General features: G+C 43.1%; 92 protein-coding genes, 4 tRNA genes, 7 rRNA genes and 2 other annotated features (2 of these 105 running past the window's edge). Of the genes, 40 read left to right on the top strand and 63 right to left on the bottom strand.

All coding sequences use genetic code 11. The features are described 5' to 3' along the window. Positions 1-167: a binding site (T-box leader), on the bottom strand; it reaches 86 nt to the left of the window's first position. A gap of 120 nt (positions 168-287) precedes the next feature. The 4 genes from AC4PGZ_RS12305 to AC4PGZ_RS12290 form a co-directional block, all read right to left on the bottom strand. Beyond that, complete coding sequence (locus tag AC4PGZ_RS12305; protein WP_492158901.1) at positions 288-1,010, bottom strand: LytR/AlgR family response regulator transcription factor; 723 nt, start codon at positions 1,008-1,010, stop codon at positions 288-290. Between the two features lie 15 nt (positions 1,011-1,025). Then, a complete protein-coding gene (locus AC4PGZ_RS12300; protein WP_492158900.1) occupies positions 1,026-2,381 on the bottom strand; it encodes an MATE family efflux transporter in 1,356 nt (451 codons plus the stop codon). Between the two features lie 88 nt (positions 2,382-2,469). Continuing rightward, a complete protein-coding gene (rsiV, locus tag AC4PGZ_RS12295) occupies positions 2,470-3,405 on the bottom strand; it encodes an anti-sigma-V factor RsiV (RefSeq protein ID WP_492158899.1) in 936 nt (311 codons plus the stop codon). 39 nt (positions 3,406-3,444) lie between these two features. Continuing rightward, on the bottom strand, positions 3,445-3,939 hold the full coding sequence (locus tag AC4PGZ_RS12290) for an RNA polymerase sigma factor (protein ID WP_492158898.1): 495 nt from the start codon (positions 3,937-3,939) through the stop codon (positions 3,445-3,447). Positions 3,940-4,115: 176 nt separating this feature from the next. Here AC4PGZ_RS12290 and AC4PGZ_RS12285 point away from each other — a divergent pair, with 176 nt between their 5' ends. Further along, positions 4,116-4,391: a hypothetical protein gene (locus tag AC4PGZ_RS12285; protein WP_492158897.1), complete on the top strand. Its 276-nt coding sequence runs from the start codon at positions 4,116-4,118 to the stop codon at positions 4,389-4,391. A gap of 118 nt (positions 4,392-4,509) precedes the next feature. Here AC4PGZ_RS12285 and AC4PGZ_RS12280 read toward each other — a convergent pair whose 3' ends face one another. The 26 genes from AC4PGZ_RS12280 to AC4PGZ_RS12155 all read right to left on the bottom strand — a co-directional run bounded on the left by AC4PGZ_RS12280 (position 4,510) and on the right by AC4PGZ_RS12155 (position 30,617). After that, positions 4,510-5,724: an iron-containing alcohol dehydrogenase gene (locus AC4PGZ_RS12280; RefSeq protein ID WP_492158896.1), complete on the bottom strand. Its 1,215-nt coding sequence runs from the start codon at positions 5,722-5,724 to the stop codon at positions 4,510-4,512. Further along, positions 5,690-6,442, bottom strand: a complete 753-nt coding sequence (locus AC4PGZ_RS12275; protein ID WP_492158895.1) for a CoA-transferase subunit beta — start codon at positions 6,440-6,442, stop codon at positions 5,690-5,692. The genes AC4PGZ_RS12280 and AC4PGZ_RS12275 overlap by 35 nt, the downstream gene beginning before the upstream one ends. A gap of 11 nt (positions 6,443-6,453) precedes the next feature. After that, positions 6,454-7,281, bottom strand: coding sequence for a CoA transferase subunit A (locus tag AC4PGZ_RS12270; RefSeq protein ID WP_492158894.1), 828 nt, complete (start codon positions 7,279-7,281; stop codon positions 6,454-6,456). Positions 7,282-7,302: 21 nt separating this feature from the next. Continuing rightward, complete coding sequence (locus tag AC4PGZ_RS12265; RefSeq protein WP_492158893.1) at positions 7,303-8,634, bottom strand: CoA-disulfide reductase; 1,332 nt, start codon at positions 8,632-8,634, stop codon at positions 7,303-7,305. After that, positions 8,631-9,770 carry an extracellular solute-binding protein gene (locus AC4PGZ_RS12260; protein ID WP_492158892.1) on the bottom strand — a complete coding sequence of 380 codons (1,140 nt, stop codon included), beginning with the start codon at positions 9,768-9,770 and terminating at the stop codon, positions 8,631-8,633. The genes AC4PGZ_RS12265 and AC4PGZ_RS12260 overlap by 4 nt, the downstream gene beginning before the upstream one ends. A gap of 20 nt (positions 9,771-9,790) precedes the next feature. Next, positions 9,791-10,051 carry a EutN/CcmL family microcompartment protein gene (locus tag AC4PGZ_RS12255; protein ID WP_492158891.1) on the bottom strand — a complete coding sequence of 87 codons (261 nt, stop codon included), beginning with the start codon at positions 10,049-10,051 and terminating at the stop codon, positions 9,791-9,793. 25 nt (positions 10,052-10,076) lie between these two features. Continuing rightward, the gene (gene pduL / locus AC4PGZ_RS12250) at positions 10,077-10,727 is read right to left on the bottom strand and encodes a phosphate propanoyltransferase (RefSeq protein WP_492158890.1); all 651 of its coding nucleotides are present in this window, start codon (positions 10,725-10,727) and stop codon (positions 10,077-10,079) included. A gap of 85 nt (positions 10,728-10,812) precedes the next feature. Then, complete coding sequence (locus AC4PGZ_RS12245) at positions 10,813-11,085, bottom strand: BMC domain-containing protein (protein WP_492158889.1); 273 nt, start codon at positions 11,083-11,085, stop codon at positions 10,813-10,815. Continuing rightward, positions 11,082-11,567 carry a BMC domain-containing protein gene (locus AC4PGZ_RS12240; protein WP_492158888.1) on the bottom strand — a complete coding sequence of 162 codons (486 nt, stop codon included), beginning with the start codon at positions 11,565-11,567 and terminating at the stop codon, positions 11,082-11,084. The genes AC4PGZ_RS12245 and AC4PGZ_RS12240 overlap by 4 nt, the downstream gene beginning before the upstream one ends. 6 nt (positions 11,568-11,573) lie before the next feature. Continuing rightward, complete coding sequence (locus AC4PGZ_RS12235) at positions 11,574-11,846, bottom strand: BMC domain-containing protein (RefSeq protein ID WP_492158887.1); 273 nt, start codon at positions 11,844-11,846, stop codon at positions 11,574-11,576. Positions 11,847-11,867: 21 nt separating this feature from the next. After that, complete coding sequence (locus tag AC4PGZ_RS12230) at positions 11,868-12,182, bottom strand: BMC domain-containing protein (RefSeq protein WP_492158886.1); 315 nt, start codon at positions 12,180-12,182, stop codon at positions 11,868-11,870. A 16-nt stretch (positions 12,183-12,198) separates the two neighbouring features. Continuing rightward, entirely contained in the window at positions 12,199-13,740 is a 1,542-nt protein-coding gene (locus AC4PGZ_RS12225; protein ID WP_492158885.1) for an aldehyde dehydrogenase family protein, read from the bottom strand. 4 nt (positions 13,741-13,744) lie between these two features. Then, positions 13,745-14,602 (bottom strand): class II aldolase/adducin family protein, encoded by an 858-nt coding sequence (locus AC4PGZ_RS12220; protein WP_492158884.1) that lies wholly within the window; start codon positions 14,600-14,602, stop codon positions 13,745-13,747. 49 nt (positions 14,603-14,651) lie between these two features. Next, positions 14,652-15,740, bottom strand: coding sequence for an S-methyl-5-thioribose-1-phosphate isomerase (mtnA, locus tag AC4PGZ_RS12215; RefSeq protein WP_492158883.1), 1,089 nt, complete (start codon positions 15,738-15,740; stop codon positions 14,652-14,654). A gap of 24 nt (positions 15,741-15,764) precedes the next feature. Continuing rightward, entirely contained in the window at positions 15,765-16,994 is a 1,230-nt protein-coding gene (gene mtnK / locus AC4PGZ_RS12210) for an S-methyl-5-thioribose kinase (protein ID WP_492158882.1), read from the bottom strand. 45 nt (positions 16,995-17,039) lie between these two features. Continuing rightward, positions 17,040-18,047, bottom strand: coding sequence for an ABC transporter permease (locus AC4PGZ_RS12205; protein ID WP_492158881.1), 1,008 nt, complete (start codon positions 18,045-18,047; stop codon positions 17,040-17,042). 2 nt (positions 18,048-18,049) lie between these two features. Next, entirely contained in the window at positions 18,050-19,573 is a 1,524-nt protein-coding gene (locus tag AC4PGZ_RS12200; protein ID WP_492158880.1) for a sugar ABC transporter ATP-binding protein, read from the bottom strand. Between the two features lie 112 nt (positions 19,574-19,685). Further along, complete coding sequence (locus tag AC4PGZ_RS12195) at positions 19,686-20,777, bottom strand: sugar ABC transporter substrate-binding protein (protein ID WP_492158879.1); 1,092 nt, start codon at positions 20,775-20,777, stop codon at positions 19,686-19,688. Positions 20,778-20,868: 91 nt separating this feature from the next. Further along, complete coding sequence (locus tag AC4PGZ_RS12190; protein ID WP_492158878.1) at positions 20,869-21,885, bottom strand: LacI family DNA-binding transcriptional regulator; 1,017 nt, start codon at positions 21,883-21,885, stop codon at positions 20,869-20,871. 396 nt (positions 21,886-22,281) lie between these two features. Continuing rightward, positions 22,282-23,277, bottom strand: a complete 996-nt coding sequence (locus tag AC4PGZ_RS12185; RefSeq protein ID WP_492158877.1) for a LacI family DNA-binding transcriptional regulator — start codon at positions 23,275-23,277, stop codon at positions 22,282-22,284. Positions 23,278-23,327: 50 nt separating this feature from the next. Further along, on the bottom strand, positions 23,328-24,563 hold the full coding sequence (locus AC4PGZ_RS12180) for a hypothetical protein (protein ID WP_492158876.1): 1,236 nt from the start codon (positions 24,561-24,563) through the stop codon (positions 23,328-23,330). Positions 24,564-24,577: 14 nt separating this feature from the next. Beyond that, positions 24,578-27,541: an acyl-CoA dehydratase activase gene (locus tag AC4PGZ_RS12175; RefSeq protein WP_492158875.1), complete on the bottom strand. Its 2,964-nt coding sequence runs from the start codon at positions 27,539-27,541 to the stop codon at positions 24,578-24,580. Between the two features lie 149 nt (positions 27,542-27,690). Further along, positions 27,691-28,479 (bottom strand): DUF1295 domain-containing protein, encoded by a 789-nt coding sequence (locus tag AC4PGZ_RS12170; RefSeq protein WP_492158874.1) that lies wholly within the window; start codon positions 28,477-28,479, stop codon positions 27,691-27,693. A 15-nt stretch (positions 28,480-28,494) separates the two neighbouring features. Beyond that, the gene (locus AC4PGZ_RS12165; protein ID WP_492158873.1) at positions 28,495-29,376 is read right to left on the bottom strand and encodes a DegV family protein; all 882 of its coding nucleotides are present in this window, start codon (positions 29,374-29,376) and stop codon (positions 28,495-28,497) included. Continuing rightward, positions 29,364-30,188, bottom strand: a complete 825-nt coding sequence (locus tag AC4PGZ_RS12160) for a DAK2 domain-containing protein (protein WP_492158872.1) — start codon at positions 30,186-30,188, stop codon at positions 29,364-29,366. Before AC4PGZ_RS12160 ends, AC4PGZ_RS12165 begins: the two co-directional genes overlap by 13 nt. Before the next feature lie 27 nt (positions 30,189-30,215). Next, positions 30,216-30,617, bottom strand: a complete 402-nt coding sequence (locus tag AC4PGZ_RS12155; protein ID WP_492158871.1) for a DUF2177 family protein — start codon at positions 30,615-30,617, stop codon at positions 30,216-30,218. A 145-nt stretch (positions 30,618-30,762) separates the two neighbouring features. Between AC4PGZ_RS12155 and AC4PGZ_RS12150 the strand changes: the two genes are divergently transcribed. After that, on the top strand, positions 30,763-32,067 hold the full coding sequence (locus AC4PGZ_RS12150) for a DUF2157 domain-containing protein (protein ID WP_492158870.1): 1,305 nt from the start codon (positions 30,763-30,765) through the stop codon (positions 32,065-32,067). Next, positions 32,057-32,602, top strand: a complete 546-nt coding sequence (locus tag AC4PGZ_RS12145) for a GDYXXLXY domain-containing protein (RefSeq protein ID WP_492158869.1) — start codon at positions 32,057-32,059, stop codon at positions 32,600-32,602. Before AC4PGZ_RS12150 ends, AC4PGZ_RS12145 begins: the two co-directional genes overlap by 11 nt. Before the next feature lie 66 nt (positions 32,603-32,668). On the opposite strand, the gene rrf (AC4PGZ_RS12140) is transcribed toward AC4PGZ_RS12145, so the two are convergent. Next, positions 32,669-32,785: ribosomal RNA gene (gene rrf / locus AC4PGZ_RS12140) — 5S ribosomal RNA — on the bottom strand. A 68-nt stretch (positions 32,786-32,853) separates the two neighbouring features. On the opposite strand from rrf (AC4PGZ_RS12140), the gene ade reads away from it, so the two are divergent. Then, complete coding sequence (gene ade, locus AC4PGZ_RS12135; protein ID WP_492158868.1) at positions 32,854-34,554, top strand: adenine deaminase; 1,701 nt, start codon at positions 32,854-32,856, stop codon at positions 34,552-34,554. Positions 34,555-34,618: 64 nt separating this feature from the next. Here the strand turns inward: ade and rrf (AC4PGZ_RS12130) are convergent. The 11 genes from rrf (AC4PGZ_RS12130) to AC4PGZ_RS12080 form a co-directional block, all read right to left on the bottom strand. Continuing rightward, a 5S ribosomal RNA gene (gene rrf / locus AC4PGZ_RS12130) occupies positions 34,619-34,735 on the bottom strand. Between the two features lie 74 nt (positions 34,736-34,809). Continuing rightward, positions 34,810-37,713, bottom strand: a 23S ribosomal RNA gene (locus tag AC4PGZ_RS12125). A gap of 404 nt (positions 37,714-38,117) precedes the next feature. Continuing rightward, a 16S ribosomal RNA gene (locus tag AC4PGZ_RS12120) occupies positions 38,118-39,643 on the bottom strand. A 226-nt stretch (positions 39,644-39,869) separates the two neighbouring features. Continuing rightward, positions 39,870-39,945, bottom strand: a tRNA-Lys gene (locus AC4PGZ_RS12115). A gap of 3 nt (positions 39,946-39,948) precedes the next feature. Beyond that, positions 39,949-40,022: transfer RNA gene (locus AC4PGZ_RS12110), tRNA-Gly, on the bottom strand. A gap of 15 nt (positions 40,023-40,037) precedes the next feature. Next, a tRNA-Val gene (locus AC4PGZ_RS12105) sits at positions 40,038-40,113 on the bottom strand. Between the two features lie 7 nt (positions 40,114-40,120). Next, positions 40,121-40,195: transfer RNA gene (locus tag AC4PGZ_RS12100), tRNA-Glu, on the bottom strand. A gap of 47 nt (positions 40,196-40,242) precedes the next feature. Further along, a 5S ribosomal RNA gene (rrf, locus tag AC4PGZ_RS12095) occupies positions 40,243-40,359 on the bottom strand. A gap of 71 nt (positions 40,360-40,430) precedes the next feature. Continuing rightward, positions 40,431-43,334: ribosomal RNA gene (locus AC4PGZ_RS12090) — 23S ribosomal RNA — on the bottom strand. Between the two features lie 404 nt (positions 43,335-43,738). Continuing rightward, positions 43,739-45,264, bottom strand: a 16S ribosomal RNA gene (locus AC4PGZ_RS12085). The 16S, 23S and 5S rRNA genes sit together here with 4 tRNA genes alongside, the layout of an rRNA operon. A gap of 427 nt (positions 45,265-45,691) precedes the next feature. Continuing rightward, positions 45,692-47,290, bottom strand: coding sequence for an NAD(P)H-hydrate dehydratase (locus AC4PGZ_RS12080; protein ID WP_492158867.1), 1,599 nt, complete (start codon positions 47,288-47,290; stop codon positions 45,692-45,694). A 63-nt stretch (positions 47,291-47,353) separates the two neighbouring features. Next, positions 47,354-47,688: a binding site (T-box leader), on the top strand. A 111-nt stretch (positions 47,689-47,799) separates the two neighbouring features. Between AC4PGZ_RS12080 and AC4PGZ_RS12075 the strand changes: the two genes are divergently transcribed. The 5 genes from AC4PGZ_RS12075 to tig all read left to right on the top strand — a co-directional run bounded on the left by AC4PGZ_RS12075 (position 47,800) and on the right by tig (position 55,112). Further along, positions 47,800-48,327 carry a tryptophan transporter gene (locus AC4PGZ_RS12075; protein WP_492158866.1) on the top strand — a complete coding sequence of 176 codons (528 nt, stop codon included), beginning with the start codon at positions 47,800-47,802 and terminating at the stop codon, positions 48,325-48,327. Between the two features lie 186 nt (positions 48,328-48,513). Next, on the top strand, positions 48,514-48,858 hold the full coding sequence (locus AC4PGZ_RS12070; protein ID WP_492158865.1) for a hypothetical protein: 345 nt from the start codon (positions 48,514-48,516) through the stop codon (positions 48,856-48,858). A 147-nt stretch (positions 48,859-49,005) separates the two neighbouring features. Next, entirely contained in the window at positions 49,006-51,615 is a 2,610-nt protein-coding gene (locus AC4PGZ_RS12065) for a cation-translocating P-type ATPase (protein ID WP_492158864.1), read from the top strand. Positions 51,616-51,658: 43 nt separating this feature from the next. Then, complete coding sequence (locus AC4PGZ_RS12060; protein WP_492158863.1) at positions 51,659-53,965, top strand: HD domain-containing phosphohydrolase; 2,307 nt, start codon at positions 51,659-51,661, stop codon at positions 53,963-53,965. A gap of 103 nt (positions 53,966-54,068) precedes the next feature. After that, a complete protein-coding gene (gene tig, locus AC4PGZ_RS12055; RefSeq protein WP_492158862.1) occupies positions 54,069-55,112 on the top strand; it encodes a trigger factor in 1,044 nt (347 codons plus the stop codon). 94 nt (positions 55,113-55,206) lie between these two features. On the opposite strand, the gene AC4PGZ_RS12050 is transcribed toward tig, so the two are convergent. Then, positions 55,207-57,075 (bottom strand): FAD-dependent oxidoreductase, encoded by a 1,869-nt coding sequence (locus AC4PGZ_RS12050; protein WP_492158861.1) that lies wholly within the window; start codon positions 57,073-57,075, stop codon positions 55,207-55,209. 221 nt (positions 57,076-57,296) lie between these two features. On the opposite strand from AC4PGZ_RS12050, the gene ptsP reads away from it, so the two are divergent. Beyond that, positions 57,297-59,012: a phosphoenolpyruvate--protein phosphotransferase gene (gene ptsP / locus AC4PGZ_RS12045; protein WP_492158860.1), complete on the top strand. Its 1,716-nt coding sequence runs from the start codon at positions 57,297-57,299 to the stop codon at positions 59,010-59,012. Positions 59,013-59,056: 44 nt separating this feature from the next. On the opposite strand, the gene AC4PGZ_RS12040 is transcribed toward ptsP, so the two are convergent. The 6 genes from AC4PGZ_RS12040 to AC4PGZ_RS12015 form a co-directional block, all read right to left on the bottom strand. Further along, complete coding sequence (locus AC4PGZ_RS12040; protein WP_492158859.1) at positions 59,057-61,189, bottom strand: sensor domain-containing diguanylate cyclase; 2,133 nt, start codon at positions 61,187-61,189, stop codon at positions 59,057-59,059. 178 nt (positions 61,190-61,367) lie between these two features. After that, complete coding sequence (locus tag AC4PGZ_RS12035) at positions 61,368-62,753, bottom strand: alanine/glycine:cation symporter family protein (RefSeq protein ID WP_492158858.1); 1,386 nt, start codon at positions 62,751-62,753, stop codon at positions 61,368-61,370. Between the two features lie 163 nt (positions 62,754-62,916). Beyond that, positions 62,917-64,065, bottom strand: a complete 1,149-nt coding sequence (locus tag AC4PGZ_RS12030; RefSeq protein WP_492158857.1) for an AfsR/SARP family transcriptional regulator — start codon at positions 64,063-64,065, stop codon at positions 62,917-62,919. 13 nt (positions 64,066-64,078) lie between these two features. Further along, positions 64,079-65,608 carry an amidohydrolase gene (locus AC4PGZ_RS12025; RefSeq protein ID WP_492158856.1) on the bottom strand — a complete coding sequence of 510 codons (1,530 nt, stop codon included), beginning with the start codon at positions 65,606-65,608 and terminating at the stop codon, positions 64,079-64,081. Between the two features lie 121 nt (positions 65,609-65,729). Next, on the bottom strand, positions 65,730-67,376 hold the full coding sequence (locus AC4PGZ_RS12020; RefSeq protein ID WP_492158855.1) for a M20/M25/M40 family metallo-hydrolase: 1,647 nt from the start codon (positions 67,374-67,376) through the stop codon (positions 65,730-65,732). A gap of 59 nt (positions 67,377-67,435) precedes the next feature. Then, positions 67,436-68,635, bottom strand: a complete 1,200-nt coding sequence (locus AC4PGZ_RS12015; protein WP_492158854.1) for a M20 family metallopeptidase — start codon at positions 68,633-68,635, stop codon at positions 67,436-67,438. Between the two features lie 272 nt (positions 68,636-68,907). Here AC4PGZ_RS12015 and AC4PGZ_RS12010 point away from each other — a divergent pair, with 272 nt between their 5' ends. Both AC4PGZ_RS12010 and AC4PGZ_RS12005 read left to right on the top strand, forming a co-directional pair. Beyond that, positions 68,908-69,441 carry a rhodanese-like domain-containing protein gene (locus AC4PGZ_RS12010; protein WP_492158853.1) on the top strand — a complete coding sequence of 178 codons (534 nt, stop codon included), beginning with the start codon at positions 68,908-68,910 and terminating at the stop codon, positions 69,439-69,441. Beyond that, entirely contained in the window at positions 69,425-69,916 is a 492-nt protein-coding gene (locus tag AC4PGZ_RS12005) for a hypothetical protein (protein ID WP_492158852.1), read from the top strand. Before AC4PGZ_RS12010 ends, AC4PGZ_RS12005 begins: the two co-directional genes overlap by 17 nt. Before the next feature lie 67 nt (positions 69,917-69,983). Here the strand turns inward: AC4PGZ_RS12005 and AC4PGZ_RS12000 are convergent, their stop codons facing one another. The 6 genes from AC4PGZ_RS12000 to rpmH all read right to left on the bottom strand — a co-directional run bounded on the left by AC4PGZ_RS12000 (position 69,984) and on the right by rpmH (position 73,669). Then, on the bottom strand, positions 69,984-71,393 hold the full coding sequence (locus AC4PGZ_RS12000; RefSeq protein ID WP_492158851.1) for an MATE family efflux transporter: 1,410 nt from the start codon (positions 71,391-71,393) through the stop codon (positions 69,984-69,986). A 67-nt stretch (positions 71,394-71,460) separates the two neighbouring features. Beyond that, positions 71,461-72,198 (bottom strand): RNA-binding cell elongation regulator Jag/EloR, encoded by a 738-nt coding sequence (gene jag, locus AC4PGZ_RS11995; protein WP_492158850.1) that lies wholly within the window; start codon positions 72,196-72,198, stop codon positions 71,461-71,463. Further along, the gene (locus AC4PGZ_RS11990) at positions 72,198-72,896 is read right to left on the bottom strand and encodes a YidC/Oxa1 family membrane protein insertase (RefSeq protein ID WP_492158849.1); all 699 of its coding nucleotides are present in this window, start codon (positions 72,894-72,896) and stop codon (positions 72,198-72,200) included. Before AC4PGZ_RS11990 ends, jag begins: the two co-directional genes overlap by 1 nt. A 27-nt stretch (positions 72,897-72,923) precedes the next feature. Beyond that, positions 72,924-73,148, bottom strand: coding sequence for a membrane protein insertion efficiency factor YidD (gene yidD / locus AC4PGZ_RS11985; protein WP_492158848.1), 225 nt, complete (start codon positions 73,146-73,148; stop codon positions 72,924-72,926). Further along, entirely contained in the window at positions 73,114-73,476 is a 363-nt protein-coding gene (gene rnpA, locus AC4PGZ_RS11980) for a ribonuclease P protein component (RefSeq protein WP_492158847.1), read from the bottom strand. Before rnpA ends, yidD begins: the two co-directional genes overlap by 35 nt. Before the next feature lie 58 nt (positions 73,477-73,534). Further along, positions 73,535-73,669 (bottom strand): 50S ribosomal protein L34, encoded by a 135-nt coding sequence (gene rpmH, locus AC4PGZ_RS11975; RefSeq protein WP_492158846.1) that lies wholly within the window; start codon positions 73,667-73,669, stop codon positions 73,535-73,537. Positions 73,670-74,259: 590 nt separating this feature from the next. Here rpmH and dnaA point away from each other — a divergent pair. From dnaA to AC4PGZ_RS11915, 12 genes are all read left to right on the top strand, one after another. Further along, positions 74,260-75,579 (top strand): chromosomal replication initiator protein DnaA, encoded by a 1,320-nt coding sequence (dnaA, locus tag AC4PGZ_RS11970; protein WP_492158845.1) that lies wholly within the window; start codon positions 74,260-74,262, stop codon positions 75,577-75,579. 191 nt (positions 75,580-75,770) lie between these two features. Next, the gene (gene dnaN / locus AC4PGZ_RS11965; RefSeq protein WP_492158844.1) at positions 75,771-76,862 is read left to right on the top strand and encodes a DNA polymerase III subunit beta; all 1,092 of its coding nucleotides are present in this window, start codon (positions 75,771-75,773) and stop codon (positions 76,860-76,862) included. A gap of 194 nt (positions 76,863-77,056) precedes the next feature. Continuing rightward, on the top strand, positions 77,057-77,263 hold the full coding sequence (gene yaaA / locus AC4PGZ_RS11960; protein ID WP_492158843.1) for a S4 domain-containing protein YaaA: 207 nt from the start codon (positions 77,057-77,059) through the stop codon (positions 77,261-77,263). A 26-nt stretch (positions 77,264-77,289) separates the two neighbouring features. Continuing rightward, positions 77,290-78,360, top strand: coding sequence for a DNA replication/repair protein RecF (gene recF / locus AC4PGZ_RS11955; protein WP_492158842.1), 1,071 nt, complete (start codon positions 77,290-77,292; stop codon positions 78,358-78,360). Between the two features lie 38 nt (positions 78,361-78,398). Beyond that, positions 78,399-80,360: a DNA topoisomerase (ATP-hydrolyzing) subunit B gene (gyrB, locus tag AC4PGZ_RS11950; RefSeq protein WP_492158841.1), complete on the top strand. Its 1,962-nt coding sequence runs from the start codon at positions 78,399-78,401 to the stop codon at positions 80,358-80,360. Between the two features lie 33 nt (positions 80,361-80,393). Continuing rightward, positions 80,394-82,826, top strand: coding sequence for a DNA gyrase subunit A (gyrA, locus tag AC4PGZ_RS11945; protein WP_492158840.1), 2,433 nt, complete (start codon positions 80,394-80,396; stop codon positions 82,824-82,826). A 161-nt stretch (positions 82,827-82,987) separates the two neighbouring features. Beyond that, positions 82,988-83,290: a YtxH domain-containing protein gene (locus tag AC4PGZ_RS11940; RefSeq protein WP_492158839.1), complete on the top strand. Its 303-nt coding sequence runs from the start codon at positions 82,988-82,990 to the stop codon at positions 83,288-83,290. Positions 83,291-83,322: 32 nt separating this feature from the next. After that, complete coding sequence (locus AC4PGZ_RS11935) at positions 83,323-83,625, top strand: hypothetical protein (RefSeq protein WP_492158838.1); 303 nt, start codon at positions 83,323-83,325, stop codon at positions 83,623-83,625. 2 nt (positions 83,626-83,627) lie between these two features. Beyond that, positions 83,628-83,951, top strand: coding sequence for an STAS domain-containing protein (locus AC4PGZ_RS11930; protein WP_492158837.1), 324 nt, complete (start codon positions 83,628-83,630; stop codon positions 83,949-83,951). Next, entirely contained in the window at positions 83,948-84,370 is a 423-nt protein-coding gene (locus AC4PGZ_RS11925; RefSeq protein WP_492158836.1) for an ATP-binding protein, read from the top strand. The genes AC4PGZ_RS11930 and AC4PGZ_RS11925 overlap by 4 nt, the downstream gene beginning before the upstream one ends. A 27-nt stretch (positions 84,371-84,397) precedes the next feature. Then, on the top strand, positions 84,398-85,174 hold the full coding sequence (locus AC4PGZ_RS11920) for a SigB/SigF/SigG family RNA polymerase sigma factor (protein WP_492160276.1): 777 nt from the start codon (positions 84,398-84,400) through the stop codon (positions 85,172-85,174). Between the two features lie 438 nt (positions 85,175-85,612). Next, a complete protein-coding gene (locus AC4PGZ_RS11915; protein ID WP_492158835.1) occupies positions 85,613-86,236 on the top strand; it encodes a PHP domain-containing protein in 624 nt (207 codons plus the stop codon). Between the two features lie 10 nt (positions 86,237-86,246). Here the strand turns inward: AC4PGZ_RS11915 and AC4PGZ_RS11910 are convergent, their stop codons facing one another. The 4 genes from AC4PGZ_RS11910 to AC4PGZ_RS11895 form a co-directional block, all read right to left on the bottom strand. After that, on the bottom strand, positions 86,247-87,488 hold the full coding sequence (locus tag AC4PGZ_RS11910) for a glycosyltransferase family 4 protein (protein WP_492158834.1): 1,242 nt from the start codon (positions 87,486-87,488) through the stop codon (positions 86,247-86,249). Positions 87,489-87,510: 22 nt separating this feature from the next. Then, positions 87,511-88,527 (bottom strand): UDP-glucose 4-epimerase GalE, encoded by a 1,017-nt coding sequence (gene galE / locus AC4PGZ_RS11905; RefSeq protein WP_492158833.1) that lies wholly within the window; start codon positions 88,525-88,527, stop codon positions 87,511-87,513. 53 nt (positions 88,528-88,580) lie between these two features. Next, the gene (locus AC4PGZ_RS11900; protein ID WP_492158832.1) at positions 88,581-88,772 is read right to left on the bottom strand and encodes a hypothetical protein; all 192 of its coding nucleotides are present in this window, start codon (positions 88,770-88,772) and stop codon (positions 88,581-88,583) included. Between the two features lie 125 nt (positions 88,773-88,897). Continuing rightward, the gene (locus AC4PGZ_RS11895; RefSeq protein ID WP_492158831.1) at positions 88,898-89,653 is read right to left on the bottom strand and encodes an ATP-binding protein; all 756 of its coding nucleotides are present in this window, start codon (positions 89,651-89,653) and stop codon (positions 88,898-88,900) included. A 244-nt stretch (positions 89,654-89,897) separates the two neighbouring features. Between AC4PGZ_RS11895 and AC4PGZ_RS11890 the strand changes: the two genes are divergently transcribed. After that, a complete protein-coding gene (locus AC4PGZ_RS11890; RefSeq protein ID WP_492158830.1) occupies positions 89,898-90,809 on the top strand; it encodes a D-ribose ABC transporter substrate-binding protein in 912 nt (303 codons plus the stop codon). Between the two features lie 88 nt (positions 90,810-90,897). On the opposite strand, the gene AC4PGZ_RS11885 is transcribed toward AC4PGZ_RS11890, so the two are convergent. Then, positions 90,898-92,007 (bottom strand): IS4 family transposase, encoded by a 1,110-nt coding sequence (locus AC4PGZ_RS11885; RefSeq protein ID WP_492158829.1) that lies wholly within the window; start codon positions 92,005-92,007, stop codon positions 90,898-90,900. Between the two features lie 327 nt (positions 92,008-92,334). Between AC4PGZ_RS11885 and AC4PGZ_RS11880 the strand changes: the two genes are divergently transcribed. The 4 genes from AC4PGZ_RS11880 (at position 92,335) to cuyB (ending at position 97,892) form a co-directional block, all read left to right on the top strand. Further along, positions 92,335-94,320, top strand: coding sequence for a sigma-54 interaction domain-containing protein (locus AC4PGZ_RS11880; protein WP_492158828.1), 1,986 nt, complete (start codon positions 92,335-92,337; stop codon positions 94,318-94,320). 231 nt (positions 94,321-94,551) lie between these two features. Further along, a complete protein-coding gene (nhaC, locus tag AC4PGZ_RS11875; protein ID WP_492158827.1) occupies positions 94,552-95,994 on the top strand; it encodes a Na+/H+ antiporter NhaC in 1,443 nt (480 codons plus the stop codon). A 46-nt stretch (positions 95,995-96,040) separates the two neighbouring features. Next, positions 96,041-97,183 carry a beta-aspartyl-peptidase gene (gene iadA, locus AC4PGZ_RS11870; protein ID WP_492158826.1) on the top strand — a complete coding sequence of 381 codons (1,143 nt, stop codon included), beginning with the start codon at positions 96,041-96,043 and terminating at the stop codon, positions 97,181-97,183. 16 nt (positions 97,184-97,199) lie between these two features. Then, positions 97,200-97,892, top strand: a complete 693-nt coding sequence (cuyB, locus tag AC4PGZ_RS11865; RefSeq protein WP_492158825.1) for a cysteate racemase — start codon at positions 97,200-97,202, stop codon at positions 97,890-97,892. 194 nt (positions 97,893-98,086) lie between these two features. On the opposite strand, the gene AC4PGZ_RS11860 is transcribed toward cuyB, so the two are convergent. Further along, entirely contained in the window at positions 98,087-99,541 is a 1,455-nt protein-coding gene (locus AC4PGZ_RS11860) for an IS6 family transposase (RefSeq protein ID WP_492158824.1), read from the bottom strand. A 180-nt stretch (positions 99,542-99,721) separates the two neighbouring features. On the opposite strand from AC4PGZ_RS11860, the gene AC4PGZ_RS11855 reads away from it, so the two are divergent. Beyond that, positions 99,722-100,405, top strand: coding sequence for a Crp/Fnr family transcriptional regulator (locus tag AC4PGZ_RS11855; RefSeq protein ID WP_492158823.1), 684 nt, complete (start codon positions 99,722-99,724; stop codon positions 100,403-100,405). A 79-nt stretch (positions 100,406-100,484) separates the two neighbouring features. Here the strand turns inward: AC4PGZ_RS11855 and AC4PGZ_RS11850 are convergent, their stop codons facing one another. Beyond that, positions 100,485-101,879, bottom strand: coding sequence for a YjiH family protein (locus AC4PGZ_RS11850; RefSeq protein ID WP_492158822.1), 1,395 nt, complete (start codon positions 101,877-101,879; stop codon positions 100,485-100,487). Between the two features lie 317 nt (positions 101,880-102,196). On the opposite strand from AC4PGZ_RS11850, the gene secA reads away from it, so the two are divergent. The 7 genes from secA (at position 102,197) to ytvI (ending at position 110,232) form a co-directional block, all read left to right on the top strand. After that, positions 102,197-104,893, top strand: coding sequence for a preprotein translocase subunit SecA (gene secA, locus AC4PGZ_RS11845; RefSeq protein WP_492158821.1), 2,697 nt, complete (start codon positions 102,197-102,199; stop codon positions 104,891-104,893). Between the two features lie 3 nt (positions 104,894-104,896). Further along, a protein-coding gene (gene prfB, locus AC4PGZ_RS11840) for a peptide chain release factor 2 (protein WP_492158820.1) occupies positions 104,897-105,995 on the top strand; the annotation gives its coding sequence in 2 pieces (ribosomal slippage) (positions 104,897-104,971 and positions 104,973-105,995; 1,098 coding nt in all). Positions 105,996-106,083: 88 nt separating this feature from the next. Beyond that, on the top strand, positions 106,084-106,542 hold the full coding sequence (locus AC4PGZ_RS11835; protein WP_492158819.1) for a nucleoside deaminase: 459 nt from the start codon (positions 106,084-106,086) through the stop codon (positions 106,540-106,542). Next, positions 106,539-107,360: a PHP domain-containing protein gene (locus tag AC4PGZ_RS11830; RefSeq protein WP_492158818.1), complete on the top strand. Its 822-nt coding sequence runs from the start codon at positions 106,539-106,541 to the stop codon at positions 107,358-107,360. The genes AC4PGZ_RS11835 and AC4PGZ_RS11830 overlap by 4 nt, the downstream gene beginning before the upstream one ends. A gap of 13 nt (positions 107,361-107,373) precedes the next feature. Beyond that, complete coding sequence (locus AC4PGZ_RS11825) at positions 107,374-107,964, top strand: hypothetical protein (protein ID WP_492158817.1); 591 nt, start codon at positions 107,374-107,376, stop codon at positions 107,962-107,964. 43 nt (positions 107,965-108,007) lie between these two features. Continuing rightward, a complete protein-coding gene (locus tag AC4PGZ_RS11820) occupies positions 108,008-109,102 on the top strand; it encodes a DUF362 domain-containing protein (RefSeq protein ID WP_492158816.1) in 1,095 nt (364 codons plus the stop codon). A 26-nt stretch (positions 109,103-109,128) separates the two neighbouring features. Continuing rightward, entirely contained in the window at positions 109,129-110,232 is a 1,104-nt protein-coding gene (gene ytvI, locus AC4PGZ_RS11815) for a sporulation integral membrane protein YtvI (protein ID WP_492158815.1), read from the top strand. A gap of 56 nt (positions 110,233-110,288) precedes the next feature. Here the strand turns inward: ytvI and AC4PGZ_RS11810 are convergent, their stop codons facing one another. After that, positions 110,289-110,987 carry a response regulator transcription factor gene (locus tag AC4PGZ_RS11810; protein ID WP_492158814.1) on the bottom strand — a complete coding sequence of 233 codons (699 nt, stop codon included), beginning with the start codon at positions 110,985-110,987 and terminating at the stop codon, positions 110,289-110,291. A gap of 309 nt (positions 110,988-111,296) precedes the next feature. Here AC4PGZ_RS11810 and AC4PGZ_RS11805 point away from each other — a divergent pair, with 309 nt between their 5' ends. The 3 genes in view from AC4PGZ_RS11805 to AC4PGZ_RS11795 are tightly spaced (at most 42 nt apart) and all read left to right on the top strand, a layout consistent with a single transcriptional unit that may run on beyond the window. After that, positions 111,297-111,998, top strand: coding sequence for an ABC transporter ATP-binding protein (locus tag AC4PGZ_RS11805; RefSeq protein ID WP_492158813.1), 702 nt, complete (start codon positions 111,297-111,299; stop codon positions 111,996-111,998). A 42-nt stretch (positions 111,999-112,040) separates the two neighbouring features. Further along, on the top strand, positions 112,041-114,029 hold the full coding sequence (locus AC4PGZ_RS11800) for a COG1361 S-layer family protein (RefSeq protein ID WP_492158812.1): 1,989 nt from the start codon (positions 112,041-112,043) through the stop codon (positions 114,027-114,029). A gap of 12 nt (positions 114,030-114,041) precedes the next feature. Further along, on the top strand, positions 114,042-115,343 hold the 5' portion of the coding sequence (locus AC4PGZ_RS11795) for an ABC transporter permease (RefSeq protein ID WP_492158811.1). Its footprint extends 24 nt past the window's final position; the window shows 1,302 of its 1,326 coding nt (coding positions 1-1,302); the start codon lies at positions 114,042-114,044; its stop codon lies off the right edge, out of view.

Raw genomic sequence — 115,343 nt, 5'->3', positions numbered from 1 at the left:
TGTCTTATCCATGTAACGGTAGAATCCCGTCCGGGCTTACTGCAATTTCGGCCTGGAAACTCAGGAGCGAACTTCAAGAGCGTTTACTATGGAACTGCTTTCAGTCAGTGGCAGTTCTTCCCTGGATAATAAATCAGCTGTTTACTTTTCTCCATCAAAGTTTTTATTTATTCACTTTTTAGAATAATACCAAAATTCAAGCGCCGTGTCAACACATTTTTAAATAAAAATAAAAAAAGCAGGAATTATTTCTGTATTCGAACAGATATTCCTGCATTTTTGTATGTTTACCATTCCATCTTGTCGAGAATGTACTTGTAGTATTTTTCCCGGATCTCTCTGAGGCTCCTCTTTCTTATGAGGACTCTGTCGTCGGTCTTTGTCCTGAATTCAGTATCTACTGAGCTTACGTGGTCCATGTTCACGATATAGCTCTGATGGCATCTCAGGAATCTCCTGTTTTCGAGCCTCAGCTCTATGTTGTCGAGCTTGTCGTATATCTTGTACCTTTCTTTGTCCAGCGTGTGTATTATTACCGCCGTGTTCTTGCTCTCGAGATACACTATGTCTGCATAGCTTATGTTGTGTATCCTTCCCTTGATGTTTATGGTCAGGCTCTTTTCGTTTGCCTCTACTTCTTTTATATATTTGTCCAGAAGCGTCCTGAGATTTTCATGATCCAATGGCTTGAGAAGATACCCGAAAGCAAATACATCATAGCTTTCGAGCGCAAATTCCGGTGATGTGCTCATGAATATTATCTTTACTTTTTCGGAGTACTGCCTGATCTTTTTTGAGATCTGAATGCCGTTTTCTCCGCTCATGAATATGTCCATGAATATGATATCAAAGCCTCTCAGCTCATCCATGTATTCCGCGAGAAGATCTTCGCCCTTTTCAAATTCTGAGGCATTATAATTGTGCGGATTGCTTTCAAAGTATCCGGATACATATCTTCTTATGTTTTCTCTGTCCTTCGCGCTGTCATCACATATTGCTATGTTTATCATATAGAACCTCTAAGCTTATGATTTTTTGATTACTGTGCTGATTTTCCATTTTCCGCTAAGATAATATGCCGTAGCGAGCGCTGTGGAACCCAGGCTTGCCACTGGTGCTGCAAGTCCTATGCCCATGAGACCCCAGTCAAACGTAAGCCCGAATATATAGGCTGCCGGCACTCTGAGAAGAAGCGCTGACATTATCCCTGTTATAGATGCGAACGTGGTGTGTCCTGCTCCTGTTATCAGTCCGTTTATACAGAAAATCAACGGCACTATTATATAATCAAGCGATAATGTGTTAAGGTATGTGACTCCTGCCTTTATCATTTCAGGATCGTTGTCAAATACCGCTATTATCTGCTCCGGAAACATCTGGGTTATTGTGAATATTGGAAGAGATATTCCAAGCGCCACAGCTATTCCAATGTACATAGTATGCTGTGCTCTTTTTATCTCTCCTGCTCCTATATTCTGAGCTACCATTGCTGACACGGATGATCCCACTGCTATTGCGGGAAGTATCGCGAAGGAGTTGTATTTGGATATTACTCCGAGAGCTGCTGATGCCTTTACTCCAAAGCTGTTAACAAGCCCTGTCATAACAAGGAAGGATATGTTTACCGCTACGTTCTGTATAGATGTAGGTATGCCGACCTTCATAAGCATCCTGAACTTGTCTGCGTGGAATTTGAAGGATTTGAGCCTGAAATCGAACATGAAGTCCGTATTCTGAAGATACAGTATGCACAGCACCATGCTTGCCGCCTGTGATACTATCGTCGCTATGGCTGCACCTCTTGCGCCCATTCCAAAGTATCCTACCAGTATCAGATCAAGTACTATATTTACTACGCATGCTATGGTAACAAAGTAAAGTGGCCTCCTGCTGTCTCCCAGGCCTCTCATTATAGCGCTCAGTGCGTTGTACCCGAAGATGAATACGGATCCAAGCACGGTTATCTGAAGATATTCTCTCGCCTGTGCAAATGCCTCTGGTGGTGTCTGTATGAGATTGAGGATAGGGGTCGCGAGGATCATCATCGCCACGGTTATGACTACTGCGGCTGCGAGCAGCGAAATCATCATGGTGCTTATCGATTCTACTGCTGATTTTCTGTCCCTCGAGCCCATGTACTGGCCTATTACGACCGTACCTCCTACGCTGAGGCCTATCACTATATTGGTTATTATGAATGTTACCTGACCGCCTATGTTTACCGCCGAAATACCTACCGCCCCGCCAAAACGGCCTACTATAAGCATGTCTGCGACATTATAAAGCGACTGTACGATATTTGAAATCATAAATGGAAGAGCAAATGTTATAAGCTGCCTTACAACGTTACCCTGTGTTAAATCATTTCCTGTCTTGCTCATTTGTTCTCCAATCTAAATATGTTTAATTTCTCATTTATGATTATATCATACAATGCCCTATTTTAGAACGGTATTGTATCATAATTGTCTATCTTATATAAAGATTTCCTGCGAGTATTTCCTGGATTTTCTCAGTCGGGATGACAAATTCGATAACACCCATGTATCCCGGAGCTACTTCATACTTGTCGAATGAGATCACGAGCTTTGAATCTTCGTTTATATAGAACTGCTGATCTGCAGCTATCTTTTCAAATCCCTCATCTCCCATTATCTCGGTCTCTCCCTTGAGCCAGTATGTCCTGTTTTCATCCTCTTTCATCTGCTGCTTCATCTGCTCCTTTATATTACTGCTTATGACATCGATATAGCTTTCATCCCTGAAGAGGCTCGGGAGGGTTATCATAACCTCGTTCTTCTTGTCTATAGTGTCATATCTGAACTGAGTCGAGGACGAACCCACTGTGTTTACTACATATCTTCCTATGGAAAGTATCTGGTCATTGTCTGTCTTTATAACGAATCCGGAGTCTACTCCCAGATGTCCACCGTCTGCAAATTCCTCCATCTGAGCCACTTCCTTTTCGAACTGCTCAAAGAGCTCCTTATTCTCATCTATATATCTGCTGTTGAGCGATTTCTGAAGCTCTTCATTCTCCATGCCTTCTATTATCGGAGTCTGGATTTCCGCATTGTATGTGCCTTCGTCATAGCTTTGCTGACTGAAATTTATTACTCTTACGAGGCTTCCTATCAGCGGTATCTCCGCCACTGAGTCTGCAAATGCGGGGCTGATGTTTACTGCGCCTGTGAACAGCAGCGCTGCTGCCGCTGCAATACCTGCGATGTTTTTTATTCCTCTTATTTTCCTGTTTTTATTCATGATTATACTCTCCTTATGACTTTCGGCTCTGGAGCCTTCGATGGCGCTTATTACCGTCATTTCCAGCTCCTGAGGGATCTCTATGTTCTCATATTCTATTATCATATCTTCGATATTGTCTCTAAGCTTGCTGCTTTTCATTTTTATCTCCTTATCCTATATAAAAGCCTGGCCACGGCTCTACTCTATTATCGCTTTAAGCTTTCTCAGGGATCTGTACAGAGTGCTTTTTACCGTGCTGAGCTTCCTGCTGGTTATCTCTGCCACCTCGCTCAGCTCCATGTTTTCAAAATACCTGAGGATTATTATCTCTCGTTCCTGCTCTGAGAGCTTTTCGAGGGCGCTGCTGAGGATTTCTCTGTCCTCAAAACTGCTCTGAGATGGAGTCTCGACTGTCTTTTCGATTTCCCTGGTCAGTTCCTGTTCTTCCATCACTGTAATCCTTGAGTTTTTTCTGAGATGGTCTCTCGCGGTGTTTATGAGCACTGTGCAGAACCAGGTCTCCATATGCTGCGGATTTAGGTCGCCTCTGTAGCTGAGCGCCCTGTATATGCTTTCCTGGATTATGTCGAGGGCATCTTCTCTGTTTCTGACATGGCTCCAGGCGATCCTGTAGTGTTTTTCTCTTGCTGATAGAATATATTCTTCCAGATTTTTTCTTACATCTGAGTTCATTTTGTTTTCCTGCCTTTTTGTTTTAATTGGATATCCGTTTTGTCTTTTCATATATTAGACGCATGAGAATGCAAAAAAGTTTCATATCTCATATAAGTTTAATTTTACTCTTACTTTGGTATAATATCTATGGTAGTGTTGTTTTTTATCATTTATGTAAAGGCAGGTGCTCTGTTATGGCAAAACTTAATATGGAAGAAAAATTTGAAGAATTCAAGGCTGCTTTTAAGAAAAAATGGAAAGAGCTTGGCAGCGATGAGCTTGACTCCATGCTCGAAATAAGGGAAAATCAGGAAGAGATGATCGACAAACTTGCGGTTAAATACAACAAGACCAGGGAAGAGATGAAGAAGGATTTTGAAGAGTGGCTGGAAAAAGTTGAAGAGGAGAAGGAAGATGACGTCGAGGAGATTCTCGAGGAAATCGAAGATATTGACAAATTTAAGAAATAACATAAAAAGAATGAGCCGGCAGGGGTATGCCGACTCATTCTTTTTATATATTCACAGACGAAAGGCTTGGGGAATATTCATTTCCTTTACGGCTTTTCATCATCGGGGGGCTGTTTCTTCAGCGTTTTTTCCACGCTTTTCTATATACATCGATTATCTGATCTATGGTTGGCTTTACAGGATTTGACGGCATGCAGGTGTCCTGCAGCGCAAGCTCTGCAAGCGCTCTGAAGTCTTCTTCTCTTACTCCGAGATCGCTGAGGCTTGCTGGTATGCCGACTTCGTGTGAAAGCTTTTTTATTTCATTTATGGTCTGCGCTACTGCTGCACGGGAACTGTATGAGGCTCCCTTAAGCTCAAGCGCGCCGTATATCTTTTTGAAGTCATAGTGAGTCTTTTCATCTCCGGCATTGAACTCCATGACATGTGGAAGGAGCACGGCATTGCATACTCCATGTGGAAGATTATAGAAGCCTCCGAGGGAATGCGCCATGGCATGGACCATTCCAAGCCCTGCATTTGAGAATGCGAGCCCTGCGCTGTACTGAGCATAGGCCATCATCTCTCTTGAGTTCATGTCGTCTCCGTTTTTCACGGCGCGCGGGAGATGCTCTTTTATGGCGGTTATCGCCCAGAGTGCATCCTTGTCTGTGAAAGGAGTCGCCTCGTTTGAAAGTACTGCCTCTATTGCATGGGTCATTGCATCCATCCCTGTAGCTGCCGTAAGGCTCTGCGGCATGGATTTCATCAGGTTCGTGTCATTTATGGCTATCCAGACACTGCAGTTGGTGTCTACCATAACCATCTTGGAATGTCTTTTTTCATCTGTTATTACATAGAAGGTCGTCACCTCTGAGCCTGTTCCTGCCGTAGTATTTACCGCGACTACCGGAAGCGATTTCTCGGATGACTTGTTCACGCCTTCGTAATCCTCGACTCTTCCTCCGTTTGCCAGTACTATGCCGACCGCCTTACAGGTATCTATCGCTGATCCTCCTCCAAGCGCCACTATAAAGTCCGGCTTTATGTCTGCTGCGACGCTGAGGGCCTCGTTTACTATCTCAACCGTGGGGTTTGGCTTTACTCCGTAGTATATGAAGCTGTGTACTCCTGCGCCCGCAAGCTCTGTGCATATCTGGTCTGCAACTTTGCTTTCAAAGAGAAAGCTGTCTGTTATAACAAGCGCTTTTCTGAAGCCTTTTTTCATTATTTCTCCCTGGAGAAGCTCTATGGCTCCTGCCCCGAAGAAATTGGTAGATATCATGTTGACTCTGCAGGGATTATGCATGTTTTTCACCTCATTTTTGTCCGAATTCCATGTTTCTGTAATCATGCGGGTCTATCTTTGCGAGCATGTCCATCTCCTGCTTTGTTGGGAGCGGAGTATAGCTTATGTCTATATATCTTATGTCAAAGCCTGTATTGCTTGCTACTTCTTCTATGCTTGATGTAGGATGTATGCTGTCTAGTATGAGCTCTCCGTCATACATTCTGAATATGCATAAAGGGGTAACTATCCTGTCTATGTTTCCCTGGGTGGTCACGAAGTCCACCTTTTTTACGAATGTCCTTACGTCATGCTTAGTTCTCCATATTATGGCTCTTTTTGCTGTCGGTATGAGCACTGCGCTTCCTGCTCCGCCTGGCATCCTTACTTTTGGCTTGTTATAGTCTCCTATTACGGATGCGTTTACGTTTCCGGCGTTATCGAACTGGATTCCGCTGAGGAATGCGACATCGAGCCCACCTCTCATTGAAAGGTCGAATACGTCTGAAAGCGGAAAATCCGCTACGCTCGTATCTGTAAGCGCGGTTCCTGCGCTGGTATATTTCTGGAGCTCTGCCGGATATGGGTCTACTCCTCCCGGGATGTTAAGATGCACTGCGTCCGGTGCATGGAGCGCTTTTGCAAGCAGCACCGCTATCATAGGCATGTGCGAGGAAACTCCGTGAAACACAGTATCTCCATCTTTTATGAGTCTTGCCATCGCGCATACCATTATGTCGCAGCTTCTTGCTGACTGCACGCTGTTTTCGGATGTGTTGTTCACTGATTCCCTCCTTATCTGTAATCCTTTATCTTCTGAGCATCCAGGTAGCTGCTAAGCTCCTGAGCGTCCTTCATGGCCTTGAATGCCTTTATGTGGTCTCTGTCTATATCATAATAGCCCTGGCATGAGCATGGCGCCGCTCCTCCTGGAGCGTGCACTACTGCGGAAACCATGAATCCCGGTATGTCTACCTTCTGGGATGAGGTATGCAGTTTTGTATCTGCCTGAAACTTTGAGGTATCAACTATCTTCTCTGCTGAAACTATTATCTTTTTTGATGCCTTTGCCAGGAGCACGTCATCGAATTTTGGTCCGTATATGAGTGAATTTCCTCTGATATCTGCTTCCTGTACATGTATTATGGTGACGTCAGGCGCTATGGCCTTTACTACGGTTATCATCTCTCCCGAAAACGGATCTGCCATGCGCGTGAAATAGTCATTCGCATCTATCAGATCACTCACCATCAGTCCTTTTACAGGCATGAACGGTATCCCGTATACAGCTGCTCTGAGCGCGCTCATAACGGTATAGCATGCGTGTTCATTCGCCTTCACGGTTCCGCCCTGTACGGCTCTTCTGTAGTGGTCTGCAAGTGAGAACTCGGTCTCATAGCTTATAAAGCCTGCATCTACGCTTTTTACGCATCCACCAAAACACAGCATGTCTACGTCCATGGCTCCGGCTGTCTTCACTACCTTAAGGTCTCTTCTGCCCTGTCTGACTGTTTCTCTTATGAGGGCCATCGGCGCTCTGTGGAGCACGTTTCCTCCCACGCCAAGCGTGTCCCCGTCTCTGATCAGCTTTACTGCGTCAGAGATGTTCATCAGCTTGTTCAATAAAATCCCTCCTCTTAAGTTCTATTTTGCTGCGTTTGCTGCTATGTGGACTGCATCCCACACTCCCGCGAAAGGAGGTGCGTATACGAGGTCTGTCATTCCAAGCTCGTCTGTGGTCATGTTGTTGTGTATTGCAACTGCGAATACGTCTACTCTCATAACCGCGCCTTTTATTCCGGCTGTCTGCGCTCCAAGGAGCCTTCTTGTGCCTGCTTCGTATATGAGCTTTATGGTTATCGGCGTCGGGTCCGGATAATACGCCGGATGGTCCATGGCCTCTACTATGACTGTTCTGTAGTCTATTGCCTGTCTCTGGGCTTCTGCCTCGCCAAGTCCCGTACGTCCCATCTCGAGGTCGCATACCTTTATCGCTGCAGATCCGAGCGCTCCTGTGAATTTTATATGCTTGCCCATGATGTTCTCACCGGCTATTCTTCCGCATTTGTTGGCTACTGTTCCAAGGGCGAGGAATGCATTTTCCTTCAGGCCTTTGTGATACACGAGGCTGCAGTCGCCTGCTGCCCATATGTCGGCTATCGAGGTCCTCATCTCGCGGTCTACTATGAGTGCTCCGTTTGGGGCCATCTGTATGCCTGTGTCTCTGAGGAATTCTGTTGCCGGACGTACTCCTATCGAGAGCACTACGAGATCCGCCGGATACTGCCCCTTGTCTGTGACTACGCTGCTTACGCTCTGACCTCCCTGTATCGAAACTACTTTTTCTGATGTCCTGAGGCTTACTCCCTTTGAAATGAGCTCTTTTTCTGCAAGCGCGGATATCTCTCTGTCAAACGGCATGAGTATCCTGTCTGCGAATTCTACGCAGGTTACGTTCTTTCCAAGGTGAAGGAATGCGTCTACTGACTCGATTCCTATATATCCTCCGCCTACTACGACTACATTTCTGATCTGAGGGTCTGCTGCTATTTCCTTCAGGCGAAGGCCGTCCTCAAGCGTCTTGAGCTGATATACGCCTTTTCTGTCTATTCCTTCTATAGGCGGCTTTACTGCTGAGGCTCCCGTAGATATCATAAGCTTGTCATAGCTGTCTATGAATATGTCTCCTGTCTCGTGGTTTCTCACGAGGAGCTGTTTTTCTGATGGTATTACCTTTAGGACTTCATGATGCAGATGAGTCTTTATTCCTGTCTTTTCAAACTGCTCTCTGGTCCTTGCTATCATTTTGGTGTAGTCGTCGTTGAATCCGCCTACATAATATGGAAGCCCGCACGCTCCATACGAAAGGTATCCGCCCTTTTCGTATACTGTTACCTCTGCCTGTGGGTCCATCCTCTTTATCTTTGAGGCAGCTGACATTCCTGCCGCTACTCCTCCTATAACTGCTACCTTCAAATCTGGCTCCTTTCCTGAATGGAATCTGCCTTTGCCTGTGCTTCGTCAATGGCCTGCCTTACGCTCTTTTCACCTGTGAATGCGCTGTATATCGCGTCATAAAGCACACCGTTCATATCTCCTGCCTCAGCAAGCGGCGGGAAGGGCTCTGCGTATTCTTCTATCATTCTGAGCTGGACTCTGTACCATGGGTATATGTCCGCACCCTTTTCATAATTGGATTTTCTTACAGGCGCTCCCGAGCATTCTCCTGCCATGGCGTCGATTTCCGGGGATCTCAGGTATTCAAGGAGTTCCTGTGCTTCTTCCTTGTTTTTGCTTACTCCCGTTATCGCGAATGACCAGGTTACGTTCCACGCTGTGTCAAATGTCGAAAATCCTATATCTTCCTTTTCCTTACAGTCTTTCATTACTACGCCAAGCTGGCCGCTCCATGTGGTCGCCATCATGGCTTTTTTATCTGAAAGTATCTCTCTTATGTCATCATTTCCATAGGTATGAGTGTCCTCTGGCGCAAATTTTCTGAGAGATACATATTTTTCAAGTTCATTTTCAAGCTCTGCGATATTGCAGCTTATTCCTGATTCGGTCTGAGTGTATACGTCTTTTCCGCCGCTTCTCAGGTATGGCAGCGCATCAAGCAGTATCTCTGACTTTGCGGCCTTGAGGGCGATCGGATTCTGATATCCTGCCTTATGTAATTTTTCGGCGATATCGACAAATTCATCCGCAGTCATTATCTCTCCAGGAAGCTTTCCTGCCGCCTTTTCTACCGCGCTTTTTCTGTATGCTATCATGTGTCCGTCACAGAATGATGGTGACAGATATGTCTTTCCCTTATACTGCATTTCTCTGGCTATGACTGGAAGTATGTCCTCGAAATCATAGCTTATTTCCTGCAGGTATCCTTTTTCTACGAAATCTCTCAGCCAGAGATGCCCTGCTACCATTACGATATCGTAGTCTGCATTTCCCTGAAATGATTTCATCATGGTCTCGAAATAATCGTCCCATGACACTATGTCGAATTCTGCTTCAACGTCTTTTTTGGGGAACTTTCTGAGCAGGTCCAGCCTGCTGTCTACGTATACGCTTACTGCGGGGTCCTGTACCGCCAGTATCTTTATCTTCTTCATTTGTTCATCCCCCTTAAAGATTATTCTTCTATCTGTGGTATCGAATCGACGATTCCGACAACAAGGGCATCAACAGGAGCTGCACTGTCAAGGGCGTGTTGTGTGGTATTATCAGTCGTGATCAGCACGCATTCGCCGATTCCGGCTCCAAGCTTGTCTGCTGCAACAAATATTTCGTCTCGGTTTCCATAAAGTGGTCTTATCGTCAATAGCTTATATCCCACGAGATTCTGACATTTCCTTGTAGATACAACTGTCCCAACTACTTTTCCTAAAATCATGTTCATCACTCCTTAGCCCGTTTTTTTATTTTTCTATTTTCTCGAATCTCAGCATCTGGCCCTGCTCGAGCGCGAATGCGTTTGCATTGTCTGTGTCTATGTGAAGGTCAAGCGCATAACTGCTCTTTACTCTGACCTTTACTCTGTCCATTACTCCGCCGCTTCGGCCTTCGACATAAACTTTTATATAGTCTCCGTCCTTTATTTCAAATGCCGCAGCCTCTTGCTCTGACATGTGAGCATGCCTCTCTGCTATTATTGCTCCCTGAGGCGCATCAAGCTCTCCTGCTGGTCCTTTTACCTTGAGCCCCGGAGTTCCTGAGAGGTCTCCCGATTCTCTTATCGGAGGCTTTATGCCCAGAGTCCTTGCATCTGAAAGCGAAAGCTCTGCCTGAAAGCCTGAACGTACGGGTCCCAGTATCCTCACCTTGTCGATGGTTCCTCTTGGTCCTGTAAGGCTAACTGTCTCCTGCGCTGCAAACTGTCCCGGCTGGCTGAGGGGCTTGAGAAATGTAAGCTGGTGTCCTTTTCCGAAAAGTATTTCCACTTCCTGCTGGGTGAGGTGTACATGTCTTGCTGATATCCCCACCGGTATGAGCTTTTCTGCACTCTTCATCTTTGTTATTTCGGCAAGTACAAGCTCTGTTATCTGATCTATGAGGTTTTGTGTGTTCATATTACCCCTTCCTTCAAGCTCTGTGCATATTAAGAAAGAAAACTAACTCTGCAAATAAACAAAGTCAGTTTTCTACAGTCTTTATTTACTTGATCATTGGCAGGATTGAATTGATGTCTGCGTGTGGTCTTGGGATAACGTGTACTGATACTACTTCGCCAAGTCTTGATGCTGCTTCGGCTCCGCTCTCTGTAGCTGCCTTTACTGCTCCAACATCTCCCTGTACTATTACTGTAACAAGGCCTGAACCTATTTTCTCTGTTCCTACTAATTCTACCTCTGCTGATTTAAGCATTGCGTCTGCTGCTTCGATTGATGCTACTAGTCCTCTTGTTTCGATCATTCCTACTGCTTTCATGATTTCGTCCTCCTGGTTTTTGGTTTCTGAGTTTGATTGGTTTGTTTAACATTATCCTGCGCTTCCTGAGGCGGCTCTGCTGCCGGTGCCTCATCAGCAGATTTTTCGGCCTGGTCAGCTGAGTCTTCTGCCTTAACGCTTTGTGCTGGCTCAGCGCTGATGTTCTGAGCCTTATTATCCTGTTTATCTTCTGCAAGGTTGAGCAGTCTTTTTATCTCCGGATGGGGATTTGATATCGCAACGGCTACTTTGATATTATTCTCTCCTATCCTTCCTCCTGTAGCATATACCGCTTCTATGGCCGCATTTACCGAGGATGTGTCTCCACCTACTATTATCGTCACCATCCTGCCTCCAAGCTTTTTTTCGCATGATACGAGGTGAACGTCTGATGCCTTGAGCATTTCGTCAAGGGCGATAAGGGCATTTGTGAAGAAGTTGATCTCTACTACTCCTATTGCACTGAAATTTTTTTTATTCATTATTCTTTATTTCATTCCTGGAAATATTTTTGCAGTGTCATCGTGAGGTCTGGCTATAACGTGTACGCTTACCAGTTCTCCGAGTCTTGATGCCGCTTCGGCACCAGCTTCTGTAGCCGCCTTTACTGCTCCAACTTCCCCTTTTACTATCACTGTAATAAGGCCAGATCCGATTTTCTCTGTTCCTACAAGCTCTACGTCTGCAGATTTGAGCATTGCGTCTGCCGCTTCTATAGATGCTGTAAGGCCTCTTGTTTCTATCATTCCTATTGCCGCCATATTACTACCTCCATCTGATGGTTATCCGTTTATTTTCACCTTGGTAATTTTTCCCAGTTGAGATGTTCCCTCATATGGATTGTCAATTACACTTGTTATTATTTCCTGTTCTGTGTTGAATCTGAGCGCCGCCTCGTGAGCTGTCTGAGTCGCTATCTTTACGTCTGAGACGCTGCCTTCGAATTTCACCTGTACTGTGAGGGGTATGTTGGCACTGGAGTCCTTGGGATTGATGGTATCAATGCCAAGAATTCTTATATCCGTAGCCTTGCACGCCTTGTCCATTGCATACAGGGCTGTACCATATCCCGCAACTTCTAAAAATCCCATTGCCATGATTACACCTGCTTTTCTATATTATCCTGAAGCCGCCTTCGCTGAGCGCGCATCTTCTCTGTCTAGTGAATGACACGGCATTCGTTATTCCTTCGCCTGTCGGACCTGCGATTGTCATCGTAGTGTGTCCTTCTCCGCCGAATCCAACTCCTGCAAGCGTGGCTCCGTTCTTTACAAATATCGTGGTCTCTACTTCTCTTGCGAAGCGTGTAAGGTTGTTGATGCTTTGTGAGAACATGGATGCAGTGTGTCTGTTTCCGTGCTCTGCGATCATTGCATATTTTATGGCTTCGTCAAGGTTTCTGCATTTTACTATCGGAAGTACCGGCATCAGCTGCTCAAGCAGTACAAATGGATGATCCGGGCCGACTTCACATATGAGAAGCCTGCAGTCGCTCTTTCCCTGCACTCCTATCGCATCAAGCATTTTTCCTGCGTCTTTTCCTACCCAGTTCTTGCTTGTGTGATACTCTCTTCCTTTTGGAGTCTCGTCATATGTGAGCACGAGATTCATTATTTTCTCCAGCTGTGACTCGTTAAGAAGGAATGCGCCTTCCTGGATCATGTTGTAGACAAGGTCTGTAGCGACGCTCTCGATTACGAATACTTCCTTTTCTGCAAGGCAGAGTATATTGTTGTCAAATGAAGCTCCCTTGAAGATCTCCTTTGCCGCTCTCTTTATGTCGGCTGTCTCGTCTACTATTACCGGAGGGTTTCCTGCTCCTGCTCCTATTACTTTCTTTCCTGACTGAAGCAGTGAACGCACCATCGGCATTCCACCTGTTCCTACCAGCATCATTACCTTATCGTTCTTGCTGAGCTCAGAAACTGTCTCAAGCGTAGGGTTTTTTACCATGGTAGCGAGGTTTCTTGGTCCGCCTGCTTCTTCTATCGCTCTGTTTATCATCTGAACGGCAAATCTGCAGACTTCCTTTGCGCTTGGATGCACGTTGAACACTACGCTGTTTCCGCCTGACAGCATAGAGATCACGTTGTTTATGATCGTCTCTGTCGGGTTTGTGACAGGCGTTATGGCTCCTATTACTCCATATGGCGAGTGTTCTACTATAGTAAGTCCGTCATCTCCTGATATTGCCTGTGTAGCAAGGCATTCAGTACCTGGAGTTCTTTCGAGCACGAGCATGTTCTTAAGTATCTTGTCCTCATATCTTCCAAGTCCGGTTTCATCCACTGACATTCTCGCCAGTTTTTCTGCGTTTTTTATGCCTGTCTCTCTGATGCTTTTTATGAGTCTTTCTCTGTCTCTTAGCTGAAATCCTGCCTGATATGCCTTCTGCGCAAGGTATGCTGCCTCTACGGCCTGATCCATCGTATCAAATACACCGTAGTCTCCCTGAACTGTCTGAGCGGCGGCTGATGTCGGTGCATATGGTGATTTCATGCTGAACTCCTGAACCGGAACGCCCGGCCTGTATGTCTTTACCTGCGGGCCTGCTGAGGCTGGGGCCGCTGGAGCTTCTGCCTGAGCTGCCTGGCTCACTACGTTTTTCAGAACCTGCTGTACTATCAGCTCTATATCTTTTTGTCCTATTTCCATGATGTTACCTCTTTAGACTTTCCAATACCTGCTGTGTTATCTTCTGTGTCAGCTCTCTTATAATGGCTTCTTTTTCTGTGCCTGCGGATGATACTGAGCATCCTGAAGCCTGATAGGCTGTGAGTGGTTTATCTGTCTTCACAACGTCTGTGGTATTTGTTTCTTTAAGTGAACATGGTGGCGTGCCGCCTGATGTTATTCCAAGCTTTTCTCTTATGTCGATCAGCTCGTTTACCTGGCTGCAGCTGAGCTCGTTTGCTCTTCCTATTATTCTTCCTGTGTACATGAGCACGGTTGCATAGTACTCAAGTGATTCAAGTCTGTGGTATGCCTCTGTGAGGTCTTTTCCCCATGAGAGCGCTCCGTGGTTTGCAAGAAGCACTGCGTTGTGTGTGTTGCAGTATGGGGCTATCGAGTCTGGAACATCCTGGCTTCCCGGTGTCGCGTAGTGCGCTATCGGTACTGATCCAAGGTTTACTACCGCTTCGGGAAGTATAGCTCTGTCAAGGCTTATGCCTGCTATCGCAAACGATGTCGCTACCGGCGGATGCGCATGTGTTACGGCCATTACGTCCGGATTCTCATTGTATACGCGAAGGTGCATCTTTACTTCTGAGGATGGCTTGAGTTTTCCCATGAGCACTTTTCCGTCGAAGTTCATCTTTACGAGCATGTCCGGTGTCATGAATCCCTTTGACACCCCCGTAGGTGTGGTCCAGATTGTGTTTGGACCTACTCTGCAGCTTATATTTCCGTCGTTTGAAGCCACAAAGCCCTTGTCGTACATTCTTTTTCCTATTGCGATTATCTGCTTTTTGGCTTCATAGTCTGATAAATATTTAAAGCTGTTGTATCCTGTCATCAAATTTTCCCCTCCTTAGTCTGAGAGTTTCAGTAAACTGTATATTAAATTATTTTGCCTGTGCCTGTGCTTTCTTCTCAAAGATCGCCTTAAGTGATTCTTCAAATGGAGGGTAAGCTATTCCGTATTCTGTTATTATTCCGGCGATGCACTCGTGATCTGTAACGTCGAATGCCGGGTTGAATGTCTTTACGCCGTCTGGTGCCATTCTTTCCTTGTACCACATTTCTGTGATCTCCTCTGCCGGTCTTTCCTCTATGTGTATGTCTTTTCCTGTCTGGCAGTTCATGTCTATAGTCGAAGTAGGGGCACAGATGTACATTGGAACTCCGTAGTATTTGGCAAGTATTCCTACGCCTGATGTTCCTATCTTGTTTGCTGTGTCTCCGTTTGCTGCTACTCTGTCACAGCCTACGAATACCGCGTCTATCCAGCCTTTTTTCATTACGCTTGATGCCATGTTGTCACAGATGAGCGTTACGTCTATTCCTGCTGAGTGGAGCTCGAATGCAGTAAGTCTTGCTCCTTGAAGAAGCGGTCTTGTCTCGTCTGCAAACACTCTGAAGTTGTAGCCTTTTTCGTGTCCGAGGTACATAGCTGCTGTAGCTGTTCCATATTTTGAAGTAGCCAGCTGGCCTGCGTTGCAGTGCGTAAGAAGTCCGTCTCCCGGCTTTACGAGTGAAAGGCCGTATTCTCCGATAGTCTTGCATACCCAGATGTCTTCTTCTTTTATTTCAACTGCTTCCTTGTGAAGAAGCTCTACTATCTCTGCTACTGATTTGTCCTTGTTGTCCAGAACGACTTTTTCCATTCTGTTAAGTGCCCATGAAAGATTTACTGCCGTAGGTCTTGATGAATCCAGGTAGTCCTTTGCCTTTACGAATTCGCTGTAGAATGTATCAAAGTCTTCTGCCTTTATGTCCTTTGCCGCAAGGTATGCTCCTATAGCGCCTGCTATCCCTATTGCCGGAGCTCCTCTTACTTCCAGTCTGTATATTGCATCCCAGATCTGTTTCTGAGTGTTCAGTCTCAGAATCTCAATATCATAAGGAAGCTTTGTCTGGTTTATGATGACAAGCTCGCCTTTTTCGCTGTCAAGTGCTACGGTTTCATAGTTGAGTATGTTTTTCTGTTCCATGTTGCTGTCTCCCTGTCTTTAATATTATACGGTTACCTTTGCTACTGCGTCTTTTAGCGCTCCTGTGAAGTCTTTTCCTGTCTTGAAGCTGTCGCGGTTCATTATGAAGTTTTTAGCTGTAAGTATGCAGATTTTTTCTGCTGCAGCTCTTTTGCTTTCATCGGCTATAGTCGTTATGTCCTTAACGTTTGCAAGCCCTACTATTCTTCTTACAAGCTCAAGACCTGCTACTGCTGCCGTGTCTCTGAGTATTGTGTCAAGATACCACTCCTTGAATCCAGGAGTCTTTGCCATGTGGTCTTTTACGTTCTCGTCATAGTATCTGCCGTATTTCTCTATGAAAAGATCTATCGTGTCTTCCACTGACTGCTCTACCCAGCCCGTGAAGTCTGCTTTTTCTGCTTCATCTTCTATTGTGAAGGTTCCGTTGTTCCATGCAAAGAACATGTTTGCCACTACGTTTCCTATGTCATATCCCATTGGTCCGTAGAATGCGAACTCAGGATCGAATATCTTTGTTGAGTGGTCGTTTATGAATATAGAGCCTGTATGAAGATCTCCGTGTATAAGCGACTGCGCATTGTTCATGAATTCAAACTTGCATTTTGCTGCTTCAAGGTGAAGCGCTGTGTCTTCATAAAGCTCCTTCTGAACGAAGTCTCCTACCGGAGGGAATACATTGTTTCTGTTTCCGATATTGTTGAATGGCTCTGTATATACGAGATCTTCTGAAATCTCGCAAAGCTCAGGGTTGATGTAGTTTTTGACATCGTCCTTCTTTGCCTTGTGCTCTACGCATACATCTGTAGTTCCAAGAAGCGTATTTACCATGAATGTCGATATCTGATCTGCAAAATGAGGGAATTTCTCATGGTTCATCAGCGCTGTTCTCATTATAGTATAGTCGAAAAGGTCTTCCATGGTGCATGAACACATAACTGCGTCATAAAGATATACCTCAGGTACAAGCCCTGGTGCAAGCTCGCCCTGCTTCTTAAGTATTTCTGCCTCGATTCTGGTTCTGTCTGTTGAAAGCTTTATGTCTGCAGATATTCTTGCTTCTCCGCCTGCCTGCTTTACTATCACTGATTTTCCTGTTGACTCTTCCTTAACTCTGAAAACATAGTTGAGGTTTCCGTCTCCGATCTCCTTTGAAGTGAGCACTGCATCTGCAGGAAAAATATCAAGCTTTTCCTTTACATATTCTATTACGTCCTGGTCATTCATTAAAAAATAAGTTTCAAATTTTGACATGGTTTCTGATCCTTTCATAAATGTATTTATTATATTAAAGCTTCGCTAATTCTTCTTTCTGAAGTACGTACTTGCAAGTGCTATTGCAAGAACTGCTCCCTTTACTATATCAAGTGAGTAGTATGGAACTGACATCATTACGAGTCCGTTCTCAAGGATACCTACAAGAAGCGCTCCTACAAGTGTTCCTATCGCGTTGGCCTTTCCTGAGCCTGCGAATGAGAATCCTATATATGCTGCTGCAACTGCAGGCATAAGATATCCTGCTCCTGCGTTTATCTGTGCTGATCCAACCCTTGCCGCTATCAGGATACCACCCATTGATGCGAAAAGCGTTGAAAGGAAGTATGCAAGTGCGCGGTATTTTTCTACCGGTATACCTGAAAGTCTTGCTGCCTCAAGGTTTCCACCTACTGCATACATGTATCTTCCGTGCTTTGTGTAAGTAAGGAATATGTGTACAAGAAGCACTATTACAAGCATTATGAGTATTATCCACGGTGCCTGTCCTATTTTTGAGAAGAGCTCCGGAACCTTTCCTGTAGTTATAGTTCCGTCAAGTCTTGCCATGTTCTGAGAAACAGAGCCTCCACCTGAGTATGTCATCGCAACTCCCTGGAATATGAACATGGATGCAAGAGTCGCAAGCATATCAGGCACTCCGAGCTTTACTATAAGGAATGAGTTCACTGCCGCTACTACAAGTGCCACGAGAAGCGCAAGTCCTATCGAAGTGAATGTGGACATGCCATACCATACGAACATCGTCATTACGAGCGATGTCGCAAAGGTAGCCGTAGATCCAACTGAAAGGTCGAATCCGTTTACTGTAAGGGATATGGTAACCCCTATTGCTATTACCGTAACTATCGATATTCCTCTGAGTATTGTAGTCATGTTGCTAATCGTAAGGAATGTTGTCGGCATGAGCGCTCCAAACAGCGCTATCAGGAACACGATCGTTATAACCGTTCCCCACTTGCTTATGAACTCTATGATTGAGTTCTTGTTCTTTTTATTTTCTGATTTCTCAACCTTTATAGTCGATTCCATTACTAACGTCCTCCTGTTGAATAATAAAGAAGTTCTTCTTCATTTGTATTTGCGATTTCAAGTTCTTTTACGATTTCTCCGTCATACATCACATATGTTCTGTCAGCTATACCAAGGATCTCTCCAAATTCGCACGAAGCATATATTATGCCCTTGCCCATCTCTGCAAGGCGTCCTATGAGCTCGAATATGTCCTGCTTTGCTCCTACGTCTACTCCCTTTGTAGGCTCGTCCAGGATATATATGTCTGCGTCAGAGATCAGCCATTTTCCAACGGCAACCTTCTGCTGATTTCCTCCTGAGAGAAGCTTTACAAGCTGATTCTCTGAAGGAGTTTTTATTCCAAGATCTGCAATGATTTCCTTTGCTGCCGCTTTTTCTGCATTCTTGTCAATGAAGCTGAATTTTTTGGAATATTTGTCAAGCGATGTAGCTGAAAGGTTTGCATAAACCGGATCTTCTACGAGTATTCCTTCTTTTCTTCTCTCTTCAGGTACAAGCGCGAGTCCCTGCTTTACGGCGCTGAAAGGGTTTGTGATCTTAAGAGGCTTTCCGCTCAGCCTTACTTCTCCCTGGCTCTGCTTCATAGCTCCAAACAGGGTCTTGCAAAGCTCTGTCTTTCCGGCTCCAACCAGTCCGGAGATTCCTATTATCTCGCCTTTTCTTACATTGAAGCTTACGTTCTTTACGGTTCCTTCTTTTTCATGAAGGCCGTCTACTTCAAGGAGGACTTCTCCAATTTCAATCTCTTTCTTTGGATATCTATCATCGAACTTTCTGCCAAGCATCATTTCTACTACCTGCTTTGGCGTAAGATTATTGTCAATAGGCTTGTTGGCAACTACTGTGCCGTCTTTCATTATCGTTATGTTCTCACAGATCTCGAAAAGCTCGTTAAGTCTGTGCGATATGAAGATTATTCCAACGTTTTCATTCTGAGCAAGATCTCTTACTATCCTGAAAAGCTCCTTTGTCTCAGTGTTGCTCAGAGGCGCTGTCGGCTCGTCAAGCACGAGGAACCTGCATTCTTCTACCACGGCTCTTGCTATAAGAACCATCTGTTTCTGCGCAAGCGAAAGATCGCTTACCAGATCTTTTATATTCATAGAAATATTGAGTTTTTTCAGAATAGCCTCTGCTCTTGTATGTATTTCCTTCCAGTTGACCATCTGTTTCTTGCCCATGTTGTTAACTGTGCTGTTCAGCATTATATTTTCTGCAACGCTGAGGTATGGTATGAGCGCAGTATCGACTTCCTGATACACTATCTCTATACCCTTGCTTTTTGCTGCTTTTGGAGAGCGAATCTCTTCCTCTTTTCCATCTATGAATATCTTGCCTTCATAGTGTGAATTTACTCCTGACAGTACCTTCATCAGGGTAGATTTTCCTGCACCATTTGCTCCTATGAGTGCATGAATTGTTCCACTTTCCATTTCAAAATCGACGTTTGAAAGGGCTTTTACTCCAGGAAACTCTATAGATATATCCTGCATTTGTAGCTTTATACGCTTTGTCTGTTTCATCGTCTCACATCCATCCCATTTTAAAAAACTAATTTATCCATATTTAAGAATAGAGAAGTGGAGTGTATACTTCTCTATCCTAAATATATTCAATAATTAAAGTAAATTGCTGTTATTTCGCGTTTGCTGCTCTAAGTTCATCCATCCAAGGCTCGTTGAATGCATCAGACTGTCCCCATCCAGGAACTGCATCAGCAAGTGTGTTCATTGTTGTGTCTGCGCTAAGCTGATCTTTCTTTATAAGGTGTGCTTCAAGGTTGTAAGTCTGTGGTGTCTCTTCGTCGTGAAGCTTTTTAGCAAGAAGTCTCATGTTAACTATTCCTATAAGCTTAGGGTCTACTGCTGCTGTTGCTGACCATACGCTTCCCTCTTCCATCATAAGGTTGATGTCCTGGTTTGAAACGTCTATTGAAACAAGGTTTATATCAGTTCTTCCTGCTTCTTTAAGGGCTTTGTATCCACCTTTTGCCATTTCGTCCCATGATCCCCACATAGCATCAACTGTGCCGGCTGGGTATTTTGGAAGTACTGCGCCTACTCTGTTTGAAACTTCTCCCTGAACATCGTCAAGAGTTGAAGGTCCTACGTTTTCAAGCGTAACGATCTTTCCAGCTGCTTCGTACTCTTTGTATACTACTTCACGGCTGTCAAGTGGAGGGATTCCAGGTCCAAACCATATCTTAAGAACTTTTGCAGGCTTGTTAGGTGATGCTGCAACTATTTCATCAAGTGAAAGTCTTGCAAGCGCCTCATCGTCCTGAGCTGTTGAAGTTACTCCCTCAGGAATAGTTCCATCTTTGAATGCTGTATCAAAAGTTACTACCTTCATTCCTGCATCAAGTGCTGGCTGAATCATGTCTGTTGAATATTCTGCCTTTCCGTGTGATATGATAATTCCGTCATATCCTTTTTGAATCTGCTGTGCTACAAGCTCCTGGAACTTTGCATCGTCTCCGTTTGAGATGAAAGTGTCAACCTGATACCCAAGTGCCTGTCCTTCTGAAGTAGCTCCCTCAAGGAACTGCTTTGTATGGTCATCTGAAGGAAGGTTTCTTATTACCGCTATCTTTCCAGATGTTGCTGTTTCTGTAGACTCGCCTTCTGCACTTTCATTTGATGATCCGCATCCTGCAAGAAGTGATGCTGAAAGTGTTGCCACCGTAAGCAGTGACAGTATTCTCTTTGCTTTTACATTCTTTACCATAAGTATCCTCCTGGTATGTAATATTAGATTTTTGTGTGATTTATAATAAATACGAAGGCAGATAAAACACTCCCGTTAGCCATCGCAGTTATTAACGCTGTTCTGCCTTTGGAGGGCAGGTACTCTCTCTTACTGTAAGCTTTGTTCTTGTAACCATTTTTATGCAGCCTTTTTCCTTATTCTTTATCTTGTTGTTCAGAGCTTTTACTGCAAGCTCTCCAAGCTGCTCCTTGTCCACATGCATTGTCGTGAGACTCTTTTCGAGGACTCTTCCAAATGGTATGTTGTCAAATCCCACTACTGATACATCCTCAGGGACCTCATAGCCTTTTTCTCTGAGCGCCTTTATGGCTCCTATGGCTATGGTATCGTTTGCCGCAACATATGCGGAAGGTATTCTTTTTCCCGATTCGAGCTCCGTGATCATGTCGCAGTATGCTCCCTCGAGATTTGGCTGTACGAACTTTATGTTTTCCTCGCTGTACTCCATTCCGAGCTTTCTTATTGCTCTTTCGTAGCCGATGCTTCTCTGTTCGAAGTTTGGAAATCTTATATGGCTGTCTATGTATCCTATGTCCCTGTGTCCAAGCTCGTACAGATATCTTACTGCTGAGAATATGCCTCCGTAATTGTCCATTACCACGCAGTCCACGTCATGATCCTCGAACATGTTGTCAACTGCGACAGTTGGAACCGGAATGGTCCTTATGATCTCGCCTTTGTCCGATTCAAGCTCCGTAGCCAGTATTATAACTCCTTCAAAGCTGTCAAAGTCTATATATTTGATTTCTCTTTCAAATTCGCCCACTTCTATATTCTTTATAGTGAGGCTGTATTTGAGCTCTCTGCTTGCAAATTCTATCGCATCTACGACTCTTGCCACAAAGTCGCCATTGTGCTCTATCGCTGCTCCATTGCCTATGTATTTTATGAACAGGATATTCTTTTTGATCGTATAGCTCTTCTTGTTGTATCCGTTTGAATTTGCTATGTCCCATATGAGTTCCCTTGTCTTTTCGCTTACTGCGCCCTTGTTATTGAGAGCCAGCGAAACAGTGGCTTTTGAGACTCCTGCCTTTTCTGCAATTTCTTTGATAGTTATCGACATATTTACCATCTACTTTTCAATTTTATATTTTTGTGTTTTCACATTTTCTTATAAGAATAATATCATATTTTTAATAAAATGCAAACGTTTTTTTATTAAAACTTTTTATTAAGTTTTTATCAATATGCACGTTATTTGTGATTTCAATATCTTCAGCTTTATAATTTATGTCAAAAATTAATATATGTGTTACTATATTAACCTGAATAAGCGCTTTTATGAGTCTTTTATCTTGTATATTTGTCATATTTGTATACAAAACTCAGTATTTTTTGGTGAATTTCAGATTAAGTTTAACTAAAGTTTAATAAACGAAAAGAAAAAACCAGGCCTTCACGTTGCTGCGTGACCGACCTGGTATCTATTAAAGTTTTATTAAAATTTTTACTAAATATTTTACATTTGTTTAATGCTGTTTCTTTCTATGAGCTTTGGTCTTATGAGAATCTTCACTGTATCTTCGTTTATCCCCTCTATGCTTTCGACAAGAAGCCTCACAGCTCTTTCGCCAAGGCTTTTCTTATTTACGCACATTGTAGTGAGAGGGCTGTCCATCATCGTGCAGAAAGGTATGTCGTCAAAACCTATTACGGATATGTCCTCAGGCACGCTGTATCCATTTTCCCTGAGTGCCTTTATGACGCCTATAGCAAGGGTATCGTTTCCTGCTATATAGACAGAAGGCAGCTTTATGCCTTTGTGCAGGAGCTTTACCATGTCTTCGTAGGCTCCGTCAAGGGTTGGCATTACTTCTATGGTGTTTGCAGGATCATATTTGAGTCCGAGTGCAGAAAGCGCTCTTCGATATCCTTCTTTACGGTTCATTATATTTGTGAATTTGACGCTGCTGTGTATATAGCCGATGTCTGTATGTCCTTTGTCTTTAACATATTTCACTGCATCATATATCCCCCCCGCATTGTCTATGCTCACTGCGTTGAGGTCTACTGTCCCGAATACATTGTCTACTGCAACCACCGGTATGCTGAGGCTCTTTATCTGCTCTCCAAGCTTTTCATCCGCTTCGGTTGAAAGGAATATGACTCCTGAGAACTCATCCTTATCTATCTGGTATATGCTCTCATGCCAGTCCCTTGCCTGTATATTCTTGATGTTTATGTTGTATTCATGATCGCTTGCAGTGACTTCTATGGCGTCTATTATCTTCGCTATAAAGTCACCGTTTTTTTCTATGGATATCCCGCTGCTTACGTATTTTATCAGCAGGATGTTCTTTTTCCCTTCCTGCTTTCTTTTTATATATCCGCTTTTTCTCGCAATCTCGAGTATGTGCTCCCTGGTCTCTTTCTTCACATTCCCCTTGTTATTGAGGGCCAGGGACACGGTTGCAATCGATACCCCCGCTAAATCCGCAATTTCCTTTATTGTCACGTTACCCCTTCCTTCTTTCAATAAAATAGCAGCCTGCCATTGACAGCTGTTTATTCAGCATCTGAAAGCATAAGTTTAATCCGGTTTTCCTGATTTACCCTGGACGCGCTCGGATCATAGTCGACCGATACTATGTTTGCTTTTGGATATATCTCTCTTATCTTTCTTATCATTCCCTTGCCTGCAATATGGTTTGGAAGGCATCCAAACGGCTGTGTGCATATGACGTTGTTGACGCCGTGCGCCACCATTCCTATTATCTCTGCAGGAAGGAGCCAGCCTTCTCCCATCTTTACTCCGAGGCTTATTACCCTGGTAACGAGCTTTCGGCCTTCTTCGAAATTGTGCAGAGCTGAAAAGCTGCTGTTTTTCCTGATGATTTCTCTGATGTCCTTCTGCTTTGAGAGTATATATCTGTATATTATCCTTGAATTGAATGCTCCCAGAGCTTTGCGCCCATAGAGTCTGTAGTCCACTATACTATTATACACTACATAGAGGCAGAAATCCATAAGTCCCGGAACAACAGGTTCTGCATCTTCGCTGAGAAGGAATTTCTCAAGTTCGTTGTTTCCAAGAGGTGAGAATTTCACATATATCTCTCCGACTATGCCTACTCTCTTTTTCTGCGGCCCCTGTCTCTCTATGGAGCTGAATCTTTTTACTATGTCCTCTGCGATCGCTCTTATTTCGCTGTACCTTATTACCGTCCTTCCGCGAAAGTGATCCGATATCTTTGCCACTATCTCGTCTACCTGGCTGTCACAGCTCCCTTTGTTTACTTCATATGGTATGCTCTGATTATAAAGGGCCATTATGAGGTCCCCGAGAAGCACTCCGTATGCTAGCTGCTGTATTACTTTCAGTGAAAGATGAAATCCTGAGGATTTCTCCGTCCCTGAAAAGTTGAGCGAAATTACCGGTATGTGGCCATAGCCTGCCTTGTTCAGCGCCTTCCTGAGAAGATGGATATAATTTGAGGCTCTGCAGCCTCCGCCTGTCTGGCTTATCATAAGGGCAATCCTGTCTTTGTCATATCCTCCGTTTTCTATCGCATCTATGAGCTGACCTATTACGAGTATTGCCGGATAACAGGTGTCGTTGTGTACGTGCCTGAGCCCTGTCTGTGCTATCGAGGGACCGCTGGTCTCGAGCAGCTCCATGTTGTATCCATAATTCTTCAGTATCGATATTATCAGCTTGAAGTGTATGGGAAGCATGTTTGGAACCAGTATAGTATAGTCTTTTTTCATTTCCTGGGTAAATTCAACCTTTTCAAGCTTCATGTCCGTTACTCCCTCTATCTGTCAATTGCTGCCTTAAGGCTTCTTATCCTTATCCTGGCAGCGCCCAGATTGTTAATCTCATCTATCTTGAGCTGTGTATATATTTTTCCGCTTTCCTCAACTATGGATCTTATCTCATCGGAGGTTATTGAATCTATGCCGCATCCGAATGAAACCAGCTGAATTAGCTGTGCGTTCTGCTTGTTTTTTACATACTCTGCGCTTGCATACATCCTTGAATGATAGGTCCACTGATTGAGCACATTTACCTGTGGCACCTCTGCCAGCCTGGCTGCCACGTCCTCGGTTATCACTGTCATGTTGCAGGATGCTATGAGCTGGTTTATACCGTGGTTTATCTCAGGATCTATGTGATATGGCCTTCCGGATAGAACCGCTATCGTAAGCCCGTTTTTGTCAGCATATTCAATATATCTGAGGCCCTCCTCATATACTTCGTCTTCGTATTTCTTCTGAGCCCTGAATGCGGACTCCATGGCTCTGGATATCCTCATTCTGCTGACTCCCCTGAACTCCTTCAGCTCCCTGAGAAGCTGGGTCTTCAGCTTTATCCTGCTGTTAAGCTCCAGATACGGCTTTATAAGCCTCGTATTCCTGAGGTTCTTCTGGTTGGCCTCTATCAGCTCCGGATAATATGCAACTACAGGGCAGTTATAGCAGTTGTCTCCTTTTTTTTCATCCACATTGTAGGTCATGCATGGATAAAAAATCGCATCACAGCCTTTTTCAATAAGGGTTTCAATATGTCCGTGAACAAGCTTCGCCGGATAGCATACTGTATCTGAAGGTATTGAATTCTGGCCTTTTCTGTAGATCTCGCGGTTTGATATGTCTGAGATGATCACTTTGAATCCCAGCGAGCTGAAAAATTCATTCCAAAGAGGCAACTGCTCTACCATGTTCAGCACGAGTGGTATCCCTATTCTTGGGGAGTCTTCTCTAAGCGACTGATTTTTTTCTTCCGCGCTTTTTTTAAGGGCTCTCAGCTTGTCGAGCTTGAACTGATACATATCCGGTATTTCTCTGCCCGCTACCCTTCCAAGCGGTTTTTCGCAGCGGTTTCCGGATATATACTTTCCTCCGTTTTCAAAAGTATTTATGTTGAGATTGCAGTTGTTCGTGCAGAGTCCGCACTTCGCGTGCTTTACTGTGTGGCTGAAGGTCATCAGCTCACTTCTGCTTATCATCTTTTCGGCCTTATTTGATGCTGACCTCTCTCTGGCATACAGGGCTACTCCAAATGCCCCCATAAGCCCCGATATGGAAGGCCTTATGACATTTCTTCCTATCTCCTTTTCAAAGCTCCTCAGGATGGCATCATTCAGGAATGTGCCTCCCTGCACTACGATGTTTTCTCCGAGCTCATCTGCGCTGTTTATCCTTATTACCTTGTAAAGGGCATTCTTTACTACGCTCATGGAGAGTCCTGCCGATATATCCTCCATGGATGCACCTTCCTTCTGAGCCTGCTTTACTGATGAATTCATGAATACCGTGCACCTTGAGCCGAGGTCTATCGGCTGTTTTGATACGACTCCCATGCTGCAGAAATCCTCTACCGTATGTCCCATGGATTTTGCAAAGGTCTCTACGAAAGAGCCGCATCCTGATGAACAGGCTTCGTTGAGCATTATATTGTCTACGCGCCCGTTTTTTATCTTGAAGCATTTCATGTCCTGACCGCCGATGTCTATTATGAAGTCGACCTCAGGGCAGAAGTGCCTTGCTGCCATGTAATGGGCTACCGTTTCTACGGTCCCATGATTTATACCAAACGCATTTTTGATGAGATCTTCTCCATATCCGGTAACTCCGGAGCTTTCTATAGTTATCCTGTCCTCGCACAGATCGTATATCTCTTCAAGCTGATGTCTCACTATCTGTACGGGATTTCCCTTGTTTGAGCTGTAATACTGATACAGTATCCTGTTATCCTCGCTTATCAGCACTATTTTCGTGGTAGTGCTTCCGCAGTCTATTCCCAGATACGCCTTTCCCTTATAGAATATGGCCTCTGCTGTCTCCAGAGTGTTTTTCGAATGTCTCTCTACGAATTCACGATATTCCTCCATATCCTTGAACAGCTGAGAGAGATACTTAGTGTTTGCTGCTATTTCTCTTGTTCTGCAGGTCCTGTCTATTATCTCATCGAAGCTGTATGCCTCTCTGTTTTTCCTGCTGTGATAGGCCGCTCCTGCCGCTATGGCATATGGTCCGACTTCCGGGAAATGGGCGTGCTCCGGGCTGAGACCCAGCGTATCTATGAATCTTTTCTGAAGCCCTTTGTAAAAATGAAGCGGGCCTCCAAGGAAAAGCACGTCTCCTTCTATATCTCTTCCCTGCGCAAGTCCTGACAGTGTCTGATCCACAACTGCCTGAAATATGCTCATGGCTATATCTTCTTTTCTTGCTCCCTGGTTGAGTATGGTCTGAATATCCGTCTTTGCGAATACTCCACACCTGGAAGCAATCGAGTATATCCTCTCCGAGTTCTCCGAGAGAATGTCAAGCTCCTCTCCCGTAACGTTGAGCAGAACTGACATCTGGTCTATGAAAGCGCCCGTGCCGCCTGCACAGGTACCGTTCATCCTCTCCTCCATAAGCCCTGTGAGGAATATTATCTTGGCATCTTCGCCTCCAAGCTCTATTACCACGTCAGCTGCGGGGACCAGTACTCCTACTGCCTGCCTTGTCGCAAATACTTCCTGTACAAAATCAAGCCCGCTTGCCTTTGCAAGTCCAAGTCCAGCCGAGCCTGTTACCGAAACCTTTATCCCTCCCTGTTTCAGTATATCTGAAAGCTCCTCGAACTTTCCCATCTCGAGGAGCATTTCAGCTGTCTTTTCTCTTACTTTTGAATAATGCCTGTCGTATTTTCTGTAGATAATTTCCGTACCTCTGAGAAGTACTACTTTAACCGTTGTAGATCCTATGTCTATGCCTAATAAAATCTCCATGATGCTTCCTATCTGCTTTTCTCTTAGCCGTCAAAGATACATGCAAGCTGCATGTATCTGCTGATTATTTGTTATTCATACCATATTATACTACAAATAAATTTTAATTAAAGTAATATTTTTTGAATGAAAATCAGTTTGTGAAATCCTCATATTTCGTACTTGCGCTTTTTGGGCGGAAGCGGTATGAAAACTGATGTTACCTCCTTGTATGACTGATATCCGGGCCTTTTTTCAAAGCTCTTTTCAAGCATAGGCACGCCTGATACGAAAAGCAGAAGGAACGTTATTACAAAAGGGCTTATAAAAGCTGCCGCGCCCGCTCCTGACCCAAATGCCGCAAGTCCGATCCCCCACCACATGGTGGATTCTCCAAAGTAGTTTGGATGGCGTGAATATTTCCACAGCCCTGTCCTCAGTATGGTCCCCTTGTTTGCGGGATTTTTCTTGAACTGCTCCAGCTGATAGTCCCCCACGCTTTCAAAGAAGAATCCGATCATCCATATCACAGCTCCCAGAGCCGTTATCCATGTAAACTCAGATGACTCCATGCTGTTCAGGAGTATGAATGGACTTGCTACCGTGAGCATGAAAAGTCCCTGAAGCATATATACCTGAAGGAAGGCTCTCGGGATTACCCATTTGCCCCACTCCTTTCTCCATGCAGCATATCTGAAGTCCTCTCCTTTTCCGAGATTCCTCCTCATGATATGGATAAACAGCCTCATGCCCCATATCGTGACTGCGAGAGTTATTATTATATTGGATACAAAAAAGCTCCTGCTGATAAAGAGCGTGAACCAGGCGGTTATAACAAACCCCAGCCCCCAGCCTATGTCTACGATGGAATTGTTCTTTTTGATCGTACCGGCAATGAAAAATATAAAGAAATAAAGCATGACAAGCATTACAGCCTGTACGATAATATAAATCCTCATAAGGATCTCTCCCTTCTATCCGGTTATTGAAACTGCAACTGCGCCTTCGCCTACATGAAGCGCCGTAACCGATGATATCTCACATACATACGCAGGCGGCTTTCCTGTTATCTGTTCCAGCTTCTCTACAAAATCTGATGCCTTTCTGTAATCTCCTGAATATGAAACTGCGTAGTCCCTTATCTCTCCTTCTCTTGCTTTTTCGCGGATCAGATGGTACATCTTGTCAAGAAGAGATAATCTGCTGAGCGATACGAAGGGTACGGTTCCATTTCCCTCACTGTCAAGGGATATCATGGCCTTCAGCCCAAGAGCCGCTCCGATTGAAGCTGTCTTTTTTGGAACTCTTCCGCTCCTGCTTACATTTTTGAGGGTACTGAGTGCCACATATATCTCGGTTTTCTCAGATATGGATCTTGCAGCGTCAACCACTGAGTCAAAATCCCGTCCTTCTTTGATCAGCTGCGCGATCCTCATGACCAGAAGTCCCTGAGCCGCAGAGTTGAGCCTGCTGTCTACCACCTTTATCTGAAATCCCTTTTCCCTGAGCTTTACCGCAGATTTCTGGAATGCATCATATACTCCACTTAGCCTTGAGGATACGGTTACTGCTATTATGTATCCGTAATGCCTGCTGAGCAGCTCAAGCTTTTCCATCACCTGAATGTCATTTGGCATGCTGCTTGTAGGGTAGCTCTCCTTCTTTCTCATCTCCTCATATATCTTCTGCCTTGATATTCCAATTCTGTCTATATATGTCGATTCTGCGGACTGTATGCTTAGCGGGATTACATGTATGTCATATTTGTCTATTATTTCATCTGGTATATCTGCTATCGAATCTGTAACCAGAGCAATACTTTTATTTTTCTCTTCAATCCTGTTTATGAGATGCATATCACGCTGTCTCCATGCTTTTCAAGCGCTTCTCTTATATCCTGGCTTTGGGAGATCGTCCCTGTGATGAGGCATTCGCAGCAGTATCTGTATATGCTGCTTTCTTCATGCTGGTCGAAATCTGCAGGAAGATTCTTCATAAGGCTTTCCATCTGAACCGATTCATGATTTTCATTATTATTTCCGGATTCGTCCTGGCTTATGCTGTGGAGCGCATTCTTTATCCCCTCAAGGAAGTATACGAAGCCGCTGCCGCCTGAATCTACGAGATTGTGTTTTTTAAGGACCTCGAGCTGCCCTGTGGTAGCCTTGAGAGCTGAATATGCAGTATCTATAGACTTTTCATAAAGGTCCTCAAATGTCCTGATTTCTTCTCTGTTTTTCTCGAGGTATTCGCTCCATGACCTTATGACCGTCAGCATGGTGCCCTCTACCGGCCTTGAAACCGCGCTGTAGAGCTTTCTTGCCGATGATGCGTTTATGTTTATGAAGTCGCTTACATGAAGCCTGTCCATGTCTCCCGACTCCTCAGCCAGCCCCATGACATACTGCGCGAATATTATTCCTGAGTTTCCCCTGGCTCCTGACACTATCGCCTCTGCCATGGAAAGCGCGGTCTGTGCAAATGAAGGACCTACGCTGGCAAACTCTATGGCGCTCCTCATGGTAGCCTCCAGATTGCTTCCTGTATCTCCGTCAGCCACAGGAAATACATTTATCCTGTTGAGCTTTTCCTTGTTCCTTATGACAAGCTCCGCTCCCGATGCAAAGAGCCTGTAAAAATCCGTCCCATTCATGAATTCAGTTCCCATAATATCCTCCCCGTTGAATAATATATTTTACATGAACCTGTTTATCAGCATATAGCTCAGCACTGAAGTAGATGATGCCACAAAAGCTCCCCAGATAAGGTCTATGACCGTAACGAAAAGCGGCCAGCCCTCTATCGTAGCAAGATTTGTGAGATCATAGGTCGCATATGCGACAAATCCAAAAAATGCCCCCGCTGCCAGAGCATATCTTATGCTCTGTGTTCTTACAGATGGCTCTATAACGAAAAACAGAAGCCCCGCCATAAAAATCAGGTAAAACACTCCTGCCGCCCACCATACTATATTCTTTGCCATTATATATCCCAGGTATTTCGCATAGATGCCCCTTGCTATGAATCCAAGCCATATTGCATCTATACACAGGAATATACCTGTCGATATAAGATACATCTTCATCCATGCAGCCATGTTGCCCTCCTTAATCCTTAAAACCAGATATGCTTCTGTTATATATTTACCCATGTAAGTAAAAAAAAAGTCTCGGGATTTCTATTTTATTTTGAATTAATGGTTATATATATACTACCCAAACAAAATGAAAGGAGGGTATTTTATGGACGTTTCGAACAAATATCTGAAATGGCTGGAATCTCAGATGGATGCCTGGGTGGACAAAAACCTCATATCATCTGATCAGAAGCTTGCGATAGAAGGCTTTTACGGAGATATGCCTTCAGAAAAAACAGAGATACTCCCTGTAGTGCTTGCTGTAATAGGAAGTGCGCTCGTAGGACTCGGGATAATACTCCTGCTCGCGAGGAACTGGTCTGAGTTTTCAAGACCTCTGAGACTCGTTATTTCAGTGATGCCATTTATTGCCGGAATGACTGCCGCATTCATCATCGTCATAAAGGACAGGCCAAAATGGACACACGAGGCTGTCGGAGTCTTCATACCGATCTCTGTAATTGCCGGACTTGGGCTGATAGGACAAACCTATCACAGCGTACAGCCGGCTCAGAGCATATTCCTTGTTTCCGCACTCATATCTCTGCCCTTTGTATATCTTCTGGATTCATCTATTGCTGCCATAATCTATATATTCCTGAGCGCAATATTCGTTATCGCATCTCCTGTAGAGTATATGTACGTGTCTCTTGCCAAGGCTATTGCGATGATTCTTCTCATAATACCATACAGCTCTCTGCTGGACAGGGAAAAGAGAAAGTTTGAAGGCTCATGGATAAACACCTTCGCTGTGATATACGGCTTTGCATGCATGATATCATCTACTAATCAGAGTTCATATTTTCCTGAGGGACTTCTTGTTTACGGTCTCATTATCGCGGGAATATTCATACTGAGATCTGAGCGCTTCTCATTTCCTTATGCGCTTTCGCTGCTCCTCATTTTTGCCGCTTTCTTCATACTGACCTTCAATTTCAGATGGAGATACAACTTTGCGTACAGCTATGATACACAGTCTATGCTTGTGCTTCTCTTTCTTGTAGCTTCATGTGCGGCGATTTTCTACATGAACCTCCGGATCGGCAACGCAGAGTTCATAAGATATGCAGCTTTTCTTGTGATTCCATTTGTAAGCATAATATACAGCACCATGGCTTACTCCATTAATATAGAGAACGCGGTTGTATGGTCATTCAATCTGGCCTTCTTCGCTGTCGCCGTAAGTATATTCGTAAACGGCTCAAGGCTTCTGCTCAGAAGCGATGCCAGCATAACACGTGCAAACATGGGACTTATACTGATACTGGCTATAATATCAAAATGGTTCTTTGATATCGACATCAGCTTCCTTGCAAGAGGAATACTTTTCATATGCCTTGGCGCAGCTTTTCTGATATTTAATTATGTTTTCAGCAGAAAGAAGAAGAGAGGTGCAGGAAATGACAGATAAGAAAAAGAAACTTGCTCTCATGGCGGCCTTCAGCGCTGTGGCCCTTATTGCCATAATATTTACAGGGCTCAAGTCTGAAATGGCTCTGAGACTCGGAGATCCTTATAATATAAAGATACAGGGATATGATCCCTACGATCCTGTGCGCGGAAAATATATAATGTTCACGATAGATACCTCGAAAGTACGTACTTCTGAGGATATCGGCTATGCGCAGAGCAGGGTCTGCTATGTGACTCTTGTAGAGGACAGCGAGGGCTTTTATGTACTTGATGAGGCTTTTCTTGAAAAGCCGGAGGGTGTGCCTTATCTCAAGACCTTCATGAGAAACTACTATGATGGCTCATATTTCTATACGTCACCGTTTGACAGCTATTTTCTTTCCGAGGATATATCGCTTAATGCCGAGACCATCCTCAACCAGAATTTTGAGAGCGCATATGTTACGGTTCGTATCTGGAATGGCACTGGTGTTGTTTCCGGAATGTATGTAGACGGCAGATCCATCGAGGAACTCGCAGCGGCGGTCGGATAATATGATCATGCCCACCGGGAAATCCGGGCACAAAAAAACACCCGGCATAAATGCTCAGGTGTTTCGAATTGGCTACGTCCTACTTTCCCGGGAGGCTGCCCTCCAAGTATTATCAGCGATGCAGGGCTTAACTTCTGTGTTCGGAATGGGAACAGGTGTATCTCCTACTCTATTGTAACCATATTACTTTCTTAGTATATCATATGTCCCAGGATATTTCAATACCTTTTCACATAAATAAGGAGCATAATATGAATGTAAACAGATACAGAAAGATGACTTCGGTCGCAGCCGGCAGGAAAAAGCCGGACCTCGTGCTCAAGAACGGACGGGTAATCAATGTGTTCACTGATAAGATAGAGACGTGCGACATAGCCATATGTGATGGCATGATCACAGGCACAGGAAGCTTTGAAGGAACTAAAGAAATAGATCTTGAGGGAAAATATGTATCTCCAGGATTCTTTGACGCGCATCTTCACATGGAGTCTACGCTTGTGACTCCCGCAGAGCTCATACGAAACGTGATTTCATGGGGGACTACTTCATTCATAGAGGATCCTCATGAGGCTGCAAACGTAAAAGGCAGCGATGGCATAGACTATATTCTCTCACAGACTGAAAATGTTCCTGCGAATGTGTTCGTAATGCTTCCCTCCTGTGTTCCATCTCTTGAATTTGAAAACAACGGATGCATATTCGGTCCGGAAGACATGAAAAAATATGTTGATAATCCCAGAATTCTGGGGCTGGGAGAGGTCATGGACTACCCCTCCGTAATAAGTGGCAGCAAAAACATGATGAAGAAGATCTGCATGTTCAGCGACATGGTAATAGACGGCCATGCTCCGGATCTTTCTGACAGCGACCTTGATGCCTATATGATATCTGGGGTGGCTACCGATCACGAAGCCACAACCTTTGAATATGCGCTCAAGGAGGTCAGCAGAGGCATGCATGTCCATATAAGGGAAGGCAGTGCTGCAAAAAATCTGGACGCCATAGTAAACGGCATAGTCGAAAACAGGATCCCGACTGACAACTTCTCATTCTGCACAGATGACAAGCACATCGAAGAGATAAAGAACGAGGGCCACATAAGCTACTCCGTAAAAAGAGCCATCCAGCTTGGAATAGAGCCCGTAGCCGCTATTAAGATGGCCACTATAAACACCGCACGGTGTTACGGACTAAGGCACCTTGGGGCAATAGCCCCGGGATATCAGGCAGACCTCGTCATATTCAACAACTTTGAAGAATTTGTAATATCAGATGTCTATCACCTCGGCAAAAACATAAAGGATTTCGAATGGAGCAGTCCGAGCCTGAGCAGCAACCATCCTCTCAAGAATACAGTGGATATCTCAAATATATTCAAGAGCAGCTTTTCCATGCCAATGGATGATTCAAAGAAGGCCGTTATAAACCTTATGGACAATCAGATAACCACGCTCAGGAGCGATGAATATCTGCCAAAGAGAAATGGATTTTTCATTCCTGATCCTATTTTCAACAAGATTGCAATCATTGAAAGACACAAAAATACCGGACTCATAGGAATGGGCGTTGTCAAAGGATTTGGAATATCCGGGGGTGCAATCGCATCCAGCGTGTCTCACGATTCGCACAATATTTCCGTAATAGGAGACAACAACAGCGACATGCTCATAGCCGTGCTCGAGCTGCAGAAGGAAATGGGCGGATTTACAATCGTATCCTGCGGAAGGGTAATAAAAACGCTTCCCCTTCCTGTAATGGGACTGATGAGCGAGGCCCCATTCGATGAAGTAAATGAAACTCTTAAAGAAATGATCTCAATAGCGCATTCCATGGGTGTATCCAGAAGCATCGATCCTTTTATTACGCTCTCATTTATAAGTCTTCCTGTAATTCCTGAAATAAGGATAACTCCAAAAGGAATGTTTGATGTGAGACAGATGAAATTCATATAGCTTATGTATCCGCAATATTTGTTCACAAAAAAAATCACCTGAGATATTCTCAAGTGATTTTTTCAATTGGCTGCGTCCTACTTTCCCAGGAGGCTGCCCTCCAAGTATTATCAGCGATGCAGGGCTTAACTTCTGTGTTCGGAATGGGAACAGGTGTATCTCCTACTCTATTGCAACCATATTAATTTGGATGGATGTACCATCAAAACTGCATGCCAATCTAAAGCTTCGCTTCTTTTTTCTTCCAGGTAAATTTTGGTCAAGTCCTCGATCTATTAGTACTCATAAGCTGCATGCATTACTGCACTTCCACCTTGAGCCTATCAACCACGTAGTCTTCATGGGATCTTACTCCTTACGGATGGGAAATCTTATCTTAAGGGTGGCTTCGTGCTTAGATGCCTTCAGCACTTATCCATTCCGCACATAGCTATCCAGCTGTGCCACTGGCGTGACAACTGGTGCACCAGAGGTGCGTCCAACCCGGTCCTCTCGTACTAAGGTCAGCTCCTCTCAAATTTCCTACGCCTGCGACGGATAGGGACCGAACTGTCTCACGACGTTCTGAACCCAGCTCGCGTACCACTTTAATGGGCGAACAGCCCAACCCTTGGGACCTACTACAGCCCCAGGATGTGATGAGCCGACATCGAGGTGCCAAACCTCCCCGTCGATGTGGACTCTTGGGGGAGATCAGCCTGTTATCCCCAGGGTAGCTTTTATCCGTTGAGCGATGGCCCTTCCACTCGGTACCACCGGATCACTAAGCCCGACTTTCGTCCCTGCTCGACCTGTATGTCTTGCAGTCAAGCTCCCTTTTGCCTTTACACTCTTCGCACGATTTCCGACCGTGCTGAGGGAACCTTTGGGCGCCTCCGTTACTCTTTAGGAGGCGACCGCCCCAGTCAAACTGCCCGCCAAGCAGTGTCCCAGACGAGGATTCACTCGTCGTGGTTAGAACTCAAACAATACAAGGGTGGTATCCCAACGGCGGCTCCAACGAGACTGACGTCCCATCTTCTTAGCCTCCCACCTATCCTGTACATGTATTGCCTAAATTCAATGCTAAGCTACAGTAAAGCTCCATGGGGTCTTTCCGTCCTGTCGCAGGTACCCGGCATCTTCACCGGGACTACAATTTCACCGAGTCTGTTGTTGAGACAGTGCCCAAATCGTTACGCCTTTCGTGCGGGTCGGAACTTACCCGACAAGGAATTTCGCTACCTTAGGACCGTTATAGTTACGGCCGCCGTTTACTGGGGCTTAAGTTCACTGCTTCGATTGCTCTGACAGATCCCCTTAACCTTCCAGCACCGGGCAGGCGTCAGCCCCTATACTTCACCTTGCGGTTTTGCAGAGACCTATGTTTTTGGTAAACAGTCGCTTGGGCCTATTCTCTGCGGCCTGATTTCTCAGGCACCCCTTCTCCCGAAGTTACGGGGTAATTTTGCCGAGTTCCTTAACAACAGTTCTCTCGCTGGCCTTAGGATTCTCTCCTCACCCACCTGTGTCGGTTTGCGGTACGGGCACCTTGATCTAACTAGAGGCTTTTCCTGACAGCGTGAAATCGCAGACTTCGTTACTTAATTTCACTCCCCGTCACGCCTTGGCATTGTACCTGTGGATTTGCCTGCAGGTACTGCCTTGACGCTTGGACGCGCATAACCAACAGCGCGCTTCTGCTATCCTTCTGTGTCACCCCATTGCTCAAACGATCTTTGGTGGTACGGGAATCTACACCCGTTGTCCATCACCTACGCCTTTCGGCCTCGGCTTAGGCCCCGACTAACCCTGAGAGGACGAACCTTCCTCAGGAAACCTTGGGTTTTCGGCCTGGGGGATTCTCACCCCCATCTCGCTACTCATGCCAACATTCTCACTCGTATACTGTCCACTGCTCCTTACGGTACAGCTTCAGCCTGTATACGACGCTCTCCTACCACTCTCCTTACGGAGAATCCGTAGCTTCGGTAATATGTTTGAGCCCCGGTAATTTTCGGCGCGGGACCACTCGACCAGTGAGCTATTACGCACTCTTTAAATGAGTGGCTGCTTCTAAGCCAACATCCTGGTTGTCTGTGCAATCCCACATCCTTTTCCACTTAACATATATTTTGGGACCTTAGCTGACGGTCTGGGCTGTTACCCTCTTGACCATGGACCTTATCACCCATAGTCTGACTGCCGAGTATGATGTACGGGCATTCGGAGTTTGATAGTCTTCGGTAACCCAAAGGGCCCCTAGGACATTCAGTGCTCTACCTCCCGCAATCTTAACCTCGACGCTAGCCCTAAAGCTATTTCGGAGAGAACCAGCTATCTCCAGGCTCGATTGGAATTTCACCGCTATCCACAGTTCATCCCCGCACTTTTCAACGTGCGTGGGTTCGGTCCTCCATTTCCGATTAAGGAAACTTCAACCTGACCATGGATAGGTCGCCTGGTTTCGGGTCTGCAGCATTGAACTTTCGCCCTGTTAAGACTCGCTTTCGCTACGGCTTCGGACCAGAAGTCCTTAACCTTGCTCAATACCGCAACTCGTTGGCCCGTTCTACAAAAAGTACGCAGTCACACATTAACGTGCTCCTACAGCTTGTAAGCATAAGGTTTCAGGTTCTATTTCACTCCCCTCCCGGGGTTCTTTTCACCTTTCCCTCACGGTACTATTCTCTATCGGTCGCCAGGTAGTATTTAGCCTTAGGGGGTGGTCCCCCTATCTTCCCACAAGGTTTCACGTGTCTCGTGGTACTCTGGATACACCTGGAAGTCTTCTCATTTCGTTTACGGGGCTGTTACCCTCTGCGGCGGCTCTTTCCAAAGCTCTTCTACTATGATACCTCTATTCCATGATGGTGTCCAAAACCCCTGACCGGAAAACCGATCAGGTTTAGGCTGTTCCCCTTTCGCTCGCCGCTACTTAGGGAATCGAGTTTTCTTTCTTTTCCTCCGGGTACTTAGATGTTTCAGTTCTCCGGGTTCCCCTCACTGCACTATGTATTCATGCAGAGATATACAGGCATTACCCTGTATGAGTTTCCTCATTCGGAAATCTTCGGATCGAAGGTTGCTTGCACCTCCCCGAAGCTTATCGCAGCTTACCACGTCCTTCATCGGCTCCTGGCGCCAAGGCATCCACCTTACGCTCTTAATAACTTGACCTATATAAATCAATATTTGCTATGCAAATTTTGGTTTCTCTTTATGGGACTCTCACCCGCTCTCGGCTTTCGCCGTCTTTAAATCTATTGATGATTTTGCAATCAACTTAAGAATTGTTGTTAAAAATAATAGATATTTTTAACTGTTTTGTTTTTTTCTCGATGAAATTACAGTTTGTGTTACCTTCGACGGATTTCAGACCTACATAACTTTATCAACTTTTAGGGTGATTAGTATATTTGTATTTCTTTCTTCGTCTTTGCGTATCATCTGTAATTTATATTCTGGAATTAAAAGATGTGTTTCTTTTAATTGGTATGCAGTTTTCAAGGTACATTTTTGAGTTTTTCATCAAAAAAAATGATGAACCCTCAAGACTAAACAGCAGAATAGTTTCTCCCTAGAAAGGAGGTGATCCAGCCGCACCTTCCGATACGGCTACCTTGTTACGACTTCACCCCAGTCATTGGTTTTGCCTTAGGCAACTTCCCCCTTACGGTTGGATAGTTGACTTTGGGCCCCCCCAACTCCCGTGGTGTGACGGGCGGTGTGTACAAGACCCGGGAACGCATTCACCGCAGCATTCTGATCTGCGATTACTAGTAACTCCAGCTTCATGCAGGCGAGTTTCAGCCTGCAATCCGAACTTAGACTGTCTTTATGGGATTAGCTCCACCTCGCGGCTTGGCAACCCTTTGTAACAGCCATTGTAGCACGTGTGTAGCCCTAAGCATAAGGGGCATGATGATTTGACGTCATCCCCACCTTCCTCCGAGTTATCCTCGGCAGTCTCTCTAGAGTGCCCAGCCAAGCTGCTGGCAACTAAAGACAAGGGTTGCGCTCGTTGCGGGACTTAACCCAACATCTCACGACACGAGCTGACGACAACCATGCACCACCTGTCACCTCTGCTCCGAAGAGGGGCCCCGATTAAGGGGCTTTCAGAGGGATGTCAAGCTTAGGTAAGGTTCTTCGCGTTGCTTCGAATTAAACCACATGCTCCGCTACTTGTGCGGGTCCCCGTCAATTCCTTTGAGTTTCACTCTTGCGAGCGTACTTCCCAGGCGGAGTACTTAATGTGTTAACTGCGGCACCGACCCTTAGGGCCGACACCTAGTACTCATCGTTTACGGCGTGGACTACCAGGGTATCTAATCCTGTTTGCTCCCCACGCTTTCGTGCCTCAGTGTCAGTATCAGTCCAGAAAGCCGCCTTCGCCACTGGTGTTCCTCCTAATATCTACGCATTTCACCGCTACACTAGGAATTCCGCTTTCCTCTCCTGAACTCAAGCCCGACAGTTTCAAGGGCTTACAACGGTTGAGCCGTTGCCTTTGACCCCTGACTTGTCAGGCCACCTACGCACCCTTTACGCCCAGTAATTCCGGATAACGCTTGCCCCCTACGTATTACCGCGGCTGCTGGCACGTAGTTAGCCGGGGCTTCCTCCTAAGGTACCGTCATTATCTTCCCTTAGGACAGAGTTTTACGACCCGAAGGCCTTCATCACTCACGCGGCGTTGCTGCATCAGGCTTGCGCCCATTGTGCAATATTCCCCACTGCTGCCTCCCGTAGGAGTCTGGACCGTGTCTCAGTTCCAGTGTGGCCGATCACCCTCTCAGGTCGGCTACTGATCGTCGCCTTGGTAGGCTTTTACCCCACCAACAAGCTAATCAGACGCAGGCTCATCCTTGTCCGCATGACTTTGATACAGTCCCGATGCCAGGTCTGTATTTCATCCGGTATTAGCACACCTTTCGATGTGTTATCCCGGTGACAAGGGCAGATTACCCACGCGTTACGCACCCGTCCGCCGCTAAGCTCAGATGTTTCACCCCCGAAGGGGATCCGCATTTGAGCTCCGCTCGACTTGCATGTGTTAAGCACGCCGCCAGCGTTCATCCTGAGCCAGGATCAAACTCTTAAATTTAATGGTTTGACTGGCCGGATTAAACATCCGACATATCTATTTTGTTATCTCAATAAATTGAAATTACGGTTTGTTTCTTTTTTTGATGATCACCCGAAGGCTCTCATCTAAATGGTTTGTATATTCTGCTGTTTAGTTTTCAAGGTTCATGTTGTTTACCGCCTTGTTTTGGCGACTTTATTAGTATACTACGTTTAGCAGTATTTGTCAATAGCTTTTTTAAAATTGGTGACCCATCCGCGACTCGAACGCGGGACACCCTGATTAAAAGTCAGGTGCTCTGCCGACTGAGCTAATGGGTCATCTGGAGCGGGTGAAGGGGATCGAACCCTCGCAACCGGCTTGGAAGGCCGGGGCTCTACCACTGAGCTACACCCGCAGCTATTTTGTTTTATGGTGGGACCAACAGGGCTCGAACCTGTGACCCCCTGCTTGTAAGGCAGGTGCTCTCCCAGCTGAGCTATGATCCCTGGAATTTGGTGACCCCTAGGGGAATCGAACCCCTGTTACCGCCGTGAAAGGGCGGTGTCTTGACCGCTTGACCAAGGGGCCATACAATAAAAAGCACTTGGGCTGAAAAAAGCTCAAGTGCTTTTTTAAATTGGCTGCGTCCTACTTTCCCGGGAGGCTGCCCTCCAAGTATTATCAGCGATGCAGGGCTTAACTTCTGTGTTCGGAATGGGAACAGGTGTATCTCCTACTCTATTGCAACCATATTCTTAGATGGATGTACCATCAAAACTGCATGCCAATTTAAGCTTCGCTTCTTTTTTCTTCCAGGTAAATTTTGGTCAAGTCCTCGATCTATTAGTACTCATAAGCTGCATGCATTACTGCACTTCCACCTTGAGCCTATCAACCACGTAGTCTTCATGGGATCTTACTCCTTACGGATGGGAAATCTTATCTTAAGGGTGGCTTCGTGCTTAGATGCCTTCAGCACTTATCCATTCCGCACATAGCTATCCAGCTGTGCCACTGGCGTGACAACTGGTGCACCAGAGGTGCGTCCAACCCGGTCCTCTCGTACTAAGGTCAGCTCCTCTCAAATTTCCTACGCCTGCGACGGATAGGGACCGAACTGTCTCACGACGTTCTGAACCCAGCTCGCGTACCACTTTAATGGGCGAACAGCCCAACCCTTGGGACCTACTACAGCCCCAGGATGTGATGAGCCGACATCGAGGTGCCAAACCTCCCCGTCGATGTGGACTCTTGGGGGAGATCAGCCTGTTATCCCCAGGGTAGCTTTTATCCGTTGAGCGATGGCCCTTCCACTCGGTACCACCGGATCACTAAGCCCGACTTTCGTCCCTGCTCGACCTGTATGTCTTGCAGTCAAGCTCCCTTTTGCCTTTACACTCTTCGCACGATTTCCGACCGTGCTGAGGGAACCTTTGGGCGCCTCCGTTACTCTTTAGGAGGCGACCGCCCCAGTCAAACTGCCCGCCAAGCAGTGTCCCAGACGAGGATTCACTCGTCGTGGTTAGAACTCAAACAATACAAGGGTGGTATCCCAACGGCGGCTCCAACGAGACTGACGTCCCATCTTCTTAGCCTCCCACCTATCCTGTACATGTATTGCCTAAATTCAATGCTAAGCTACAGTAAAGCTCCATGGGGTCTTTCCGTCCTGTCGCAGGTACCCGGCATCTTCACCGGGACTACAATTTCACCGAGTCTGTTGTTGAGACAGTGCCCAAATCGTTACGCCTTTCGTGCGGGTCGGAACTTACCCGACAAGGAATTTCGCTACCTTAGGACCGTTATAGTTACGGCCGCCGTTTACTGGGGCTTAAGTTCACTGCTTCGATTGCTCTGACAGATCCCCTTAACCTTCCAGCACCGGGCAGGCGTCAGCCCCTATACTTCACCTTGCGGTTTTGCAGAGACCTATGTTTTTGGTAAACAGTCGCTTGGGCCTATTCTCTGCGGCCTGATTTCTCAGGCACCCCTTCTCCCGAAGTTACGGGGTAATTTTGCCGAGTTCCTTAACAACAGTTCTCTCGCTGGCCTTAGGATTCTCTCCTCACCCACCTGTGTCGGTTTGCGGTACGGGCACCTTGATCTAACTAGAGGCTTTTCCTGACAGCGTGAAATCGCAGACTTCGTTACTTAATTTCACTCCCCGTCACGCCTTGGCATTGTACCTGTGGATTTGCCTGCAGGTACTGCCTTGACGCTTGGACGCGCATAACCAACAGCGCGCTTCTGCTATCCTTCTGTGTCACCCCATTGCTCAAACGATCTTTGGTGGTACGGGAATCTACACCCGTTGTCCATCACCTACGCCTTTCGGCCTCGGCTTAGGCCCCGACTAACCCTGAGAGGACGAACCTTCCTCAGGAAACCTTGGGTTTTCGGCCTGGGGGATTCTCACCCCCATCTCGCTACTCATGCCAACATTCTCACTCGTATACTGTCCACTGCTCCTTACGGTACAGCTTCAGCCTGTATACGACGCTCTCCTACCACTCTCCTTACGGAGAATCCGTAGCTTCGGTAATATGTTTGAGCCCCGGTAATTTTCGGCGCGGGACCACTCGACCAGTGAGCTATTACGCACTCTTTAAATGAGTGGCTGCTTCTAAGCCAACATCCTGGTTGTCTGTGCAATCCCACATCCTTTTCCACTTAACATATATTTTGGGACCTTAGCTGACGGTCTGGGCTGTTACCCTCTTGACCATGGACCTTATCACCCATAGTCTGACTGCCGAGTATGATGTACGGGCATTCGGAGTTTGATAGTCTTCGGTAACCCAAAGGGCCCCTAGGACATTCAGTGCTCTACCTCCCGCAATCTTAACCTCGACGCTAGCCCTAAAGCTATTTCGGAGAGAACCAGCTATCTCCAGGCTCGATTGGAATTTCACCGCTATCCACAGTTCATCCCCGCACTTTTCAACGTGCGTGGGTTCGGTCCTCCATTTCCGATTAAGGAAACTTCAACCTGACCATGGATAGGTCGCCTGGTTTCGGGTCTGCAGCATTGAACTTTCGCCCTGTTAAGACTCGCTTTCGCTACGGCTTCGGACCAGAAGTCCTTAACCTTGCTCAATACCGCAACTCGTTGGCCCGTTCTACAAAAAGTACGCAGTCACACATTAACGTGCTCCTACAGCTTGTAAGCATAAGGTTTCAGGTTCTATTTCACTCCCCTCCCGGGGTTCTTTTCACCTTTCCCTCACGGTACTATTCTCTATCGGTCGCCAGGTAGTATTTAGCCTTAGGGGGTGGTCCCCCTATCTTCCCACAAGGTTTCACGTGTCTCGTGGTACTCTGGATACACCTGGAAGTCTTCTCATTTCGTTTACGGGGCTGTTACCCTCTGCGGCGGCTCTTTCCAAAGCTCTTCTACTATGATACCTCTATTCCATGATGGTGTCCAAAACCCCTGACCGGAAAACCGATCAGGTTTAGGCTGTTCCCCTTTCGCTCGCCGCTACTTAGGGAATCGAGTTTTCTTTCTTTTCCTCCGGGTACTTAGATGTTTCAGTTCTCCGGGTTCCCCTCACTGCACTATGTATTCATGCAGAGATATACAGGCATTACCCTGTATGAGTTTCCTCATTCGGAAATCTTCGGATCGAAGGTTGCTTGCACCTCCCCGAAGCTTATCGCAGCTTACCACGTCCTTCATCGGCTCCTGGCGCCAAGGCATCCACCTTACGCTCTTAATAACTTGACCTATATAAATCAATATTTGCTATGCAAATTTTGGTTTCTCTTTATGGGACTCTCACCCGCTCTCGGCTTTCGCCGTCTTTAAATCTATTGATGATTTTGCAATCAACTTAAGAATTGTTGTTAAAAATAATAGATATTTTTAACTGTTTTGTTTTTTTCTCGATGAAATTACAGTTTGTGTTACCTTCGACGGATTTCAGACCTACATAACTTTATCAACTTTTAGGGTGATTAGTATATTTGTATTTCTTTCTTCGTCTTTGCGTATCATCTGTAATTTATATTCTGGAATTAAAAGATGTGTTTCTTTTAATTGGTATGCAGTTTTCAAGGTACATTTTTGAGTTTTTCATCAAAAAAAATGATGAACCCTCAAGACTAAACAGCAGAATAGTTTCTCCCTAGAAAGGAGGTGATCCAGCCGCACCTTCCGATACGGCTACCTTGTTACGACTTCACCCCAGTCATTGGTTTTGCCTTAGGCAACTTCCCCCTTACGGTTGGATAGTTGACTTTGGGCCCCCCCAACTCCCGTGGTGTGACGGGCGGTGTGTACAAGACCCGGGAACGCATTCACCGCAGCATTCTGATCTGCGATTACTAGTAACTCCAGCTTCATGCAGGCGAGTTTCAGCCTGCAATCCGAACTTAGACTGTCTTTATGGGATTAGCTCCACCTCGCGGCTTGGCAACCCTTTGTAACAGCCATTGTAGCACGTGTGTAGCCCTAAGCATAAGGGGCATGATGATTTGACGTCATCCCCACCTTCCTCCGAGTTATCCTCGGCAGTCTCTCTAGAGTGCCCAGCCAAGCTGCTGGCAACTAAAGACAAGGGTTGCGCTCGTTGCGGGACTTAACCCAACATCTCACGACACGAGCTGACGACAACCATGCACCACCTGTCACCTCTGCTCCGAAGAGGGGCCCCGATTAAGGGGCTTTCAGAGGGATGTCAAGCTTAGGTAAGGTTCTTCGCGTTGCTTCGAATTAAACCACATGCTCCGCTACTTGTGCGGGTCCCCGTCAATTCCTTTGAGTTTCACTCTTGCGAGCGTACTTCCCAGGCGGAGTACTTAATGTGTTAACTGCGGCACCGACCCTTAGGGCCGACACCTAGTACTCATCGTTTACGGCGTGGACTACCAGGGTATCTAATCCTGTTTGCTCCCCACGCTTTCGTGCCTCAGTGTCAGTATCAGTCCAGAAAGCCGCCTTCGCCACTGGTGTTCCTCCTAATATCTACGCATTTCACCGCTACACTAGGAATTCCGCTTTCCTCTCCTGAACTCAAGCCCGACAGTTTCAAGGGCTTACAACGGTTGAGCCGTTGCCTTTGACCCCTGACTTGTCAGGCCACCTACGCACCCTTTACGCCCAGTAATTCCGGATAACGCTTGCCCCCTACGTATTACCGCGGCTGCTGGCACGTAGTTAGCCGGGGCTTCCTCCTAAGGTACCGTCATTATCTTCCCTTAGGACAGAGTTTTACGACCCGAAGGCCTTCATCACTCACGCGGCGTTGCTGCATCAGGCTTGCGCCCATTGTGCAATATTCCCCACTGCTGCCTCCCGTAGGAGTCTGGACCGTGTCTCAGTTCCAGTGTGGCCGATCACCCTCTCAGGTCGGCTACTGATCGTCGCCTTGGTAGGCTTTTACCCCACCAACAAGCTAATCAGACGCAGGCTCATCCTTGTCCGCATGACTTTGATACAGTCCCGATGCCAGGTCTGTATTTCATCCGGTATTAGCACACCTTTCGATGTGTTATCCCGGTGACAAGGGCAGATTACCCACGCGTTACGCACCCGTCCGCCGCTAAGCTCAGATGTTTCACCCCCGAAGGGGATCCGCATTTGAGCTCCGCTCGACTTGCATGTGTTAAGCACGCCGCCAGCGTTCATCCTGAGCCAGGATCAAACTCTTAAATTTAATGGTTTGACTGGCCGGATTAAACATCCGACATATCTTTTTTCGTTATCTCATAAATGAAATTACGGTTATTACTTTTTTGATGATCACCCGAAGGCTCTCATCTAAATGGTTTGTATATTCTGCTGTTTAGTTTTCAAGGTTCATTCTGTATCGTCTGTTGCTGTTGTTTCTGCCGCTGTTTTATGTTGCTTTGTTTTGGCGACTTTCTTAGTATACTAATTTACTCAGGAAAAGTCAACATTAATTTTTGGATTTTTATCCGTCCTATTTTTCATATTTGAATATTATTTTGTATACAATAAAAATAATTCGGTTTGTATTGATAAAGTAAGCTTTTTAAGTATTCTCAGCTTCAAAAAAGAGCATCATTCTGCTTTTTCCCGAACGATGCCCTTTGAAATTGTTTTAAAAAATATTGCTCCAATCATATTTCTGCGAGTATATCTGTAGGAAGCATGCCTGTGATGCTCCTTCCTCTTCCTGTAATGATATCTGCCGCTCTGCCATGCAGATATACTGCATCTGCTATATGCCTCCCTATAATGCTTTCGGATATTTCGACATGATATTCTCGTCTTTCTTCCTTGTATATAGCCTTTTTCTTCATGATTCCTGCCATGCGTCCTGCTATCATGCCTGAGAGTATATCTCCTGATCCTCCTTTTGCCAGACCCTGGTTTCCGCTGCTGTTTACATACTGTGTGCCATCAGGGCAGCTTGTTATTGTGTAAGGTCCTTTTAATACTACATATATGCCATATCTGGTTGACAGCTCCCTCGCTGCTTCAAATCTTTTGTTCCTTATATACTCCTGCGTCTGTGAGCACAGCGTTGCCATTTCCCCAGGGTGCGGAGTCAGAATGGTTATCCCTTTTCTTCCTTCAAGTTTTTGTATCATGTCCTTCAGGAACCTGAGTCCGTCTCCGTCTATAAGGATGTTGTGCTCTGAATCCAGAAGCTCGCTGATGATATTTTCTGATACTTCTTTTCTGCCAAGCCCCATGCCCACAGCTATGATATCAGAATCTTCCGGGGTAAGGACATGCCTGATAAATCCATCTGACTCTTCGCACTCAGTATACATTGCTTCTGGAATAAGTATCTGTGCCGACGCCCTTCCTCTTTCTGTAGTCGCAACGGATATCAGTCCTGCACCGGAACGCGCGCACGCCATGGCCGTCATTATAGGTGCTCCCGTCATGTTCCTGGATCCTCCTATTATTAAGGCTCTTCCGTTTTTTCCCTTATGATCATCCGCAAGAGAGTGAGAAAATGCTTCACTATGTTCCTTATGCATCTTCTCGTCCCAGAGGTATCTCAGAGGAGAGTGTTCGTTCTCCTGATGGATTATCCCTGCATCTACGGTTATCAGCTTTCCGTAGTTCTGGGCTCCCGGATGCAGATATGCTCCTGTCTTTGGAAACTGGACTGTAAGGGTTATGTCTGCCCTTATAGTGCATATAATGTCTGCAATGTCCGGATCGCTCCCACTTGGTATGTCGAGAGATATCACCCTGGCCCTGGATCTGTTTACTGCTTCTATTATGTGCCTGAATGAATCTGATACTGCTCCTCTCGTACCTGTGCCCAGAAGTGCATCTATTATATAATCTGAGCCTTCTATTATATTGTTTAATTCCTGTGCATTGTCCTGATTCAGCTCATTCAGTACGAATCCCGCCCGGATAAATGCCGCGTAGGCCTTCAGTGCTTCATCTTTGAGGTTTCCTGATGGTCTGCACAGCCATGAGGAAGTCTTTATGCCTCTTACTTCGAGCCTTCTTGCCAGAACCAGGCCGTCTCCCCCGTTGTTTCCGCTTCCGCACAGCACAGTTACTGAAGGCTTTATGATGCCAGGTCCGGCTTTTTCTCTTTCTAATCCGAATGTATCTGCTATGTATTTTTCTGTCTCTTCAAGCATAGCCTGAGCCGCACATTCCATTAGCGCATATCCGGGTATGCCTACATGTTCTATAGTATGTCTGTCCGCCTGCTGCATTTCCTCTCTGTTTAGAATTTTCATATTTTTCCTCCAAAAGGTATTGACATATTATCATTTTAGCGTTAATATTGTTACAAATCAATATAAAAGTCGTTGATTAGAAGTAAGTAACTTGAATCAAGCTTGCAGAGAGCCGGGGGTTGGTGAAACCTGGCAGTGTAGTTTAAGTGAATGGGTCTATGAGATTCCCGGCGAAAGTCTTTATGATTATTAGCCATGGACGTGTTCCTCACGTTACAGAGGTAGGGTATGTTAGTACCTGAAATAAGATAATGCTTTACATATCTTTTCGACCTGCATACCCCAATTCTTTGAGTTGGGGTTTTTTGATTCACAGGACGAGCCGGAGAATCCGGTAATGATATAAAAGGTAAGGCGTTAAAAAGGATGGCACCGCGAATGTTACATTTGCTCCTTATGTATGGAGGAAATATGTACGTTTGGCGGTTTTTTTGTTTTCCTGCTTATTTCTGAATCTACAAATTTTAAAATTTATTTATTTCGCAGGAAGCGAAGAAAGGATATCTATCATGAAAAATTCAAACTTCACAACAAGAAATCTCGTTCTGTCAGCAGTACTTCTCGGTATCGGTTTTGTTCTTCACGCCGTTACGCCTCCACTGTTTTTTGGAATAAAGCCCGACTTCATGCTCGCATGCATGTTCATAGCAATCATAATAAATCCGGATCTTAAAAACACTGTAGTTACTGGTTTCGTAGCAGGTATAATCGCAGCTATGACTACCGGCTTTCCCGGTGGACAGCTTCCATCAGTCATAGATAAGGTATTATCTGCAATATTCATCTATGTTATGATTCAGCTGTTTTCCTCAGCATTTGCTTCAGCAAGAGGCAGACATATATTTACAGGAATCCTTAGCCTGGCGGGCACTATAGTGAGCGGAGTCCTGTTCCTTGGCTCGGCGCTTCTGATGTTCGGGCTTCCTGCTCCGTTCTCTGCCCTCTTTATAACTGTTGTACTTCCTACTGCTGTTGCAAACACATTTGTTTCACTTATAATATACAGGGTTTTTTCTTCAATCAAGACCTATGCTTAAGCTTTACTCAAGGCTGCAGGCCAGCATCTGCAGCCTTTATTTTTTTAAACTGCCATTTTTCTGAATTATATGATATACTGTTTATATGGACAGTATGCGGGAGTATAGACAACACAGTGTTTTTTCAGCACTTTACGGCTGAAGGGGCACTTTTTTATATGCTTTGCAGAATAAGGAGGTGAAACCATGAATCTCATAGATGAACAGGTGCAGCATTCTAAATTTGGAATCGGCAGAATAACTTCAAGCTCAGACAACATGATAAAGGTTGAATTCAGTGAAGATATAGGTGAAAAGAAGTTTTCATATCCTGAAGCCTTTGAAAGCTATCTCAAGATGTGTGACTCTTCGACTCAGAAATATGTGTCAGGAAAACTGGATGAGCTACATAAAGAGCTTTCCAGAGAGCGGATAGAAAAAGAACTTGAACGTCTTCGTGAAGCGGACAGAGCAGCGATCGAAAAAGTAGAAAGAAAAAAAGCTGAGCTTAAGAAAAAGAAGGCAGCAGAAAAACTGGCAGCGAAAAATTAAATATACCCGTTTTTAGAGAGCGCTTTAGAAAAATCATACTGATTTTATCCGGAGCAGCTCTTTTTTTGTGTGTTCTCGAAGGTGTTCAAGGATAACAAAAAGGGTATAAATCAATTGTATTAATAAGTTAAAGAAAGGAGGCATGGTTTGATAAAGCATATTATTTCTCTGGAGCAGCTTTACAAAGAGCTCGATACCGATCCTGACAAAGGTCTCAGTGATCTCTCTTCTCAGGAGAGACTTGAAAGATATGGAAAAAATGTCCTTAAGGAGAAGAAAAGCAGATCTGCCGTCGCAAGATTTGCCGCTCAGTTCAGGGATATTATGATAATCATACTCCTGGTTGCTGCAGCCATATCCTTTGCCGTCTCTCTTAAGGAGCACGATACTTCAGGTTTTTTTGAACCTGTTCTCATAATAACGATAGTTCTGCTCAACGCGCTTACCGGAGTCATTCAGGAAGGCCGCGCCGAAAAAGCACTGGCTGCACTGAAGAGTCTTTCTTCAAAAAATGCAAGGGTAATAAGGAATGCTTCACAGATGATATCAGACTCATCTCTGCTTGTACCCGGCGACATAATACTGCTTGAGGCAGGTGACATAGTGCCTGCAGACGCCAGGCTCATACATGCTTCTTCGCTGAGGTCCGATGAATCCGCGCTTACAGGCGAATCGGTACCTTCAGACAAGGATACAGACTTCATTCCATCAGAAAGCGCCGGAGCATCTGACATGCACAACATGGTTTTTTCAGGGTGCAGCATAACCAGCGGAACTGCAAGAGCTGTGGTTGTATCTACGGGAATGGATACTGAAATCGGAAAGATAGCTGACCTGCTGTCAGCCGAGGATGACACTCTGACTCCGCTTCAGAAGAGGCTTTCGCAGCTGGGGAAATATCTTGGCATGATTGCGATAGCTGCCTGCGTAATAATATTCATAACCGGACTCTCAGACGGAATTCCTGTCACCGATATATTCATGATATCCGTATCACTTGCAGTGTCCGCTATACCCGAAGGCCTTCCTGCCATAGTGACTGTAGTGCTCTCTATCGGGGTACAGAAGATGGTCAGGCATAATGCCATAGTACGGCATCTTCCCGCGGTAGAGACTCTGGGGAGCGCATCTGTCATATGCTCCGACAAGACCGGAACGCTTACTCAGAATAAGATGACTGCAGTGACTGCATTCATATCAGGCTCGGATTCTCTGAAGGAAATCAGCTCAGACGACAGCGAAGAGCTGAGGAGGCTTCTTTTTCTTGCGTCCCTGTGCTGCAACTCCGCCATAGTCGAAAATGGTGATTCAGCAGATCATATAGGAGATCCGACTGAAACTGCTATTACTGCCGCGGCTTTCAGCAAGGGTATCTCAAAAAATGAGATCGATATAACAAATCCAAGGCTTGCTGAGATTCCATTTGACTCTGACAGAAAGCTTATGTCCACCATAAACCTCATATCAGGAAAGAACACTGTCATAGTTAAAGGTGCATATGACAGCCTTATAAAAAGGTGCATTAACGAACATGATGGAATTTCTTCTGGAATGAATGACCTGATGACAAGCGATGCGCTGAGAGTAATTGCCGTGGCTTACAGAGAAATAGAATCGCTTCCTTCCGGTCCGGAAATTGAAAAAATTGAAAACGATCTGACATTCCTCGGACTTATAGGAATGACTGACCCTCCGAGGCCTGAGGCTGCATCAGCTGTTGAAACCTGCAGAGGCGCAGGGATAAAGCCGGTCATGATAACCGGTGACCACGCATCTACTGCTTCGGCAATAGCGCGTGAGCTGGGGATACTAAGTGATTCAGACATCACGCTTACAGGCGCCCAGCTTGAGTCGATGTCAGAGGAGCAGCTGGACTCTGCGATATCAGAAATATCCGTATATGCACGTGTGTCCCCAAAAGACAAGATCCGCATAGTAAGGGCATGGCAGAGAAGAGGCGCGGTAGTTTCCATGACCGGAGACGGCGTAAATGATGCTCCTGCGCTCAAAGCCGCAGACATAGGGTGTGCGATGGGCATAACCGGCACAGATGTGGCAAAGGAAGCCTCAGACATAATACTCACAGACGACAATTTTGCAACTATAGTGGAGGCTGTCAGGGAAGGCAGAGGGATTTATGAAAATATAAAGAAAGCAGTCATGTTTCTTATCGGAACCAACACAGGTGAGATACTGTCCGTGTTCATTGCGATGCTTCTATGGAGAACAAGTCCTCTTCTTTCAACTCAGCTCTTATGGATAAATCTTGTTACCGACAGCTTTCCGGCAATTGCACTTGGAATGGAAAAGACTGATCCTGACATAATGAAAAGGCCTCCAAGGCCGACGGATGAAGGTTTTTTCACGGTATCCACCTCTATACGGGTGCTGCTTCAGGGCACAATGTTTGCAGCTCTAACTCTGTCTGCATTCTGGTATGCATCAGAGATTACAGGAGACATAGCTTCCGGGCGGACCATGGCATTTCTGGTGCTCGCACTGTGTCAGATAACCCAGGCTTACAATATCAGGTCTGAAAAGTCACTTTTCAGGATAGGAGTATTCAGCAGCAGACATCTCAACATAGCATCATCGATTTCTGTACTGCTCATGGCGATGGTGGTCTTCACTCCTTTGAGAGTATTCTTCGGCCTTAATGTGCTTTCTCCATATCTTTACTATATGTCTGTAATCATGGCACTCGTACCTGTCGCTGTAATGGAAGCCGCCAAATTTGCAGGACTCATTAAAAGCTGATATACTGAGCTTACTATACTTCATATTTACAGGAGATGATCTTATGCTGAATATTTCATACAGAAGTCTAATCGATAAATCACCGGTCGGATATGCTCTTCACGAGATAATATGCAACTCAGATGGAGAGCCATGTGATTATATTTTCATAGAGGCCAATGCTGCCTTTGAAAAATTCACCGGCCTGAGCGTGACTGACATTAAAGGAAAAAAAATAAGTGAAATCCTGCCTTATATAAAGAGTGAGGCCTTTGACTGGATATCATTTTACGGCAACATCGCCCTTAACGGAGGCGAAGAGGAGTTCCAGCAGTATTCAGGCGTACTCGGGAGATGGTATACGGTAAACACCTATTCCCCTGAAAAAAACTATTTCGTGACATTTTTTACAGATATAACTGAAAATCTGAGCAAGCAGAGCAAGATACAGGACCTGCTTTATGAAATATCGAAGGAGTTCGTAAACGTAAAGACCGAGGATATCGAATATGCAATAGCAGATTCCCTTGAAAAAATGGGAAATGCCACAGGAGCGGACCGGGTGTATATATTCAGATATGATTTTGAAAGAAATTCATGCTCAAACATATACGAATGGTGCTCTGAAGGAACAGAGCCCAGGATAGAAAGGCTCTCAGACATATCGCTTGACCTTATTCCTGAATGGGTGCAGTGCCATATAAGCGGCAACACGCTTTTCGTGAATGACGAGTCCGAGCTGAGATACATCGAGGAAAGAAAGCATCTTCGGCTTCATGAGATAAAAAGCCTTATAGCCGTCCCCGTGACATATGACAACAGGCTCTATGGATTTGCAGGATTCAACTCCATAAAGAACTCATATCACTACTCCAAACTCGAGCAGAACCTGCTTCAGAACTTCGGACAGCTGCTGCTCTCACTGATGCTCCGAAAGGAAATAGAGGATTCAGTATACATCAAGAAGGAGATATTCAGGACCACTCTGCTATCCATTGCAGACGGCGTCCTATCTGTCGACAATGAACAGAACATAGTACTGATGAATGAAGCCGCAGAAAAACTCTCTGGAATCTCATACAGAGAAGCCCAGGGTAAACCAGTATCTGAGGTTCTCAATTTCATGCACGAAGGCTCTGCGATGCCATGCAGCACTACCGTAGAACGAGTCATAAAGACCGGAATCACAGAGAAGATATCAGATGATGTTCTTCTCGTACACAGAGACGGTCTGCAGATACCTGTCCAGTACAGCATCTCTGCAGTCAGAAACAAGAAAAATGCTACAAAGGGCGCAGTAGTCATAATAAGGGATGTAACCAGCGAGCGCAACATACAGAAGCAGGCAGAATACCTGAGCTTTCACGATCATCTCACAGACCTGTACAACAGAAGATTCTTTGAAGAGGAACTCCTCAGGCTCGACACCCTCAGAAACCTCCCTTTATCAGTCATTATGATTGACGTGAATGGCCTCAAGCTCACAAACGATGCATTTGGACATGAGACAGGCGACCTGCTCCTCAAAAAAGTCGCCGGGATAATGAAAAAAGAGTGCCGCAACGATGATATAGTGGCAAGGCTTGGAGGAGACGAGTTTTCAGTAATACTTCCAAAGACCGATGCTGTACAGGCAAAGCTCATAATGGACCGGATAACAGGCTCAGCAGACAAAGAAAACCTTAAATCCATAGTTATATCAGTAGCTGCAGGATATGCAACCAAGACGTCTCCAGACCAGAATATAGACGAGATAATAAAAATCGCCGAAAACAATATGTACAGCGATAAGATAAACACAGGCAAGCGGATGAGAAGGAAGACTTTTGAGCTGATTACAGTCAATCTTTTCGAAAAATACAGCTATGAGCAGGATCAGAGCGAAAGAATGAAAAAGCTCGCAGCCAGGATAGGATCTGCCATGGGACTCTCAAAGGATCAGATATCGACGCTTGAGACCATATCCTATTACCATGATATCGGCAAGATAATAATCCCTCCAAGGCTCCTTAACAGGCCCTCAGACCTTTCCCTCGAGGAATATGATCTCGTACAGAGACACGCCGAGGCTGGATATCAGATAATGAAATCGCAGGAAGAGTATTCATCAATCGCCATATACGTCCTCTCCCATCATGAGCGATGGGACGGAAACGGATATCCGAGAAAGCAGAAGGGACATGAGATTCCGCTTCTTTCAAGGATACTGGCAGTGCTTGATGCTTATACTGCAATGACCGGAAATCTCCCTTACAAAAAGAGCCTCTCCACAGATTCGGCCATAATGGAGCTGAAGAAGAACGCCGGCCTTCAGTTTGACCCTGAGGTAATCGATATATTCACTGGAATATTGCTCGAAGAAGAGATCTGAAGCGGTAAATCCTTTTCATTTTCCACACTTGTGTGTTAAAATCATAGTATTATGGTGTCCCATGGTAAATAACATTATATTTTGTAACAGGAAAGGATTAAAAATGAAAAAAAGTAAACCAAAGTTTCTGGCAGCAACCCTTGCATCGCTTATGCTTCTTTCAGGATGCGCCGGTTCTACTGACAGTGCGACAGTAAAGAACATCGATGAATATATAAAGCTTGGAAACTACAAGGCTCTTGAATATACCCCAGTCGCAGTAGAAGTCACAGACGAAGAGGTTGAATACGAGATATCCAGGATAATGAGCGAAAATGCGACTTTTAATGAGATCACTGACAGACCGATTAAAGATGGCGACATTGCAAACATAGACTATGAAGGACTTCTTGACGGGACTGCATTTGAAGGCGGCACGGCTACAGGATATGACCTCAGTATCGGCTCCGGAACATTCATACCGGGCTTTGAATCACAGCTCATAGGCGTAAATGTCGGAGAGAGCGTAGACCTTGACATAACCTTCCCCGAAGAATATGGCAGCGCCGAGCTCGCAGGCAAGGCAGTGGTATTCAAGGTAAAGGTAAACTCAATAAGCGAAAAGATCGTTCCCGATTTCAATGAAGAATTCGTTAAGGAGAATTCAGATTTTGAGACGGTTGAAGAATACAGAGCTGATGTAAAGGCTTCGCTTCAGTCTGAAGCAGACTATGCAGACAAGCTTACCCTGCTTGAGATGGTAGTCTCATCATCAGAAGTCCTTAAATACCCTCAGGATCAGACAAATGAATATATAGAGGCAATGAACAAGGATATAGAGCAGACTGCGGCGCAGTACGGAATAACCGTTGACGAATTCCTGAGCACATATCTTCAGATGACTCCTGAACAGTTCCAGGCAGATGCAAAAAGCCGAGCTGAGTCAACAGTATCAGAGGAGCTCGTAATGCTTGCAATAGCAAAGGCAGAAAATCTGGAAGTAAGCGATGATGAGTACGATGCATCTGTAGAAAGATATACAAGATCATTTGGATTTGAATCTTCTGAAGAGCTCATATCTCAGTATGGCAAGGACCTCATAAGAAAACAGGCCCTGTATGACAAGGTACTGGATTTTCTTCTTGAAAACGCGGTGAAAGCTGAGTAGAATTTTCTAAAAACAGTAATAATGCCAAGAATAATAATTTAATAATGAGTTTGAAAATACCGCTGCAGGAAAATTCCGCCGCGGTATTTTTTTATCATACTGCTCTTCTGACAATTCCAGCCATTATACAGTACATATCTTCATTTGTGAATTCATCTTTATCCATTATTTCCCTGTATGCGGATTCGCTTATTACATACGAATTTTTGAGTCCTTCCAGTGAGCTGAAGTTTCTTTTCATAGCCTTGCCTGCTACGGCAATCATGTCCTCAAGCTCTACATATGAGCCCTCCTCCATATCTGAAATCAGGCTCCTGTCGATCCTGCTTTTTGAATTGTTCTCGATAAGGTAAAGCATGCTGTCAAGCATCTGGTAAGAAGCTCTCTCGTCCAGCCTGTAGTCATTGTCATAATTCATGCTCAGAAGCGCCCTGCTTCTCATGTATCTTATCTGCTCCTTTGCATAGCTTTCTTCTATGGGATTGCTGTTCTGATAAGCTACCAGCCTCACCCCCTGATCAAAGAGCATGTTTCTTGTCTGAAGGAGCAGCTTGTCATTTTCAGCCATCTCCGAAACAGATATGGAATTTTCTATTATTACCTTTGACATAACTCCGGCAGCCTCGCCCATTCCCATGAGCACCGGAACCGTCCTTGCGCTTCCAAAGGCCACTGAATCAAACCCTGCACACTTGCTCGCAACGAATATCCCGTCCACATCCTGCGGTATCATCATTCCTGCCGTTATTCCATATGGCCTCGTGCCTGAAAGTATGGTTCCGGAATCCCCCTTCTTCTTTGCCTGTATGTCTATAGGGTAGCTTCCTGAGGCAATGAAGTTCTTTGGAAACACGTTATCGAATACTGCCTCCGATGTAAGAGTATCCTTAGCAACCAGATGCCTTGTCTCCCTGAAATAGAACTCAGGAGCTACATCCACAAGCTCTGCATTTTCAAATCCTGTGAGGTTCTCCCTCATGTACGGAATCACGTCCTTAAGTATCCTTTCCCTGGCTTCAAGCCTTATCTGCTCATCTGCCGCCTTGTCATAAGGATTCATGTCAAATATCTGAAATGCATTTACAAGAACCGTTCCGTCATCCTGAAGCCCCAGGTTGAGTCCTCTCATCTGCATCTTTGGATTGTCTACGGGGCAATTGAACATCTCCTCATAACCCCAGGCACTGGTCCCATTTGCACCGGTCTTGGGATCTCCGTCGTACTTGAGATGGTCTCTTACGCTGTTCCAGTCGATCCCATCTATCTTGAATACCAGAGTCGTCGCCTGATACTGATTCTTGAATCCCATGTCTTCCTTTCCCTCAAGGAACCTTGCTCCTGCTTTCATCGCTATTTCAGCAGTCGGAGTGCAGTCGATCACTACCTTCGCCCTAATGTTTAAAGGATCTGTATCTTTGCCGAGCGTAATCTCTGAGATTCTTGAACTGCTGTCATAGCTGTAGTCGAATGAGCTGTCGTCTATGAACAGCACCTCTGCACCGCTCTCAGAAAGAATTGTCTCAAATGCTCTCTGAGCCTGATTTACATCAAATGCCTTCCGCTTTCCGGTGAGCTTGTAGAATCTGTCGAATATCCCGTGGTTGAGATAATTCTCCGGATAAAATCTCGTGTCAAATACGCTGTTCTCGTTGTCGGGAGCATAGTTGAAGTCTATCATATTGAGCCAACCGAGGGTATAGAGCCCTCCCGCTGCTTCTCTTTCAAAATCCACGAGCAGCGTCCTCAGCCCGTTTTTTGCCGCACTGGCTGCTGCCGCAACTCCTTCAGGGTCGCTTCCAAAAACTGCGACATCATACTCCTCATAGCTCACAGGCATGACCGTATCCTGAGTCTCTAATTTTTCCTGTGCATATGCAGGACCTGCATCAATCCCAAAAATACCACTGACGGCTGCAGATGCTGCAAGCATGATCGCCAGTATTCTTTTTCCATAACCTTTCATGTTTCCTCCATCTGTTTTATTTTTGATTCATCATTGACTTTTATATTATATCCCTGGCAAAATTTATTGTCAAATCAGGAAATCGTTTACTCCTCGCATCTCAGTAATATTAAGCTTTCTGGCTCCATTTTTTCAGCAAAAGGCATTGTTTTAATATTACTTATACATTAAAATAAGAATAAACAGGTTTCAACAAAGTTGTAAAATTAAGGAGACTATATATGCTAAAAGGTATCGCCGCTTCGGATGGAATTGCAATTGGCCGGGTACTTCTTCTTAAAAAGGAAATCCCCGTTATAATGAGAACCGTTATTCCGGAGTCCGAAATCAGCTCTCAGCTGGGGATTCTTGATAATGCTCTCAAAAAATCCATATCTCAGCTTAAGGCCATTCAGTCTGAATCTGATGAAAATGTGAGCCTTATTCTTGATTCTCACATCATGATTCTTGAAGATACTGAGCTCATAGATGCAATTCGCCTCAAAATAGAGACCGGAAAACAGGACGCTGTATCTGCAGCTGATGAGACCCTCAGGTTTTTTGCTGATATGTTCCGGGGAATGAAAAATGACTACATGAAGGAACGATCCGAAGACATAACCGACATAGGCTACAGACTCATAATGAACATGCTGGGAAGAGAAATCCATTCCCTCAGATCCATAAAAGAACCGGTAATAATAGTTGCACATGATATAACCCCTTCAGATACGGCTCAGATGAAAAAAGACATGGTGCTTGGATTCCTGACAGATATAGGAGGAAGGACATCTCATGCGGCAATAATGGCAAGATCGCTTGAGATCCCTGCAATACTGGGCCTTGGAAACATAACCTCATCCGTGCAGCATGGAGACAGAGTCTGCTTTGACGGCTCAGAAGGCACAGTCCTGATAAGTCCGGATGATGAAATCATAGATATTTACTCCATGAAGGCCGTAAAGCTTCAGAAGGAAAAAGAGCTTCTGTCTGTATTCAGGGACAGGCATTCAGTATCTTCAGACGGCAGGAAGGTTGAGATATGCGCAAACATAGGAAATCCTTCCGATGCTCTAAGAGCTAATGAATACGGGGCGGAGGGCATAGGGCTTTATCGAACCGAATTCCTTTACATGGACAGGCCGTCCATGCCAACGGAGGAAGAGCAGTTTCAGGCATACAGGATAGTACTTGAAACCATGGGAGAAAGACCCGTGATAATACGTACGCTCGATATAGGCGGGGACAAGAACCTTCCATACCTTTCAATCCCGGAGGAGACAAATCCTTTTCTTGGCTATCGCGCAATGAGGATATTCCTGGACAGGCCCGAGATATTCAAGGTACAGCTCAGGGCGCTTCTGCGGGCCAGCATATATGGAAAGCTTCGAATAATGTATCCAATGATATCCAGCGTCGAGGAGGTAAGAGCCGCAAATCTGATTCTCGAGGAATGCAAGCGTGAGCTTGATGCGGAGGGTATAAGCTATTCAAATGAGCTGCAAAAGGGAATAATGGTAGAGATTCCCTCTGCTGCAATAGCCGCAGACCTGATCGCAGACGAAGTCGACTTCTTCAGCATAGGAACCAACGACCTTATCCAGTATACCTGTGCGGTTGACCGAATGAACGAAAAAATATCCGGACTCTACAATCCGTTCAATCCAGCGGTGCTGAGGCTCATAAAAAATGTGATCGACGCAGCCCACGACAACGGAATATGGTGCGGAATGTGTGGAGAAGCTGCCGCAGACAGCCGACTCATACCGCTTTACCTTGGAATGGGGCTGGATGAGTTCTCTATGAGCGCAGGATCTATGCTCAAGGCACGAAAGCTCATTTCCGGGCTCTCTTATGAGAAAATGCAGATCATGTCCAGGGATGCGCTTAAGATAAAGACTTCTGATGATATAATAGCTTTCCTTGCTGAAAACTCAATATACGATGGTAATGCTTAAAACAAATCAGACCACAGCGCCATTCAAGGCTCTGTGGTCTTTTTTTATTCATTGTCCTTATAATACTCTGACACTCTATTCTTTCCTTCTGCCTTGGCTCTGTAGAGAGCCTCATCTGCTTCTTCTATCAGCTGATCGACCGTCTTTTCTCCAGAGCGGGTACCTGACACTCCTATGCTGACAGTGACGCTCAGCTCGACTCCAGGCTTTACTATGGTCATTGAATCATCCTCTATGTTTCTTCTTATCCTCTCTGCAGCCTCAAGCGCCACTTCTCTTCTCGCATCGTTCATGAGAACTATGAATTCTTCGCCTCCGTATCTGCCTGCCTTGTCATCTGATCTTACGGAATATCTGATTATATCTGCTACCTTTCTGAGTACTATGTCGCCTACTGTGTGTCCATAGCTGTCGTTTACGAGCTTAAAGTCATCTATGTCTATCAGGAGTATGCACATTCCGTCATCTGATCTTTTTTTCTCCTGGCACTCATACATTTCCTTTCCAGTCTTCAGTATGCTGCTTCTGGTGAGAAGGCTTGTGAGGAAATCATGATTTGCGCTATGCTCGAGCTTTTTGTAGCTCAGCGCATTGTTGAGCGCTATGCCTGAGTACTCAGCAAGTACTTTGAGAGTGCTCAGGTCCTCAAGCGAGAATGCGTCCTTTGAGAATGACTGTATGCTTATTACGCCTGTTACCTTCCCATGAAATCTGACGGGAACGAATATGGCTGAATTTGGAATTTCAACGGAGACTTCAGTTTCAATCCCTGTCTGGAGCTTTCTCACATCTTCTATATATTCTCCAAAGTTGTTTATATATCTGCTGTGCTCATTTTCCATATCTCTTATGAATATCTCTCTGTCGTTTCTTATGCAGTAGCCTGAAAAAGTGTTGCTTTCCACAGGAAGATTGTCTACCTTGAGCCTTCTTCCCTTTTCGACAGAGATCTTGTATTCATAGTCCGCGACAGATTCGTCATAGCTGACTATCTGGATTATATCCGGGCTGCATATATCCTGTATCTCTTCTGCAATCACCGCAAATATTCCGTCCTCATTCAGGTTTGACATTATTCTTCCGAGCGACTCGTAAATCCTGTCCTTCTGTCTCGAAAGAGCCATATATGTGCTGGCCCTGTCCGATGCCCTCTTTATTTCAAGCTCCTTCATGCTTGGAGACTTGAGCGCCTCTGATATCATCTTCTCAGTTTCCATATATTTCTCAAGATAGAAAAGCGCCATCTCAGAATCTCCCCTTGCCTTGAACAGAGCGCTCATCTGGCTGTATAGCTTTCTCTTAAGCCTGCAGTTGCAGTCATCTTCAATGAGTGACATAACCTGATCCGCCTTTTTCACAGCTGATTCATGACGTCCTCTCATCATGTCCATATCCATCCAGTCAAGAAGCACCTCTGCAAGACCTGAGGTGAATCCATATTTTTCAGCAAGGTATGCTGACTCTTCATATGTGAAGCCCGCCTCCTGATAAAGTCCTCTTAACTTCATGAGATTTGCCTTTTCCTGAAGAAGCATATACCTGAGCGATATATTTCTGTCACTCAGGAGGACATCCGCTCTTTCAATATATTTCTGCGCTTCAGCCAGATCTCCAAGCTTCATCTCGCATATGGCCCGATTAAGGTTTATTATGAAGTCATTGCTGATGCTTCCTATATATGACATCCTCTCTATTTCCTGGGAGAGGTATCTTGCCTGCTCATAATCCTCCATGTCTATATACATGGCGACCAGGTCAGCCTTGAGCACGCTGAGGGCCTCGTAGTCATTTATCTCAGCAGCCAGCTCCATGGACCTTATGCTTGTCTCAATCGCCTTTTCAAAATTAAAGCAGCATGAATAGACAGAAATGAGTGCAACAGATGCATTAAGCATCCCTCTTGCATCATCTTCTGACTCAAATATCCTGCATGCCTCCTCAAGAAGGTCTATAGCCCTCTCAATCTCTGAACAGCTGTAAAACGAACACCCCATCTTGTACAGAAACCAGGGATATGCAAAATCGAGCCTGCTGTTTCTTGCAAAGTCGACAAGCTCTCCCAGTATTTCTATGCACTCCGCCTGAGGCATGTTGAATATGGCATCACACAGCTCTATGCAGTAGTCCTGATTTCCCCTTAATTTTTCCATTTCTGCAAGAATATCCCTTTTTTTCACCTGCATACCCCCTGATAATACTTATTTTATCATTGACGTTATTACAGTATATATATCCATATTTTGCAACATATACCCTTTTTTATGTAATTTTATTCTAACAAGATAAAAACAGGCCCTGGCTTTTAACTTCCGTGGCCTGTCTTCATATTTGAGGTGGTTTAAATCTTTATTCAGCTTACTGTGCCTTTTTCTTTATGTCCTTAAGATAATATTTTTCGCTTGTGAAGAACTCATTCTTAAGCTCTACTACTTCCTTGCTCATGACTATAAGTGCAAGCATGTTCGGAAGTATTATCATTGCAAGGAAGAAGTCAAGGAACTGGTAAAGGAACTCTATTCCTCCGAATACTCCAAGAAGTATGGATACTACATATACATATTTCCATGCCTTTGCAAATTTATATCCAAACAGGAATTCTGCCTGTTTTTCTCCGTAAAACACGAGAACTATTACTGTTGAAAGCACGAACAGAAGTATCGAAACTGTTACGATTATTCCTCCTGCAGGTCCGAACATCTTTCCAAATGCAAGGGCAGGTATCGAAGCCGCCTCCGCTGAAGGTACTGTCTCCCACATTCCAGTTATGAGAACCACGAATGCTGTTACTGAACATACCATAAGCGTATCTACAGTTATCTCAAATATTCCCCAGAAAGCCTGACGAACAGGGTGATCTGTCTCTGCCGTTGCGTGGGCTATAGGTGCTGTACCCATTCCAGCCTCGTTTGAATATGTTCCTCTCGCAGCTCCCCATCTGAGCGCAAGTGCCACCGTAGAACCCGCGAAACCTCCTGTTGCCGCTACAGGTGTGAATGCGCTCTTGAATATAAGGGCAATTACACCCGGAAGATGTGTTATGTTTGCAACTATTATAACAAGTGCTCCTGCAATATAAAGAAGAGCCATTATAGGAACCAGCTTCTCAGTTACCTGAGTTATTCTCTTAATTCCGCCAAATACTACTATGAATACTATCAGGGCCATTCCTACTCCGGTAACCATAGGAGGAATACCTATAGTTCCTGCTGTCTGTACAGCTGAAACCGCCTGAGTCGCTATTGAGGGTATGAGCTCTATCATAAGGAAGAACGCAAACCACATTCCAAGGAATTTACCAATCTTCTTGTTCTTGAAGCCTTTTGCAAGATAGTAGGTAGGACCTCCTGCGTATTCACCTGCTTCATTTTTCTCTCTGTATTTTATACCAAGGACTATTTCAGAGAATTTTGATGCCGAACCTATAAGTGCTATCACCCACATCCAGAATACAGCTCCCGGACCACCAAAAGCAATCGCTACCGGAACCCCAACTATATTAGAGGCTCCTATTGTAGATGCAAGCGCTGCCGTTGCTGCCTGAAACGGGGATATTGCATCCTTGTCCTCAGGCTTCTGGAACATCTTTCCAAAAGTCTGTTTGAATATGTATCCAAGATATCTGAACTGAAAAAATCCCAGCCTGAACGTAAGAAACAGACCTCCACCTGCGAGCAGGATCAGCATCGGGTTTCCCCAGAGCCAGTTTGAAAAACCTATGACCAAATCAAAAAATGCATTCATAACATAACCTCCTGTTTTAATATAAGATAAATAATATCTAATTACATTATATGCATTTCCAGTTTTTGTAATGTTTGAATAATATGGAATAAAAGCAATTTTCTGAATTTAATGTATTTGATTTTTTTTTATTTAAACGAATTTTAAACCTTCCTGATGGTCCCTATATATATTTTACTGATGCTACATTGCTGCTCTCCAGTATCCCGAGGAACTGCCTTGATTTGTAATCTATCTTTTCATTGTTTGACACAAGTATCTGTATGTTCTTTTCATCTGAAAGATATGAAAGAATGTTCTTAAGCGAATTATAAAGCCTTATGTCCTTTATTGTAGTTATCTTGTAATCCATCTCTATGTAGTCAAGTACCCTCGGCTGTATTTCAGATATATCCATCCAGTATCTCTTGCAGGCTCCGCTCACCTGATTTCTCCTCGATATCTCAAGCAGCTTTTCTGAAAGCTCGCTCATGAGTATATAGTCGCAGCCCGGATCTGCATATTCGTTTACTTTTATTACCACATTTTCTCTTCGGAGCTTGTCTGAGCTTTCCTCACTGTCCACGAGAGTCATGTAAAGATCCTTGATCTTCTTCTGCGGCGATATATTGAGCTCCTGCCTGAGCGTATTGTAGCACTTCCTGTACTGCATGATGGCGAGATGCCTCTCGTTTTTTTCTATATGAAGCTTCATGAGCCTGTAGCAGGCCTCCTCGTCATATGGGTTTACCCTCAGTATGTCCTCAAGTATCTCCGTTGCATCTTCATATATGCCTTCTCTTGTATAATAATCAAGGAGAAGATTGAGAGACTGTATGTGCTTCTTCTGATATCTGGCCCTCTGAAACAGTACCCATTCATTAAAGTCGTCACTGTCCTTTATATAGAACTGGTCGAGAAAATCACCCTTCAGATTTTTTCTGGCAAATATAAGCTTATCTATCAACTGCTGATCTTCCTTTTCGCCTTCCTTCAGGTCTATTCCTTCCAGTGCCATGAGATCGCATTCAAAGCTGTAGTCCGGATTTATGCAGCAGTAGTCCTTGGTGCTTATTATGAATTCATTTCCTGAATCGTCACATGGAATGACTTTTTTTATGTTCCACAGATTATATCTGAGATTGTAGTTCGCCGTCTCAAAACTGTCCGCCCAGAGTACTGATGCAAGCTTGTCTCGGGCCATCTTGCGGTTCTCGTTGCATACAAGAAGCGCAATTATTGCCGCCGACTTGGAGCTCAGTTTTGAAAAAAGATCTTCCCGGTCGTTATTAATCGAGAAGCTCCCCATCATTCTGATGTTAAGTGTACCCATTTTTTCCTCCCTCCTAAAAATTTCTGTATACTACGAATCCGTTTTTTATCGTAGCTGAAATCTCTGCAGAAATTATCTCCTCGGGCGCAATGCTGAATATATCCCGATCCAGTATCACAAGATCTGCCAGCTTTCCTATCTCTATGCTCCCCTTGCGCTTTTCTTCCTTTACTGAAAAGGCGGCATTGATCGTAAAGAATTTTACTGCCTCCTCTACGCTCACCCTGTTTTCCTCAACCGGATGATTGACCGCCGCATGTATTCCAAGTACAGGATCGATCGGGGTAAGGTCGCTGTCAGAGCCTCCACATATTACTATGCCCATGTCTGTTAGCTTTCTGAACTGATTCGTCTCTCTGTATCTTTTTCCAAGCCTTCTTTCATACATCTTTCCGGGTCCTCCGAACATGTATTCATATGCCGGCTGCATCGAGAATATGAGCCCAATCCTCGAAGCTCTTTCTATCTGGGAATCAGAGGCCAGCTCCGCATGTTCTACCCTGTGCCTCAGGCTGCTGACGGGATATATCGAAGAAGCATGCTCGTGTGCGGTTATAAGGCATTCAAGAGCCCTGTCTCCTACGGCGTGCATGGTCGTATTGAGATTCTTTTCATAGCTCTTAAGTATGAATTCGTTTATTTCGTCCTGAGTGAAATACAGCTCTCCGTTTCCTTCATGGTCATTATATTTTTCATATATCGCAGCACTTTTGGAAGTAAATGATCCATCGAGGTATACATCTCCTCCTATCCATTCCAGTCCCATCTCTTCGACCTTCTCAAAATCCATGGTGCTGTAAAACAGGTTTATGTCTACAGGAAGCTGATCCTTATATCTGTTCATATCCCTTGCATCATTTTCGTAGAATTCAAAGCCGCCTTCCATGACATGTATGCTGGTGACTCCCTTCTTTATGATCCTCTGGGAAAGCTCGACTATGGACTTGTATCTGTCCGACGGGCTGTAGCTCTGTATTATCTTCTTCCTTGTAAGTGCATTTGCCTTTCCATATATCCTCCCGCTGGGGCTTGAATTGTCATCATACTCAACCCCTTCCATCGCAAGCGGAACCTTGAGCTCATGAAATGCCCTAGTGTTCAGTATGCTGCAGTGGAAATCCCTGCTGTTTATCCATATGGCATAATCCTTAGTGAATCCGTCGAGTATCTTTCTTGTCGGATAGCAGCCTTCTTCAAGGTTTGATACTTCGAGTCCGAAAGCCCTTATTATTGTAGTCCTTGGATTCTTGTCTATCCATTCTTCTATCTTATCCCTTATGTCATTGTAGCTTCGGCATCCTATCAGATCAAGGCTTATATATTTTGTGGCTGTCTGGACGAAATGCGCATGGCAGTCATAAAAACCAGGAAGCACAAGCCTTCCTGAGATGTCTTCTTTTTCCGAATATGAATCCATGCTGCTCACATAGCTGTCCCCATATCCGGCATCCGTTATTATTCCATTTGTTATTCCTATCCAATCATAGGCTTTGCTTCCAAATCTCCAGAAGTTTCCATTATAAAGCAATATATTATTTTCCATTGAGTTCACCATCTCTTTATTCATGTTTTCTAAATTATCTCACATTTATTCATGTTTGTGAATGTTTTCGTGAAATACAAAAGAGGTTTCGCCTATCAAAGGGCGAAACCATCTTATTTGCTTATTTAAGCAGGTTCTTTATAGTTCTTTCTACAAGCTCCGGAGCTACTTCAAACGAATATCGCTTTTCTATTCTCTCAGTAAATTTGTGAGCGTCCTTTCCGAAGCTTCCTATGTCAAGCACTGGAAGGTCGAGCTTTTGCATGTCCTCAAGCGGTATGTCGTACGTCCTTCCGAATCCAGGCATGTTATTCTTTATGCCCGCGATTATTACAGGATCCTTTGGAGCCGAGCCATAGCTGAGGTCTGATATATAAGGGAAGAATTTCTTGTATACGAGCTTGTAGTCTGTCTCTGTATTTTCTACAGCATCTGCAACCGCTTCAAGGAGCTTCTTTTCCTTCTCCGTCTTTCCTTCAACATACACGTGAGGATAATATGGAGGAGTGAAGTATACTATTACTGCCGGATTTCTGTCTGACCAGAGGCTGTGTACGAATTCCACTATCTTCATGGTCTTGTCTCTCGTGTCAAATTCCTCTTTCTCAATAAGCGTATCAATATAAGAGCTGAGCTTTTCGTCAAGCTCCTCTCCCAGCTCCTGCTTTACGAGGTTGTACAGCTCCTCATATGAGAATACTCTGGCTTCCCATGGAAGCTTTTTGTGATCTCTTGAAGCCATTGTGCAGTAAGCTTCGTACTGGCTGTTCAGGCTGTCGATTACAGACTGGAATGAATCAAGCGCCGCTTTTTTCATCTTGAGCATTACCTCATCAGGAGTCGATGTATGTGTGGCATAGTTGAAATACAGATAGGCAGTCTTTGCGATCTGACATGAATACTCCGGCTTGAGGTCCTTGTTCTTGAGAGTTATCGGAGGAAGCGAAACCTCTCCCTCAGCTACGTCGCAGTACTCCACATTCAGGTTTACCCTGTTTACGATGGCTGCCGAAATCTGGTTTGGATCAAGACCTTTGAACGACTCTCCTACGTGAGTCTCCTTACCTACTATGAAGAATGAAGGCATCAGCTTTCCTACCGTACCTATATAAACATACTTGTTCTCGTCTCCCTCATACTCGGATGTCATGTAATCTGTATCAAGAAGCGCCGTATATTCAAAGCCTTCATCTTCCTGAAGCTTTACGAGCTCAGGAACGCATGACAGCATCCCGCCGCTGTTTGCCTCCTCATCGCATACTCCGCAGAATATTAGGTTTCCTGAAAAATTCTCTATGTCCTCAGAGATTTCCTCCATGATTGCCATTAGTATGGCATCTCCCGTCTTCATGTCAAAGAGCCCTCTTCCAAACAGATACTCTCCTGACTCAAGATCTTTTCTTACCTCTTCAGGCAGCTCTATCTCCCTGAATTTTTCTGTGAGCTCATATGGCCTGTGCGCATATTCTTTGAGAGAGCCATAGTCTGAGGTTCCTACAGTATCTATGTGGCCTATCATTACTACGGTTTTTCTGCTGTCTGATTTTTTCCCTCTCATCAGCGCCATCACGCTCTTCCTGCCGAGCTTGTCTCCTGGCACATCTATGAATCTGAGGTCCTGGGGATTGTCTCTGTAATACGCCATCTCTGAGAATATCTCATGCATCTTGTCTGCCGCATCTATCTCTCCGGCCGTCTCGGCTATGCTCAGCTGCTCTGTAAGCGTTACCGCGATTTCTTCTATCCTCTTGCTCCTTGACATCTTCATTTAGTTCTCCTCCTGTTTAAAAAATCGAATAAATTATCAAATGTTCATCACATCAATACTTACTTTACCGAAAGCGTGCTCACAAGAAAATCATATATGCTCTGAGCGCTCTCCCATACAGACTCGAGCTTTACATATTCATCGGCCGCGTGATAGTTCTTTCCTTCCGGCCCGAATATAACAGCAGGTATCCCGAGCTTTCCACCTATATGGTTGAAGTCGCCTATGCTCCTGAAATAGGTTATGCTGGCATCTCTGTCGCATACCCTTTTTATTGATGCTCTCAGGATAGCAAGATATTCATTGTCTTCATCAATGACATAAGGATCAAATCCGCCGTCAAAGCCTTCTGCAGGGGAACTCCTGAGCTCTATCTCGAATGAGCTCGAAAGCTCTGCTCTCTGAGCTGCCAGTTTTATCTCTTCCTTTATGGTTTCTATGTTCTCGCCTCTTACCGTGTGCCTGAAGATCTCTATTTCAGCATGATCAGGGACACTGCATGCCTGGCCTCCTCCGCTCATGCTTATCAGGCAGTGTGAGCCTCTTGTGAGCCGGTCGTCCTTCTTCATATCAGTCTTCTCAAGCTCGCATGCTAGTTTTGCAGCATCCAGGAGCGCATTCACTCCAAGCTCTGGTGCTGCTGCGTGAGATGACTTGCCGTAAAGCTTTACTTTGTAATTGTATCCACCTCTTGCTCCAAGAGACAGAGATGGAGACTCCACTCCAGCAAATCCTGCACTCGGTTCCGTTATTATCGCAAAATCAGCTGTATCTATTTTTCTGTCGTTAATAAGATATGTAGTACCCAGCCCAAAAGGACCTTCCTCATCAGAAACAAGATGATATATTATCTTTCCTCTGAAATCAGATATATTTTTTACGAATTCAGCAAGCACCTGCATTATAACCGCGCACCCGCTCTTCATGTCGAGCGCTCCGAGGCCATACATGTTTCCATCCTTAATCATGGCATCATATGGTGGAACCGTCCATCCGCTGCACAGTCTTACGCTGTCCAGATGTCCGTTGAAATAAATCACCGGCCCTTCTTTTTTGCTGTCTATCTCTCCGATTACATTCATGCCTTTAAAGTCAGTTATCTCTTTTTCGTGATACCTGTGTATCCGGGCAGGAACATTTCTGTCTCTCAGCCATTCAAAGGCATACTCCATTATCTTCTCTTCTTCAAAATATGGACTTGGTATCCTAATGAGGCTGGCAAGCAGGTCGTAGAGCTCTTCTTTTTTTATTTCATTCATTTAATACACCCTTTCTTCTTTGAAAAAATTTTTCAGGGATATACTTACTCATGACATCATTATATTTATACTGAGTTTATTGAATCGTTTTATTTTTCAGTTTATTTCAATTTTAAATGTTTATCCTTAAAACATATAAACTTTTACTCTACCATAAAAATTTTCAGATAGAATCTTCTTATTGAATCCATTGGATTTTTCTATTAATTCATCAATTATTTTCATGTTATAATCTATTTGGATATTTTATATGAATAAGGGAGGATATACTAATGAAAAGACTACTAACACTATCTATGGTATTTGTCATATCTGCTGCTGTTTTAGCTGGATGCAGCGGCGGAGATGGCAGTTCTTCTGCACTTAACTCTGTAGGAACTTCTGTAGACGGAAATGAAGTTGCCATAGAGCAGGCTTCCATGAAACTTGTTGATACAGTGCAAAATGGAGGATATGAGCTTATAGGCACAGAAGAGCTGAATGCCTGGGTTACTGAGGGCAAGGAGATGATAATAATTGACACCATGCCTGCAGACAGCTACGCAAAGGGACGTATTCCTGGAGCTCTAAATGCAGAACTTCCAAAAACAGGAATGGCTGATGTAACTGCAGAGCAGAGAGAGGCCTTTACTGCGCTGCTTGGAGATGACAAGGATGTTCCTGTAGTTGTGTACTGCGGATTTGTTGCATGCGAAAGAAGCGACGTCGGAGCAGTCATTGCCAAGGAACTCGGATATAACAATGTATACAGATGTCCAGGAGGTATAGTGGCCTGGGAGAACGCTGGATATGAAGCGGAAAAATAAGCTGAGCCTTCTTTCACTGGCATTCGTACTTATGCTGTGCATGCTATTTCTCAATGGATGCGGCTCAGCACCTGAGCTCTCTGAAACCGCAGAAGAAGTAAACAGCAATATAGGCATTTCTGATATACAGCTTGGAATGGACGAGAAAGCCGTCCTAGAGCTGCTCGGAGAGGATTTTGAGAAGAGTCCCTGCATAATAGGTTATGAGTATGCATATTCTGATCCTGACATAAATCTCGGAATAGATATCGATGCTATGTGCGTAAAACGGATTACCTCCCGCAGTCCTGAATGCACAGTCTATTCAATTCCTGTTGGAATAAAGTGCACTGAAGGCGCTGATGTCCTCTATGAGCATGGTTTTGAAAATGACGGAGATTCGAAATTCAAGTTCGTAAGAGAAGATGTGAGAATAACCATGCTGTCTGCTGACGGGGAAGCTACAGATGGGTTTACGGTAGAGCTGATATCATGACAAAAATACCAGGGCACACACAAAAGTGCCCTGGTATTTTTATCTGCAAGCTTATATTAATTAAATGCTATTCTATAACCTTATCCATTCTCTTCATCTTCCTCATTTCATACAGTATGAAGCCGGCCGTAACCACAGATGATGTTATGTCCGCTACAGGTCCCGCATAGAGCAGACCTTCAAGCCCATATATTGATGGAAGTATGAACGCAAGCGGTGCAAGCAGCAGAGCCTGTCTCAGAAGAGACAGGAATGCCGACTTGAGCGGTTTCCCGACGGCCTGAAAATATATAGCTGAGGTTATCTGAAAACCAAGCACGAATATTCCAGAAAGGAAGATTCTAAATGCCATTACCGCAAACTCATTATACAGCTGGCTCTCTGATCCAAAAATTCCTACGACCTGTGGCGTGAATATCTGAAATACCAGAAATCCGGTGATCGAGAATACCGAAGCTGACATTATGGATATCCTGTATGTCTTCCTTACCCTGTCAAATCTTCCTGCTCCATAATTGTATCCCCATATAGGCTGTGAGCCTATAGCTATTCCAAGTATAACCGAGGTCACAACCATGTTCACCTTCATTACTATTCCTATGACAGAAAGCGGTATATCCGTCCCATAGACAGACATGGCTCCAAAATGCCTTATGGTGTTGTTTATCGTTATCTGCACGAGCGTTATGGACATCTGAGTGACAAAGCTCGATGCTCCAAAAGAGAATATCTTTTTCGCTACATCTTTCTTTATCCTGAATATCTCCCTTTTTATTATCACATTTTTGAACATACTCAGGTACCTGAGGCTCAAAAGCATTGAGGCAAACTGTCCAATTATGGTTGCCACAGCTGCTCCGGCTACTCCCATGTCGAATACGAATATAAAAAGCGGATCCAGGACTATATTTATTGCGGCTCCTGCCAGCATCGAATACATAGAGTATTTTGGGCTTCCGTCAGCTCTTATGAGGGCATTGAGCCCCGTGCTCACAACCATGAAGGGAAGTCCTATGATTATTATCCGGGTATATTCAACTGCATAAGGCATTACGGCATCCGTAGCGCCGAAAAGGCTCAGCAACGGCCTGAAGAACATCAGTCCTGATATAAGCAGGAGCATTCCCGTAACTATCATTATGCCTACAGCGCTGCCGACCGTGTCCGATGCGCTCTGCCTGTCCTTTGCTCCCAGCCTGAGGCTGTAGAGGGCCGCCGCTCCATTTCCGGTCATGAGCGACACTGCCATGGTTATGGTTACGAGCGGAAAAGCCACATTGGTGGCTGCATTTCCAAGATACCCTACTCCCTGCCCTATGAATATCTGGTCGACTATATTGTAAAGTGCATTTACCACCATGGATACCACACTCGGGATTGCAAATTTTATAAGAAGCCTGGAAATTTTTTCGCTTTCCATAGGGCTCACGTGTTTTTTCTGAATGTTTTTATCTGTCAAACCTGTTTCTGAAGTCATATATTTTCTCCTGATAAAATCAAAGGAATAACCAAAGCAAGATACTTCAGTTATTCCTTAATCAATTTTATTTGTATTTTGGTTCTATTACTATTTTTCTGTAAGGATCTTTTCCTTCACTGTATGTCTTAACATATCTGTCTGACTGCAGCGCCGAGTGGATTATTCTTCTCTCATATGGATTCATCGGCTCAAGCTTGATTACTCTTCGCTGCTTTGCCGCCTGCCTTGCCATCTTGTTGGCATATTTTATGAGTGATTCCTCTCTCTTGGCTCTGTAGTTTTCGATATCCAGAAGTACTTTGACATATTTATCTCTGTCTCTGTTCACTGCAAGTCCGAGAAGCATCTGAAGCGAATCCAGAGATTCTCCTCTTCTTCCTATAAGCCTTGACGCATCATCTCCCTCAACGCTTATGCAAAGGCATCCGTCTTTCTCGCTGATGTCTATGCTGGCATCAATTGCAAGTGTGCTGAATATATCTTCTAAAAACTTTTTTGCTGTTTCCTTAGAATTTTCGTCTATTTCCGTTTCTTTTGAAACCTTTATATCTTCTCTTGTGTCTTCATCAAGCGAAAATCCTTTTGATGCGAAACTGAAATCCTCAAGGTCATCACTTGCTTTTTCAGCTTCTTTAAGAGTAACTTTTACCCTTACTTCCTTTTTCGCCAAAAATCCAAACAGTCCTTTGGATTTCTGCTCTTCTACGTCGATTGTTACATCTTCAAGCTTTGCTCCAAGCTCCTTAAGAGCTTTCTCAACTGCTTCTTCTCTTGTTTTTCCAACTGCTTCTACATAATTCATTATTTAGCCCCCTTAGAGCCACCTTTAGCTGTCTCTTTATTATTCTTCCTGTATGCGGTAACTCTTCTTTGTATTATAGAGAATATATTTGATACTGCCCAATACAGTGAAAGTCCGGCAGGGAAGCTTACCCCCCATACAAGTATCAGTACTGGCATCATATACAGCATAACGGATGTAGTCGGATTTTTTGGCTGGCCCTTCTGCATCATATATGACTCAAAGAATGTAGTTATGGCAGCCAGTATAGGAAGAATGAATGGTATTGATATACCCGCAAGAGTTATGACGTCCGGCGTTGCCATCGATTTGATCCATAGGAATCCTGTATCTGCTGCTGCATAAGCTGCTTCTGTTGTGAATACATATTTTACCGGTTCACGAAGTACATTAAACAATCCTATAAGTATTGGAAACTGTATAAGAATTGGCAGACATCCCATCATCGGATTTACCTTGTGCTTCTGGTATAACTCCATGATGAGCTGGTTTTGTTTATCCTTGTTGTCGGGATATTTCTTTTTTATTTCATCCATCTTTGGCTGTATTTCCTGCATTGAAGCCATAGATCTGTTCTGAGCTGCAGTAAGCGGCAGCAGACACATCTTTACTACTACAGTGAATACGATGATAGCAAGACCGTAATGGCCGACTACCTGATAAATGAACTTTAATAACAAACCTAGTATTGTAGACAAATCTTCCTCCTTGTCTATATTGTTACGTTATGGAACAGGATCATATCCTCCATCGTGAAATGGATGACATTTCAATATGCGTCTTAATGCCATGTATCCTCCCTTGTATGGTCCATGCTTTTGAACAGCTTCGAGGGCATAACTTGAACATGTAGGATAGAACCTGCATGTAGGGACCCTTTTGAGAGGAGATATGAATTTCTGATAGAACTCTATGCTATAGATCAGTACTTTTTTTAATATTTTTTTCATATATCTTTAAACCTGTTTTCTTAAACAGATATCCTGCAGATTTTCTTACATCATGAAAATCAGATTCGCTGGCTGCTACCCTTCCTATGAATATAATGTCCAGGCCTTTTCCCTGCGGCTCATAAAATTTCAGACTCTCCTTGAGATATCTTCTAATCCTGTTTCTTACTACGGCTTTTCCAACCTTTTTGGAAATCGAAAAACCGACTCTGAATTCATCCGTTCCATTAGGCAAGTAATACAGAACTAAATTCTTGCATCCATAAGATTTTCCTTTATTATATACACGCTTAAAGTCAGAATCCTTTTTTAGTCTTGAAAAGTTCATTTTATACCTCTGACTAAATATATAACAAAAAAGGCCACAACATCCCGCGGCCCTTATATTATGCAGTTAGTCTTTTTCTTCCTTTTGCTCTTCTTCTTCTTATAACGTTTTTACCGTTTGATGAGCTCATTCTCTTTCTGAATCCGTGCTCTTTCTTTCTCTGTCTTTTCTTCGGTTGATAAGTTCTTTTCATTTTTTCCACCCGCCTTTCCTGATTGTACATCTTCTATTTATAGAGACTACCTCTATTTACGCATATCATAAAAAATATTATATATTCTAAAGCCGACTATGTCAAGCTTTTCTTGGTAGTGTACGGGCCGTTTTTTGATAAAAATTCTTACAAAGAACCGCTGATACAGTATTTGATCCTATGGATAAGTTAATAACAGACTGTTGATAAAAGCTGATTATTTTTCTGATGTTATTTTTATGAGACTTTTTCACATTTTTTTCCAGTATGTGTTGATATCTTTTTTCCGTCTTATCCACAACTGTTGATAACTTTGTGGATAAACTTTTTGACAATTATAAATTCTGTGTGAAATATAAGATTTTTCTTAAAAAATCAACAAATTTATTCTGATATTTGTCCTCATAAATTTATCAACAGTCTGTTAGTAAATTTTATTTTATTTTTGAGCATTGAAATAATCCACAGCAAATTTATAATTTATTTTGTTTATTCTGTTTTACTTAACAGGAAAAATTTGTTATAATTGTTTTATGACTTATCCACATTTTTTGTTGATAAGTTGTTAATATTATATACGGAGGATAATAATGGATGCTTATACACTTTGGGAGAAAATAATAGAGAGGCTCAAGGCCACAGTGTCAGAGACTTTCTTTGATTCCTTTTTCAGCAAGCTCGAGCCTGTGACGCTCAGAGAGACTGAGCTGATATTATTTACGAAGCTTCCATTTATAAAGGAAGTCATAGATAACAATCACAGACAGAAGCTGGAATCTCTTGCCCAGGACATAGCAGGAAAATCAATAAACATCACAGTAATAACTTCTCTGGAGGAAATACCTGCAGCAAACAAGAACGAGGTGCAGAAGGAAAAGCTGATAAGCAGCAACCTTAATCCAAAGAATACCTTTGACAGCTTCGTAATAGGCAACAGCAACAGATTTGCCCATGCTGCATGTGTCGCAGTTGCTGAATCTCCTGCAAAAGCATACAATCCATTATTCATATATGGTGGCGTAGGCCTTGGAAAGACTCACCTTATGCACGCCATTGGTCATTATATACTGAACCAGAATTCGAATGCGAAGGTCCTTTACCTTTCGTCCGAGAATTTCACAAATGAGCTTATAAACTCGATCAAGGATGATAAGAATGAGGCTTTCAGAAATAAATACCGAAATGTCGATGTGCTCCTGGTGGACGACATACAGTTCATAGCAGGAAAGGAAAGTACACAGGAGGAATTCTTCCATACCTTCAATGCGCTGCACAACGCAAGCAAACAGATAATAATCTCGAGCGACAGGCCTCCAAAGGAGATCCCTACGCTTGAAGACAGACTAAGGTCAAGATTTGAAATGGGCCTTATAGCTGACATACAGTCACCGGACTATGAAACCAGGATTGCCATACTTAGAAAGAAGGCTCAGGAAGAGAACAAGCACGTTCCTGACGAAGTAACTATCCATATAGCAAAAAACATCAAGTCCAACATAAGAGAACTCGAGGGTGCCCTGGTAAGGATATTCGCATATGCTGATCTTGCAAACAAAGAGATAACATATGAGCTGGCATGCGAAGCGCTAAAGGATATAATAAGCGGCAAGGTAAACAAGGAAATAAATGTAGACCTCATTAAAGAGAAAGTCTCTCAGTACTACAACATCAAGATTTCAGACTTCAATCTAAAGAAGAGGACAAGAGAGATAGCCTTCCCGAGGCAGGTAGCAATGTACCTCAGCCGTGAGCTCACAGATCTTTCTCTTCCTAAAATAGGAGAGAGCTTTGGCGGAAAAGACCATACTACGGTAATGCATGCGCACGAGAAAATCAGCAATGACATAAAGAAGAACAAAGATCTTAAGGATAAGATAGAAAACATCATAAATGACATAAAAAACAACTAGATAAAGCAGTTTTTTCAGGAAATTCTATCAACAGAAAGGCATGAAAAAAGCATTTTTTATCCACAGACTTATTACCAGCGGTAAATGCTGCTCCGGAATTGAATGGACCGCTTATCCACAAATTCACAGGCCCTACTACTACTACTGTTAATAATATTTACATTATTATATATATTTTGAGGGAGAAAAACATGAAATTTTCTATTGAACAGAAACAGTTCCAGAATGCACTTTCAATTGCACTTAAAGGAATATCGAGCAAGAATATTATGGAAATCCTCAAAGGAATCTATATAGAAGCTGAAGACGATCATATAACCATGGTTTCAAACAATCTTGAAATAGGCATAAAAACAAGGGTTGAAGCAGATGTTACTGAAAATGGAACGGCCATAATAGAAGGAAAGATACTTTCTGACATAATAAGAAAGCTGCCTGACGAAAAAATAACAATATCGGTGAATGACAGCAATATTGTTAAAATTTCTACAAAAAAGACGAAATTCAACATAAAATCGATGATAAACACGAATTTTCCTCAGGTGGAAGAGTTTGAGGATGAAAGATATGAGAAGATAGACATGAAGCTTTTTTCAGACATGGTGAGAAAGACCCACTTTGCAGCCTCACAGGATGAAACAAAGGGAGTGCTTACCGGAGAGCTCATAGAAATAGACGCAGGCTCGATAAGCATGGTAGCGATAGATGGCTTCAGGCTGGCTATAAAGAGGATACCTTCAAATTTAAACCTCGAAGAAAAAAAGGTAGTAGTGCCAGTAAAGACCCTTCAGGAGGTAACGAGGCTCTCATCAAATGAAAACTGCAATTTCAGGATAATGTTTGATGAAAGAAGCGTTTCATTCTCAGTGGATGACACAATAATAAACTCGAGAGTGCTCGAGGGAGAATTCCTTAACTACAGGCAGATAATTCCAAAGGAATTCATGACCAGGATAAAGATAAACAACAGCGAATTCATATCATCTCTTGAAAGAGCCATGCTGGTATCAAACAACAATCTAGTAAAGCTTACCATAGCAGAGGACAACATAAGGGTAAATGCAAAGAATGCCGAGATAGGTGATCTCGAGGAAGACATACCAGTAGAGCAGGAAGGCAAGGATATTGAGATTGCATTCAACATAAAATATTTCCTTGACTGTCTAAAGAACCTGGATGAGGAATATGTATACATGAACTTCAACACCAAGCTCAGCCCATGCATAATAAATCCTGAAACAGACGAGAACTACACATATCTGCTTCTTCCTGTAAGGATATAGATTCACAGGGCAAAAAATATACAGAAAACTTAAAATCAGCTGAAAAAGATATAAAACCACGATTAGTACATAACGTGGTTTTTTTATATTAAAAATCATCAAATATTAATATATATTTACATAAAATGAACATATCCTGAAAAAAATATGTTATAATATATAAGGTATTAATATAACCGAAAAGAGGAATAATTATGGAAAAGATAAAGATAGACACAGAATTCATAAAGCTGGACCAGTTTCTTAAGATGGTCAACATAGCAGCAAGCGGAGGACAGGCAAAGATAATGATAATATCTGAGGACGTTAAGGTTAACGGTGCAGTCGAAACTCAGAGAGGAAAAAAACTCAGGAGCGGAGATATGATAGAAGCTGAAGGAAGAAAGTTTCAGATTCTATAGAACGAAGGACTGGACAGGGTAAACTTATGCTTATCAGAGAACTGGAGCTTTACAGATTCAGGAACTACGAGAGTCAGCACATAGAGTTTGAAAATGGGATAAATATAATACACGGAGATAACGGAGAAGGAAAGACTAACATTATCGAAGCAATATACCTGCTTTCAATAGGGAGGTCGTTTCGTACTGCAAAGGACAGGGAAATGATAAATCTCGGTCATGAGACAGGATATATAAAATCAAGGGTTGAGAGCATGGGCAGGGAATTCAAGATAGAATACAGGATAAGCAAGTCAGGCAAGAAGGCCATAAAGATAAATGGAGTACCTGTAGACAGGCTAAATCAGCTTCTTGGGATAATAAATGTAGTCATATTCTCTCCGGAGGACCTCCGGCTCGTAAAGGAGGGCCCAAGAGAAAGACGCTCGTTCATAGACAGGGAGATCTCTCAGATAAGGCCCAAATACTATCAGCTGCTCAGTGTATATCACAAAAACCTTCTTCAGAGAAACAATCTTCTCAAGAATCCAGCTGCAGACAGGCTCCTCATAGATGTATATGATTCGGCGCTTGCAGAATCAGGATACCGGATAATGTGCTATCGTGAAGAGTTCATAAATGAAATAAGGGAAATAGCGCGCAAGAATCATCTCAGCATATCATCAGGGAAAGAGATTCTTGAGATAGGATATGAAAAAAACGTTAATGCAGGCAGCGAAGCGGAATACATGAGCATTCTCAGAGAAAGCCGTGAAAAAGATATTTTCAGAAAAACCACTTCTTCAGGAGTGCACAGAGATGATCTTGACATCAGAATTAACGGAATAGATCTCAGGAGCTATGGCTCACAGGGACAAAAGAGAAGCGCAGCAATATCTCTCAAGCTTTCAGAGATAGAGCTTATAAAGAACATAAGGGGAGAATATCCCGTGGTGCTGCTTGATGACATATTCAGCGAGCTCGACCCCAAACGCCAGCATATGCTTCTTGAGACATTTCGAGAGACCCAGACATTTGTAACGGTCGCAGAGGAGATGGACATAGAAATAGACAATACTAAATACAGGGTAAAAAGCGGCAGTATAGAAAAATACTGACATTTGTGTTTTCAATATAAAAATTAGGAGTAAATATCATGAGTGAAAAAGATTTGATTAATGAAGAGCACCACAGCTTTGAAGAAGACAATAAAGTCACAAAGGACTATGGCGCAGATCAGATTCAGGTACTTGAAGGTCTTGAGCCGGTAAGGAAAAGACCGGGAATGTACATCGGTTCCACAGGACCAAAGGGGCTTCATCACCTTGTATATGAGGTAGTTGACAATGCGATAGACGAAGCTCTCGCAGGCCACTGTCAGAACATCTACGTAGCAATAGAAAAGGACAACTCCATAACAGTAACAGATGACGGAAGAGGAATACCGGTAGAGATACACCCAAAGACCGGAAAGACTACGCTTGAGACAGTGCTTACGGTGCTTCATGCAGGCGGAAAGTTTGGAGCCGGAGGATACAAGGTATCAGGAGGGCTTCACGGAGTTGGTGTATCGGTAGTAAATGCGCTTTCGACTGAATTCGTTGCCGAGATAAAGCGTGACGGAAAGATATACAGACAGGAATTCTCAAAAGGAATAGCCTGCGGAGGCATACAGGTCGTAGGAGAGTCAGACTGCACAGGAACAATGATACATTTCATGCCGGATGCGGAGATATTCGAAGAAGTATTGTATAAATATGAGACGCTTGAATACAGGCTGAGAGAGCTTGCGTTCCTCAACAGGGGAATATCTATAACACTTGAGGATAAGAGGGAAGGACAGGAAAAAAGCAAGCTGTTCTATTATACAGGTGGAATAATTGAGTTTGTTAAATACCTCAACAAGAGCAAGGATCCAATACATGATGAGATAATATATTTTGAGAAAAAAGTCGACACATATACAGTAGAAGTAGCTATGCAGTATACCGACGTGTATATAGAGAACATATACAGCTTTGCAAACAATATAAACACTATAGAAGGCGGAATGCACCTTACCGGATTCAAGTCTGCGCTCACGAGAGCCATAAATGAATATGCAAAGAAGGCAAAATTCATAAAGGACAAGGATGATACGCTCACGGGAGAAGACGTAAGAGAAGGCCTTACGGCTATAATATCTGTAAAGCTTGAAGATCCTCAGTACGAAGGCCAGACAAAGACAAAGCTTGGAAACCCTCCGGTAAGGCAGATAGTAGACTCTGTGACATTCGAGACCTTTGAGGCATTTCTTGAGGAAAATCCTCAGACAGCAAGGATAATAATAGACAAGTCGCTGCGTTCTCAGAGAGCCAGAGAAGCTGCCAAGAAAGCAAGAGAGCTCACAAGAAGAAAGTCAGTGCTTGAGTCTACATCGCTTCCTGGAAAGCTTGCAGACTGCAGTGAAAAAGATCCTTCTAAATCTGAGATATATATAGTCGAGGGAGACTCTGCGGGAGGAAGTGCGAAAGAGGGAAGAGACAGAAAGACCCAGGCAATACTTCCGCTCAGAGGAAAGATACTCAACGTCGAAAAATCAAGGCTTGACAGGATACTTTCATCAGATGAGATCAGAAACATGATAACCGCATTCGGATGCGGAATTGGCGATGAATTTGATGAAAACAGGCTGAGATATCACAAGATAGTAATAATGACCGACGCCGACGTAGACGGTGCTCACATAAGGACGCTTCTGCTTACATTCATGTTCAGGTATATGAAGCAGCTCATAGAAAAAGGATTTGTATATATAGCTCAGCCTCCTCTTTATCAGGTAAGAAAAGGCCAGAAGGCAAGATATGCATACAATGACAAGGAGCTTAACCAGTACCTTGATGAATTCGGAAGAGGAAGCAATCCTACGATCCAGAGATACAAAGGTCTTGGAGAGATGAACGCAGAGCAGCTGTGGGATACTACTATGGATCCTCAGTTCAGGACACTCCTGAAGGTTACCATAGAAGATGCTTCAGCAGCCGATGAGACTTTTACGATGCTTATGGGAGACAAGGTAGAGCCGAGAAAGAACTTCATTCAGGAAAATGCAAAATACGTAAAAAACCTTGATATATAACATTCTTTCAAAGCCACGAATAAAGGAGCAGAAATGGAAACGAATCAGTTTGATAAAACCATAGATATAGACATAAAAGATGAAATGGAGAAATCCTATATAGATTACTCCATGAGCGTAATAGTAGGAAGAGCGCTTCCTGACGTAAGAGACGGCCTCAAGCCGGTTCACAGGAGAATACTATTCTCAATGTCGGAGCAGGGACTTACTCCCGACAAGCCTTACAGGAAATCTGCGACAGTAGTCGGAGACGTTCTTGGTAAGTACCATCCACATGGAGACTTGGCGGTTTATGAGGCCATGGTAAAGATGGCGCAGAAATTCTCAATGAGATACCCTCTCGTTGACGGACAGGGTAACTTCGGTTCGATAGACGGAGACTCTGCGGCAGCGATGCGTTACACAGAGGCAAAGATGACAAGGATGGCGGGTGAGATGTTAAAGGATCTTGAAAAAGATACCGTGGATTTCATGCCAAACTTTGATGAAAGACTAAAGGAGCCTACAGTGCTTCCTGCAAGATACCCAAACCTTCTGGTAAACGGCTCAAACGGGATAGCAGTAGGGATGGCTACGTCCATACCTCCGCACAACCTTTCTGAGGTAGTGGATGCCGTTGTAGAGCTCATAGACAATGATGAAGCAACGGTAGAAGACCTTATGAAGCACGTTAAAGGACCGGATTTTCCTACAGGAGCCATGATATATGGAAAAACGCTCATGAATCAGGCATACAGGACAGGAAGAGGAAAAGTCACTCAGAGAGCCAAGGCTGAAATCGAAGAGATGAGTAATGGAAAGAGCCAGATAGTAGTTACCGAGATACCTTATCAGGTAAACAAGGCTAAGCTGGTCGAAAAGATTGCAGACCTGGTTAAGGAAAAAAGAGTCGAAGGAATAACGGATCTTAGAGACGAGAGTAACAGAAAAGGTATAAGAATAGTAATAGAGACAAGAAAAGATGTAAATGCCCATGTTCTTCTTAACAACCTCTACAAATACTCTCAGCTTCAGCAGACATTCTCGATAATAATGCTTGCTATAGTAAATGGAGAGCCAAAAGTACTTAGCCTTGACCAGATGCTGAGATACTATCTGAACCATCAGGAAGAAGTGGTAACAAGACGTACGAAATTCGAACTGAACAAAGCGCTCAACAGAGCTCACATAATAGAAGGACTCCTCATAGCAATAGACAATATAGATGAGGTAATCGCAATAATAAGAAGCGCATACGAAGATGCTCAGGAAAAGCTTATAGAGAGATTCGACCTTACAGAGGTTCAGGCTCAGGCAATTCTGGATATGAGATTGAGAAGGCTTCAGGGACTGGAAAAGGAAAAACTTGAGGAAGAATACAGATTCCTAAGCGAGAGGATTACCTACTACAAGACTGTGCTCGAAGACAGAAACGTGCTTCTTGGGATAATAAAGACAGAGATCCTCGAGGTAAAGGAAAAGTACGGCGATGCCAGAAGAACAGAGATACTTGACCAGGAAGATGACATAGAAGATATAGATATGATAGACGATGAAGAAGTTGCGATAACTCTTACTCATTTCGGATATGTCAAGAGGATGCCGGTAGACACCTATAAATCCCAGAAAAGGGGAGGAAAGGGCATAGCTTCCATGACCACAAGAGAAGAGGACTTTGCAGAAAAGATGCTCATAACCAGCAACCATGCAAAGGTTATCTTCCTTACAAACATGGGAAGGATGTACAGGATACCTGCATACAAGATACCTCAGAGCTCAAGGACTGCAAAGGGAACCAATATCATAAACCTCATACCTATAGAAAAGGATGAGAAAATAAATTCAATCATCGCAATAAAGGATTCTGCAGACAACGAGAATATCGTAATGTGCACAAAGAAAGGCATAATCAAGAAGACTGAGCTTTCCCAGTTCAGAAAGAGCCAGAGAAACGGCCTTATAGCAATAACCCTAAAGGACGGGGATGAGCTTATAAGCGCAAGGATAACCAAAGGCGATGAGCAGATAATCGTGACCACGACAGAGGGAAAAGCCATAGCTTTTGAAGAATCTCAGATAAGGCAGACAGGAAGAAATACCATGGGAGTAAAAGCAATGGATATTTCTGATACTGACGGCATCATTTCGATGGAAGTAGTTGAAGATGACAAGTGCCTGCTCGTAATAACCGAGAATGGATACGGAAAGCGTACCTGCATTGGAGAATACAAGATACAGTCAAGAGGCGGCAAGGGCGTAAAGACTTACAACATATCCGATCAGACAGGTCAGATAGCAGGAGCAAGGCTCGTTGCCGAAGACGATCAGATAATGATCATAAACTCAGATGGAACTATGATAAGGATGGAAGTAAGCCAGATACCTAAGCTCAACAGAGTCACAAAGGGAGTCAAGCTTATGAAGTCAATAGATTCCAAAATAGTTTCATTCGAGAGAATTGAATCAAACGGAGAAGAAGAAGAATAAGCTCAAACAGCCAGAAATGCTCTGATTCATTAAAATGATAAATCAGAGCATTTTTAATTAATTTGAAATTAATTAAAAATAAAAAATTATATATAAATGAGTTTATTCAGCTAATATCTGGGGTATATTATTTCGGATTGGATAAATTATGGAGGTGACATATGTCAAAAAACAAAAAAGTCAGATCAGATTCCAAAATTGGCGCATTTGTACTTGGAACCTCAATTGGAGTAGCTGCAGGAATGCTGCTTGCCAATAAACCAGGATCTGAGCTGAGAGAAGATATTACAGAAGTTGCTGAACAGCTCAGAGAAAAGGCTGTTGATATAATCGAAAACAAGGAAGAATACATCGAGACTATCAGGGAAGCAGTTGACAAAGCAGTTAAAAAGGATGAAATAATCAGATATGACACTCCTGACTATTATGAAAAGGAATTTGACACAGAAGATCAGGATATTTGATTACCCTAAACAATTATCGAGGGAGAGTGGCTATGATTTGGGAAGTTGGAATTCTTTTGGGAGGAATAGGGGTCCTCATACTCTGCATATGCGCAGGAATGATGCTCAGGGATGCAGGGATGACGCTTAAAAGCGTTACAAGGATAAGCCTTGAAAAAAAGGGTGAGATAGAGAGCATAATAGATCACTCAGCTGCGATAACGGAAAATATAGACACCATAACTAACAATGCGGCAAAGGTGACATCCGTGGTTTCCATAGCTACCGAGGTAGCAAAGGCAGTAAGGAACAAAAATGCTTATAAAGAAGAATCAGAAGAAGGAGAAAAACATTAGATATGAGCAAATTCATTGAAGCGAGCGCAGATATGGATGATGAGTGCAGCAGGCTCACGATATCCGGAGAGATTGACCTCAATACCATAGAAGTGCTTGAGCCTAAGCTGGAAGAGATGCTTAAGGAAGATAAAGATATACTTATAGATATGGAGAATGTAAAATTCATAGACTCAACAGGGCTGGGAACTCTCGTAAAGCTCTATAAGGATCAGAAGGCAAGAAACAGGAAGGTAACAATAATAAATACAAGAGTAAACGTGAGGAAGATTTTTAAAATAACATGCATGGAAGAAATGTTCAATCTGGGAGGAGAAAATTCATGATAAACCACAGTCAGAAAAATATTATAAAAATGACGTTGCCTACGGATCCTAAATTGATATCTGTGATCAGAATGACGGCTTCCTCCATAGCAAATCAAATAGGCTTCAATATCGAAGAGATAGAGGATGTAAAGATTGCAGTTTCAGAGGCATGCACAAATGTGATAAAATATTCGAACGTAGATACTTTTGACCTTTATTTTTCATCGGGGGAGGATTTTATAGAGGTACAGGTAGAAGATGAGGGAGCAGGCTGCAATCCTTCTCAGATAAAAGAGCCTCTTTTTGACGAGAACAGGTCTTGCGGAGGACTGGGAATATATATAATAAAGACACTTATGGATGATGTTGAGGTAGTGTCTCAGGAGGAAAACGGTACAATAATTTATATGAAGAAAATTATAGGGAGAGATGAATAATTGTATAATGGTTCTGTAAAGAAAAATATGGAACTTTTTAAAGACGAGAAATATTCAGACCTTAGTACCAGGGAGTTGTTTGATGCTTACGAAAAAGATAAATGTCGGGAAATCAGAAATGAAATTGTCAACAGAAATTTATATATTGCAGAACTTCTGGCAAAAAAATACGTAGGAAGAGGAATAGAATTCGAGGATATATTCCAGGTAGCTTCTCTGGCACTTATTCTTGCTGTCGAAAGATTTGACGTCAGCAAGGGTTTCGAGTTTTCAAGTTTTGCCACACCGACAATAATCGGAGAGATAAAAAGACATTTCCGGGATAAAGGGTGGGCTATAAAAGTTCCAAGAAAGACGCAAGAGCTTTCAATGAAGATAAATGAGACAAGAAATAAACTGGAGCAGGAAATGGGCTCGGTACCTAAAGTAGAGGATATCGCCAATTACCTTAACTGCACATCAGAGGAAGTAATGGAAGCGATAGAAGCTTCGCAGCTGTTTTCAATAAGGAGTCTCGATCTCCTTAAGGAAAACAAGGACAGAGATTCTGAAATGAGCTTCATAGAGATTCTTGGAAAAGAAGATGAGAATTTCAGCAATATAGAAAACAGGGATTTTATAGAAAGATTCATTGAAAAATTAAATGACGTGGAAAAAAAGATACTTATTGGGAGATTTTACAAGGGCAAGACTCAGGTTGCAATAGCCAGGGAGCTTGACCTTTCTCAGATGACCATTTCAAGGATAGAAAAAAAGATCCTCTCAAAACTCAAGGAGGACTATAAGAAAACTGTAGAATTATAGTAGTTTCCAAGCAGCTTCTCTGAATAAGAGAGCTGCTTTTTTTAAACATAATGCTGATTTCACAATTAAGTCTGCCGATTTCATAAAATGGTTTAAAAACAGGATTAAGAATGTTAAACTTACATTAAGTTTAAATATTTTCTTTAAAGGAACATACATGAAAAGATATCATATATGGGGCATAGATATAATTCGATTAAACTGGGGGGTTTAAGATATATACATCCAATTCTGATTTCATGGTGTCCAGACGAGAAATAAATTTCAGGCAAAAACAGAGTTCAGTTATCTGACTGGACTCTGTTTTTTTTGCATATAACTTTCTGCAAGCCATCTATAAACAAAATCTATAATACATATCATTATTATCGATTGGAAAATATCCTGATAAAAGAATAAAATATACTTACAGATATGATTTACAGAAAAGGAGATGTTATGCTTATAGATATGCATGTTCATGAGATGAGAAATTCCTCCGACAGCTTCATGTCCCTTGAGGAAATAGTGGAGCAGGCGCGTCAGATAGGTCTTGACGGAGTATGTATAACGGATCATGAGAGCATGGGGCTCAGAGAATATGCCGAGCTGTACTCAAAAAAGACAGGATTTCCTGTTTTCGTAGGTGCAGAGTACCTTACGAGAGAAGGAGATATACTGGCATTTGGAATAGACCGTCTGCCTGACGAGGAACAGCTTCCTGCTCAGGAATTCATAAATTATGTAAATGAGAGAGGCGGGGTATGCATAGCGGCCCATCCTTTCAGGAATAACAACAGAGGACTTGGAGAGAACCTGAAGAAGGTAAAAGGACTCGCAGGAATAGAGGTATTTAACGGAAGCACATCAGATGAGGCAAACGCACTTGCCATGGAGTACTGCAATGAACTGGACCTTGTGCCTTTCGGGGCAAGCGATGCTCATATAACGGCAAAGCTTGGAAAATATGCCACAAGATTTCCAAAAAGAGTTAAAAATATTTCAGAGCTTGTTGAGGTTATAAAAGCAGGAGGCTGCCTTCCTGAAATAACTGAGGAATATATGATGGTTGAAAATGGTTAAAAAAAAGAGCCTAAAAAGGCTCTTTTATTATTTTTCTTGCAACATGAGTCCATGTAAAACGGCTCAGGTCAATCCTGTGTTTTTTATCCCTGCCCGTGACATTCTCTGTCACGGCTTTTTTTATGGCACTTGAAAGCCGTGCTTCAAAATCGGGAATCTCACTTTCAACAGGCTCATCCACATCCTTCATCACAGGTAGTCTTACATATTCAACCGGTGAATCTCTGAGATTGCTTTCTATCCATAATCTCAGACCTGGGGTGTCAGTCGTTACAGCCGGAAGTCCACATGCCAGGGCTTCGATTACTACGAGAGGCAGGCCTTCGTAGAATGAAGGAAGTACGAATATATCAGATCTGCTGAATTCTTCAGCGAGCTGCCTGTGATTCAGGATGCCCAAAAATTCTACTTTATGAGGGCATTCCTCAGCGGCCTGGCTTATCAGCAGCATGTCTTCGTTGCTTCCGCTTCCTCCTGCAAGGCTCAGCCTTATGGATTTAAACCCCATGTGCTGAGGATCTGTATCTGAAAGGGCATGTATGAGTTGAAGCAGCCCTTTTTTTCTTGATATCTTTCCAGCGTATATTATCCTGAGGACATCATTTTCAGTAGAGGCCATGGCTTCATGCGATTCTCTTACCGTGAATATCTCAGGGTTGTACCCGGTTCCTATTATCTCAAGCTTTTCAGAGATGTCTCTTCCGAGAAGGTCTATTATCTCGCTCCTTTGAGAATCGTGAAGGGCGTATATTCTGTCGAGCTTTCTGAGAGACTCTAAAGTACGGTCATTGTAGAAATCATGGCTTTTCAGCTGACGCAGGCATGTACCATGGCATACGCCTACTACTCTGTACTGGCTGAAGTATTCTGCAGTTATACCGGTCAGAAGGTAGAGATGGTGGCATATTATGAGGTCAGGCTCAAAGGAGCTTACGGCAGAAGATATCTTATCCAGCCATACTTTTTTGAATATCTCATAATCTCTTTCGCTCATGTCTCTGTATCTGATGCTTGAGTATGGCATCTCGTCGCTCATGCCAGGTATTTCATATGGTATTTCATCTGAATTGTAAATTACAGGATAAGCCTCGCCACTTATCTGGCAAAGCAGCTCTGATTCGCTGTGGCTGCTTATTCCGCATACAAGAGCCTGGGAGTGGCCCATTTTGTCAAAAGCCTTCATGAGCTCGCTGAGATAAACCCCGCTTCCGGTTGAAAATGGCTTTTGAGCCGTAATGTTCAGTATCTTCATCTGTATCCATCCTGATTCTGAATCAATTTTGATCTGTTTTCCTTAATTCCTGAGCAGCATAGCTGAGGGAGCTCCTGCACATGTCTTCCAGGCTTTCTTCTGCCTTCCATCCAAGTACTTTTTCTGCAAGAGAGGTGTCAGCGTAGCATACGCTCACGTCTCCCGGGCGCCTTGGCGAAAGCTTTACAGGGATTTTAATGCCTGTGCTTTCCTCAAACATCCTTACAAGCTCAAGCACTGAGCACCCTTTACCGGTTCCAAGGTTGAATGCTTCATATCCACTGCTCGTGAAAAGCCTCTCCAGAGCGCATACATGGCCTTTTGCAAGGTCTGATATGTGTATATAGTCTCTTACTCCGGTTCCGTCCTCTGTGTCATAGTCAGTGCCGAATATATCGAGGCAGCTCTTTTCTCCAAGTGCGGTCTTTATTATGTGAGGCATTATATTGTCGGACGGTATTTTGGGATCTTCTCCGATAAGCAGGCTGCTGTGAGCTCCAACTGGATTGAAATACCTCAGCATTACAGCACTCCACCTGTCATCCGAGCTGCAGAGATCCAGGATTATGTCTTCTATCATGGATTTGCTCCTGGCGTACGGGTTCGAAGGATTCTTTGTGAAGGCTTCTGTTAGAGGCATTATATCATTTTTTCCATATACTGATGCGGATGAACTGAATATGATTTTTCTTACATTATATCTTTCCATGACTTCCAGTAGAGAAACGGTGGCGCATACATTGCTTCTGTAATAAGAAAGAGGCATTCTCACTGATTCTGATACGGATTTCAAGCCTGCAAAATGAATCACTGCATCAAAGCGATGTTTTTCGAACACAGCGCACAGGCTGTCTGTATCAGAGATATCGACCCTGTAGAAGCAGAATTTTTTTCCTGTGATTTCAGCTATTGCATCTGGAGCATCAACACTTCCCCTTACAAGGTTGTCACATATGACAATGTCATGGCCTCTGCTTATAAGCTCTGCAGCAGTATGGCTTCCTATATATCCGCATCCTCCGGCAATCAGTATATTCAATCTGCTCAACCACCTTTCTATAAAATAAAAACTGTTACACAGGATTGCAACAGTTAGAATTCAAGAGATGCCTTTGTCTGGAGTATGATCTTGTCTTTTCTTGGCATTACAAGAATTTCAGAATCATTTGAAAGCACTATCATCATGTCGTTATTTGGTTTGAAAAGGTCTTTGTTTCTTTCGATAAGCTCGCTGGCTTCTGTAAGATCACTGTTTGTCAGATTTATATTTACTATGTTTTTCATAAAAACTCCCTAATACTTAAATAATTGGATTTAACTTCATTTATATTGTAACATATTTCAGGCTCCTTTAGAATAAAAAAATGCCCTTACTGCAACTTTGCAGATAAGGGCATTCAAAGTATTGTTTAGTCTTCAAGAATTCTTCCATCAGTAGATATCGTATATATCTGCCAGGGGATGAACTTTCCGCTTTCCTTAAGTGCATTCACAGCAGCCCTCTCGATGCCTCCGCAGCATGGAACTTCCATTCTCACTATGGTAACGCTCTTTATGTTGTTCTCTCTTATTATGGCAGCAAGCTTTTCTGTATAGTCTCCTTCGTCAAGCTTTGGGCATCCTATTACGGTTATTCTGTTCTTTACGAACTTGTTATGGAAATCTCCGTATGCATAGGCAGTGCAGTCAGCAGCTATGAGAAGATTTGCATTTTCAAAGTATGGAGCGTTTACAGGAACCAGCTTTATCTGAACCGGCCACTGTCTCAGCTGAGATTCTGCAGAAGACATGGCTGTAGCAGTGGAAACCGGAGCTGCTGATGAACTCTTTGGTCCTGAAAGAATAGCTGATCTTGATATGGCCTTCGCCTGAGATCCTGCGCATCCGCACCCTTCTCCGTGAGCTGAAGGTGATTTTGGAGCTTCTTTGGCAGCGACCCTCTTTGGAGCCACTTCTCTGTTATATTCAGCGGCCTCTCTCTCCTCGAATGAAATAGCATTCGTAGGACATACAGGAAGGCAGTTTCCAAGCCCGTCACAGTAATCATCCCTTAGGAGTTTTGCCTTTCCGTCAACTATTGCGATAGCGCCCTCGTGGCATGCGTTCGCACAAAGTCCGCATCCTACACATTTCTCTTCGTTGATCTTTATAACTTTTCTTATCATTTTATCCTCCTGAATTACAAGGTGGACGTCACGTCCACTTTTTGAATAGATTAATATATTATTTTCATCTGTATATGATTTTGAAGATTTATAATTGTAATCCTTTATATGTATGATACAATAATAATAACAAAAATAATGTTGCATATGCAACAAAAAATAAAATTTGTCTTGAATTTTTTAAGATCAGAAATACGACCGATGCAATTATAAAATATAGGATCAGTGTAAGAGGAGAAGGAATATGAAACTAAAAAGAATTGTATCAGTCGCATTAACGTTAACAATGACAGCGGCGATGAGTGCATGCAGCAGCAATGACGGGACAGATAGATCAGATATGGAAACAAGCGGTAGTGTGGGATTTTCAGTATCTACGCTAAATAACCCATTCTTCGTAACTCTGGTAGATGGGGCAAAGGCTACTGCAGAAGAAAATGGCGTAGATCTTATAGTGCTGGATGCGGGTGATGACGCAGCCAAACAGACAAGTGATGTAGAAGACTTAATATCAACAAACATAAGTGTTTTAATAATAAATCCGGTTGATTCAGATGCAGCTGCGCCGGTAGTGAAAGACGCAATAGATGCGGGAATCAAGGTGATTGCGGTTGACCGTGTAGTAAATGGCGTAGAAGTAGATTGTAAGATTGCATCAGACAATGTAGCGGGTGCAAAAATGGCAACAGAATATTTGCTTGAGCTGGTTGGAAAAGGTGCTGAAGTAGCTGAACTTCAGGGTGTTCCAGGAGCATCTGCGATTATTGACAGAGGAGAAGGTTTTCATGAGGTGGCAGATAAGGATTTAGATGTTGTTGCAAGTCAGACTGCTAACTTCAATCGTGCAGAGGGGTTGGATGTTATGGAGAATATTTTACAGGCTTCAGGTGATTTAAAGGGTGTTTTTGCACACAATGATGAAATGACATTGGGAGCAGCAGAAACAATAAGTGCTTCAGGCAAGGATATTAAAATTGTAGGATTTGATGCGACTGATGATGCAGTGGCAGCTGTAAAAGAAGTCAAAATGGCGGCAACTGTAGCACAACAGCCAGAAAAAATGGGTATCACAGCGGTTGAAACGGCTATAAAATTGATGGCTGGAGAGATGGTTGAAAAATCCATACCGGTTGAGGTTAAGTTGATAACAGAATAGACCATTAATAATTTAGATACTCATACTTCGCACATGAATATTATTCTATGAACCTTGAAAATTCAATATTTGACATGAATCAACTATCTTAGATACACAAACCAAGACACTTTTTCGTTGATGAAGGAAGTGCCTCAAAGAAAGAATCCATAAATTGCTCCAGCTGACTTGATGTAAGCGAAAGCTTATCTGCTAAAGTTGATAAAAATGCATTCATAAGCATTTGAAATGCCTGCCTCCAGTTTATGTCAGCCATTTCATCTGCTATCAGATAGAACAGTTCACCAAGAGTTCGTTTATCGGAAGATGTCCTGTTTTCAACAGCAAGCATCATATACCTTGTAAATACAACAGCTACATGAGCTGTCATTGCATCATAAGACAAAGATCGGCATTCTTTAGTCAGTTTCAGATATGACTTGCAGATCTTGAAAAATACTTCTATGTCCCATCTTTTGCCATATATTCTGATGATTTCATTTTCATCCAGGGATGACGGCGAACAGAACCATGTATCAAAAAGCACATGCTTTGCAGGGATTCCATAATGAATTGCTTCTTTAATCAGTTCAAGCATCACAAGTGTAGCCTTTGTCTGAGCAAGAACTCTTCTCTTGTGACCTGCGGTCCTCTTGTCCAGCTCTTCAGCTTCATTGAATCTGTTTTTCATATTTTCAGAAGAAAGCAGGCAGCTGTTTACAGGAAGAAATGTATTGCCTTCAGACCAGCCTAGCGTGAGCAGGCGGAAGCCTCTTCTGAATTTTGAATTTGCATGATCAAATACTTTTGAAAGAAGTTCAACATTCTTGTACTTGTTTCTTTCAAACATAGTGTCATCAATGATAAGAACATTTATTCGTTCTTCATCAGTAAGTTTCTTGATAGTTGTGTTTACAATCCTGGACGAAAGCATTGTCGTAAAGCGAAGCCAGTTTATGTTGGCTGATTTTATAAATCGGTATACAGCATCTTTAGCGAAGCTGTTTAAACGCTTTTCGGACATCATCTCCATGTACATGCTTCTGTTGAAGAATACAAGAGAAAAGATGTACTGAAAAATTGCTACTGCAGCAATGCCTTTTGATTTACATCCATTAGAAGCTTTTAGTATTGAGCCCACCCTGTAAACCTTAAAAAAACTTGATATCTTTGAAGAAACAGTATTATCAATTTCGTATTTTTGTGTTATTATTTTCATAGCATGAACCTCCGGTTTTGATTTATTGTTTCTGATAACTCAATTATACCAAAAACGGGGCTTTCATGCTTTTTATTTGTCAAATATTATTGAATTTTCAAGGTTCATAGGCACTTTTTGAAGTGCGAAGTATGAGTTAGATACTAATACTTAGGCGTCTCATCGTATTTATTGGATGAGACGCCTAAGTGTTTTTGAAATATTAGAATTTTTAAAGCCGAATTTTTAAAGCTTTCAAAAAAATAGGATTATTCTCTTTGACATATTCTTGCATTTTTGATACTTTAGAAAGTGAATCTTATAATGCAAAATTTGAGGAGAAATTAAATGAAAAAAATACTGATTGTAACATATGGTGAAACGACTTCTGATACACTTTATAACCAGTTGTTTGGATTAATTGGTAAATATGTTGAAATAGATAAATGCACAGTATCGAATTTTAAGGATGTGGATTATTACGATTTAATTATTGCAAGTAGCAAATTAACATATCAGCAGCTGATTAAAAAATTTAATATAAGGTGTGATTTTTTGATTACAGACAGAGTCATAGATCATAAAAATCTTGGGGAAATAATAAAGATCGAAGAAGGCAGGGATGTGTTGTTTGTAAATGATTCAAAACGTTCTGCTTATGAAGCCATAGAACAATTAAAAGAGCTTGGAATAAATCACATCAATTTTATTCCATATTATCCTGGATGTGACTATAATGAATACCGTCACTTGGATATTGCAATAACTCCAGGTGAAGAGAAGTTGGTTCCAAGCTATATAAAAGAAGTTGTTGAAATAGGCTCGAGAATTATAAGCATCAGGAGCATACATGAGATTGTCAAGGTTCTGGATTTGGAATTTTCTTTTAAGGAAGAACTTACGGTTAAATATATAAAGGATATTGTGAGTGTTACAAAATCAATCGAGAAAAGCCGTCAACTCCTCAAGGAATCAGAAATGTCATTGAAGATGATAATAAACAACGTGGATTTGGGGTTGGTATCTGCAAATGAAAATGGCGATATTCTGTGGGTAAACTCAAAATTTGAAAATATGATTGGGAAGAAATCAAAGGATTTAATCGGAAAAAACGTACTAAGTTTATTGAGGATAAAGAAAGACATCGAGTTTTTAAGCGAACCGTCCCTGATTGACGTTGAGGGAATCAAATATTTAATAAGCAACAGTCACATGGAAGAAAGAGATATAAAAAGATTCCTGTTGATGTTTGAGGATATACGTACAGTAAAAAATAAAGATCTGGAATTAAATTTATTATATAAGGAGGAATTTAATAAATATCTTTATGATTTTTCGGATTATATGACGGTTGATGAAAAGAATTTGAAAATGCTGGAAAAGGCAAAAATGTTTGCAAAAACGGAGTCGAATATTCTTATCCAGGGAGAAAATGGCACAGGAAAAGAAATTTTGGCCCAGGCAATACATAGAAACTCATTCAGGAAAGGGAAGCCGTTTATTCCGATAAACATAACCGCAATATCTGAAAATCTCCTTGAAAGCGAACTTTTTGGATATGAACCGGGTTCTTTTACGGGGGCTGACAAGAATGGCAAAATCGGTATATTTGAAAAAGCAAAAGGCGGGACGGTATTTATAGATGAAATCGGGGATGCTCCAAAATATATCCAAACAATACTTCTTAGAGTTATACAAGAAAAAAGGATAAGGAGGATAGGGAGTGCCCACGAAATACCTATAGATGTAAGAATACTTGCAGCGACTAACAAAAACTTGGTTAAAAGCATGAGTACTGGAGAATTCAGAGAAGATCTTTTCTTTAGACTTAATGTACTGCCTATTACAACGATACCGCTGAGGAAGAGGAAAGAGGATATAATTTTTGTGTTGAAGAAATTTTTGGATTCGATATTAGAGGAAGATTGCTTAGAATCCGTTTTAAGTCTTGAAGTAATAGATTTATTGGTTGCACATCCTTGGAAAGGAAATGTTCGTGAGCTTCAAAATCTTTCGGAATATTTGCTGGTCATATACAGCGGCAAAAAGATTCAGATTGAAGATCTGCCAGAATACATTCTAAATAGTGTTGTCAGAAAGAATATTATTGATTATAATCAATTTCTGATAATCAAAGCGTTAAATTCGCAAAACTATATTGGAAGACGATTGATTTCAGAGATAACAGGCATTACAGAGGGGAAGATTAGAGGCATAATGGATAAATGCAAAGAAGAAGGATATATTGAAATTGTAAAAAATAAAGGTGCATGTATTACTCTGAAAGGCAAAGATATCTTATCTGCATATATAAATATGGAAACGTGGAATTAGAATTGCTGGGATAAAAAATACTCACACTGGGCTGATGAAAGCCCAGTGTTCTTTCTCTAAAAATAATTTAATATGTCGGTTCGGTATTGTCTTTGAAATATATCTTTAGCAAATGCATTGCAATTATGGGATTTTCAAATAGAATTGATAAAATTTTCAAAATTCTTGTAATTTGGCATTGATTTTGCAAATACATGTCATTGAAAAATATAATTTCAGGAGGATGTTAAAATGAAACAAGAATTACAAAGTAAAATTCGTAAACCTAGTTTGGGATGGTCGCTGGTTCCACTGATAGTAATGATATTATTACTAGCTATAGGTTATGGTAAATTTGGGCTTAGGACAGAACCGATTTTGATTCTGATTGCATTCATAGCAGGTATAATTGCCTGGAAGCATGGGATGACTTGGGCTGAAATGCAAGAATCCATAGTAGAGAAGATAGCAAAAGCGCTTCCTGCAACATTAATTCTTTGGAGCGTAGGCTTTCTTATAGGATCTTGGATGTTTAGCGGGACTGTGCCAATGATAATATATTATGGGGTGCAGATTGTGAATCCTAAATTTTTATTGGTTACTGCTTTTATAATAACAGCTATAGTTTCTACCGTTACCGGTACTTCATGGGGGTCTGCAGGTACAGTGGGAGTTGCGATTATGGGCATTGCAGGAGGACTTGGGGTATCTCTGCCAGCTACGGCCGGTGCTGTAGTGGCTGGTTCGTATTTTGGAGATAAAATCTCCCCTTTGTCAGATACTACGAATTTAGCGCCAATCGCTGCAGGTTCTGAGCTCTATGAGCATATTAAGCACATGCTTTATACGACAGTGCCAGCTATGATAGTATCCCTCATTGTATACACGGCAGTTGGTTTTGGTACTACTGGAAATTTGACTACCCCTGAATCCGTTACAGTTCTGCTTTCTCAGCTTGATGGCATGTTCAGCTGGAATCTAATATTGCTGCTCCCTGTAATTTTGATAATCACAGGCTCATTGAAGAAGTGGCCTACAATTCCAACGATGCTGGGTACAAGTTTATTTTCAGTTTTACTAGGAGTGCTCGTACAGGGATTTACATTTAAAGATGGTTTTACTTCAATTGTTCAGGGCTTTAATGTTAGCATGACGGGTTTTGAAGGCGAAGCTGCTTTTGAAGTTACAAAACTCATTAACAGAGGTGGCGTTGTTTCTGTAACAGGAACTACGGTATTGATATTTTGTGCTATGGGATTTGCAGGTATAATGAGCAAATCAGGAATGTTAGAGGTTGTTCTTCATGCTATGATGACAAAAATAAAAACAACTTCAGGACTAATACTTACAACTATCGGATCTTGTTTCACAGTGGCTTTTATTACAGGAAGTTCTTATCTTTCAATTATTATACCAGGAGAATTGTTTAAAGACGCTTACAAGGAAAAAGGGTTGCATGCAAAGAATCTATCAAGAACGCTTGAAGATTCAGGAACTGTTTTGGTACCACTTATACCTTGGTCTGCAGCAGGAGCATATATGGCATCAACACTTGGTGTTGCAACACTTGAATATTTACCATGGGCAGTGCTTAACTACATGGGGATAGTATTTGCAATAATTCTTGCCTATACAGGAATAGGAATTGCAAAATTGGATAAATCAGAGGAGTCAAACGAACGCAGTTATAAGTAATACGATTACAAAAGACAATTGACTATACAAAAAATGAGGTAATATTATGATATTGATAAAAAATGCAAGGGTATATAATCCGGCAGATTTAGGAACAAAGGATGTTCTTATATGTGGAGAAAAAATCGAAAAAATCGCTGATGAAATATTGATCTCTGAAGACTTGGTTAGAATTATTGATGGCACGGATAAAATAATCATTCCAGGACTTATTGATCAGCATATTCATATCACCGGTGGAGGAGGAGAAGGTGGATATACGACCAGGGTGCCTGAACTTAAAATCAGAGAATTGGTTGAAGCTGGACTTACGACTGTAGTAGGGCTTCTTGGAACCGATGGCACTACCAGGAGTATAGAAAATCTCGTTTCAAAAGCAAAAGCTATCAACGAGCTTGGCCTTACTTGTTTTGCGCTTACGGGTTCATATGAATATCCAACTGTTACCTTAACGGGTGATGTAAAGAAAGATATAACATTTATTGATGAAATAATAGGAACCAAGCTAGCAATATCTGATCATAGAAGTGCAAGTCCTACAGTTGATGAAATTGCAAGAGTTTCATCTGATACAAAAGTTGCCGGGATGTTCAGCGGCAAAGCAGGAATAGTTACGCTGCATGTAGGAAATGGAAAAGAGGGTCTTAAGCCTATATTTGATGTGTTAGATAATACTGAAATTCCGATTTTTGTGTTCAGACCAACTCACTTGAACAGAAATGAAACGCTGCTAAAGCAGTCTTTTGAATTTGCAAAAATGGGAGGATATGTAGACTATACCTGTGGAATAGGAGACAGATTATCACCATCAGGGGCGATCAGAGAATCGATTATCGCTGGAGTTCCACAAGAAAGAATCACTTTTAGTTCTGACGGATACGGCAGCTGGTCTAATTATGATAAAGAAGGTACTCTGTTGGAGATAGGAGTATCGTCAGTTAAATCAACATTTGAATGCCTAATAAATATGGTGGAAAATGAAAATTTTTCATTTGACGAAGCTCTGCCTTATGTAACCACCAACATTGCCAAAGCATTAAGACTTGAAAAAACCAAAGGACAGATAAAGGAAAATTTTGATGCAGATATACTTATGCTGAACAACCAAAATCAGATTGATACTTTTATTTCCAGGGGTAAAGTGATGATGGATGACAGCAAACTCATTGTACAATTCCCGTTTGAATAAATATGTAAGGATAAATATGAAAAAGATCATTGGAATACTTGCTGGCATGGGGCCTGCTGCTTCAGTTGCACTTTTTGATAATATCGTCAAGATGACGGATGCAAAAAGTGATCAGGAAAATATTAGAATAATAATAGATAATAATACTTCAATACCTGACAGGACTGCCTATATAATCGGGAAAGGAACAGATCCCAGAAAACATTTGATAGAATCCGCTTTAAAACTAAAAGAGGCTGGTGCCGATTTCATAATTATGCCTTGTAATACGGCTCATTATTTTTATAAGGAGATCAAAGATGGAGCAGGCGTAAGCATGGTTCATTTAATTGAAGAAACTGTAAAAAACATAGTTGAAAGAGGCATACAAAAAGTTGGTCTGCTGGCAACGACAGGAACAATTAAAACAAATATATATAACAGCATTGGAGCCAGAGCAGATATAGATATTATCATACCCGATATAGAGTATCAGGAAAAAAATATGAAATTCATATATGATATTAAAGAAGGAAGAAATGGATGCATTTCTGACTTCAACGAAGCGATCGAAAATTTAAAGTCAAAAGGAGCTGAATTTTTCATACTAGGATGCACTGAATTGTCAGTAGCAAATAACATTCATGATTTTGGAGATAAGTTTATAGATCCTTTGAAAATAATATCAGAAGTTGCTATTGAGTTGGCGGGTTATAAAGTTAAAAAATAAATTAAAGCCACCTGAAAAGGTGGCTTTCAAGTTGTAGACAAAGTCCAAGCATATCTGCTTGGATTTTGTTTTTTGGAATATAAATATATGCGTTTACAAGACTTTCAGTCATTTTCACAGTATAATAAGTATTAACCTGAATTATTTTTCTCAATTTCAAGGGCAAGCCAAAATCAATGTATTGATTTTGATGGTCAAATGGCTTGATTCTCTCTGGCGTCTTCCTGCATTTTCAGTATGCTTTGTTGCCCCAGATAGATCAGCAGCTGCCATTTTCCGGGCATATTTTCTGCTTTATCAAGCATTTCGTGTGTATTTAATACCTGATTGTTAAATCTGGAGTGTCTTCTCAGAAAGTTGTAGTAGGCTACCCACAGTGACACTGAGTAATTTGCACCGTCAAAATTGTCGTAGCCGCAGGTGCATCTGTATGTTTCTTTGAAGGTTCTGTTTAATCGCTCTATGACTTGCTTGTATGGTCTGTATTCTTTTGATACTGCATCATCGTTTGCAAGCCCAATGACCTGTGTTATGTCAAATTCCAGGGGGGTTTCCTGAAGGGAAAACTGCTGTGCGGCGAGTGGATAGGCACTGTACCCGTCTGCTATGAACTTGAATTTGTCTGTTAGTTTGTGGATTCCGCTGAAGGCTTTTTTCATGGCCAGTATGCATGGGCCTACGCTTCTGCCTGATGAGACCTGGTAGCCTATCACTGATTTTGAAGCTGCATCCATGATAAACCAGATGTATCCTTTGATTCCTCTTACTTTTATGTAGGTTTCATCTGCGATAAATGTTTCTGATTTTTCGTAAGGGTAGCTATCTATGAATGGCTTGATTAAAAGCGCAGCTGTTCTGCAGTAGTTGGATACCATTGTGTGGGAGATCCTTATTCCGTAAAGATCTTCAAGGGCCTGGGCTGTTTTTCGTAATGAGAGTCCAAGATTAACATGAAATGTAAGGCACAGGGACATGATATGTGCGTTTTGTTTTCTAAACTTCAGTGAGGATGAGTTCTTTGGAAGGGATTTTAAATCCATCTCAAAGAAATCTACGGTGAATTCCCGGTAGATGTAATGGAGTTTGTATTTGTATTTTTCTTTTTTATCTAGGTTTTCCGGATCTACTTTTTTCAGGTTGTTGAGATAGTACTTGCACTTTTGATTGGTGCATTTATGTATGCTAAAAAAGGTCCTGTCTCTTTTAGGGACAAGGCTGTGACTGCAATGAGGGCATTTGAGTTTTAATGGTTTGGTAACTCTTTTTCCGGTGGAAAATGTCTGGCTGCATATCTTGCACTGGTACTGGCCGTTGTCTCCGTTGTTATCGTAAATATAGTGATGCGGAGCATTGCATACTGGACATGATATTTCTTCTGGTATGGTTCTTCCGTTCCTGCGCTGAACTGGTTTTATCTTCTTCTGATATTTCGATTCGTAGTATGACAGAAGAAACTGCCAGTCCTGTTTGATGAATGGCTGGATTATTGGAAGTTGGTCTGTCTTGAATTTTTGATATTTTGGTGAGTGGGTATCGTCATGCGCCCACTTACCTAATGGAATATATTTTGAAATAAATAGTACTAAAAATCGAATTTGTTGATTTTGGTATTGAATTACATGTAGTAAATGAGTTATAATTTGAGACATAACAATGGCACCCTTGCCTTTCTGTTTTATTTGTTGTGTGGTAACTCAAATTATATCAGAAAATGGGGGGTCATTGTTTTTTTATTTAAAAAACAGTGAAAACCTTTGAATATATAGCAATATTAAATAAAATAGGGGTGTAAAACTTTACACTACCAAAAATAATGGGGAGGTACTGATATGGAAATAAGCTACAGAGAATACATTCCCTTGCTCATGAAAAACAGGCTGTTTGAAGGAATAAGTCCGCAGGATACAGAAAAAATACTGTCATGCCTTAATGCACATGTGAGAGAATATGAAAAAAAGGAAACAGTCATCAGAGAGGATGGTAAACTGCCGGGAATAGGTATAATACTAAGTGGCAGCGTTCAGATAAGCAGGTCAGACATGTTTGGTAACATTAATATAATTGCAGAGCCTGGAAAAAATCAGCTTTTTGCTGAAACTTTTGAGGCTGCGGGAATGATTGAGAGTCCGGTCAGGGTAGTTTCACAGGAAAATTCCAAGATAATGTTCATAGAATACAGGAAGATGATGAATATGTGTGCGAGTACATGCAGTTTTCATTCAAGGCTGATGGCGAACATGATGAAGATAATAGCGGTAAAGAACACAGAGCTCAGCAGGAAGATAGACATACTCTCAAAAAGAACCATAAGAGAGAAGCTGATGGCATATTTCATGATGGAGATGAAGCTTCAGGGAAAAACAGGAAGGATAAGGCTGTCATTCAGCAAGACTGATCTTGCTGACTATCTGAGCACGGACAGGAGCGCAATGAGCAGGGAACTTTCAAAGATGCAGGATGAGGGAATAATTAAAGTAGAAGGAAGATTTATAATGATGAATCAGAACTATTAAAATTAGAGCTGAATTTAAATAACAGCCAAGGCAAAATGAAATATTGTCCTGGCTGTTATTAACGTCAAAGGCAAGAATATTACAGATAAAGTATATGTGTAAGTACTGCTACAACAGGTATAGCCACAAGTGTTCTTACAACCCAGAGAGAAAGTATATCTTTCAGTTTTGCCGGTATACCGAAGAATATTATAGGGAGCATGGTCTCTGTGATATAAAGCACCTGAACAAGTGATACCATGAGAACGAAAAATCTCGTTGCAGCATATTGAGATCCGGAAACAAGTATAGATGGAAGGAAAAGATCAATTCCGCCTACAAGTATGGCCTGTGTTGCAATTGAGGCATCAGGAATTCCAAGCATTGATATGAATGGTGTGAATGGAATGCTCAGAAGTTTTATTATAGGGGTAAATTCGCTTACTGCAAGCCCGAGGATTCCAATCGTTATTACCATAGGAATTACTCTGAGAGTTATCAGGCAGCCATCCATAAATCCTCTTGCCATTTCAGGCAGAAGTCCTGGTGCATTGTCGGCCTTTACAAGAGCATCATTGAATCCTTTTTTTATCTGAGCAGGATTTAAATGAAGGTTTTCTTTTCTCATCTCTGTGGTTTGAACAGAACCGTCTGAATAAATATCAGGGTACTTTGATATAGGTGGTATGCGGCATACTATTGCAGCTACTGCATAAGTGACAATGCAGTAAAGCAGGAATATGAGACCAAAATCGTCCAGAAGCCCAACATAGCCTATAAGGAACGCACAATAGCCAACGGAATTAAGGCTGAAACTAGATGAGATAAAAAAAGCTTCTTTAACTGTATAATGCTTTTCTTTATAAAGAGATGCGGTAAACATTATTCCTACTACGGCAGCGCCGACTATCGAGGCTATAGTATCAAGTGCACTCTTTCCCGGTACCTTGAAAACAGGTCTCATAAAGGGTTCAAGAAATGCACCGATGGCTTCAAGGAGTCCATACCCTGCCAGAAGAGGAAGTACTGCGCCTGCAACCGGAACTATACTTATGGTAAAATTGAGAGTTTCCCCAATCATCACACCTCCGGTTTTTTCACTGTATGCAAATTCCCAACCAAACTGGAAATAATACATGATGGCAAATATCGATCCAAGAAGGTACAGCACGAAGTGAAATTTAGTATCTTCCTCAAAAAATCTTTTGACGGCATTATCGCCCCTGCAGATGTGATTTGAGTATATGTACCCGGAAAGCATTATCACAGGACAAAGAGTTATAAGTGGTTGTACCATATTTCCAAGAACCATGTTTAGGAAGAAATCCTTGTATATTACTTCGAAGAGAAGTCTTCCTTTTATGGGGACGAAAAATATGGTGATCCCAAGACCGGAGGCCAATAAAAATTTTAAAAGGCATTTCCAGTAGGGGTTTTTAAGTACAGGATCATCGCACGGGACGACGACAGGTTTGGGGATTACAGCTTCTTTCATAGTAAATTCTCCATTTCTTTTAACTAATGAATGATTTAACAAAAATATTGCTTTTACCTTATACCTTTGACGTGTATGTTGTAATTATAACACAGAGAGCTGTCGAAATCAAAAAGGGGTCATATGTTTCACGTGAAACATTTGGTAATTATTAATAAAATGCAAAAATACTGTAAAAAAGCGAGAAAAAATGATAAAAGTGTGATAAAATTAATTATAAATTTCAATTAGCGATAAACCGGTCAGGAGGATATCCTCCTGACCAGTCACTGTAAAGAGCAATATCAAATTCATAATATAGAAAAGAGGTAAAGATTTTGGGATTATTAGACAACATGCTATCAAAAAGAGAGATTAAGAAGCTTGAGGCCAGGGCTCAGAAGATAAACGCACTGGAAAGCAGATTTGAGGCCATGACAGACACCGAGCTGAAGGCCATGACGCCCGAGTTCAAGAAAAGGCTCCAAAACGGAGAGACAGTAGATGATATCCTTGAAGAAGCTTTTGCAGCATGCAGAGAGGGAGCAAAGAGATCTCTGGGCATGAGGCATTATGATGTTCAGCTCATGGGAGGTATGGTCCTGAACAGCGGAAGGATCGCTGAGATGAGAACAGGAGAAGGAAAGACTCTCGTGGCTACACTTGCGGTATATCTGAACGCCCTTGAGGGAAAAGGAGTTCATGTAGTCACTGTCAATGACTACCTTGCAAAGAGGGACTGTGAATGGATGAGCAAGCTCTACAATTTCATGGGGCTTACCACAGGAGTAATTGTTCACGGAATAAGCAATGAGCAGAGAAGAGCTGCGTATAACGCAGATATAACATACGGAACCAACAATGAGTATGGCTTTGACTATCTGAGAGACAATATGGTCATATTCCAGAATCAGAGAGTGCAGAGACCGCTTAATTATGCAATAGTGGACGAGGTCGATTCAATACTTGTGGACGAGGCAAGAACTCCGCTGATAATATCAGGCGCAGGAGACAAGTCGACTTCACTCTATACGACTGCAAACAGCTTTATTCAGCTTCTCAAGCCAGAAGAAGATTATACGGTAAATGAGAAGGACAATGCTTCTTCACTTACAGATGAAGGATTAAAGAAAGCGGAGAAGTTCTTTGGTGTAGACAGTATGACGGATATAGCAAATATAGAAATATACCATCATATAGGACAGGCGCTGAGGGCGAATACGCTCATGAAGCTTGATGTGGACTATGTAATAAAAGATGGAGAAATCGTCATAGTTGACGAATTCACCGGAAGACTCATGTTCGGAAGAAGATATTCAGAAGGGCTTCATCAGGCCATAGAGGCAAAGGAAGGCCTTAAGATACAGAGAGAATCCAAGACTCTCGCTACAATAACATTCCAGAACTATTTCAGGATGTACAAAAAGCTTTCCGGTATGACTGGAACTGCAAAGACAGAGGAAGATGAATTCAGATCCATATACAAGATGGATGTAGTCCAGATACCTACAAACAAGCCGACTCAGAGAAAAGACCTTGACGATGCGGTATACAAGAATGTAGAAGCCAAGTTCAAGGCAGTAGTGGAGCAGGTGGTTGAGGTTCACAAGACAGGACAGCCGATTCTTATAGGAACGATCTCCATAGAGACCTCAGAGATGCTGTCTGACATGCTCAAAAGAAGAGGCGTAAGGCATGAAGTCCTCAATGCGAAGAACCATGAAAAGGAAGCGGAGATAGTTGCTCAGGCCGGAAGATTTGGAGCAGTAACTATAGCTACCAATATGGCCGGAAGAGGAACGGACATAATCCTTGGAGGAAATCCGGAGATAATGACCGTAAAAGAAATGAAGAAGCGCGGATACGAGGATCATCTAATAGCGGAGTCGAGCGGGTTCAGCGCAACAGATGACGAAGAGATAATAGAGGCAAGAAAGCTGTATCAGGAAATACTGGCTCAGAAAAAACTGGAGCTCAAGGAAGAGCAGGAAAAAGTCAAGGAAGCAGGAGGACTTTTCATACTCGGTACAGAAAGACATGAGTCAAGACGTATAGACAATCAGCTGAGAGGACGTGCCGGAAGACAGGGTGACCCGGGAACCACAAGATTCTTCATTTCACTTGAGGATGAGCTCATGAGGCTTTTCGGAAGCGAGAGGATCCAGGGAATGGTAGAAAAGCTTGGAATGGAAGAAGACGACGCAATAGAGCACAAGATGCTTTCAAAATCCATAGAAAGCGCTCAGAAGAAGGTCGAAGGAAAGAACTTCTCCATAAGAAAGAGCGTTCTCCAGTATGACGACGTAATGAACAAGCAGAGAGAGATAATATACGCAGAGAGAAAGAGAGTGCTCGAGGGTGAGAATATCAAGCCTGAGATAATGGAGATGATAGACTCGCTTGCCGATGCAATCGTAGATAAATTCTGCCCTGAGAAAACATATCAGGAAGAATGGGATATAAAGGGACTCAAGGAGAAAATCCAGCAGCAGTTTGCAGCGGACATAAACATAGAGGAAGAAATCTCTAAGATAGACAATTCAAAGATGAAGAGTCTCATAAAAGACATGGCCCGCAGGATATACGAGATGAAGGAATCCATGCTTCCGGAAGAAGAGTTCAGGGAGCTTGAAAGAGTAATACTCCTTCAGGTAGTAGATTCAAAATGGATGGACCACATAGATTCAATGGATCAGCTTAGACAGGGAATGGGACTTAGAGCAATAGGACAGGAAGACCCTGTAAGAGCATATCAGATAGAAGGCTTTGACATGTTTGATGCTATGACAGAGAGCATCAAGGAAGAAACTGTAAGATATCTTATGAGCTTCCAGATCCAGAAACAGGAAGAAAAGCCTGTGCAGATCCAGAGAAAGGCAGTGGTAGATCTTGAAAAGGTTCAGGAAGGATTTGAAAATTCGCTTGAAGAAAAGGCAGCTGCACCTAAAAAGACCGAAAAGGTAGTAGGAAGAAATGAAGAGTGCCCGTGCGGAAGCGGAAAGAAATACAAAAAATGCTGTGGAAAGGATCAGTAGAACATGCTCAACTATGCGGAACATAAACTGAAGATGGAAAAAATACAGGAATCTCTTAGCGAGATCAGGGTGTCTCTTTGACATAGATGGCCTTATCACAGAAAAAGAGATTATTGACAATCAGATGCAGGACCAGAGTTTCTGGGAGGATCTTGAAAACAGCCAGAAGCAGGTAAAGAGGAACAAGGAGATAGAAGATATACTTGAGGATTACAGGGATGCCGAAACAGGCGTCCTTGACCTCGAGGTGCTTTTTGAGATGGCCCAGGAAGATGAGTCGATGGAAAAAGAGCTTGAAAAAGAGATCGAGACCATACATGGGAAAATCGAGGAGCTGAAGCTTGAAACCATGCTGGATCAGGAGTATGATGCCAACAATGCCATACTCTCGATACATGCAGGAAGCGGAGGCCTCGATGCACAGGACTGGGCAAAGATGCTGCTCAGGATGTATACGAGGTTTGCTCAGGAAATGAGATTCAGTGTAAAGGAGCTCGACTACAATCAGGATCCGGAGGCAGGAATAAAATCTGTGACCCTCAGGATTTCAGGAAAGAACGCATACGGCTTCCTGAAATCAGAAAAAGGCGTTCACCGCCTGGTGCGCATGTCCCCGTTTGACTCTTCGGGAAAGAGGCATACCTCATTTGCGTCAGTGGATGTAATACCAGAGCTGGATGACACGGTAAAGATAGACATAAACCCTTCAGACCTCAAGATAGACACATACAGGTCCGGAGGCGCCGGAGGTCAGCATGTGAACAAGACTGATTCTGCAGTAAGGATAACCCATCTTCCCACAGGAATAGTGGTTCAGTGTCAGAATGAGAGATCACAGCTGATAAACAAGGACGTATCAATGAAGATGCTAATGGCAAAGCTCATAGAGCTTAAAAAACAGGAGCACAAGGAAAGGATAGAGGATCTTCAGGGAGAATACTCTCAGATAGGCTGGGGAAGTCAGATAAGATCATATGTATTCCAGCCATACACTCTCGTAAAAGATCACAGGACAGGAGAAGAGTCTGGAAACGTCACGAGCGTTATGGATGGAAACATAATGCCTTTCATACTTGCGTATCTGAGATCTCAGAAATCATAACCTCAATGTTATCCACAGGTTGCTAAAATAATCTGTGGATAATGTGGATAAGTTGCAATTTTATACACAAATGTGAAAAAAGGAAATCATGAATAAATATATGAGAGCGGCTTTTTCAGAAGCGCTGAAGGCTTATAAACTGGGAGAAGTACCGGTTGGATGCGTAATAGAAAAAGACGGCGAGATAATCGGAAGAGGCCACAATCTTGTGGAAAAGTCAAAGCTGGCAACGGGGCATGCCGAAATAATAGCAATAGAGCAGGCATGCCGAAATTCAGGAAGCTGGAGGCTCACGGGGAGCAACATATATATAACCCTCGAGCCCTGCATAATGTGCACGGGAGCCATACTTCATGCAAGGATAGAAAATATCCACATTGGAGCGCTCGACCCTGTCAGGGGAGGAGCCATAAGCAGAATACCTGTGATAGCCGAAGAACTTATACCAGGCTCAAACATGCTCATAATAGAGGAAAGCAGAGCCTGTTCATATATATTGAGCAGATTTTTCAGGAATCTGAGAATTAAGAAGGAAAAAAATAAGTGAATAAAGAAACATTCAGGGCAGACTGTCATATACACACCAGAAATTCTGACGGGTATGATGACGTAGATTCCATAGTAGCAGCCTGCGTGCAGAAGAATCTTACGCATATGGTCGCAACGGACCATGATACATTCAGGGGATATGAAGAAATAAGGTATAAGGCAGCTGAGGCAGGCATAAGTACAGTTAAATCCATAGAAATATCAGCGATAGACAAAGACGCAGGAAAGAGGATACATCTCCTCGGATATAACATAAAGGATGAAGAAATAATAAACAGGCTCTGCGATGTCATGATAGAGCAGAGAAACGAGAAAGCCGCGAGGCAGATCAGTGAGCTGACGGCCATAGGATATGATATAAGCTATGACCAGCTTTATGACTTTTCAGGCGGATATATATTCAAGCAGCACATATTCGATGTTCTTTACAGGACCGGCCAGACAGAAAGCATGTTTCCTGAAATAAATGAAACGCTCTTCAGAAATGGCGGAAGGTGCGAGATAAAGATGGAATACATTGACATAAGGAAAGCTGTCAGGGCGGTAAAGGATTCGGGAGGATACGCAGTAATAGCGCATCCCGGTCAGCAGGACAACCTGTATATTGTGGATGAGCTTGTCAGAGAAGGACTTGACGGCCTCGAGCTCAATCATGCATCCAACAGTGAAAAGTACAGAAAGCTGATAACAGAAAAAGCTCTGCAGCACGGACTCATTCTTACAGGTGGAAGTGACTATCATGGAAAATATTCAAGAAGAGATACAGGAATAGGGGAGTATCTCTGTGAGCATAGCGCTCATATAATATTTCAGTAATTATGGAGGAGAAATGGATTTTGTAAAAGACTTGGGAAGAAAGAAAGAAAGCAAAAAACTGAGCCATATAGAAAACAAGAATATAATAGAAAATTACAATACACTTGTAGAAAAATACAACGAGATAAACGGCTTTTCTCAGGACGTGGTAGAAAAACACAACCTGCTTGTAGAAAAATACAACCAGCTTGCAGAGGATAGCGAGACTGAAAAAAGAAGATATGAAGAAGAGCTGAGGCTTCAGAAGGATGTGACGCTCAGGATAGAGAGCAAGTTTTCAGAGCTTCAAAAACATGTGGACAGGCTTCTCGAATCATATGAAAGTCTTGAAAAGGAAAATGCGAGGCTGGAAGAAGTAAACAGGAGCCTTGAGAAATATATCGAAATCATGGACAAGACAAAGAAGTTGCCTGTAAAGAATGAAAGAGGGGCCGGAAGGAAGAAGAAATACAATCAGGATCACATAGACAGGATAATTAATCTTAAGAATTCCGGAAAAGAGTACCTTGAAATAGTTGATCTTCTCAATTCTGAATTTGAAGACATGCAGTGGGGTATAAAAGAGGTAAAATACGTATTCACGAGATATAAAAACATGAAGTAATTTTAACTTAAAATTAATTATACATGATAAGGCGGGAGACAATATGGAAAAATCAAAGGTATATTTCAGTGATCTTTATGCGACTTCAAAAAACAACAACATGGCAGCGAGTCTTAGAAAGCTGTTCGACAAGGCCGGTTTTGGAGAAATCATATCTGAGAATGATCAGGTAGCCGTAAAGCTTCATTTCGGAGAAAAAGGAAACGTGACCTTCCTTAATCCGGTAAATGTAAGACAGATAGTGGACAAAATAAAAGAAGCCGGAGGAAAGCCGTTCCTAACTGACACAAATACTCTCTACTCCGGATCAAGGACAAACTGCGTGGATCATATACAGACTGCCATAGAAAATGGATTCGCATACTCAGTGGTAGGAGCGCCGATAATAATAGCAGACGGAATGTACAGCAGGAACTCTGAAACGGTAGAGATAAACAAGAAGCATTTCAAGGAAGTAAAGATTGGCGGAGAAATCTACAATTCGGACTCAATGATAGTCATATCCCACTTCAAGGGACATGAGATGGCAGGTTTCGGGGGAGTAATGAAGAACCTTGCCATGGGATGCGCTACGGCTCCGGGAAAGCAGATGCAGCACTCTGACATAAAGCCTCAGGTAGACCCGCAGACGTGTATCGGATGCAGAAGATGCGTATCCATATGTCAGACAAAAGCCATATCTATGGTTGAAAAGAAGGCTGTTATAGACAGCGAGGTATGCTATGGCTGCGGAGAGTGCATAGTGGTATGTCCTGTAAGAGCCATATCAGACCAGTGGGCTACGGACAGCAACGTGTTTCTTGAGAAGATGGCAGAATTCGCTTATGGGGCAGTATCCAACAAGAAGGGCAAGACGGGATACATAACCTTTGTCATGAACATAACTCCGCTCTGCGACTGTGCAGGCTGGTCGGGAAGGCCGCTCGCAAATGACATCGGAGTGCTTGCGAGCACGGATCCGGTAGCTCTTGAGAGAGCCTGCCTCGATCTTATAATAAAGTCAGCTGGAAAAGACGTATTCAAAGAAGCCCATACGGGAGTGGACGGATCACTCATAATTGACTATGCCGAAGAAATTGGAATGGGCATCCAGGAATATGAGCTCATAAACGTTCATACAGGAAGGAATATTTTCTAGAGTATGTTATTAAAAAGAGGTATCAGATGGATATAAGCGATGGCAGTAAAAAACATGATGATATAGAAAAAAAACGCTCATTCATAATTAATGTTCTCTATTATGCGATCATCACGGCGATAGCAGTCTTTGCATTCAGATACAGCATAGAGTGGATGATGCCGTTCATCATAGGATTCATAATAGCGAGCATGCTCAAGCCGCTGATAAGGAAGCTGGAAAAAAAGATCAGGATAAACAGAAAGCTCCTCTCAGCGCTCGTGATACTTGTATTCTATGCAACTATGGGAGTGCTGATCGGATTTATTTCAGTAAAGCTGTTTGTGAGCATACGAGATGTTTTTTCAAAGCTTCCGGATATATACAAAAGCAGCATAGAGCCTTCTATATACACTGGATTTGAGTTCATAGTATACTGGTTCAGCAGGTTGGATCCAAGCATAATGCAGGGTCTCAATGACATAATAACAAGCTTTTCGACTTCGCTTGGAAATGTAATATCCTCCATATCCTCCGGAGTGGTAGGCATAATAACTAACATGCTTTCCTCGGTGCCTTCGTTTTTCGTAAAGCTCATATTTTCGATTATTTCCTCTTTCTATTTTGCAATAGACTACGATCTGATATCAAAATTCCTGAAAAGGCAACTGCCTGAAAAGGCATCGCATCTTCTTCTGGACATAAAGACGTACACGCTTCAGACGCTCCTCAAGTTCTGCAAGGCTTATGGAATAATAATCGGGATAACCTTTATGGAGCTGAGCATAGGATTTCTGATACTCGGAGTGGACAAGGCATTTACAATAGCAGCCATCATAGCTGTCCTTGACATAATACCGGTGCTTGGAGTAGGAGGCGCAATCTTTCCGTGGGCGCTCGTTCAGCTTATAAAAGGAAGATTCGTATTTGCCATCGGGCTCATCGTATTATATGTCATAGTTCTTGTAGTCAGGAATATAATTGAGCCAAAGGTCGTTGGAGGCCAGGTAGGGCTTCATCCGGTTGTAATGCTTATATGCATGTTCGCCGGAGTCAAGATCTTTGGAGTGCTGGGGCTATTCGTAATGCCAGTTGTGATAATAATCCTCAAGAATCTCAACGACAGCGGAAAGATAAGGATATTCAAATAGCTTCATCAAATAGAAACACTGCCTCCGTGTAGCCGGAATGGCAGTGTTTTTCTAAATCATGAGATACTTATCCTGAAACCGTGCCCTCTGACGGTCTCTATTTTTACATTCGAACTGGAATCAGCGAGTTTTTTCCTGAGGCGCTTTATACAGTCATCTATTGCCCTTGTCTCTATGAGATCTGAGGAGAATCCCCAGATATTGCTGAGCATCTCGCTTCGTCCAGCAACCCTGTCGCTGTGGTCTATGAGATATAGAAGGACCTCGAATTCCTTGTTCGTCAGATGAAGGATTTCAGAGCCGGACAAAACCTCGTGACGTCTGAGATTTATGACTATATCTCCAAAGCTGTAGATACATTCTCCGCTTTTCTGGTTTTCATACTCGATCCTTCTCAGTATAGAGGACACCCTGGCAAGCAGCTCCATAGAGGATACAGGCTTTGCGATGTACTCATCGCAGCCCATATTGATTGCAGTGACAAGATCGTTCTCAACAGAGCTTTCAGACAGTATCATTACAGGAACTGTGCTTCTCATTCTTATTATAGAGCAGAGATTGAAGATCTTCATATCTGATTCTTTGACATTGATTATGATGAAGCCGGAATTGTTTTTGCTGAATTCATCGAGAAATTCGTCAGGACTTTTGAAAATATCCACTGAAAAACCTTTGTCTCTGAGGATCTTTACGAATTCCTGATCTATATTTTCTGAAATGTCTACTATTTGGATAGTTTTATCTGTAATTTGCATATAAATCACCTCGATTCAGAAAAAATACTGACCATGAGTTTTCCTTATCTATATATTACCCATAAAATAAGTATGTCAGTCGTATTTTAAATAAAAATGCCTTAAATTTGCCACAGTCATAGCTTTATGGTTATGAGATCTCATAATGGATAAATATCTGACAAACTTAATATTTTTGTAAATAAATAATAATATATATGCTGTATAATTATTTCTGTATATTCCTATAGATTGCTTCATCACCGGAAGGAGGGGATCGGCATAGATAAACCGCTTATAGAAGTAAAGCATGTAAGAAAAGTATACAGGATGGGAGACGAGAGAGTTGTTGCTCTTGATGACATAAGCCTTGATATATTTAAAGGAGAAGTAGTATGCTTTCTCGGAAAATCAGGATCCGGGAAATCTACGTTTCTGAACATGGTGGCAGGACTCGAAAAGCCCACAAAAGGGGAGATACTTATTGGAGGGGTTCCTCTTCACAGACTCAATGAGGAGCAGGTGACCATGTTCAGGCAGAAGAACATAGGTTTCATATTTCAGGCATACAATCTGCTGCCGATGCTGACAACGCTTGAGAATGTCTCATATCCTCTTATACTTAGAGGCATGGAGAAAAAGGAAAGAATAAGGAGATCTCTCAGGGCGATTCAGGAGGTCGGGCTGAAAGGCTATGAAGAAAGAAAGCCAAGCCAGATGAGTGGAGGACAGCAGCAGAGGGTAGGAATCGCAAGGGCGCTCGTAGTCGAGCCCAAGATAATATTTGCAGATGAGCCTACGGGAAACCTCGATACCAGGACTACCGAGATAATAATGAAGATAATGCTGGACAAAGTAAGAGCCAACGATCAGACACTTATCATAGTAAGCCATGACAAGACCATAGCGGAGTATGCGGACCGCATAGTCACCATACAGGATGGAAATATTCTGAGCGTAGAAGAAAATCAGAACATAAGGATACCTCAGACGGATGAAGTCCTTGGAGACATTAAAAAGCTTGAAAACTGAGAATCAGAAAAAACACTGTAAAACTATTTGAAAGGAAACATCATGAAAAAAAGAATATTATCCATGATACTTACGCTAGTGATAGCTATGACGACAGGAATCAGCACGGTCGCATATGCAGACACGAAGGTAAGCGTAAAACAGACAAAGGGCTCAGTTGCCTCGGAGGGAGACACAAAAGCCACTGTCATAGTAGAAATAAAAAACACCACAAGTGAGACATTAAGAGGAGTAAAGGCAAAGATTGGAGTAGGGGAGCTTACATATTCACCCTACAGCGACGAGGAGGTTACCGTAGGAGACATAGACCCGGGAGTCAAGAAGACCGCTCAGTGGGTCATAAATGTCACAGGGCTCAAGCTCGAGAAGGTATACATGATGCCGGTAACGGTTACGGATGCGAGCGGCGTAATAGGAAGCACAGATGCTAGCATCTATCTTGCGACCGTAAATGAAGTTATAGAGCCGGATCCTGACATAAATTACAATCCTCAGATGGCTTTGACAGTAAAGCCCTCAGGCGGAGCACTCGTGAGCGGGAAGACAAATGAAATCAGCCTTGTCATTACAAACAGAGGAAATTCGCCGCTTCTTGATGTTACTGCATCAATAGGAGCGCTGGGCGAAGGCATGAGCCTCAAGGATTCTCCTACAGAGCTGAGGCTTGGATCCATATCAATGAGCAATTCAGAAAAGACAGCGGTATTTCCAATATATATTGAAGACACCCACAGCGGAGGAAACATTCCATTCACATTTACAGTAAAGGGAAATGACCCGAACGGCAAAGAAGCGGTATTCACAAAAACAGAATATATAACGGTAATAGGCGGTCCATCGGATGCAGACAGCCTGGAGATAGGAAACGTGAAATGCCCTCAGGAGATTGCACCGGGAAAAGACTTCAAGGTAGAGTTTCGAGTATCAAATACGGGAGCAGGCGAGCTCAAGAACATCAAGGTGACAGTAGAGCCTACAGCTCCTGTAGTGAACAAGACGAAGAACATATTCGTATCAACCTTTGCACCGGGAGAATCAAAGAGCTACAGCGTGACGATGTTCTCCGCTTCAAACACGGAGGCAAAGAACTACCCAATAAAGATAACCGTTGAGACCTCAGACAAAGAACCAAAGGCCATAAGCCAGTATACAGGGATATACGTCAAGGGGGACACAAGCACCAAAACCGTGCCTCAGCTGATGATAACAAACTATGATTACGGTGCGAGAGCCGTTGAGGCAAACCATCCGTTCAATCTCGGAATAACTCTAAGGAATACCAACTCCAGCCAGAGCATAAGAAACATAAAGGTTTCGCTCAGCGCAGAGGAAGGCATATTCATACCTGTGAATTCAAGCAACTCGTTCTATATAGATTCCATAGCTCCAGGGGGAACCTCTACACAGACCATAACCCTTACAAGCAAGCCGGATTCGCCTCAGAAGACAGTCTCCATATCGGTGGACATGACATATGAGGACAAGGACGGAAATCAGATAAGCGCAAAGGACACGATATCCATACCTCTGGTACAGGACCTCAGGCTCGTTATAGATGACATAGTACCGCCGGCAGAGCTGTATGCAGGCCAGCAGAGCTCAGTTACAGTTCAGTACTACAATATGGGAAAAACAGCACTTTCAAACCTCAGAGTTACAGCCGAAGGAAGCAACATAGAGTTTTCTCAGTCACCGGCAACCTTTGTGGGAAATTTTGAGGCTGGAAAGAATGAGTACTATGACCTGAGCATAATACCAGTTCAGGCAGGACCGGTAGAGGGGAATGTCGTATTTACCTTTGAAAACGCGGCTGGAGAAGAAACTCGCATAGAAAGGCCTTTCAGCTTCACGGCTCAGGAAATGCCGGCTGTTGAAGTTCCTGATGGCGGAGAGATGCCTGCGGAGGGAGCAGGCAGCCCATATACCAGATATATAATCGGAGCAGCAGTTGTTGCAGCAATAGCAGCATTTGTTATCTTCAAGAAACGCAGGAAGAAAAAGATGGATGACAGCCTCGACATAGAAATATAAGGCGGTGATAATATGAATTTCGCAGACCTTATGACGATGGGGATAAAGAACCTTCTCAGAAGAAAGACCAGGAGCATCCTGGCAATAATGGGAGTAATTATCGGAACCTGCGCCATTACGGTTATGGTATCGCTTGGAATAGGTCTCAGCTCGAGCTTTGAAGAACAGATAAAGAGCTTTGGGAACCTCCATACGATAGACATATATTCAGGCGGGGGAATGGTTATGGACTCGAGCGGACAGCAGAAGCAGGCAAAGCTCGATGACAAGGCCATAGCAGATATAGCAAAGCTTGATGGAGTTACGGCGATAACGCCCATAGAGACAGCCTATATGAAGATAGGGATAGGAAAATATGTTGCCGGAGTAAGCATAACAGGCGTAGATCCTGAAGTGTTCGAGAAATTCGGATATGAACTCAGGGAAGGAAGAAATCTGGCTGGAAACGATAAATATGCGATACTGTTTGGAAGAAACGTGCCAATGTGGTTCTACAATCCATATTCAAGCACGGGAGGATACAGCGAATCAGGAGAGCCTCCTGTAGACGTCATCTCAAACAGGCTCAAGCTCACGGCTGATCAGAACTATGGAGAAAGATACAAGAGCGACAACTCGGGCGGAGAAAAGGTCGACTACATCATCTATGACGCTCAGGGAATAGGAATACTGGAAAACGAGAACGATGATACCAGCTATACCGCATATATGAACATAGAGACCGTGAAAAAAATAAATGAAGAGACTGCAAAGGCTCAGGGGAACTATCAGAGCAAGAAAAAGGAGTACACGAATGCCAAGGTATATGTGGAAGACATAGACATGGTAAAATCGATCTCCACGAGCATCAAGGACATGGGACTCCAGAGCTTCAGCCTCAACGACATGCTCGATGAAATGAAAAAGACCTCCGGCATGATACAGGCGGTCCTTGGAGGGATAGGAGCAGTATCCATGCTTGTTGCGGCACTTGGAATATCTAACACTATGATAATGTCTATATATGAGAGAACAAAGGAAATAGGGATAATGAAGGTAATAGGCGCAAATATAAGAGACATCAAGTATCTGTTCCTGTTCGAGGCAGCCTTCATAGGATTTCTCGGAGGCATAATAGGCCTGATTCTGAGCTATGGCCTCTCCTATATACTCAACACATTCCTCGGAGCTGCATTTGGAGCATCCATGGGAATGGGAGGATCATCAATATCCATAATACCTGTCTGGCTTGCGCTTTCCACTCTGGCATTCTCTACAGGAATAGGAGTCCTTGCGGGATATCTTCCTGCAAAGAGAGCCATGAACCTGAGCGCG

The organism is Proteocatella sp. QWL-06 (genome assembly GCF_058684135.1).
This window is presented reverse-complemented; position numbering and strand designations above follow the sequence as displayed.

Coding starts and splice junctions, on each gene's coding strand:
- AC4PGZ_RS12190 (WP_492158878.1), bottom strand. CDS start 21,885: ATGTCGATAACTATCAAAGAAATTGCAGAAAAGGCAGGAGTCTCAAAA.
- AC4PGZ_RS12030 (WP_492158857.1), bottom strand. CDS start 64,065: ATGGGTACACTTAACATCAGAATGATGGGGAGCTTCTCGATTAATAAC.
- AC4PGZ_RS12255 (WP_492158891.1), bottom strand. CDS start 10,051: ATGATTTTAGGAAAAGTAGTTGGGACAGTTGTATCTACAAGGAAATGT.
- AC4PGZ_RS11915 (WP_492158835.1), top strand. CDS start 85,613: ATGCTTATAGATATGCATGTTCATGAGATGAGAAATTCCTCCGACAGC.
- AC4PGZ_RS12280 (WP_492158896.1), bottom strand. CDS start 5,724: ATGATTACAGAAACATGGAATTCGGACAAAAATGAGGTGAAAAACATG.
- AC4PGZ_RS12170 (WP_492158874.1), bottom strand. CDS start 28,479: ATGAGGATTTATATTATCGTACAGGCTGTAATGCTTGTCATGCTTTAT.
- gyrB (WP_492158841.1), top strand. CDS start 78,399: ATGAGTGAAAAAGATTTGATTAATGAAGAGCACCACAGCTTTGAAGAA.
- AC4PGZ_RS12200 (WP_492158880.1), bottom strand. CDS start 19,573: ATGAAACAGACAAAGCGTATAAAGCTACAAATGCAGGATATATCTATA.
- AC4PGZ_RS11935 (WP_492158838.1), top strand. CDS start 83,323: ATGATTTGGGAAGTTGGAATTCTTTTGGGAGGAATAGGGGTCCTCATA.
- mtnA (WP_492158883.1), bottom strand. CDS start 15,740: ATGGAACAGAAAAACATACTCAACTATGAAACCGTAGCACTTGACAGC.
- AC4PGZ_RS12060 (WP_492158863.1), top strand. CDS start 51,659: ATGCTGAATATTTCATACAGAAGTCTAATCGATAAATCACCGGTCGGA.
- AC4PGZ_RS12165 (WP_492158873.1), bottom strand. CDS start 29,376: ATGCATCTCATAAACAGGATTGAAGAGAAAAATAAAAGTATTGCTCTG.
- tig (WP_492158862.1), top strand. CDS start 54,069: ATGAAAAAAAGTAAACCAAAGTTTCTGGCAGCAACCCTTGCATCGCTT.
- AC4PGZ_RS11890 (WP_492158830.1), top strand. CDS start 89,898: ATGAAACTAAAAAGAATTGTATCAGTCGCATTAACGTTAACAATGACA.
- AC4PGZ_RS12070 (WP_492158865.1), top strand. CDS start 48,514: ATGAATCTCATAGATGAACAGGTGCAGCATTCTAAATTTGGAATCGGC.
- AC4PGZ_RS11880 (WP_492158828.1), top strand. CDS start 92,335: ATGAAAAAAATACTGATTGTAACATATGGTGAAACGACTTCTGATACA.
- AC4PGZ_RS12305 (WP_492158901.1), bottom strand. CDS start 1,010: ATGATAAACATAGCAATATGTGATGACAGCGCGAAGGACAGAGAAAAC.
- rpmH (WP_492158846.1), bottom strand. CDS start 73,669: ATGAAAAGAACTTATCAACCGAAGAAAAGACAGAGAAAGAAAGAGCAC.
- AC4PGZ_RS12175 (WP_492158875.1), bottom strand. CDS start 27,541: ATGGAGATTTTATTAGGCATAGACATAGGATCTACAACGGTTAAAGTA.
- AC4PGZ_RS12195 (WP_492158879.1), bottom strand. CDS start 20,777: ATGGTAAAGAATGTAAAAGCAAAGAGAATACTGTCACTGCTTACGGTG.
- AC4PGZ_RS12285 (WP_492158897.1), top strand. CDS start 4,116: ATGGCAAAACTTAATATGGAAGAAAAATTTGAAGAATTCAAGGCTGCT.
- AC4PGZ_RS12260 (WP_492158892.1), bottom strand. CDS start 9,770: ATGAAGAAGATAAAGATACTGGCGGTACAGGACCCCGCAGTAAGCGTA.
- AC4PGZ_RS11810 (WP_492158814.1), bottom strand. CDS start 110,987: ATGCAAATTACAGATAAAACTATCCAAATAGTAGACATTTCAGAAAAT.
- AC4PGZ_RS11800 (WP_492158812.1), top strand. CDS start 112,041: ATGAAAAAAAGAATATTATCCATGATACTTACGCTAGTGATAGCTATG.
- AC4PGZ_RS12080 (WP_492158867.1), bottom strand. CDS start 47,290: ATGAAAATTCTAAACAGAGAGGAAATGCAGCAGGCGGACAGACATACT.
- AC4PGZ_RS12145 (WP_492158869.1), top strand. CDS start 32,057: ATGACAGATAAGAAAAAGAAACTTGCTCTCATGGCGGCCTTCAGCGCT.
- cuyB (WP_492158825.1), top strand. CDS start 97,200: ATGAAAAAGATCATTGGAATACTTGCTGGCATGGGGCCTGCTGCTTCA.
- AC4PGZ_RS12205 (WP_492158881.1), bottom strand. CDS start 18,047: ATGGAATCGACTATAAAGGTTGAGAAATCAGAAAATAAAAAGAACAAG.
- dnaN (WP_492158844.1), top strand. CDS start 75,771: ATGAAATTTTCTATTGAACAGAAACAGTTCCAGAATGCACTTTCAATT.
- gyrA (WP_492158840.1), top strand. CDS start 80,394: ATGGAAACGAATCAGTTTGATAAAACCATAGATATAGACATAAAAGAT.
- AC4PGZ_RS12025 (WP_492158856.1), bottom strand. CDS start 65,608: ATGGAAAATAATATATTGCTTTATAATGGAAACTTCTGGAGATTTGGA.
- AC4PGZ_RS11805 (WP_492158813.1), top strand. CDS start 111,297: ATGGGAGACGAGAGAGTTGTTGCTCTTGATGACATAAGCCTTGATATA.
- ptsP (WP_492158860.1), top strand. CDS start 57,297: ATGCTAAAAGGTATCGCCGCTTCGGATGGAATTGCAATTGGCCGGGTA.
- AC4PGZ_RS12150 (WP_492158870.1), top strand. CDS start 30,763: ATGGACGTTTCGAACAAATATCTGAAATGGCTGGAATCTCAGATGGAT.
- rnpA (WP_492158847.1), bottom strand. CDS start 73,476: ATGAACTTTTCAAGACTAAAAAAGGATTCTGACTTTAAGCGTGTATAT.
- yaaA (WP_492158843.1), top strand. CDS start 77,057: ATGGAAAAGATAAAGATAGACACAGAATTCATAAAGCTGGACCAGTTT.
- AC4PGZ_RS12245 (WP_492158889.1), bottom strand. CDS start 11,085: ATGAAAGCAGTAGGAATGATCGAAACAAGAGGACTAGTAGCATCAATC.
- AC4PGZ_RS11855 (WP_492158823.1), top strand. CDS start 99,722: ATGGAAATAAGCTACAGAGAATACATTCCCTTGCTCATGAAAAACAGG.
- AC4PGZ_RS12155 (WP_492158871.1), bottom strand. CDS start 30,617: ATGGCTGCATGGATGAAGATGTATCTTATATCGACAGGTATATTCCTG.
- AC4PGZ_RS11895 (WP_492158831.1), bottom strand. CDS start 89,653: ATGATAAGAAAAGTTATAAAGATCAACGAAGAGAAATGTGTAGGATGC.
- AC4PGZ_RS11850 (WP_492158822.1), bottom strand. CDS start 101,879: ATGAAAGAAGCTGTAATCCCCAAACCTGTCGTCGTCCCGTGCGATGAT.
- AC4PGZ_RS12225 (WP_492158885.1), bottom strand. CDS start 13,740: ATGGAAATAGGACAAAAAGATATAGAGCTGATAGTACAGCAGGTTCTG.
- AC4PGZ_RS12010 (WP_492158853.1), top strand. CDS start 68,908: ATGAAAAGACTACTAACACTATCTATGGTATTTGTCATATCTGCTGCT.
- AC4PGZ_RS12005 (WP_492158852.1), top strand. CDS start 69,425: ATGAAGCGGAAAAATAAGCTGAGCCTTCTTTCACTGGCATTCGTACTT.
- AC4PGZ_RS12015 (WP_492158854.1), bottom strand. CDS start 68,635: ATGAATGAAATAAAAAAAGAAGAGCTCTACGACCTGCTTGCCAGCCTC.
- AC4PGZ_RS12220 (WP_492158884.1), bottom strand. CDS start 14,602: ATGACAGGATACAACAGCTTTAAATATTTATCAGACTATGAAGCCAAA.
- AC4PGZ_RS12230 (WP_492158886.1), bottom strand. CDS start 12,182: ATGGCAATGGGATTTTTAGAAGTTGCGGGATATGGTACAGCCCTGTAT.
- jag (WP_492158850.1), bottom strand. CDS start 72,198: ATGAATTATGTAGAAGCAGTTGGAAAAACAAGAGAAGAAGCAGTTGAG.
- AC4PGZ_RS11910 (WP_492158834.1), bottom strand. CDS start 87,488: ATGAAGATACTGAACATTACGGCTCAAAAGCCATTTTCAACCGGAAGC.
- iadA (WP_492158826.1), top strand. CDS start 96,041: ATGATATTGATAAAAAATGCAAGGGTATATAATCCGGCAGATTTAGGA.
- AC4PGZ_RS12000 (WP_492158851.1), bottom strand. CDS start 71,393: ATGACTTCAGAAACAGGTTTGACAGATAAAAACATTCAGAAAAAACAC.
- AC4PGZ_RS12075 (WP_492158866.1), top strand. CDS start 47,800: ATGAAAAATTCAAACTTCACAACAAGAAATCTCGTTCTGTCAGCAGTA.
- AC4PGZ_RS11940 (WP_492158839.1), top strand. CDS start 82,988: ATGTCAAAAAACAAAAAAGTCAGATCAGATTCCAAAATTGGCGCATTT.
- AC4PGZ_RS11900 (WP_492158832.1), bottom strand. CDS start 88,772: ATGAAAAACATAGTAAATATAAATCTGACAAACAGTGATCTTACAGAA.
- nhaC (WP_492158827.1), top strand. CDS start 94,552: ATGAAACAAGAATTACAAAGTAAAATTCGTAAACCTAGTTTGGGATGG.
- AC4PGZ_RS12050 (WP_492158861.1), bottom strand. CDS start 57,075: ATGAAAGGTTATGGAAAAAGAATACTGGCGATCATGCTTGCAGCATCT.
- AC4PGZ_RS11860 (WP_492158824.1), bottom strand. CDS start 99,541: ATGTCTCAAATTATAACTCATTTACTACATGTAATTCAATACCAAAAT.
- AC4PGZ_RS12300 (WP_492158900.1), bottom strand. CDS start 2,381: ATGAGCAAGACAGGAAATGATTTAACACAGGGTAACGTTGTAAGGCAG.
- pduL (WP_492158890.1), bottom strand. CDS start 10,727: ATGAACACACAAAACCTCATAGATCAGATAACAGAGCTTGTACTTGCC.
- AC4PGZ_RS12290 (WP_492158898.1), bottom strand. CDS start 3,939: ATGAACTCAGATGTAAGAAAAAATCTGGAAGAATATATTCTATCAGCA.
- rsiV (WP_492158899.1), bottom strand. CDS start 3,405: ATGAAAAGCAGCAAGCTTAGAGACAATATCGAAGATATGATAATAGAA.
- AC4PGZ_RS11835 (WP_492158819.1), top strand. CDS start 106,084: ATGAATAAATATATGAGAGCGGCTTTTTCAGAAGCGCTGAAGGCTTAT.
- AC4PGZ_RS11820 (WP_492158816.1), top strand. CDS start 108,008: ATGGAAAAATCAAAGGTATATTTCAGTGATCTTTATGCGACTTCAAAA.
- AC4PGZ_RS12240 (WP_492158888.1), bottom strand. CDS start 11,567: ATGAATAAAAAAAATTTCAGTGCAATAGGAGTAGTAGAGATCAACTTC.
- mtnK (WP_492158882.1), bottom strand. CDS start 16,994: ATGTCAAAATTTGAAACTTATTTTTTAATGAATGACCAGGACGTAATA.
- AC4PGZ_RS11930 (WP_492158837.1), top strand. CDS start 83,628: ATGAGCAAATTCATTGAAGCGAGCGCAGATATGGATGATGAGTGCAGC.
- recF (WP_492158842.1), top strand. CDS start 77,290: ATGCTTATCAGAGAACTGGAGCTTTACAGATTCAGGAACTACGAGAGT.
- AC4PGZ_RS11920 (WP_492160276.1), top strand. CDS start 84,398: ATGGAACTTTTTAAAGACGAGAAATATTCAGACCTTAGTACCAGGGAG.
- ade (WP_492158868.1), top strand. CDS start 32,854: ATGAATGTAAACAGATACAGAAAGATGACTTCGGTCGCAGCCGGCAGG.
- AC4PGZ_RS12035 (WP_492158858.1), bottom strand. CDS start 62,753: ATGAATGCATTTTTTGATTTGGTCATAGGTTTTTCAAACTGGCTCTGG.
- AC4PGZ_RS11925 (WP_492158836.1), top strand. CDS start 83,948: ATGATAAACCACAGTCAGAAAAATATTATAAAAATGACGTTGCCTACG.
- AC4PGZ_RS12235 (WP_492158887.1), bottom strand. CDS start 11,846: ATGGCGGCAATAGGAATGATAGAAACAAGAGGCCTTACAGCATCTATA.
- ytvI (WP_492158815.1), top strand. CDS start 109,129: ATGGATATAAGCGATGGCAGTAAAAAACATGATGATATAGAAAAAAAA.
- AC4PGZ_RS12180 (WP_492158876.1), bottom strand. CDS start 24,563: ATGAAGCTTGAAAAGGTTGAATTTACCCAGGAAATGAAAAAAGACTAT.
- dnaA (WP_492158845.1), top strand. CDS start 74,260: ATGGATGCTTATACACTTTGGGAGAAAATAATAGAGAGGCTCAAGGCC.
- yidD (WP_492158848.1), bottom strand. CDS start 73,148: ATGAAAAAAATATTAAAAAAAGTACTGATCTATAGCATAGAGTTCTAT.
- AC4PGZ_RS12020 (WP_492158855.1), bottom strand. CDS start 67,376: ATGAAGATGTCAAGGAGCAAGAGGATAGAAGAAATCGCGGTAACGCTT.
- AC4PGZ_RS12160 (WP_492158872.1), bottom strand. CDS start 30,188: ATGGGAACTGAATTCATGAATGGGACGGATTTTTACAGGCTCTTTGCA.
- AC4PGZ_RS11825 (WP_492158817.1), top strand. CDS start 107,374: ATGGATTTTGTAAAAGACTTGGGAAGAAAGAAAGAAAGCAAAAAACTG.
- AC4PGZ_RS11885 (WP_492158829.1), bottom strand. CDS start 92,007: ATGAAAATAATAACACAAAAATACGAAATTGATAATACTGTTTCTTCA.